The following is a 110,197-nucleotide window of genomic DNA, read 5'->3' on the forward strand; positions in this document are numbered from 1 at the left end:
CTCCGCGGCAATATCGGCAAACCTGGTGCTGGGATCTCGCCGATCCGAGGCCACTCCAATGTCCAGGGCCAGCGCACCGTCGGTATCTCCGAGAAGACCAAACTTGTGCCGCTCGACAAGCTAGCAGAGCTCTACGGGTTCGAGCCGCCGCGATGGGACGGCCTGTCCACCGTCGACTCTTGCGAGGGCATTCTGAAGGGCAGAGTGCGCGGCTTTGTCAGCCTTGGCGGCAATTTCCTGCGTGCCGTGCCCGAGCGATCGTTGATGGAGCCCGCGTGGTCCGACCTGCGCCTGTCGGTGCAGATCGCGACCAAGCTCAACCGCACCCATATTGTGCCCGGCGAGATCACTTATCTCCTGCCGTGTCTCGGCCGGATCGAGATCGACCGGCAGGCAAGTGGTCCGCAGGCCGTGTCGATGGAGGATTCCACCGCCTGTATTCACGGCTCGCGTGGCCAGCGCCGGCCGGTGGCCGAACAGCTCCTGTCGGAGCCGGCTGTCATCGCATCGCTCGCAAAGGCGACATTGAAGGCCAATCCCAAGATCGATTGGGATGCCTGGACCGCCGATTACTCGCGCGTTCGCGATGCCATCGAGCACACGTATCCTGATCAGTTCAAGGACTTCAACACGCGCATGTTCGAGCCTGGCGGCTTTCCGCGGCCGCTGGCGGCTCGCGAGCGGAAGTGGAAGACCCCGAGCGGCAAGGCGAACTTCACCGTTCCGAAGTCGGCCTTCGCGCCGCCGCGCGAAAGCGACGGCATCTATGAGTTGATGACGATGCGCGCCGACGGACAGTTCAACACGACGATCTATACGGAAGACGATCGCTTTCGCGGCATCAAGGGCAGCCGCTATGTCGTGTTCATGAATCCCGCCGACATGGAAAGCGACGGGCTGAAATCCGGAGATACCGTCACGCTGGTGACGGAGGCGGACGACGGGGTCGCGCGCAGCTTGAGCGAGCTCCAGGTCGTCCCCTACGGCATTCCGCGCAGGAGCATTGCGGCTTATTACCCCGAGTGCAACGTGCTCGTTCCGCTCTGGCACTACGCGGAAGGCAGCAAGGTCCCCGCCGCCAAGTCCATCCCGGTACGCCTGTTCAAGGATGTTCCGCCCGAGATCATCGATGCCGGAGAGGCCTCGATTTCGGCGTTGTGAATGGTGGATGAAGCCGCATGTTCAGGGGGCGAGCACGATGAGGGACGGTACGTCGGATGTTGCCGACATCAGCGATGCCGTTCACTTGTGCATCGACATGCAGAACATTTTCGCTCCCGGCGGCCTTTGGGCGACGCCCTGGATGGAGCGCGTCCTGCCGACGATCGTCTCGGTCGTTTCGCGCCGTCCGGCGAGAACGATCTTCACCCGCTTCATCACGCCGCAGGATCCAGAGGATCGCCCGGGGCAGTGGCGGAGCTATTTTCACCGCTGGCACCAAGCGACCCGCAGGCATCTGCCGCCATCCGCTCTCGAGCTCGTGCCGGCCTTGAACCGGTTCGTGCCGCCGGCCGCCGTTATCGATAAGCCGGCCTATTCAGCGTTCAGCAACCCCGGTCTGGCGAGCCTGCTGGTCGAAAAGAACGTCGGTACCGTCGTGATTTCAGGCGCAGAGACGGACGTCTGCGTGCTCTCGACGGTCCTGAGCGCCGTCGATCTCGGCTTCAGGGTCGTCATCGTGGAGGATGCGCTGTGCAGCTCATCCGATGTCGGGCACGATGCGCTCATGACGATGTATCGGACCCGCTTCCACGGCCAGGTCGATCTGGTGACGGCGGAAGAGCTGGCCGAGTTCTGGCGGGAGTAGGTGCGCGAGCTGCAGTCTCCAAGGTGAGTAGTGCGCCTCGGCGCCTCTCGAGGTGCAGGGCTATCGCGTTTGAGAGTGCTTCTGCGGCCATCTTCGAGACGCCCGCTTTATGCGGGCTCCCGACGCGGACTAGCCTCATCCTGAGGAGGCGCGTAAGCGCCGTCTCGAAGGACGAGGCTTGCGCGCAGGCCGCCGCAACGAGTCATGTGCGATAGCCCTGCCTGAGGTCGGTCAAGCGACCGCGACGTCGGCCGTCGCCGACCTCACGTATGGCGGCCGCGCATCGTTCGCGCCGGATCGAATGCTCAGATAGGCCGGGTCGAAGCCGGCGAGCCGGACCAGGCCCGGCCAATCCGTGATCGTCAAGGTCTTGCCCTGCCATTGCAGCAGATTGCAGCGGCGCAGCTCCTGGATGGTGCGGTTGGCATGCACCGCGGAGATGCTACAGGCGGCGGCGAGGTCGGACTGGGTAAAGGGCGAGGACAACCTGAAATCCCTGGCGAGCCCGACGATTTGCAGCCGGACGGTGATCTCGCAGAGCAGATGTGCCACGCGCGTCAATGCGTCCCGGCTGCCGAGATTCACCGTCCAATTGCGCTGGATGGCGTGGTCGGCAAGCAGCATCAGCAGCATCGCATGTGACATCGCCGGTGAACGCGCCGTGACTTCGCGGAAGAAGCGGTGCGGCACAAGCGCGACGATCGCGGGGCCGAGCGCGACCAGATTGCCGTCGATGCGCGGACGATAGAGGGTGTGCAGGTTGGCGATGTCGCCGGGAACGCAGAGCGCGGTGATCTGACCGTCTGCGCTTTCGTGATTCTGCCAGGACAGATAGCCCTGGAGCAGCAGGCAACATTGCCCAGCCTCGTCGCCGTGCCGCAGGACCGTCTGATGCGCGCCGAAATGCGCAATGCTGCTCGGCATGTCCGCAAGCAGATCGAGATCGTCGGGAGGCAATTCGGCGAGGCTCGTCAGGCGATCGGCGAGTTTCGAGAAAGCAAATCCTGCCTGCATGTGATGTCCGATGGCCGACCGCCCCAGTCCCCGACTTTGACTGAGAAGGACGGTAGGAGGCATTAACCTTTGATACGTTTACTCCGGCGCGCCGGGCGATACAGCGAAGCGCCCGGATATCGACGTGCCGTATCGTTCATTGTTCCTATTGATCTGAGTGCCGCGGCGTCTGTCGAGCAGGAACAGGCGCGGTTCGTCTCCGTTACTGGACGGTGGTCAGGTGGAGGAAACTGAAAGCGAATGCGCGGGCGCTTCTGGCTGGTGTCGGCAATCCTCATCGCGTGCGCAGCCGCTGTGGGGGTATGGTTCATCACCGCGCCGGAGCGCTTCGGCTCGGACGGGGTGGGCGCCGTATCCGACTCGGGTGGCGACGTCGAGCATGGCAAGCTCGTCTTTGCGGCCGGCGATTGCGCCTCCTGCCATGCATCGCCGGGCCAGTCCGATCGTTTGCACCTTGGTGGTGGACTTGCTCTGGCGTCCCCTTATGGAACTTTTCGTGCGCCCAACATTTCGATGGACCGGATCGACGGTATCGGAGACTGGACCGCCAACGACCTTGCCAATGCGCTACTGCGCGGCGTGTCTCCGGACGGAAGCCACTATTATCCGGTCTTTCCCTATGCAAGCTTCACGCATATGCGTCCTGATGACGTGCGGGACTTGATGGCCTATTTGCGCACGCTGCCTGCGGTGAAGGGGCGTCCCCCGGACCATGAGCTCAATCCGCTATTCGGCATTCGCCGTTTCGTCGGATTCTGGAAGATGCTGTACTTCAAGCCCGGCCCGATTGCGCCGGATCCGGCGCAGGACGAAAGATGGAATCGTGGCCGCTATCTGAGCGAGGCGCTTGCCCATTGCGCCGAGTGCCACTCCTCCCGCGACATGTTCGGCGGCATCGAGGCAAGCACTCGCTATGCTGGCGGACCGGACCCCGTCGGTACCGGTTTCTATCCCAACATCACGGCCGCGCGCCTCCGCGACTGGTCGGAAGCGCAATTGGCGGCGATGCTGAAGACGGGGATCACGCCGAATCATGGCCGGGTCGGTTCGTCCATGGCCGGAGTCGTGACCAACATGGCGATGCTGCCCGAAAGCGATCGTGAGGCGATTGCCACCTTCGTGAAATCATTGCCGGCACGGCCGACGCCCAATCCCTGAACATCTCATTGCGCATAGAGGTAGGCCGCGACGTCACGCGCTTCGGCCTCACTGATGCCGGTCGCGGGCATTGCCGTGCGGGGCGAGAAGGCTTGTGGTGTCACGATCCACTGGACCAGATTGTCCGGCGTGTTGGTCGCAACACCGGCGATGTAGACGCGCGTCCTGAGATCGGCGAGCGAAGCACCGACTTTGCCGTCGCCGCCGGGAATGCCTGGAATGGTATGGCACCCCACGCAGCCGTAGCGGCGGATCATCGCCGGTGCGCGGGTCGGATCACCCCCCGTCATGGCGCGGGCGATGCTTTCATTTCGCTGACGGTCGCTGCGCGCGAAGCCGACCGCGACCGCCGCGGCGAGGAGAAGGCTCGCCACTCCGATTGCCAGCGCCGCCCAACTAGAGAGCGTGAAGCGCATCGGCTCGCTCCCTACCGGACCGGCAAATCCAGAGCGCGATCAGCGCGAGCGCCGAGCCGGCATAGATCGTTCCCGCCGGCACCCACATGATGATGCCAGCCAGTTGCTGGTCCTCGAGCGGCGTCAAGCCCCAGGCCGCTGCGGCATCGGCTTGCTGCCGGTACAGGAGGTGCGGGGCAAGTGCCATCAGCGCACCGAGAACGCTCGTGTGCAGCATGGTGACGAAGACGTGCCAGGCAGCGCTGCCGATTTGGCTGCGCCGGAACACCGACCACCAGAACAGGATCGCGGTCAGAAAGAAGCTCAGATGCTGCACTCGGTGCAGGAGAATGTTCTCGACCGCGGCATCGAACAGCGCCGGTGCGTGCCAGGTCCAGATCGCGATCCCATGCAACAGCGTGGCGTTGCGGCCAGCGCTCAGCAGGCTCCACAGCCGCGTGATGTAGGGATGCCGCATCGCCCAGCCGATCGCGAGCCGCGTGCGCTGCGGCAGGGACCAAAGCAACGGTCCGACTGGCCTTGCGAGCACTAGCAGCGGTGCCGCCACGGCCATCAGGATTTCGTGCTCGATCATGTGGAACGAGAGGAGGCGTTCTCCGAGCCAATGCAGCGGCGATACCAGCGCGGCAGCCAGCGTCAGCCAGCCGGCGCCGCAGATGATATCCTGCGCGATGCGTTGGCGGCCTTTCCGTGCCAGCACAAGCCTGCCGATGCCGTACATCAGGCCGAAAAGCGTGAGCGGTACGATGATCCAAGGATCGAACGTCCAGCCTGGTGCTGCAGCCTGCAGCGCCGACCCATGCGCGTAGATCGAATGCGGCATCGACCAAGCGATCGCGGCGAAGGCTATTTTTCGCATCCCGTCAACACCATTGCAGCGAGGCCCTGCATCAGCAGGGCGAAAGTGAAGAGGCCCGCGGAGAGTGTACTCACTGTGCTGCCGAAATCGGCATTGCCATGATGTCCGTCGGTTTTGCCGATCACCCGCCGTGGAGACAGCCATGATGAGAGGGCCGATGCCGTCGTGAGCGCCGCACCGATGAACGAGGTGATGGCTGAGGCGTGAGACTGCGAGCGGCAATCGACATAGGGCAGGATCTGCCCGAGCTGCATGTTCGCCGCCCAGACCAGCGGCGCGAACCAGAGTCCCGCCCAGATCGAGAGATGGGTGAGGAGCTTTGACGCGTTCATAGCCGTGCCAACCAATAGATGCAGCCATAAATCGGAAGCCAGGTCGCGACGACAAAGTTCCAATACATGGCGTTGTCCTGGACGTCGCCGAACCTTCTCGGGCTCCGGCCGTGCCGCGTGAATACCAGCGCCGCCAGCACCAGCGTGTCGACGAGATCGGTGATGATGTGGGTGGTGTGGAGGCCGAGCAGGGTCCACACCACTGAGCCGTAGGCGTTGCTGTCCCAGCTCACCTTGAGGGCGGGGAATTCGAAGATGCGCACGATCAGCGGGAGGGTGCCGATCATCGACATCATCACCATTCCGATCCGCACCTTGCGCAGGTCCTGCTGCTCGGCCCAGCGCGAGAGCAGGATGTTGGGGATGAGACTGGTTAGCAGGATCAACGTCACGAGCGTGCCGGGAAGCAGATCGGGCGGCGGCGTGTTGATCGGCCAGGCCGTCGCCAGGCTCATCAGGTAGAGATAGACGGCGATCACGAGCGCGAAGCCGGTGCCTTCGATCAGCATGAAGGCGAGCGTGCCCCACCAGGTGACGCTCGCGGTACCCATTCCGTGCAGCGGCAATTTGCCGAGATCGAGCACGATCTTCTCTCTCATGACTCGTCCTCCGGCGTACCCTTGGGCCAGAACCAGCCGATCAGCGCGACCGCGGCCGGGATGGAGCCCCAGACGACGGCCCAGGGCGAGAAGATCGACCAGATCAACATGATCGTGGTCGCAATCGCGGCCCACAGCGGCCAGATGGAATTCTGCGGCGAGGCTTCGCGCGCCTGCGGTTCGGCGGTTGCCAGCGTGGTCACGATCAGTTCGCGACGATCGGTGCGCAAGCCATCGGCGACGGGGAGGCCGTCGCGGTCGTCCCACACCGGATGCAGGCTGCCGACGACCGGTATCATGGCGAAATTGTAGCTCGGCGGAGGCGATGTCGTCGCCCATTCCAGCGTCGGCGCATCCCAGGGATTGTCCAGCGCAATCTCTCCGAAGCGTGCGCTCCGCATGACATTGATGAAGAACAGCAGGAAACCGGCCGTGAGGATCACTGCACTGACGCTGACGAACAGGTTGAGCCCGTGCCAGGGCAAGTCGGGCTGATAGGTGTAGATGCGGCGCGGCATGCCCTCGAGCCCGAGGATGTGCATGGGAAAGAACGTCGCGTTGAAGCCAACGAAGATCAGCCAGAACGACCACTGGCCGAGCGCTTCGCTCATCATGCGTCCGGTCAGCTTGGGAAACCAGTAGTGGACGGCGCCAAGCAAGGGAAACACGGCGCCGCCAATCAGCACGTAGTGAAAATGCGCGACGACGAAATAGGTGTCGTGCACCTGCGTGTCGAACGGCACGGACGCGACCATCACGCCGGTCAAGCCGCCGATGACGAAGGTGATGATGAAGCCGATGATGAAGAGCAGCGGGCTCTTGAATACCGGCCTGCCGTCCCACAGCGTCGCAAGCCAGCAGAAGATCTGGATGCCGGCGGGGATCGCAATCGCCATGCTGGAGGCTGTGAAGAAGCTGTCGCCGAGCCGCGGCAGCCCCGCCACGAACATATGATGCACCCACAGCCCGAAAGCGAGGATGCCGGTGGCGATCAGCGCCATCACGAGGCCGAGATAGCCGAAGGCCGGGCGCCTCGCGAACGGCTCGATCATGGTCGAAACCATGCCGACGGCGGGCAGAAAGATGATGTAGACCTCGGGGTGGCCGAAGAACCAGAACAGATGCTGCCAGAGCAGCACGTCGCCGCCCTCGGCCGGATTGTAGAAGTGCGTGCCGACGAGGCGGTCGAGGATCAGGCTGGTGCTTGCGAGCACGATTGCCGGCATGGCCATGATGACGAGGAACGACGTCACCAGCATGGCCCAGACGAAGACCGGGATGCGGTCGAGCGTCATGCCCGGCGCACGCTGCTTGAAGATGGTGACGACGAGCTCGACCGCGACCGCGAGCGCGGAGATCTCGGTAAAGGTGATCATCTGCGCCCAGATGTCGGCACGCTTGCCGGTGCCGTATTGCGGGCCCGACAGCGGCACATAGGCAAACCAGCCGACGTCGGGCCCCATGTCGAGCGCGAACGCGATCCAGAGCAGTGCGCCGCCGGCGAGATAGATCCAATAGGAGAAGGCGTTCAGGCGCGGGAAGGCGATGTTGCGGGTACCGACCATCAGCGGCGCCAGATAGACCGCGACCGCTTCCATCACGGGCACGGCAAACAGGAACATCATATTCGCACCGTGCATCGTGAAGATCTGGTTGTAGCGATCGGGTCCGAGCAAGCGCGCCTCGGGCTGCGCGAGCTGAATTCGCATCAATGCAGCGAGCACGCCGCCAAGGGCGAGGAAGACGAAGGCGGTGAAGATGTAACGGCGGCCGATGATCTTGTGGTCGACGGTCGCAAGCGCGCCCCAGAGGCCGGACGGGGTCTTCCACGTTTCCGCCAGCGCGTCGGTCAGCTGCGCGCGCTCGACATCGATGTCGCGCTGCTCTGGGGCCGCGGCGGACGGCTTCATTTCAGGCTCGCCAGATATGCGGACACCGCACGCAGCTCGTCGGGCGTCAGCGGCACCATCGGCATGTTGTTGCCGGGCTTGATGGTCTGGGGATCGGCGATCCAGGCCGCGAGCGAGCCCCGTGTGGTCTCGAACAGGCCGGCGGCGATGGTGCGGCGGTTGCCGACATGGGTGAGATCAGGGCCGGTGGTGCCGACCGCCGCGGTGCCACGAATGGTGTGGCAGGCCGCACAGGGCTTTGCCAGGAAGGTCTGCAGGCCGGCGGCGGTTTGCTCGTCGGCCGGTTGCGCCGCAGTCTGCCGCTGTGTTGCCGTCCATTTGTCGAAATCGTCCTGCGGTTCGGCAATCACCAGCAGCGACATATGGGCGTGCTGCATGCCGCAGAACTCGGCGCATTGACCACGGTAGATGCCGGCGTGCTCGGCGCGGATGGTGAGCTCGTTCGGACGGCCGGGAACGAGATCCTGCTTGCCGGCGAGGCTCGGGACCCAGAACGAATGGATCACGTCGAGACCTTCGAGCTTGAGGCGCACCTTGCGACCGACGGGAATGTGGATCTCGTTGGCGGTCTCGAACCGGCTCGACGGATCGGGGCCGATATATTCGAGACCCCACCACCATTGCAGGCCGCGCACGCGGATCGTCAGATCGTCCTGTCCTGCGACGGTGAGCGCGCGCGTGGCGACGAAGCTCATGACGGTGAAGGTCCCGATGATGAGAACGGTGGCGACGACGGCACCGGTGACGGCAATGGTCATGCGTCGCTCGCGTCCGGGTTCGGGCGACACCGGCCGCGCATCACGGCTTCGCCACAACGCGGCGATCAGCGCGATCAGCACCAGCATCCAGACCAGGGAGCAGACCGCGACGATCAGGATGATGAGGTGCTTCAGGCTGATCGCCGAGGTGCCGTAGACGTCGAGCGCGGATTGCCAGTTGCCGCCGCAGCCGGCCAGCGGCGCGGCGAGCATTGCGCTCGAACAGGCTTTGCGGGCGGCGCGGATCACGGTGTCGGTCCCTGGTCCGGATGGACGGGCGAGGGACCTTCATCGAACAACAGCTTTGCCGGCGCGCGGTTCTCCGCGGGCCGGGTCTGCTTCTCGTCGTTGCGGCTCGGTGCGGCGGTCTTGCCTTGGTAGGAGCCGATCGTCTGCACATAGCCGGCGAGCTGCCAGATCTGATCCGTCGTCATCTTGTTGCCGAACGCGGGCATGCCGTGCGGCCGCCCATCACGGATCGAGGCGAAGATCGAGACCATCTCGGGGCCGTAGTACCACCAGCCGTCGAGGAAGCCGGGGCCGCTGCCGCCCTGGCCGTCGCCATGGCAGCTCCTGCAGCCGAACCACGCATAGAGCCGCTTGCCCTGGCTGAGATTGTAGGCGTTGACCTCATAGGGCTTGCCGAGCACGAAATAGACGTCCGGCGGCGCACCGCTGATGCGGTTCGGCATCAGCGCTACCCTGTCGAGCGCATCGGCGATCGGCGGATCGAGCCGCAACTGCCGCTCTTCCCGCTGGCATCCCGCCAAAGCGGTTGCAAGACCAAGGAGAACAACGCCGGCCATCCGTTGCATCTGATCGCTTGAATTCAGGAACCTACGATCCTCAATCGAGACGCCGAACCAAGGTTCCTCGCGCTCAATTGACGTTGTCGCCGAGCATGTTACGGACGGCGGTGGTGACGGCGGCGAGGCCGCTCGCGCCGTGCATCAGCGCGATCTCGCCCTGCTGCTCGTGGCGAATGGCTTGCGCCATGATGCGCAGGCGCAGATCGCCGCGGCTGTGCCACATCTGATCGGCCATCCTGACCGCACCGCGGTGATGCTTGCCCATCGTCTCGACGAACAATTTGTCGAACTGGTCCGGCGGCGCGGTCTTGACCTGTCGCATCTCGGCCGGCGTCAGGAAGCCCGGCATCGCCGCACGCTCCTCCGTGCTGCAATCGGGCATCTCCGTGTCGAACCAGCTCAGCCACCAATTCTCGAAGATCCGGTTCTCGCCGGTCTGGCTCGCGACCATCAGCATCGCGAGCTTTCGCAGATGCGGATCCTGCGCGCGTTCGGCAGCCGTCCGCGCCAGCTCAATCCCCTGGGCGTGGTGCGTGCTCATATGCCGGATGTAAGCCTGATCTTGATCCCTGTCGCGGCCCATCCATGGCAGCTCGTATCCATGGCCGCCGAACAAAGCGATCGCCCCGAGCACTGCAATCACGGCCAGCGCGCCGGTGGTCCACGCGTTGGTGAACCGCACGTCGCGTCCCGGCGCATGCCCGCGCCTCCAGCGCAGGCGGGCGAACAGGGGATACATCACGGCCGAGGAGCCATGCACCAGCAGCCCGATCCAGTAGGGCTGCTGTAGCGTGAACAGCGGCTGCCAGAACGGAAACAGCGGCACCAGCGCGAACCATTCCACGCTGGATGAGAATACGGCCCAGGGCAGCGCCAGCAGCAGGATCGTGGCCGGCCGCAAGTCGGCAGTCCAGCGCCCGAGCACGCCGAAGAAGACCAACGCCCAGGAAAAATCCGCCCATTGGTGAAAGGCGATCCCGGCCAGGATCGTGCTCCAGGATGGCTCGCTGCTGATCGCCCAATCGCGCGCCGGAATGGCGGCGACCGTCATCCAGTCGACCGCGGCATCGCGGCCGATGCGGGCGGCGAAGAGCTGGCTGACGATGGTGGAGAAAGTGCTGCTGATCAGGCCGAGCTCGGCGGCGGCGATCCAGCGCGAACGTCGCCGCCCGCCGGTGATGCGCCGCGCCCCGCTGGCAAGCGCTGGTCGCGGCTCTGCGTTCACGTCAGCTGCTTGAGCTTCTTCAGCGGATTGAGCTCGCTCGGCTTGTCCTGTTCGTCGCGCCCGCGCTCGGCTTGCGCCTTGCCGTCATCGTGCAGATCCTGGTCGCCGATGATCTCGCCGACGGCCTGCTTGGTCCTGCCGGCGATCCGGTGCTGAAGACCTTTGGTCTTGCCCATGAGCTGCCTCCGATATGTCCTTCCTTAAGGGCTCGCGCCGCTTCCCCGGCGCCCGAAGGGGGCGTGAGCGCCGGGGCTGCGGTTCCGTCCAAATTGCCTCCGGCGACGGGGGGACGCCGGAAGCGTTGATGAGACGCTTCGAGAGGCGGATGGTTCCTTCGGGCCGTCACCGGGGCTCAATCGCGATGATCACGCCTTCGTTGCCCCGGAGCAGGATGGAAGCATCCGGCAAGGGCTCGGGTCGCCGGTCCAGCTGCGTCGACAGCAAGAGGCGGCCGCGGCCTTGCCAGTGGAAATTCCGCGGTTCGGCCGCGATGTTGAGCGCGACCAGAAATTCGTTACGGCCATCCATCCTCTTGTAGGCCAGGACGTCGTTCTGGGAGCGCAGCGGCGCGTAACCGCCCCGCCGCAGCCCGGCATGGTCGCGCCGCAGCGCCATCAGCGTGCGAAACAGCGCCAGGACCGAACGTTCGTCGCGCTGCTGGCCGGCGATGTTGGCCGCGCCCTCGGGCGGCTCCAGCGGCAGCCATGGGCTGCCCGTGGTGAAGCCGCCGCCCGGGCTGTCATCCCATCGCATCGGTGCGCGTTCGGGATCGCGGCACAGCCCGTATCCGGGCACGAGCTTCTCGAAGGGATCGTGGACGCGGTCCGGCGGAATGGGAACGCGCTTGCGGCCGATCTCGTCGCCCATGAAGAAGAAAGGCGTCCCGCGCAGCGTCATCAGCAGCATCGCCATCACGCGCATCTGCGCCTCGCCGATCTTGCTCGCGATCCGCTGCTTGTCGTGGCCGCCGATCACCCAGACCGGCCAGACATGTTCAGGGATCGCATTGAAATAGGCGTCGATCGTCGCTTGCAGCGACAGCGCATCCCACTTGGAATCGAGCAGGGCGAAATTGAGCGGCAAATGCAGGCGCGGCCGGCCGTTGCCGTAGAAGTGGCCGATGCGGTCGGTCTTGCCCTGGACTTCGCCGCAGAGCATTCGTCCCGGATAGGCGTCGATCACCTCGCGGATGAACTCGATGCAATCCATCGTTTCGGGCCGGTCGTCGGTAAACACCGGCGTCTGCCGCTGCGGTGGCGGCTTGCTCTTGGCTTGCGGGTTCGGCGGATTGTCGCGCAGCAGGTGGTCCTTGATCAGCACCGCGCTGGCATCGACGCGAAAGCCGTCCACGCCGCGGTCGAGCCAGAACCGCATGGAAGTGGCGATCGCGGCACGCACCTGCGGATTGCGCCAGTTGAGGTCGGGCTGCTCGACCAGAAAGGAATGATAGTAATATTGCCGCCGTGCCTCGCACCATTCCCACCCGCTGCCGCCGAACCGGCTCAGCCAGTTGTTGGGCGGCCCGCCATTCTCGGCAGGATCGGCCCAGATGTACCAATCCGCCTTGGCGCTGTTGCGCGAGCTCGAGCTTTCGACGAACCATGCATGATCGTTCGCGGTGTGATTGGGAACGAGATCGAGGATGAGCCGGATGCCTGCGGCGTGCAGCGCTTCGAGGAGGCGATCGAACGCGTCGAGGCTGCCGAAGGCGGGCTCGATCGAGCAATAGTCGGAGATGTCGTAGCCGAGATCGCGGAAGGGGCTCTTGTAGATCGGCGTCAGCCACACCGCATCGATCCCGAGCCACTTCAGGTAATCGATGCGCGACATCAGTCCGGCGAGGTCGCCCTTGCCGTCGCCGTTCGAGTCCTGGAAGGAGATCAGCGCGATCTCGTAGATGACGGCGGATTCCCACCACGCGGCTTCGTCACGGGACTCGACGCTCATCACCTTGCATCACCTCGTTATGCCCAGCATGCGATGTGATCTGCCGAGCCGCAGTCCGGACGCTCTCGATGCCCTTGGGGAAACCGCTGCGGTTGGGATAGAGCTTGCGCCGTGCGTTGCGCGGCGGTCGCCGCGGCTTGGTGTCCTGTGCGGCGCGGTAGTCCAGCATGGCGATGCCGCCGACCATCAGCAGCGCCAGCGCGATGTTGCCCTTCTTGGGATTATTCGACGTCAGCCCTGAGAGCAGCGCCGCGGCATCGAGGCCGTCGCCGCCGAAGCGGGCCCACAGGCCGGCGTTCTTGTCGATCGACAGCGACATGATGCCTGCGAGGATTTCGCGCACGCCGAAGGCGCGGACCATCGTCTCACGGCCTTCCATGCCCAACGTTTCCGTGACGCGCCTTGGCGCGAAAAGTTCGACGACGCCAAGCCCGATGCTGAACCAGCCGAGTGCACGCGCGAGCTGGTCCGCGGGCTGTTTCAGGCTCGGGCCGCCTTCGACGATCTTCGGATCACCCTTGGTGCGGACGATGTTGGAGAAATGAAACATAAGCCTGCTCCTTCAGGGCTTCAGCACGACCTTGACGCAGGAATCGCGCTTGTCGCGGAACACCTGGTACATCTCCGGGCCTTGGGCGAGCGGGACGGTGTGGGTGATGACGAAGGACGGGTCGATCTCGCCCTCTTCGATGCGGCGGAGCAGGTCGTCGGTCCAGCGGTTGACGTGGGTCTGGCCGGTGCGCATCGTCAGGCCCTTGTTCATGAAGGCGCCCATCGGCATGTTGTCGGAGAGGCCGCTATAGACGCCCGCGACGGAGATGATGCCGCCGGGCCGGCAGACATAGATCATCTCGCGCAGCACGTGCGGCCGGTCGCTTTCCAGCATCACCATCTGCTTGGCGCGGTCGAGCACGGTGTCTGGCCGGGACGGCATCACGTGAGCTTCCATGCCGGCGCAGTCGATGCACTTTTCCGGTCCCTTGCCGTCGGTGAGCTCGTTCAGACGCTCCACCACGCTCTCGGTCTCGAAGTTGATCGTGGTGGCACCGCCGGCTTCCGCCATGCTGAGCCGCTCGGGCAGGCAGTCGATCGCGATCACCTGGTTGGCGCCGAGCAGGATGGCGCTGCGGATCGCCATCTGCCCGACCGGACCACAGCCCCAGATCGCGACCGTGTCGGTCGGCTCGATGTCGCATTGCACGGCGGCCTGCCAGCCGGTCGGGAAGATGTCGCTGAGGAACAGCAATTGCTCGTCGGGAATGCCTGGGGGCACCTTGATGTGGGTGGCGTCGGCAAAGGGTACGCGGAGATATTCGGCTTGGCCGCCGGGATAGCCACCGGTCAGATGCGTATAGCCAAACAAGCCGGCTGTCGTGTGCCCGAACACCTTATCGGCCAGATGACGCTTGCGGTTGGTGGTTTCGCACACCGAATAATTGCCGCGCTTGCACTGTTCGCATTCGCCGCAAATGATCGTGAAGGGCACGACGATGCGGTCGCCCTTCCTGAGCTTGCCGTCGACGCCCGAGCCGACCTCGACCACTTCGCCCATGGTCTCGTGGCCCATGATGTCGCCGGGCAACATGCCCGGAATGAAATTGTGGAAGAGGTGCAGATCGGAGCCGCAGATGGCGCAGCTCGTGACCTTGATGATGGCGTCGCGTGGATCCTGGATCTCGGGGTCAGTGACGGTGTCGCACCTTATGTCCTCCTTGCCGTGCCAGACCAGCGCCTTCATCGTCCGTCCTCCCGCTTGAATCACTTGGCATCTAAGTCCAGGAAGGAACGATGGTTGCTAATCGCCCCGCGCAAATTCTTCGCACTGCGCAAATAGGAACGCGGGAGCAGGGCGGCGATTGAGCGTCATCACCTCAATTCCCCAAGGGTCCAAATCCGAGGATTTGCCGCATGCCCGCCAATCAACTCGCCGTCGTCACAGGCGCCTCAACCGGTATCGGTCTGGAACTCGCCAGGTGCTGTGCGCAGGCAGGCTTCAACCTCGTCATCGCGGCGGACGAGGCCGCGATCGAGCAGGTGGCCGTCGATCTGCGCCGGCTCGGCGGCAGCGTCGAGCCGGTCGAGGCGGATCTCGCCACCACCGAGGGCGTGGACAAGCTCTGCGCCGCGCTCGGCGACCGGCCGATCGATGCGCTGCTGGCCAATGCCGGCATCGGCCTCGGCAAAGCCTTCCTCGACCAGGACTTTGCCAGGGTGAAGCACCTCATCGACACCAACATCACAGGCACGCTGTATCTGATCCACCGCGTCGGCAATGAGATGCTCCGCCGCAATGCCGGCCGCATCCTGATCACCGGCTCGATCGCCGGCTTCATGCCGGGCAGTTTCCAGGCCGCCTACAATGCGAGTAAGGCGTTCCTGGATTCATTCTCGTTCGCGCTGCGCGAGGAGTTGCGCGACAGCGGTGTCACCGTCACCTGCCTGATGCCAGGTGCGACCGAAACCGAGTTCTTCCGCCGCGCCGACATGATGGATACCAAGGTCGGCACCGAGAAGAAGGACGGCGCCTACGGTGTCGCCAGGGCCGGCTTCGATGCGATGATGCGCGGCGACGCCGACATCGTCACCGGACTGAAGAACAAGATTCAGACCACGGTTGCGAGCGTCACGCCGAACGAGATGCTGGCCAGGCAGCATCGCAAGATGGCGGAGCCGGGCACCGCGAGGTCGTAGAGCGACATCGTCGCAATTTCACGGAGTGGCGCGAACCGTGTTGCGGGCCGACAACAAAGGCGCCCGCCGATTCACATAGCCTAATGCACAGCGGCCCCGAAACCGTCAAATTGTACGGGCTGAAACAAGAGGGGGGCTGCGATGGCGATGGATCGCATCGAACAAGCCTTTGTCGCGACTGCGGTCACGGGTTTTCTCGTGATGATGGTGGCAATTGTCTGGATGATGATCAGCTGAATTGGGGGAGCTTGCCGTCTTGCGCGTCGCGCTACCTTACGCCGCGATTGTCCTGTGCCTGGCGGTGACCGCCTGGCTTGCTGTCGCACATCTGTTCTGATTCGATCGGCTGCGCGGCGCAGATCAGCGGGCCTTCCCCGATTTGCGGTCCCGGCGCGGCGGCTTGCGGCGCTCTTCCTCCAGCTCATCGCGCAGGCGCTGGGCGCTCACGAGATGGTCGGTGCTGCGCAGCAGCGCCATGCCCTCGCGCACCAGCTCACGCGATTGGCTGAGCATCTGCTCATCGAGGGCGGTATCAGGTAGGTAGATCATTGAACGTCACACTCCACTGCGAGAAGTGGGGAAGGATGCGCTGCGTTGCGTGTCATGCCCGCCGATCGCCGATGAGTCCCGCCAGAGTCCGCGCCATGGCTGCGACATCGATCGGCTTTTCCCAGAGCGGCACGTCGTGGAATTCCGGCGCGATGCTGATTCTGTCGTAGCCGGTGGTGAACACGAAGGGCACGCCGCGCGCCCTGAGTTCCCTGGCGACCGGAAAAATCAGCTCCGTCCGAATGTTGACGTCGAGCACGGCGCCGTCGAGTACGCCGGCCCCCTGCAGCATTGCCATCGCGTCCTCAATGTCCCCCACCGGACCTGCAACCTCGGCGCCCAGCTTTCGCAGCGCATGTCCGATGTCGTCTGCGAGAAAATATTCGTCTTCGACCACGAGGATACGGCGCCCAGTCAGGGGCGCGCGCTGACGAGACGATGCGTGAGAACTGGACATGATCCCCTCCAGCAATCCCTCCAGGCGGATAGGAACATAAGACCGGGACCCACTTTGGTGCAAACGATGCAATCGAAGGTGGGTTCCATGGGAAACCGCGACATCATCGTGATCGGGGGCTCGGCCGGGGCGACCGCGCCGCTGAAGCAGATTTTGGGCCGTCTGCCTGCGGATTTGCCGGCTGCCGTCTTCGTCGTGCTGCACATTCCGGCGCAGGGCATCGGCATCCTCTCGACGGTTGCCAGCAGTGCCGGCCCACTTCCGGTCCGGCAGGCCGAGAACGGCATGAAAATCGAGCCTGGTCACGTCTATCTGGGTGCGCCGGACCATCATTTGCTGCTCGCTGGAGATCGCGTTGTCCTCGGCCGAGGGCCGCGCGAGAACATGGTGCGGCCGGCGATCGATGCCCTGTTCCGCTCTGCCGCCCTCTATCACGGCCCGCGCGTGGTCGGCGTGCTCCTCAGCGGCCTGTTGTCCGACGGCGCGGCCGGTCTCAACGCCATCAAGCGCTGCGGCGGGATGGCCGTGGTGCAGGATCCCGCGGACGCAATCTCGGACGAGATGCCGCGGCGCGCAATGGAAGCGACTACAGTCGATCTCTGCGTTTCCGGCGCCACCATGGGCGACGTGCTGTCCGAGCTCGTCAGGGAGCCGGCCGGAGCCGCGCTGCCGGTCCCCCCCGAGATCAGGCTCGAGGTCGAGATCGCGGCTGGGGAGCGTGTAGGCAGCGACAATCTCAGCGCAATTGCGGACCCTGTCGGGCTGACTTGCCCGGCCTGCGGCGGCGTGCTTTCGGAAGTCAAGGAAGCGCGACCGATGCGCTTCCGCTGCCAGGTGGGTCACGGCTTCACCGCCGATGCTCTCGCCAAGGAGCAGGAGGGGCGCGTCGACGAAGCCCTGCGCGTGGCGCTGCGCATCATCGAGGAGCGCGCGGAGCTGGTGCAGCGCATGGCAGCCGACGGCCGGCGCAGCGGCCGGGCTGCCGTCGCCGAGATGTACGAGGCTCGGGCACGCGAATATCGCGAATATGCCAACATGATCCGGCGCGTTGTGCTAAAGTCCCTTGATCCTCCCGTGGGCAAACCGGAGGCCTGAAGGCTCTGCCATGGCCATCTCCCTTGCCGAACGCACCGCGCAACTCAACATCGAGCAGAGCCTCCTGGTGAAGGCCGATAGAGACATCGAGGAGGGCTGGAGGCGCATCCGCGATCAGGAGGATCGGGTGCGCGAGCTGATGGCGGGCGGACACGACACGCGCCAGGCGGAACGACTGGTCAGCCTACTCAGGCAGACCCTGGTGGAATGGGAGCGCCACCGCGTTTTGATCGAGCAGCGGGTCGAGTATCTCCGGCAGGAGGTCGCGGCGGGGTAGTTGGGGAAAGGACGGCAGCTCTCCTGAACTCCGCGCTGAGCTCGAACATGGTATCGAGCTGACGCTCCGTATACCGGCGCCAGCGCTCGTTCTCGGCCAGCAAGCGGCGGGCTTCCGCGGTCGCACGCTCGGCCCGCCTGATCAGGCCGGCGAGCTCCTCGGAGATGGGCATCGCGGGTTCCTTCGCAGTGCTGGCGAGCATGGACCTTTCGGCCGGAGCTGACAACGCTGAACGCTTCGGGACATTTTTGCGTTTGATCTATTGGGATAATATTGATTTCTGTTATTTGCAGGAGCCGGGCGCCTGTTGGTCCCGGCGAGCGAACGAGAGCCATCAGAGCCATGCATGACGTCGGCGACCAGCCGGTCCAAGGAGAGCGCCAGATCAAGACTCCGCTGATCATAGGAGTGGGCGCCTCGCCCGGTGCGCTGGACAGCATCGAGCGCTTCTTTGCCAAGCTGAGCTTAGGCGCCGATCAGGCCATCGTGCTGGCGCTTCAGCACCACGAGAGTTTTGACGAGCAACGGCTGCGCGGAATCGTGCGTGCGTCCAATGGCGGCAAGGTCGCCGATATCGGCGACGGCCACGCGATCGAAGGCGGCATGGTCTATCTGTGCCCGCCGGCGATGATTACCACGATCCAGAACAACCGGTTCGCGATTCGCAAGGCCGAACAGGCGCCCGGCGAGCGGGCCACGATCGACAGCTTCCTGGTCTCGCTGGCCGAGGAACGCTCCGAGCAATCGATCGGCGTCATTCTTGCCGGCACCGGCGGTGACGGCACGCTCGGCACGGCGACGCTCAAAGATCACGGCGGCCTCGCCATCGCCGAAAGGGTAGCGAGCCAGGACGAGGCTGAGCATCTGCGCAACGGCAACACGCCCGCCGCCATCGCCGACTATGTGCTGCCGCCGGAAGATATTCCCGAGCACATCCAGGTCTATGCCCGTCATCTCAGGCGTCTGGAAGAGAAGCAGGGCTTCGATGAGGTGCTCGCAGCGGCCGCGTCGTCGCTGTCGCGCATTGCCGACATCCTGCGCAACAAGACCGGCAATGATTTCCACGGCTACAAGCAGAACACCTTCCTGCGCCGCGTGCAGCGGCGCATGCAAGTGGTCCAGATCGATGACATCGCTGCCTATGTCGATTACTTGCGGAACGACAAGGACGAGGCCCAGCACCTCTTCAATGATCTCTTGATCGGGGTCACCGAATTCTTCCGCGACAAACGCGAATTCGAGGTGCTGGAGACCCAAGTCATCCCGAAGATCTTCGAGGGCAAGGGTGCGGGGCAGCAGGTGCGCGTCTGGGTGCTCGGCTGCGCCACCGGCGAGGAGGCCTATTCGATCGGCATCCTCCTGCGCGAGCATATGGCGCGGATGGAATCCGCGCCGCAGGTGCAGATCTTCGCCACCGACATCGACGGACGGGCGCTGGCGACCGCACGGGTGGGGCGCTACCGTACCAATATCGAGGCAGAGGTGACGAGCGAGCGCCTGGCGCGCTGGTTCGTGCGCGAGGGCGACACCTATTGCGTGGTGAAGGAGCTGCGCGAGATGTGCATCTTCTCGCAGCACAACGTCATCAAGGACGCGCCGTTCTCCAAGCTCGACCTCGTCTCCTGCCGCAATCTGCTGATCTATCTCAATGCCGAGCTGCAGAACCGGGTGATCCCGCTGTTCCACTTCGCGTTGCTGCCGGACCGCTATCTGTTTCTCGGAAATTCCGAGAACGTGACGCGGCACCCGAAGCTGTTCGCGCCGGTCGACCGACGGGCGCGCATCTTCAAGAAGCTGGAAACCGGAACGCGGCTGCCGCCGGAATTTCCGATCACGACGGTGGCGGGCAGGGTGCCGGCCGAAGTGCCGGCGCCGCGCTCGTTCGGTCCCGACGTCGGGCTGGAGCGGCGCGCCCAGCGCATCGCAGAGCGCTATGCGCCGGCCTACGTCATCACCGATGACAATTTCCAGATTTTGCACTTCTCGGGGCGCACCGGCCGCTATATCGAGCCGACGGCGGGTGCCGCCTCGCTCGACCTGCTTCAGCTCGTGCACCGCGATCTGCGCCTCGAACTGCGCACCGCGCTCAGCCGCGCTGTCGAGACCAACGAGCCCGTCCATGCCGAGCAGGTGCAACTCGGGGTGAACGGTCACCGTGTCGTGGTCGACATCACGGTCGAGCCGGTCCAGGACGGCGCGGGCGGTCACCGAAATTTCGTCGTGCTGTTCAAGGACGGCCCGGTCCGAATGATCGAGGCCGATCAGGGCAACCCCAACGCGCTGGTACGCACTGAGCATGTCGAGCGCCTCGAAACCGATCTGCGCGCCACGCGCGAGCGCCTTCAGGCGACCATCGAGGAACTGGAGAGCACCAACGAGGAGCTGAAATCCTCGAACGAGGAATACCAGTCGCTCAACGAGGAGCTTCAGTCGGCTAACGAGGAGCTGGAGACCTCGCGTGAGGAATTGCAGTCGGTCAACGAGGAGCTGACCACCGTCAACGGCGAGCTGGCCCACCGTGTTCAGGAATTGACGCGCGCCACCAGCGACCTCAAGAATTTCCTCGAGAGCACGCAGATCGCGACTGTATTCCTCGACAATGATTTGCGCGTGATGAACTTCACGCCCGCGATCACGCACCTGCTGCATCTCGTCGAAACCGATACGGGCCGGCCGATCAGCCATATCAAGGCGCGCATCCCGATCGAGGAGCTCTATGACGACGTCCGCCGCGTGCTGCGCACGCTGGCGAGCGTCGAGCGCGAGCTGACCGCGCCTGACAGCGGCACCCGTTACATCGTGCGTATCCTGCCTTACCGCAGCATCGACAATTTCATCGCGGGCGTCGTCATCACCTTCATTGACGTCACCGCGATCACTCGCGCCGAGGAGCGCCAGCGCCTGCTGCTGGCCGAGCTCCAGCACCGCGTTCGCAACACGCTCGGTGTGGTGCGGTCGATCGCCCGCCGCTCGGCGGAAACGAGCTCTACCGTGGAGGAATACGCCTCTCATCTCGATGGTCGTCTCAACGCTTTTGCCCGCACCCAGGCGCTGGTGACCCGAGATCCCGAAGGCGGCGTCGATCTCGAATATCTCGTGATCGAGGAGCTGCTTGCCTACGATGCCCGCGAAGGCGAGCAGATGCGGGTCTCCGGGCCGACGGTGCGCTTCCAGCCCAAGGCGGCGGAAACCTTCGCACTCGCGATCCACGAGCTCGCGACCAATGCGCTCAAATACGGCGCCCTGAGCCAGCCGACCGGTCACATTGAAGTGACCTGGCGCGTCGATGAGAGCGTTGAGCCCGCGGAGCTGGTGTTCGAATGGCGGGAGCGCGGCGGGCCGCCCGTGACCCCGAGGCCTCGAAAAGGATTTGGTACCGATCTTCTGGAGCGTACGCTGGCATTCGAGTTCAAGGGCCAAACCAAGATGATATTCAACCCTGCGGGGCTGCAATGCACAATCACCGTCCCGCTGAGCAAGCGCGCCTTCCACACACCCGTGGTGGCGGCCTGATGCCGTTGTCGACGGTCGATCGCAGCGCATTGCAGCCGGTCATTCGCCGGCTGAGCGCGCTGAGGCCGTTGTCGACCGAGGCCCGCGCATCGCTCGAATATGCCATGCTCGAAGGCCTCCAACGTGCCGGAGCGGGCGAGGACCTGATCTCCGAGGGCGACCCTGTCGATAGCGTCCGCGTCGTCCTGTCCGGCTGGCTCTGTCGCTACAAGACGCTCGAGGATGGGCGACGCCAAATCGTCAATTTCATCTTCCCGGGCGAGAGTTGCGATGCGCATGCGTTCCTGCTCCCGGTGATGGATCATTCCATCGCGACGATGACGCCTGTGGTCTACAGCGAGATCAAGCGCGCGCGCTTCGAGAGCCTGATGGCAGGCGACCGTTCGCTCGCGGAGGCGTTCTGGTGCGAGACCCTCGTCAACATCGCCATTCAACGCGAATGGGCGATCAATCTCGGCCGTCGCGTGGCGGTTGAGCGCGTCGCCCATCTGTTCTGCGAAACGTTCGAGCGGCTTCGCGTCGTGGGGATGGTCGACGGCAATTCCTGCGTCATGCCGGTGACGCAAATGGATCTCGCGGATGCCACGGGCTTGTCCGTCGTTCACCTCAATCGGACTCTTCAGGAGCTGCGCGCGTCGGGGCTCATCATCCTGCGCGAGCGGATGCTGACCATCCCAGACCTCGATGCGCTCAAGAACGCGGCGCTATACTCGCCGAGCTATCTGCAGCTCTATCGAGGAGACTGAAGCGACGCGATGAAGCCGGCCTTCGTTATCGGGACCCGCTTCGTCGGTGACATCCCGCCGGAACGTCGCCGGAGCGGCCCCCTTGCGATCATCGCGGTCTGCGGGGCTGTCTGTCCTGCGCACCCTCACCTTGTTCGCTTGGAAAAGGCTCGTGAGTTCGTCGGCCGAGAAACGTATCCGGTCGGGGAAGCGTCAATACCTCCCACGATTCACGGATGGCCTTGCGAACCTGCTCCGCGTGCTTCTCGTCGGACGCCAAAGGATAGTGAGACTGCTTCGCCATCGGGCGCTCCCCGGATGATCATGCAGGCGGGAGCACCCTACGTCTCTCAGCCACCGGCGCCTACGGGCGGGGCGTTAGCCGGTGATGAACTGACCATACACCTGCCGCGGCGTTTCGGCCAAGGAAATCGGGGATCTGCCGGTCAATTCCCGTTCCGGACATCGATCATAGGTTGAGAAACCGTCCGAGAGGGGTTGTGAAGGCTTGATCCAAGTTAATGAGCGAGGCTCTTTGAGCGATTGGCGCAATATGAGTAACCTATGCAAGAGAGTGCCGTTGAACTCTGTTGCATCATGGCTGATGCCTGATTCCCTGTTTGCCCGCGCTAGACGTGCTATCGAGGAGAGCCGCGCCCTTCGGGAGCAGCATAGACAGGCTGCGGGTCACTACGGCGAAACCGTGAACGATTTGCGTTTGGCCATCATGGACAGCGCCATGCTTCGCTCGGAGATCAAGGCGCGCCGGGACAACGAGGAACCATAGCTCCGGTCTTTTCGCAGAAACGGGCAACCGTTCCTCCCCCACAACGTTGACCGTCTGCCAGGCTGCGCGGCTCGGCACCCGCCAGACGTCAGAACGCAACGGCGCGCTCGACCTCGTGCACCAGGGAGAACGCCTGATGACGACGCGACATCGGTTCAAGCATATAGAGACTCTGGAGGCGCGGCTCGCCGCCGAGGCGGAGCGACTGCGCCAACAAGCGAGCACGCTTCCGCCCGGCGCCGCGCGCGACGAGATGTTGCGCAAGGCGCGCCAGGCGGAAACAGGGTCTCAGATGAGCGAGTGGCTGCGGTCGCCGGGCCTGCAGCCGCCCGAATAGATTGTCTGCCATGATGATCCGCCTTCAAGTCGTCTTTGAATATGCGCGTTGACATTTCGGTTCCGGCGCGGTCCGGATCTCGCTCGCGCGAACTCATGCAGCGTTAACTTATTGAAATGCCGGAACCGGCTGTTGCGGCGGAAGCTACAAACGTTGCCGGGCTGGGCCGCCCCAGCCGGTAAGCGAATTGAGTGGCAATAGAATTTGGGCCCCGGCGCCAGATCCCCCGCCGGGGCTGATTTCCTTCCAACCGATTATCCGCGACAGTGCAAATGACCGCCAAACGTAACCGCAGGAAACAGACCCAATCGCTCCAGGAGCGGCTGGCCGCCTTCGCCGAAAACGCCCGCGAGCGCGCCCGCACCCTGCCGCCGGGCAGGGAACGTGAGATGCTGCTGCAACGCGCCAAACAGAACGAAGTCACCTCGAACCTGACAGACTGGTTGAGCGCGCCCGTCTCCCCAAGACGAGGACAAACATGATGGGGAGCATCAAGCATTACCGCGCGTTTCAGATCGATCCTGATGGGCACGTGTTCGGATGCATCAATCTGGTCTGCGACGATGATGAGCAGGCCAAGCGCGAAGCGGCCGCGCTCGTGCTGGTCCATCGCATCGAGCTGTGGCGGCTCGACCGGCGGATCGCGCAATTCGACGTGCCGCAGGAGCCTGCTCGCGGGTAGAGCCCTGGGAACCCCGCGCTGCGCGCCGGGTTGGTCGAATGATATCGACCTCGCCAGGAGCCAGCATGACGGACGCCGACGTTCGCAAGGGGATGCCACCCGTCAAGCTGTCGCGCGAGGAGTTCGAGCGCCGCTACAAGCGTCAGTTCGTCGATCCCGCCTTTGCCCCGCTCGGACGGGAGCTCGATACGATCACCGCTGCGGCCTGGGACGCCTACAGCCATTCGCGCAAGGCGCCGTTGACGCGGAAGGCGGGCCCAGGCTTCTCCGATCCCGACTACGATCTTGCCGTCGACTGGCTCGATGCGCGCGCAAAAATCCTGGAGGCGCAGCGGCGGCACGACGATGCCGACGAGACGCCGCGCATTCTCCTCATCAACGGCTCGACCCGCAGCGAGCACACCTGTCCCGGCGAGATGTCCAAGACCTGGCGGCTGGTCAAGCTGGCCGAGCCCGTCCTCGTCGAGATGGGATTTGCCGTCGACATCCTCGATCTGTCGCGCCTCGCCTCGGAGTTCGGCAAGACCATTCATCCCTGCAAGACCTGTGTCGGCACCGCCATGCCGCTCTGCCACTGGCCGTGCAGCTGCTATCCGAACTATTCACTGGGGCAGACTGGCGACTGGATGAACGAGATCTATCCGCTCTGGGTTGCGGCCCACGGCATCCTGATCGTGGCGCCGGTGAACTGGTATCATGTGCCCACCGGGCTCAAGGCGATGATGGACCGCATGGTCTGCGCCGATGGCGGCAATCCCGATCCGACTGCGACCCACGGCAAGAATGCCGCTGAGGCCAAGGCGCTGGAGCTGAAGGGCTGGTCCTATCCGCGCCATCTCGCCGGCCGTCACTTCGGCGTCGTCGTTCACGGAGATGCGGTCGGCGCCGCGGGCGTGCGCCGGGCGTTGTCGGATTGGTTGACCGACATGCAGCTGATCTCGGCGGGCCGCTACGCCGAGCTCGACGGCTATGTCGGCTATAGGGAGCCATACGCCACCTCGCATCGCGATCTCGATGAGGACAGCGAATTCCAGCACGAGGTGCAGAATGCGGCGCGTGCGCTCGGCAACGCAGTCCGGCTGGCAAGGAGCGGGCGTTTCGGCGATCCCGGTGCCGGTCTTGTGGACCCCAAACCCAAATGACCGGCGCGCCGCCGCTTGAATGCCTGATCGTCGGAGGCGGCCCGGCCGGGCTGATGGCCGCGATCTATCTGGCGCGCTTCCGCCGCCGCGTCTGCGTCGTGGACACTGGCGCGAGCCGGGCGGCGCTGATCCCGCGCAGTCGCAATGTCCCGGGCTTCGTCCACGGCCTGTCCGGCACGGAGCTGATCGAAAGGATGTCGGCCCAGCTGGACGAGCTCGCCGTCACGCGCGTGGACGCCGAGGTCACCGACTTGCAACGACACGATCGTGGTTTTCTGGCGAGCTGGAATGGCGGCGCGCATGCAGCCGCCACCGTCGTCCTCGCCTGCGGGATCGTCGATACCCATCCGCCGTTCGACGAATGGCGCGCCGCCGTCGCGGATGGGCTCTTGCGCTACTGCCCGATCTGCGACGCCTTCGAGGCGACCGGCCGCCGCATCGGCGTCATCGGCCCGCTGGCGCGTGCTGCGGGCAAGGCGCTGTTCCTGCGCGGCTATTCGCGCGACGTGACGCTGCTCGCAACCGAGCCGGATGACGATCGGGCCGCAACGTCACGGCTGGCCGAGGCGGGCGTGGAGGTCGTGCGTGCGCCCGATCTGCGTTTGCAGCGGAGAGGCGATGGCATCGAAGCGGTCTTCGCCGACGGCCGCACGGCGCAATTCGACATGATCTATCCCGCGATGGGCGCTGAGGTGCGCTCCCAGCTCGCGATGGCGCTGGGTGCCGAGCATACCGTTGAGGGTTATCTGAAGGTCGACGACCATCAGCGCACGTCGATCCGCGGGCTCTACGGCATCGGCGACGTCGTCACCGACCTGCACCAGATCTCGGTCTCGTTCGGCCACGCCGCAATTGCCGCCTGCACCATCCACAACAGCGTGCCGGCGCGATTGGCGTGAGAAGCGGAGTATCGGACATTGGCGAACATGGCGGCAGGATCATCCACGAAGACCTCTGTCTATGCGGCGCTGCTCGGCAATGTCCTCGTCGCGGTCACGAAGATCGGCGCCGCCGCATGGACGGGAAGTTCGGCGATGACGAGCGAGGCGGTGCATTCGCTCGTCGATACGACCAACGAGATCCTGCTGCTCTATGGCTACCGGCGCGCGGCCCGTCCACCCGACGAATCCCATCCGCTTGGCTACGGCCGGGAGCTGTATTTCTGGAGCTTCATCGTTGCGCTGCTCATCTTCGCGCTGGGCGCCGGCGTCTCGCTGTTTCAGGGCATTCTGCACGTCGCCGCGCCCGAGCCGATCGAAGATCCCATCGTCAGCTTCGTGGTGCTCGGCCTGTCATTCCTGTTCGAAGGCGGCTCCTGGCTGATTGCCCTGCGGCGCTTCAGGTCGGACGCCGAGCGGTTTGGTTACTATCAGGCTTTCGTCCGCAGCAAGGATCCTCCGGCTTTCATGGTGCTGCTCGAGGACAGCGCGGCGCTGCTCGGTATCGCGATCGCCGCCGCGGCCACTGCAGCTGCCGTATGGCTGGACCAGCCGGTCTGGGACGGGGTTGGTTCGATCCTGATCGGGCTGTTGCTGGCGACCGCGTCCGTCGCGCTCGCGCGCGAAAGCAAGAGCCTTCTGATCGGCGAGCCTGCAGATCCGGAGCTTGCGCGCTCCATCCTAGAGGTGGCAAGGCGCTCGCCCGGCGTGCTCAGGGCCAACGGCCTCCTGACGGTGCAGCTATCGCCGGCCGAGGTCGTGGTGGCCTTGAGCATCGAGTTCGCCGACGACAAGCGCGCCGACGATATCGAGCAGTGCGTCGTTTCGATCGAGACCGAGATCCGCAGGCGCCATCCGAGCGTGGCGGCGCTGTTCATCAAGCCGCAGACCGATGCCCGCTACCGGGCGGCGCGGGCGCGGCGTTTCGGCTAGAGCCGCATCATGTGGTTCCAGGTCGTCACAATCGGGGGGAGGGCAGGAACGATGAAAGCGTCGCCTTGGTTGAGTTGAGCAGGGGCGGCATGGACGCGCAACTTGGGAGAGAACGGATGGCCCGATCCGAAGAGATGACCCGCTGCATCGAACTCTGCATGAGCTGCTACCAGACATGCCTCGGCACGGCGATGAACCACTGCCTCGAGACAGGCGGCAAGCACGTCGAGCCAGAACACTTCCGCCTGATGATGGCCTGCGCGGAGATGTGCCGGACCGCCGCGCATTTCATGCTGATAAACACGCCGCACCACAAGCATACATGCGCTGAGTGCGCCGAAATCTGCGGCGAATGCGCCGAGGATTGCGCGCGGATCGGCGGCATGGACGAATGCGTCGCGATCTGCCGCTCCTGCGCGCAATCGTGCCGCGCAATGGCGGCGTGAGGAGGGGCCCATGCTGGAAGAAAAGCTCAAGGAAGCGATCGTCGGCGAGTTGCAGCGTCAGGCCGCCGACCGGCCGCAATCGCTCATGGTCCAGGGCGCGAACGATGGAAACCGCTCGGAGGAGCTGACCGTCAACGGCAAGATCGACCTTGGCGCGCTGGTCATGGTGATCGCGGGATCGGTCGCGGGCGGGCCCTAAAGCATGATCCGGAAAAGTGCGAAGCGGTTTTCCGGAAAGATCATGCGTAAACAACAAGCTTAAGCGCGATGACGATTCATCCAAATCTCATCGCGCTTTAGCCATACTCCTCGCCGATGCCGTATTCCCGGTAGATCTCCAGCGGGTCGAGCTCGGGAAACAGGCGGCATTTGGCCTGCGCCAGGTGCAGGCTCACCGCCGCCGGCTCCTTGCCGTTCGCGAGCAGCTTGCGGATGTCCTCCATATGGGCGTTCGGCCGGTGCTTCGGCTCGAGCTGCTCCAGCGCGACCAGGGCGGTCGCGAGCGCCTCGGTCAGCACCCAGTCATCGTGGCCCGTGATTCCCTTTTTCGACATCGGCAGACCCCAGATGTGGCGGCAGCTCCCAAGTCTATCGCGACTTCGGCCAAATCGCCATTGAGCCGTTGCGGCCGCCGGCGCCGCCATGGACCGGCGACGTGCTCCGGCTTGCATTATGGCCGCGTGTGGCTAAAAGGCGGCGGGTGCGGGGCGATCGTATCTCTGTCGAAATAAACTTGGCGTAGACGGGCCTGCACGGCATCCAGGCCGGCTGTTCCGGTTTGGCCCCTGATCCCGTACGCGCAACGATCCGATTGCGCTACCCCTCAAGGCTCGAGCGCGCATGGTCTTTCTCAGCTTCGTCTATCGCTTCTTCACCAACTTCGCCTTCATGGCGATGGTCTATTTCAGCCTGAACTTCATGGAGAAATATCAGAACCGGGCGATCATCGCGATCCTGGTGCTGGTCTATGCCGCCATGCGCGCGGCCTCGACGCTGCGCGCATTCTATTTCTTCCAGAAGATCGAGAAGCTGGAGGCCGAGACCAAGCGCCTCCAGGCTCCGATCAATGACGGTTCGGGCGGAACCACGGCGCGCAAGCAGGTCGTCGCCGACGTTGCGCGGCTGCGGCGCGACGGCGAGCTCAAGTCCTATATGGACCTGTTTTTCCTGGCGCTGATCGTGCTGCTCTGCGTCGCCGCCATCATGCGGCAGTGAGGGCTTAAACGCGCTTCTTCAGGCTGGCGACGCGGGTCGGGCGGGGCGTAGCGCGCTTGGAGGCCGCGTCCTTGACCGCAATCCCCTTGGCCGCAATCCCCTTGGCTGCAGTCACCTTGGCTGCAGTCCCCTTGGGTGCAATGTCGATGGGCTGCGCGGCATGATCCGGTGCCGCCGACGCTGTATGCGCCGTACGCCGTCCTTGCAGCTTGGCTGCCTTGCCCTTTGCTGCTTTGCCCTGTGCTGCCTTGCCCCTGGCCGCATGAGGTGGCTCGGCTGCCATCGCCAGCCGGGTTGCGGCACGCCGCGACAAGGTCGTCGACAGCAGCACCTCGACCGAGCCCTCCGGAATTGCGAACAGATCGCGGTCGGGCACGGGCAGGGTGGATGCGATATCCATCTGCCCCTTGGTCCGGCGCGGCAGCAGCGGCTGATGCTCGGTCTGCGCATTGAGATCGGCCAGCGCGGGCGCCGGCAGCATCCGGGTCTGCGTGAATACGAAATTCGGCACGCGCGGCCAGCGTGCGATCGGCGTCGTTTCGGTCGGCGGATGCAGCAGCCATTCCACCGCCGTGGTCGGCGTCGCCGGCCGCTCGGCGGTCGCGGGCACCACATGGACGATGCGATAGCCGCGCGCCTTGAGGTCGCGGATGATCTTCGGCAGCGCCGCCACGGTGCGGGCCTGGATGTCGTGCAGCAGCAAAATGCCCTTGCCCTTGGCCTCCAGCCGCTGGATCGCGAGCTGGTAGACGCGGTCGGACGATACGTGCCGCCAGTCGTCGGCCGGAAAGTCGGCGCTCCACACCTGGATGCCGCGCGAGATCAGAAGGTTCTCGACGCCCTCGGCGCGCATCAGGCCGGGAATGCGGAAGAACGGGGCGAGCTGGGACGGATCGGTCATCGCGGCCGAGGTCCATTCGATGCCGCCGTTGATCTCGGCCTCGGCCTTTTCGATCGGCATCCGGTCGAAGGTCAGCGGATGGTCCATGCTGTGGGTGCCGACGGTGTGGCCCGCCGCGACCAGCTTGCGCACGCCTTCCGGATTGGCCTTGGCCTGGTTGCCGATGATGAAGAAGGTCGCCTTGATGCACTCGTCGGCGAGGATCTTGAGGACCTGGTTGGAATATTTCGGCAATGGACCATCGTCGAAGGTCAGGACGACCTCATGGTCCTTCAGCGGCAGCGTCTCGCGGTACTGCATGGTGCCGATGCGCGGATGCTCGCGCGGATCGACCACGAGGGTGCGGGACGTCCCGAGCGCGTCCGGGTGACCGGGGCAGTCGGCTGCATAAGCTGCCGGCGCGCCCACGGTCAGCAATCCCAGACAGAGGACGATCCACGATCGCGTCCGAACTACAACGCTACTTCCGATCATGAACCCGGTCTGCCCTCATAAGCGATTGCCGCCATTCTAGGTCGGAGCTGCACCGAAACGGTTCAGGCGCACGTCCCCTCCATGTTTGCACGGCGTAGCATGAACAGAGTGTTAATAGGGCCAAAATCACCCCATTTTGCGCCGGCGTGACATTCCGGGATCAGCGCGCATCGGCATTCTTCGGCGGCGCGCCGGCCGCCACGACGTGAACCACGCGAAAGCCGTTCTCTCTCAGATACCGCAGAAAGGCCGGCATGATCGCCGCCGTGCGCGCCTTGGGGTCGTGGAAGAGGATGATACCCTTGCCGCTAGCCGCGAGGCGCTCCGTGACGAGCTTCAACTCCTGTTCCGGCGTCATCTCGTTCCAGTCGCTGGCCCAAAGATCGGCGCCGAACACGACGATGCCGCGCGACTGGAGCAGGTCGAGCTGCGCTTGCGTCCCCTCGAAATAGGGGAAGCGGAAGAACGGCGTCGATGGTGTCGTCGTCGACACCCCGTGCAGCGCCATCTCGTCGGCCGCGATGCCGCGGTCGATCTCGCTCCTGGCCTTGTCGAACGGGATCCGCGCCATGAACGGATGCGAGAAGGTGTGGTGGCCGATGGTGTGGCCTTCGCGCGCGATCCGCTTGACCATCTCGGGGTGTTCGGTGGCGTGCAGACCAATCAGGAAGAAGGTTGCGCGCACGCACTCCTGCGCCAGCGCCGCCAGCACCTTCGATGTCGTCGGCGGGTAGGGGCCGTCGTCGAAGGTCAGCACGACCTCGTGATCGGCCAGCGGCAGCGTCTGCGGAAAGCTCTTCAAGCCGACGCGCGGATAGGTCTTGGCGTCGACGCTGAGGATGCGCGAGGTACCGAGCGCGTCCTTGCGCGGGCACTCGGCGGCATCCGTCGAGACGATGCCGACGACGAGCGCACCCGCCATCATCGAGGTCCACCTCAGTTGGAGCATCTTTGTCATTGCGCTCGGAGTTGCCTTGTGGGTATTGCCTGATCGTCAGCCCAGATCACTCGTTCCACCTGTCAAACGGCGAGGCGCGCCATGGACGAACATATGGACGTTGCCCCTACCGCTTCGGATTCGGTACTCGACCACGTGCCGATGCGCAATGAAGACGGCGAAATTCGTCACGAATTCGTCGAGGAAATTGCCCATGCGATCGAGGCCGGCGACAGTGCGGCGCTGCGCGCCTGCGTCGCGGAGCTGCACGAGGCCGATCTCGGCGATTTGATCGGGGCATTGCAGCCCGACGCCCGCGTCCGCCTCGTCGAACTCACCGGCCGTGATTTCGACTTCTCCGCGCTGAACGAGGTCGACGAGACCGTGCGCGAGGAGATCCTCGAGGAGCTGCCGCCGGAGACGGTCGCCGAGGGTGTCCGCGAGCTCGAATCCGACGATGCGGTCGAACTCCTGGAAACCCTCGACGCCGCGGAGCAGGAGGAAATCCTCGAAAAGCTGCCGCTCAAGGAGCGCGTCGCGCTCGAGCGCAGCCTGCTGTATCCGGAGAACTCCGCCGGCCGCCGCATGCAGACCGAGTTCATCGCGGTGCCCCAGGATTTCACCGTGGGCCAGGCGATCGACTATATGCGCGAGACGCCGGATCTGCCCGACCGCTTTTACGAAATCTACGTCGTCGACAAGGACCAGCACTGGCAGGGCGCCGTGCCGCTCGATGTGCTCTTGCGCACGCGCCGGCCGGTGGCGTTGACCGAACTCACTGACGAGGACCGCCGCCGCGTTTCCGTCCTGGAGGACCAGGAAGAGGTGGCGCGCATGTTCGGCAAGTACAATCTCGTCGCCGCACCCGTGCTCGACACCCAGGACCGCCTCGTCGGCGTCATCACCGTCGACGACGTCGTCGACGTCATCGAGGAGGAGGCGGAAGAGGACCTCAAGGCGCTCGGCGGTGTCACCAGCGACGAAGAGCTGTCGGACACCGTCCTCACGATTGCGCGCGGCCGCTTCAACTGGCTGCTGGTGAACCTCGCCACCGCGTTCCTGGCGTCCTCCGTGCTCGGCCTGTTCGAGGGGCAGCTCGAGAAGATGGTGGCGCTCGCGGTGCTGGCGCCGATCGTGGCGAGCCAGGGCGGCAATGCGGCGACCCAGACCATGACGGTCGCGGTGCGGGCACTGGCGACGCGCGAGCTCGGCTCCTCCAATGCCTGGCGCGTGGTGCTGCGCGAGTCGCTGGTCGGCCTCGTCAACGGGCTCGCCTTCGCCGTGATCACGGGCATTGCCGCGGTGGCCTGGTTCAAGATCCCGGGCCTCGGCATCGTCATCGGGCTCGCCATCATCTGCAACCTCGTCGCCGGCGCGCTCGGCGGCATCCTGATCCCGATGGCGCTGGAGCGCGTGCGGGCGGACCCCGCGGTGGCGTCGGGCACGTTCGTGACCACCGTGACCGATGTGGTCGGCTTCTTCTCCTTCCTCGGCATCGCGACGCTCTGGTTCGGGTTGAAGTAGGGCCGGTTTGGGACCCCAGGCTCTCACCACGTCATTGCGAGCTTCGTCGCAAGGGCTCCTCGCAATGACGGAGGAGGCAGCGGGGGCATCCTCACTCTCGTGTCCTGGCTGCGCAGCGTTTGGGGGCACGAGACAATCTTTAATCCGAACTTAAGCGACCTGCCGCATCATCGCTGCGCTTGGGGGACTGGACATGCGGTTGCGGCTGAAGGCGGACGGACGGGTCGTTGAATTGCGGGACGGACAGGAGTTTCCGGTCCAGCCGTCGGCGGTCGAGCTTGCGGCCAATGCCGCGCCGGCCGACACCTCTTCGCTCGCGGTGCGCGATTTGCGCCGCCGCGCCTGCCTGACCCAGATGGAGTTCGCGGCCAAGCTCGGCGTTCCCGTCGAGACCATCCGCAACTGGGAGCAGGGCAAGCGTGCTCCTCGGGGGCCGGCCCGCGCGCTGCTCGCGGTGATCGCGCATGCGCCCGATACCGTGTTCCAGGCGCTCGCCAAGGCGTGACGTCAAGGCCTGAAGCCTCGCGCGAACCTCCGGTTAGCATTGCCCTGAACATCCGTCCCGATAGCACTGACGTCCGTTGGCAACCATCCCGGACGAGGTCCATAATGTCGACGGGGCTGCCGCAACAGAGGGGATTCCTCATGCTGTTCGTAGAGGCCAATGGTGCAAGGATTCCGGCGATCGGGCTCGGGACCTGGGAGCTTGAAGGGCGCACCTGCGCGCGCGTGGTCGAGCAGGCGCTGCGGCTCGGCTATCGCCACCTCGACACCGCGCAGGCCTACGACAATGAGCGCGAGGTCGGCGATGGCTTGCGCGCCTCCGGCGTGCGTCGCGATGAAGTGTTCCTCACGATGAAGGTCTGGACCAACCATTTCGCGCCCCACGATCTCGAACGCTCGGTCAAGGAGAGCCTCGCACGCCTGCGGCTTCCCTCCGTCGATCTGCTGCTGCTGCACTGGCCCAATCCCCACGTGCCGCTGGCGGAGACGCTTGGAGCGCTGTCGCATGCAAAGACGATGGGCCTGACGCGCCACATCGGTGTCTCCAATTTCACGGTGGCGCTGATCGAGCAGGCGGTGGCGGCCTCGCCGGAGCCGCTCGTCTGCAACCAGGTCGAGTATCATCCTTATCTCGACCAGGCGAAGGTGAGGGCGGCCTGCGACCAGCACGGCCTCGCGCTGGTCGCCTACAGCCCGATCGCCAAGGGCCGCATCAAGACCGACCAGAGGCTTGCCGAGATCGGGCGCATCCACCGCAAGACGCCGGCGCAGGTCTGCCTGCGCTGGCTGGTGCAACAGAATGTCGCTGCGATCCCGCGCACCTCGCGCGTCGAGCGCCTGTCGGAAAACATCGAGATCTTCGATTTCGAGCTGTCGGAGGAGGAGATGAGCCGGATCGCCGCGCTCGCCACCCCGAAGGGACGCCTGACCGACTTTGGCTTCGCGCCGAAATGGGATTGAGAGGGACCCGCGGTATGCTAGGACCGCGACGGCAACCCAAGATCGGTCGATGGAACTGCGGAAGATCATACGGACGGACATTGCGGCCTCGGCGATCGCGCATCTGACGCTGGTGGCGCTGATCGTTTTGATCAGCGAGGTCCATCCGTTTCACGCCGCGCCGTCCGAGACTGTCACGGTCGACATCGTCACGCCGGAGCAGGTGAAGCAGGAGGAAGCCAAGGCCGAGGAGAAGGAAGCGGCGAAGGAGAAGCCGCCCGAGCCGCTTCCCGACCTGAAGCTGCCCAAGCTCGATCTCAACGACAAGGCGGACACAGCGTTGAAGTCTGCGGCCGAGCAGCAGACTGCGGCACCATCGTCGTCACCGCACGCCTCGCCCGAGCCACAGCAGAAGCAGCCGCAACCCGCACAGGCGTCGAAGCAGCACGAGGCCAACGTGCAACCGCAGCCGCAGTCTCAGCCGCAGCAGCACTCTCAGCCGACGCCGCAAACGCCGCCTCAGGCGATGCCGCAGCAGCAGGCTGCGCCGCCGGCCTATCAGGCGCCCCAGCCCGACGTCACAGTCAAATACGGGGTCATGCTGGGCCTGCCGCCCGAGCTGCCGCCCGAGCCGAAGGATGCCCCCAAGGACGATGGCGGCGACGCCAAGGATTCGATCGCGGCCAGGTTGCCGGCCGAAGTCATCGCGGCACTCCGTCGTCATTTGCGAAGTTGCGCAAAGCTGCCCGCCGGGGTCGCGCCGAGCGACAACGTCCGTGTCAAGCTGCGCGCGGTGTTCGCCACCGACGGCACGCTGGCGCGCGAGCCCATCCTGATCGAAGCGCCGCCGTCCGCGAAAGGCGTGGCCATCGTCAAGTCTGCAATGAGCGCGCTCCAGAACTGCCAGCCCTACAAGATGCTGCCGGCCAATTTGTATGGGGAATGGAAGGTGCTGGACCTGCCGTTCAGCCCGAAGGATTTTGGGTCGTAGCGCTCCCGCCATCGTGCCTGTGTCGCCCTCTGTCAATCCCATCACGCAAATTCCGCGGCGGGATTCTGGATTGCTTCGTCGCAAGGGCTCCTCGCAATGACGAGGAGGAGAGAGCGTGGACCACACGCCTCTCGCGTGCCCCGGACGCAGCGCAGCGCTCCTTCAGCGTGCGCTGCAGAGCCGGGGCCCATGTCGCCGCGCCCGTGCCGTGTTGCTCGGGGTCCCGGCTCTGCGCCGCAACGCTTCGCGCGTTGCAGCCTGTCCGGGACACGAGAGATCAATGACTGCGCTTCATCCCCTCATCAAGGTTGACCTCCGGCGCCATCGCGGCCCACGCGCTCGACGCGAACTGCCTGCGCCAGGTCACGACCACCACGGCTGCGGTGGTGACGAACAGCACCCATGGGCTGACGAACCAGCCGAGATAGCCGAGCGCGAAGAAGAAGGCGCGCTGGCCGCGATTGAAATGGCGGCCGGCGGATTCGAACAGGCGCGAGGTGCGGATGACGTGGGCTTCGGCCTCCGGCGTGTCGCGCCGGTTGGCCGGCGGCATGCCGCCGAACAGGATCGCGACATAGTTGAACAGGCGATAGGCCCAGGCGAATTTGAAGAAGGCGTAGACGCAGATCAGCACGAGGCCGACGCATTTGAGCTCCCACAGCGCGGGCGAGGTGCTGAGGTCGATCGGCAGCTTGCTCAGGATCGTGATCGCGTCGTTGGTGGCGTGCAGCAGCGCCAGCGCGCCGCCGAGCGCGAACAGGCTGGTGGAGGCGAAGAAGGCGGTGCCGTTCTGGAGCGAGGCCATGATCTGCATGTCGACCATGCGCGTGTCGCGGTCGAGCAGCCGGCGTACCCAGACCTCGCGATAGCCGTTCATGCGCGCCGACAGGCTGTCGCGGCCATAGGCCGAGTGCTCCAGCGTCAGGGCATAAATCAGCCATTCGATGATGAAGAAGCCGACGGCAGCGATGTCGACCCAATGCCTGCTCATGTCTTTCTCCTCGCAAGGACCGCAACGATTGCCACGCATGACGGGGCGCAGCAACGATTGATTGGCGGCAGGCGATGGCGTTAAAAGCAGCTCGCTCTAGGACGTCTCGGGAAGGACTGGTGACATGGCTGCGCTGAAACTCGCGATCGGCAACAAGAACTACTCGTCATGGTCGATGCGGCCCTGGCTCGCGCTCCGCGCCAACGACATCCCGTTCGTGGAGACGCTGATCCCGCTCTACACCGACAATCCCGCGGACAAGGAGCAGATCCTGTCCTTCAGCCGCGCCGGCAAGGTGCCGGTGCTGGTCGATGGCGACATCACGGTGTGGGATTCGCTTGCCATCATCGAATACATCGCCGAGCGCTACCCGGAAGTGAAGCTGTGGCCGGACGATGTCGCTGCGCGCGCGCATGCCCGTTCGGTGTGCGCCGAGATGCATTCCGGCTTCGCCGCTCTGCGCAACGAGTGCGGCATGAACCTGCATCGGCCGATCCGCCCCGTGACGCTGTCGGCGGACGCCAAGGCGAACATCGCTCGGATCGAGGAGATCTGGCGCGAATGCCGCGCCCGCTATGGCGCGAAGGGGCCGTTCCTGTTCGGCCGCTTCGGCGCGGCGGACGCCATGTATGCGCCGGTCGTGCACCGCTTCCGCACCTATGCGATCGAGGTGGCGCCGGACACCAGGGCCTACATGGAAACGATGATGGCGCTGCCGGCATTCCAGGAATGGACGCGCGACGGGCTGGCTGAAACGCTTGTCATCGCGAAATTCGAGGACGCCTGATCGCAGCTCTGGTGGGTGCGGCCGACCGCGTGTCGGCCGGCGGCTCTCATGATCCGGAAATCGACCAGAGCAACGCCTCACTCGGAGCTGCGACCGGCCTGCCACACGCCCCCTGAACCAGCGACCCCGGCGGTATCATCGGTCCGCTGGTTCCATCTCTATCATTCTGAAAAAACTGCAAAATTTGTGTGCTCGCCATGCTGGCATGGTGCTGGCCAAAACGACCGGCCGCGTGCTATATAGCGGCCCGGGTTTCCGGCCAGCCATCGCAGTGGGACACTGGGCGAGGCAGGCGCTGTTTGAGTAATGGAGAGGGTGTTGAAGCACAAATTCCCCGTGGGAACGCGCGTCCTGTTCACGGCTAGCAATGTTGCGCGTCCGGCCGCCAGCGGCGCCTATGAGGTCATCCGCCTGCTGCCGACCGAAGGCGACGATTGCCAGTACCGGATCAAGAGCTCGACCGAAGCTTTCGAGCGCGTTGCCAAGGAAAGCCAGCTCGCGCTCTCCTGAAGGCTGTGACGCCGTCAGCGCATTGGCGACCCCGGGGAATTGCATTCTGCCGCCGTCAAAAGGCCTGCTTCACCTTCACAAGGTGAGCGGGGGCAGTTGCCGACACGCGGTGCTCGCTTGACCATTCGCTCTTTGCTCGCGTGAGGGGACGTCGCGCATGAACTGGGCATGGGCCAGTTCGCTTGACCAAATCTGGCGTTCGCCGGCCCTCCCGATGTGGATGACGCTGGCGGCTGCCGGATTCTTCGGATTGATCCTCCTGATCACGCTGCTGCGCGCCGACAGATCGGTCGCCAATGGTGCGCTGACCGTCATCACGCTGTTATCGATCGCGATCGCGGGGGCCGCCACCGTGCGCGTCTATGGACCGGAAGCGCAGTCCGCTCCAGCCGAAGCGCGCGCGCAAGGTGCGGTGACCGCGAGCCTGCCGGCGCTGTCCTGTCTCGACGATCTCGCCGGCGATGTCGTCGCCGCTGGTTGCGAGAAGGCGCTGTTCGGTGCGCCTGACGCAGCGGCTGCGGCGGTCTCCTACACTGCCGCCAGGATCGACCGGCTGACCGCGCTCGGCGACGCCGCCGCGGCCGAGAAGAGTCTGACAATCGACATGAAGGTGCTGCGCAAGTCGCTGGAGCGTGATCGCTACGGCCTTGTCGCGCATGTGCTGATGATGCGCGACGGCTGCACGCAGGTCGATTGCGCCGCGTTCCGCTCGCTGGCCGACCAGCGGCAGGTCGCGGCCAACATGGACTCCCATCTCTATGACACGCTGGTCGCGCGCTATGCGCCGACCTGGAACACGCCTGCAGCAGCGACAGCGATGCCGGTCACCGCTGCACTCGCCGGGATGCCGCCATCGGTGCCGACGGGCAAGCCGACCAATGCAGAGTTCCCGAGCGCTTCGTCGACGCCACCGGTGAGCATCATGAATCCGGAACCGTCGCCCGCGGCGACCCGCCAGGCGACGCCGGCCGCAAACGCAGCGGCGGCACCGCGTGCGCCGGCCGCGACCTCGGCACAGGCCGCAGCGCCGGCCGCGAAGAAGCCGCCGGCGCCAAAAGCTGCGCGTGCGCCGGCAGCCGCACCGGTTCCGCTCGCACCGCCGCCGGCATCGGCCGCTGCTCCGGCTGCGGATAATGAATAGATCGGCATTCCCAATGCGTGGCTGCCCGGCTAATGCTTGGGCATGCCACTCCATCTGATCAAGCTCGCCGTCGGCTGCGACTCCGTCAAGGAATTGAAGGAGTGGGTGGCCGAACGGATGCGGACCGCCAAGAAGAAGGGTCTGCCGCAACGTCACATCCACATCACCCGCATGGTGCCGAAGCGCGACGCCGAAATCCTCGCCGGAGGTTCGCTCTATTGGGTGATCAAGGGCGAGATCGCCGCGCGCGAGAAGATCATCGGCATCGAGCCGTTCCGCGACAAGGACGGCATCGGGCGCTGCCGGATCGTGATGCAGCCGAAGGTGATCTCGGTCTCGCCGCGGCCGATGCGCCCGTTCCAGGGCTGGCGCTATCTGACCGATGATTCCGCGCCGGCCGATCTCGGCAAGTCTGCGGCCGGCTCGATTGCGGCGATGCCGGAGCCGATGCGGCGCCAGCTGCGTGACCTCGGGCTGCTCTAAACAGCGATATTGTCGATCAGCCGGGTGGTGCCGAGCCTGGCCGCGACCAGGATCCGCAGGGGGCCGTCCTTGCGCGAGGTGACCGGTGCCAGCGTCTCGGCATGGCGGACCTCGTAATAGTCGAGCGCCAAGCCTGCCGCCTTGATCATCTCGGCGCCGCCTCCCATCGCAGGCGCGATCGAATCGCCGGCACGGATGCGCGCGGCGCTCTCTTTCATGGCGCGGTAGAGGACGGTGGCGGTCTGGCGCTCCTCGGGCGAGAGGTAGACGTTGCGCGAGGACATCGCGAGCCCGTCGCGCTCGCGCACGGTGCGGGAGCCGATCACCTTGACGCCGAGGTCGAGGTCGCGCGCCATCTGCATCACCACCCGCAACTGCTGAAAGTCCTTTTCGCCGAAGATCGCCACATCAGGCCGGCACTGCGTGAACAGCTTGCCGACGACGGTGGCGACACCGCCGAAGAAGTGCGGTCGGAAGCGGTCCTCGAGCCCGGCCAGCGCCGGCCCTTCCGGCACGATGCGGGTGGCAAAGCCCTCCGGATACATGGCTGCGACGCCCGGGTGCCAGACGATATCGACCTCCTCGGCGACGAGCCTGGCGATATCGGCCTTCCAGGTTCGCGGGTAGGCACCAAAATCCTCGGTCGGGGCAAACTGAGTGGGGTTGACGAAGATCGACACCACGACGCGAGTGGCGCGCCGCTTGGCAAGACGAACCAGCGACACATGCCCGTCGTGAAGGGCCCCCATGGTCGGGACCAGCGCGATCGTGGCCTTTCGCTTGCGGAGATTGTCGATGGCGCGTCGCAGGGTGGGGACCGTGCGGGCGATCAATGGGCTTGCTGACATCAGGACTCGACGGATTGGGAAGCGACGAAAGGCGCGGGCGCAGCGCCAGCAGGCTAACCTTAACAAGCGGCGCTCGTGGACGCCATGCATCCGGATGCGGCACAGCATCCCGCGCACGGTGGCGCAGCACGTTTGCGACATTGTGGGCCGGATCGCAGATGAAAGATGGCGCGCGATTCATGATGAAGCAGGGCGCGCTGCGATTTGCATTACCTGTCACGCATTTCACTTGACCGCAGAGGCGACCAACTCGAAGATATTCGTCAGGGTGTTGAGGATCGCTATGCTTGTGCAGGCTAGCCAAGGCCAATCCGGCGCGGCGCATGTGGTCGTGCTCGGCAACGAGAAGGGCGGCTCCGGCAAATCGACCACCGCCTTGCACATTGCTGTTGCGCTCCTGAAGGCCGGCCAGCGGGTCGCCACCATCGACCTCGACTGCCGCCAGCGAAGCTTCACCCGCTATATCGACAACCGCGCCGCCTGGGCCCGTCGCACCAAGCTCGACCTCGAACTGCCGGTGCATCGCTGCATCAAGCTCGGCGAGACCATGCAGATTGCCGAGAACGAGACTTCCGAGTTCCAGCAGTTCATGGAGGCGGTCTCGGCAGTCGAGAGCAGCTTCGACTTCATCGTCATCGATACGCCCGGTACCGACAGCTATCTGATGCGGCTTGCCCATTCGATGGCCGACACCCTGGTGACGCCGATCAACGACAGCTTCCTCGATTTCGATGTGCTCGGCACCGTCGATCCCGCGAGCTACGCGGTGACGGGCGAGAGTCACTATGCCGAGATGGTACGCGACGTCAGGCGCAAGCGCCGCCAGGTCGATGGCGCGACCACCGACTGGATCGTCGTGCGCAACCGCCTCTCCATGCTCGGCTCCCGCAACAAGCAACTCGTCGCCGAGGGGTTGAAGGATTTGTCGCTGCGGCTCGGGTTCCGCTACGTCGATGGCTTCGCCGAGCGTGTCGTGTACCGCGAATTTTTTCCGCGCGGCCTGACCGCCCTCGATGAGATCGATGAGGCCACGCTCGGCATGCGGCCCAATCTCGGCCATCTCACCGCGCGGGAAGAGGTGACGAGCCTGCTCCGCCAGCTCAAGCTGCCGCTCGACGAGCGCGGCCGCCGCCGCGCCGCCAACCGGGCCGAGTGGTTCAGCCAGGTCGACAAGCCGCTTGAGGTCCACGACATCCTCGGCGCCTGACGCCTCGGTATCGCGCCAGTTCCAGCCGTTCCGGGTAATACCTGTCGCGGGAACCCGGCCCGCGTCCGGCGCGTTCTATCCTGCATCTACTGCGAAATCGAACCGAATCGAGACCGGTTGCGTCGAACGGTGACCTGCACCCTGACGTAGCGGTATGAGGATGGGGTGCTCACAAACCGTGTGCGACGCACAATGAAAGGGCTGCGGGCTCACAATATTTAGCCTTCCTGTCACGCTCCTGTGACATATATTAGGGAATAGGCGACCAGGGGCCGAAGAGCCCCGGAAGAACACGATTTTCAACAGGGATTCAGGCCGCAAAGCCTGAGGCTGAGGACGAAAATGAAGCGTGGAATTGCCGTTCTGGTTTCGGTCAGTGCCCTCTGCGGCATCGCCTATTTCACGGCGAGCAAGTGGGCGATCAAGCACGAGACCATCACCTTCTACGATGCCTCGCGCGACAACCGCCCGGTGCCCGTAGACATCGCGGTGCGCCGCGACAAGGAACTGCAGGCCAATGCCGGCATGATCACGCTGCCGGTCGCCGTGATCAACCACGGCAACACCGTCAAGAACACCGAGTACGGCTTCCTCGCCAACATCTTCGCCGCGCGCGGCTACATGGTCGTGAGCCCGCAGCATGATTTGCCGACCGATCCTCCGATGGTGACCAAGCCCGGCGAACTCTACGTCGGCCGGCTGCCGCAGATCCTGCGCGGCGTCGCCAACATCCATCTCGCCATGCAGGAGATGAAGAAGGTTCAGCCCAACGCCGACTATGACAAGGTGACCATGGTCGGCCACTCCATGGGCGGCGACATCACGATGTACTTCGCCAAGCAGTATCCGGACGAAGTCAAGAAGGTCGTCACGCTCGACAATCTGCGCGTGCCCTTCGTCACCGCCGGCAAGTTCAAGATCCTCTCGTTCCGCTCGCAGGATCCACAGTTCAAGACGGACGCAGGCGTGCTCCCGACCGACGAGGAATGCGAGAAGGCGGGCATCCAGGTCGTGAAGACCGAATTCCAGCACAACGACATGCGCGACACCGGTCCGGATGCGGCCAAGAGCTCGATCCAGAGCATGCTCGACAAGTTCCTGAACGCGACGGACAGCGAGGTGGCGCCGGTCGACACGCAATCGGCCCCGCCCAAGGTCCTCGAGCCTGGTCCGGTCGCCCTGATGGCGCCTGCCAAGAGCTGACGTACAAGGGCTGACGTACAAGAGCTGACATCGCCGCTCGACTGTAAGCCTCCGCCGGCGCCCGCCCGCGGAGGCTTTGCGCATTGACCGGGCCGCATGCGCTGACCACATTAGCCGTTCACGCAAGGTGCAAGCGATGTCGGGCGAACCCATCAAACCGCGCGGTCGCGATGCCGTCTCGGCGCAAGCAGACGGCGCGCTACCGCAAGCGGGGACCTCAACCGCGGAAGACATCGCCGCCTTCGTCGCCAAGGCGCGGGCCCTGTCACCGCATGCACCGGGCGCGAAGGGACGGCTGATCTTTGCGCTGGATGCGACGATGAGCCGGCAGCCGACCTGGGACATGGCCTGCGCGCTCCAGGCCGACATGTTTCGCGAGGCCGCGGCGCTCGGCAGTCTCGACATCCGGCTGGTCTATTATCGCGGCTTCAACGAGTGCCGGGCCACGGGTTGGATCTCCGACAGCGCCAAGCTGGCGGCGCTGATGAGCAAGATCGATTGCCGCGGCGGCGACACCCAGATTGGCAAGGTACTGAGCGAGGCCCGGCGCGAGGCGGTCGCATCCGGCGTGCGGGCCGTGGTCTTCGTCGGCGATGCCATGGAGGAAGAAATCGACCAGCTCTGCGCCAAAGCCGGCGAACTCGGCATGCTCAAGGTGCCGGTGTTCGTGTTTCAGGAAGGTCATGACGCCGTCGCCGAGCGGGCCTTCCGCGAGATCGCGCGCCTGACTGGCGGTGCCTGGTGCCGGTTCGATCCCGGTGCGGCGGCGCAGCTGCGCGAGCTGTTGCGGGCAGCTGCGGCCTATGCCGCCGGCGGACGTGAGGCGTTGCTGAAATTGGCTGGAAGCGTGAGCGGCGCGGCGAAGCTGATCAGCCAGCTGAAATAGCGGCCTGGCCGGCGGCAGTGAACGCCATGCTTTTTGACGAGAGGACGACTATATTCCGGCCATGACCCTGCTTGCCGGCGCTGTCGCTGTTATCACGCTTTACCTGCTGCTCCAGATGTTCCGCTCCGCCAATCCGGCGGTGCTGGCGCGCACCATCAAGTTCGGCGGCGGCGTGCTGGCGCTGGCGGTCGCAGCCTTCACGGGCTTGCGCGGCGAGCTGGCGGTTGCGATCCCCCTCGGAATATTTGGCGCCGGGTTGCTCGGCTGGACGCCGTTGGCGAATGCCGGCTTCGGCAATGTCGGAGGGCTGTTCGGCGGCGGCGCGACGCGCCCGTCCGGGCAGGCCTCGCGGGTGCGCTCGCCATTCCTGGACATGCGGCTCGACCACGACTCTGGCCAGCTTTCCGGCCAGATCGTCGCGGGGCCTCACGCCGGGCGCAGTCTCGATGAGTTCGATCTCGCCGGCCTGCTGGCGATGGTCCCGACCTTCGACGCCGAGAGCGTGGCCTTACTTGAAAGCTATCTGGACCGCCGGTTTCCCGCTTGGCGTCAGAACGCGCAGGGCGATGCGGCAGGGCGGCAGCGCCGCACGGCGGCGAGCAGCAAAATGACGGCGGAGGAAGCCTATCAGATCCTTGGCCTGCAGCCGGGCGCGGGGCGCGACGACATCAGCCGGGCCCACAAGGCCCTGATGAAGAAACTCCATCCCGACCAAGGGGGCTCGACGTATCTCGCTGCCCGGGTAAACGAGGCCAAGGATACTCTGCTTCGCACGCATAACGGCTAACTCCGGCACCACGCCACAAACGCCCGTACCGCGTGAGCTCCGTTTGCTCTGTGTCGCCGTCGCCCGCCTGTGTCGGCGTGGTCGATCCCCTCAAGCAAAGTTTTAACCGTAAATCCTTGACGAGAGGTTGTCGTGGAACAGCCTTGTCGTGAAACCGCTTCGGCATCACCGCAGCCCAAAATGAAAATGCCCGCGCAAGGCGCGGGCATTTGGTCTGCAACGGAGGAAGGAGATCAGTTGCGAACGGTGATGCAGGAGATCTCGGCACGCTTCAAGGTGCGGCAGACTGCTTCGGCCTGGTCGCGCTCGAGCCCGGCGAAGCGGGCGCGGTAGAGCTTGCGATTGTCCTTGGCGACAACGGGCTCGGTGAACGGGTCGGCCTTGCTGAGCAAGCCGCGCGCCGAGTTGCGGGCGGCATCGATGCGCTGCTGAGCTTCGTTCTCGCTATCGAGCGCGCCGACCTGGACGATCCAGCCGCTGTGGGTGACGGCTGGCCTGGTGGTGGCGCTCATCTGGATCGGCTGCGACGGCGGCTCGGCGGACGCGAGCTTCGGAGCGGCGGGAGCGGGCGCCGCGGCCGGCAGCACCCCGAGAATGCCGTTGCCGGTGCCGAAGCCGGCCGGCTGCCGAGGCAGTTCGGTGCGGGCAATCTCGGCCTTCGGCGCTTCCGGCTGGCTCACCGCCTCCGGCTTGTTGATGAGGTCTGCCCTGGCGACGATGGCGCCGGAGGTTTCCGCGACGTCCGAACGCGGCGGGATGGTGCTGGTGACCGGCGGCGCGACCTGAGCCGGGGCCGCAGAGGCGACCTTCACGGCGCCGGCCTTGACCTGAACCGTCTTGACCCGAACCGGCTTCATCGGCTCGGACGAGCCGGGGATGATGGAGAGCGGCTGGCTCGAGATCACACCATTGGTGAGCGGCGCAGGTTCGACCTTGGACTCCGTCGGCCGAACTTCGGGTTTGGGCTGAGCGGGCGGCATGGCGGCAGTCGCGGCGGCCAGCGTCGACAGACGCGCGGCAAGGCGTGACGGGGCAGCCTCGGGAGCAGGCGCTACAGCGGCCTGGACCTGCGGCGCGGAGCGGGGAGCATCCGATGCATCGGCGACGTCGGTATTGGCCTCGGCGCCGTTGCGCTCCGTGACTGCGGCGACGGTGTGGACGGTTGCACCCTTCTCGAGATTCTCGGCGAGCAGGTTGCGCATGATGGCGTCGCGCGAACCGCCGCTACGGCCGCCGAGCACAACGCCGATCAGGTGGCGGTTGCCCCGGCGCATCGAGGTAACGAGGTTGAAGCCTGAGGCGCGGGTGTAGCCGGTCTTGATGCCGTCCACGCCCTCGACGCTGCCGAGCAGGTGGTTGTGGTTGCGGATCGACTGTCCCCGCCAATTGAAGGTCGAGGTCGCGAAATAGCGATAGTAGCGCGGGAAGCGCTCCTGGATGGCGCGACCCAGCGTAGCCTGGTCGCGTGCGGTCGTGACCTGCTCGTCGTTGGGAAGGCCATTGGCGTTGCGGTAGACCGTCCGCGACATGCCGAGCGAGCGCGCCTTGCGCGTCATCATCTGGGCGAAGTCGTCCTCGTTACCGGCGATCGCTTCTGCGATCACCACGGCTGCATCGTTGGCTGAACGGGTGACGAGGCCCTTGATCGCGTCCTCAACGCGAATGGTCTGGCCGGCACGCAGATTCAGCTTGGTCGGATCCTGGTCGGCAGCGTGCTGGGACACCGGCATCTCAGTGTCGAGTTTCATCTTGCCGGATTCCAGGCGCTCGAACAGCAGATAGAGCGTCATGATCTTGGTCAGCGAGGCCGGATGGCGAATCCCGTCAGGACTTGTCGCCTGCAGCACCGCGCCGGAATTGCCGTCGATGATGATGGACGCGAATTTCGGGCTGGAGCTCTCGGACACATCGCGCTGGACCCGGTGGTGCGCGTAGTGTCGGCGATGGCGCCGCGCTTCGGCAGCATCGGTGGTGAAGATGACTGCGGTGGTGACCGTAAGAAGCCCGAAAACGCCAACCCGCGCCAAGCGCGAGGAAGACAAGTTTTTACGAAGCATGGAACCCCGTCCCCGTTTCTGACTTGATCACCGGCCCGTGAGGCGAAATTGTGCCCAATAAACCCGGGATCATTACCTGCTCAGGCTGTCCCTCCGCTGGTGTTCGCCGCGGGGGACGTTGGACCCGAGCCGCTGTTCTGGCCAAGGTGATGTTCTCAAACGGCTTTTGGCCGCTTGCGGAAGTGAACACGTCCAGGGAATCAGGGTAGGGGGCCGCGGTTTCCAAAAGCTTAAGGAACCCTTGCGGGAAACCCCGGGAATTTCTGCGATTTGCATCGAATTTTGTGCGATGCACAAGATTGTTGACTTTTTTGTGCGTTGCACTAATTTTGGGCGAAGTCAGGGAGCCGGGGCTTCCCGACGTGAGCCAGGGAAAAGGATTCCGAGATGTTCAAGGTTGAAGACTTTCAGAACTACGGGAAAGAGCAGTTCGAGCAGTGCGTTGCCTCCGCGACCTCGGTGCAGCACGGCCTCCAGGCGATCGCGAGCGCCTATGGCGACTATACGAAGAAGTCGTTCGAAGACACCAAGTCCTTTGTCGAGAAGCTTTCCGGCGTGAAGTCGCTGGACAAGGCCATGGAAGCACAGACCGATTTTGCCCGTTCCGCCTACGAGACCTTCGTTGCGGAATCGCAGAAGATCGCCGGCCTCTACAACGACCTCGCCAAGCAGGCGTTCAAGCCGGTCGAGACGATTGTGTCGAAGTTCACCCCGGCCGCTCACTAAACTCTCCGGGAAATCCTGGAAGCGAAAAGCCCGGCTGAAACAGCCGGGCTTTTTTTGTGAGTGGCTCCACTTCCGCGTCAGCGCGAGACGTGGAGCTTGGAGATGGAGGTTCCGATCTGACTGAAAGCGGATGCGATCTGGCTGGAGCTCGTCAGCATGAAAAACTTGCTTGAGTCGCTCGCGCAGGCCGGCAGGACCGCCGATTGGCCAGCGCCATCCGTATCGATCTGCACGGTGTAGATGGTGACGCCTGAATTCTTGATGTTCGTGCACAAGGTGCTCATGCGGGCATCGACCTGTGTGCTCGTACTAGAGAAGTCACCGTACCAGCGGTTGCCGGTGTTCAGGCCGTCAGTGAACAGCACAATGATGTGCTGGTAGGTGTTGCCGGTGATCGATTCCGCCGGTGCATTGAGGGGAGACTGCTGGAGCAGCGAGAACCAGCCCCACTGCAGGCCGATGGTTTGGTTGGTTGCACCGCGCGCGGTCATCGAGTTGATCGTGTTGTTGACCGCAGTCCAGTTGTAGGTCAGGGGGAGGATCTGGGCTGTCGGGCACGATTGATCCTGATCCGCGTAGAAGGAGGTGGCGAGAGAGGAGGGCGCGGTCGAGGTGACATCGTAGTTGGAGCTCTTGTCGCGGTCGGTCACGCATCCGTTCCACAGTGTCTTGTCGATCGTAGGCGTGTGATTCCAAGTGTAGCCGTGCCCCACGCATTGGGCATAAGTCATCCAGTAGCCGCCGCTGCAATAGGTCTGCCAGGGATACGACGAGTTCGGATAATTCGTGGGGTCCCACTGGTCCCAGCGCAGCCAGCTCGCATTGACGTTGGACGTGCCGACATTGACATCGATCTCGAACGGAATGACGGAAATGTAGACGTCGCCGGGGTTGACGGCGAGATTAGACAATTGGGTCACGAGGCTCTTGGCGGCGTTCTGCAACGAGGCGAGCTTGTTGTAGTTGGCCATCGATCCGGTGTTGTCGAGCACCAGTGCGACGCGGAGCAGGTTGGCTCCCCAAGTGCTGGTCGCGGTCGCGCCGAAACCGAGGTTCGGAAATCCGGCGATCTTCATGAATTCGGTCGGGATGGATCCGGATCCGGTGACCTGGACCGTCGCATTGCTACTGCTGCTGGCGGCGGTGTAGGTCGCGGAGATCGAGAGGGATTGAGCGCTTGTATTGGTGTACAGGCCGGTGAAGTAGCTCTGTGCCTTTGAGCTGATTTGGGATGTCGTGATTGTGCCCGCCGACAGGTCCTTGGAGAGCATCAGAGCAGTGGAGTCCAGCGCCGCCTGCATCGCGGTACGGGCGTTGGCGGCCCGGCTGTAATCGATGGCGGCGCCTATGAAGGTCAACACCGGGACGAGCGCGATGGCGAAGATCACGGCGATATTGCCTTGCTCGGCTCCGGCAAAACGGGCGAGCTGTCGACCAATGCGGATGACGACGGACGAGCGACACATGGCGACCCCGAAATCTGTGACTTTGCCGGATTTTGCGCCACATCGTTGAATCGCCGGTAAATTGCACGCTGCAAAGCCGGAGGGACCACGGACCAAAAGGTCGCGCCCTGCACCGCGGCTGGGTTCCTGGTCAACGCGTTCTAAACAGGCCGGCCGGAAATTTTTGTCAAATCGGTCCGGATTGATTAACCTTGGTGGGGATCGCCCGGACCGGGAATCGGGACCGCCGCGAGCCGCATCGACCAGGTGGCACGCTTGCGGCGAGGCGGGAGGGGGCCCATATTGCTTGCGAGCGATCCGGCTTCGACCGGACCGGTTGGAAGCGGCGATCCAATAGGGCGGCGCGCCTGTGCGAGGCTCCGGGTGCGGAGCGGTGCGGCGGACCGTCTTTCGCTTCCGTGGGGAATTTGAACGCCTGTGCCATGCCGCAACTGACTTCCAGACTCGACCTGTCCGCCGCCGCCCACGCTCTCCGGATGAGCAATGATGACAACCGTGCGGGCGGCCCGTCCGGGCCGAACACGTCGGTCATCACCAAGGTCAAGCCCAAGACCAAGCGGCCGAATCTGTACCGCGTGCTGATCCTGAACGACGACTACACGCCAATGGAATTCGTCGTCCACGTGCTGGAGAAGTTCTTCAACAAGGACGTCGAGGCTGCGACCAAGATCATGCTGCACGTCCACCATCATGGGATCGGGGAGTGCGGCGTGTTCACCTACGAGATTGCCGAGACCAAGGTGACGCAGGTGATGGACTTCGCCCGCAAGCACCAGCATCCGCTGCAATGCGTGATGGAGAAGAAATAGGTCACGGCGCGTTCGAAGTGTAAGTAGCAGTGTGACCGCCGTGTGGCGCGCGCGACGCCGCTTGTAACCGGCAAACTACGGAAATCCACGCCCTCGCCAATCCCGCCCAAATCGGAACGGGTTTTGCATCGAGAATATTCCGGGGTGCGCAGCCGCCGAGTCGCGGAACCGGTCTTTTGCCGCGATCTTGTATAACTATATGTGACGAAGGTTGTTGTTGCCTGACCGGGCGATGGCGATCATGATGGTGGGGGCCATAGAGGACGCGAATGCCGACTTTTTCCCAAAGCCTTGAACAATCCCTGCATCGTGCGCTGGCGATCGCAAACGAGCGTCATCACCAATACGCGACGCTCGAGCATCTTTTGCTCTCCTTGATCGACGACTCCGATGCAGCCGCCGTCATGCGCGCCTGTAGCGTCGATCTCGACAAGCTCCGTACGAGCCTCGTCAACTATCTTGAGACCGAATTCGAGAACCTGGTGACGGATGGCGCCGACGACGCCAAGCCGACCGCCGGCTTCCAACGCGTGATCCAGCGCGCGGTGATCCATGTGCAGTCGTCGGGTCGCGAAGAGGTGACCGGCGCCAACGTGCTGATCGCGATCTTCGCCGAACGCGAGAGCCATGCCGCTTACTTCCTGCAAGAGCAGGACATGACGCGGTATGACGCGGTCAATTACATCAGCCATGGCATCGCCAAGCGGCCCGGCGTCTCCGAGGCGCGTCCTGTGCGCGGCGTCGACGAGGAGACCGAGACCAAGGGCAACGAGGATGCCAAGAAGAAGGGCGAGGCGCTCGAGACCTATTGCGTCAACCTCAACAAGAAGGCGCGCGACGGCAAGATCGACCCGGTGATCGGACGCAACTCCGAGATCAACCGCGCGATCCAGGTGCTGTGCCGCCGGCAGAAGAACAATCCGCTGTTCGTCGGCGAGGCCGGCGTCGGCAAGACCGCGATCGCGGAAGGCCTTGCCAAGCGCATCGTCGACAGCGAGGTGCCGGAAGTGTTGGCGGCCGCGACCGTGTTCTCGCTGGATATGGGCACGCTGCTCGCCGGCACGCGCTATCGCGGCGACTTCGAGGAACGCTTGAAGCAGGTGCTCAAGGAGCTCGAGGCGCATCCCAATGCGATCCTGTTCATCGACGAGATCCACACCGTGATCGGTGCGGGCGCGACGTCGGGCGGGGCGATGGACGCTTCCAACCTGCTCAAGCCGGCGCTTGCCTCGGGCACGATCCGCTGCATGGGCTCGACGACCTATAAGGAATATCGTCAGCACTTCGAGAAGGACCGCGCTCTGGTGCGGCGCTTCCAGAAGATCGACATCAACGAGCCGACGGTCGAGGATGCCATCGCGATCCTCAAGGGCCTCAAGCCGTATTTCGAGGACTACCACCGGCTGAAGTACACCAATGAGGCGATCGAGGCCGCCGTGCAGCTCTCCTCGCGGTACATCCACGACCGCAAGCTGCCCGACAAGGCGATCGACGTGATCGACGAGTCCGGTGCGGCGCAGATGCTGGTTGCCGAGAACAAGCGCAAGAAGACCATCGGCATCAAGGAGATCGAGACCACGATCGCCTCGATGGCGCGGATTCCGCCGAAGAGCGTGTCGAAGGATGATGCCGAGGTGCTCAAGCATCTCGAGCAGACCCTGAAGCGCACCGTGTTCGGCCAGGACAAGGCGATCGAGTCGCTCGCCGCCTCGATCAAGCTGGCACGCGCGGGCCTGCGCGAGCCGGAGAAGCCGATCGGCTGCTACCTGTTCTCCGGACCCACCGGCGTCGGCAAGACCGAGGTTGCCAAGCAACTCGCGGCCGCGCTGGGCGTCGAGCTGCTGCGCTTCGACATGTCCGAATATATGGAGCGGCATACCGTGTCGCGCCTGATCGGCGCGCCTCCCGGCTATGTCGGCTTCGACCAGGGCGGCCTGCTCACCGATGGCGTCGACCAGCATCCGCATTGCGTGGTGCTGCTCGATGAAATCGAGAAGGCGCATCCGGACCTCTACAACGTGCTGCTCCAGATCATGGATCACGGCCGGCTCACCGACCACAACGGCAAGCAGGTCAACTTCCGCAACGTGATCCTGATCATGACCACCAATGCGGGCGCAGCGGATCTCGCCAAGCAGGCGTTCGGGTTCACCCGCTCCAAGCGCGAAGGCGACGACCACGAGGCGATCAACCGGCAGTTCGCGCCGGAATTCCGCAATCGTCTCGATGCCATCGTCTCGTTCGGCCATCTCAGCGTCGAGGTGATTGGCACGGTCGTGGAGAAGTTCGTGCTTCAGCTCGAGGCGCAGCTCGGCGACCGCGACGTCACAATCGAGCTGTCCGAAGAGGCCAAGGCCTGGCTGATCCAGCACGGCTATGACGAGCAGATGGGCGCACGTCCCATGGCCCGCGTGATCCAGGAGCACATCAAGAAGCCGCTGGCCGACGAGGTGCTGTTCGGCAAGCTGAAGGGCGGCGGCCACGTTCGCGTCGTTCTGGTCAAGGACGAGGCCGACGAGAGCAAGGAGAAGATCGGATTCGAGTTCGTTGAGGGTCCGGTTACGCCGAAGCAGGAGAAGCTCCCGGGCGCCCGCAAGCGCCCGCCGGGCAAGTCGAAGCCGGGCGGTCCTGGCGGCTCGAAGGGGCCGACCTCCAAGGGGCCGCTGGTCAAGGTTTGATCGGCGTGTGGTGAAATCGAAAAGGCCGGCTGAAGAGCCGGCCTTTTATTTTGGGTCGCAGTTGGCCCTACGTTCCGGCCTCTGGCGCTGCCGCCGGCGGCCTCGGCTTTCTCGGAGCGGCGGGCCGCGCGCGGGCAGGGGCCGACGGCTGCATCGTCACGATGACCGGATTGGGCTTGTGATCGGTCGCAGCCCCGGTCGCGGCGTCGACGCCCATGCCAACGACGCCGCCCAGCAGAAGATTGCCCGCGAATCCGGCGGCCCCGCTGGTCTGGACGTCCCGGCTGAGCGGCACGACTTGCGGCTCATACCCTTCCTTCTGGAAGGTGATCGAAATGTCGGCGTTTCGCTTGACGACCACGGAGCAGGGCGTCGTGCAGGTGGTCGGAACCTCCATTCCGCTGACCACGGCTTCCACGCCCGAAGGTGTCGATGAGATGCTGATGTTTTCCGTCGTACCGCGCGTAACGGACGCGCAGCCGCCAAGCATGACGCTGAGCGCCACTATTCCAAATGAACGCATGAAATGCCCCTTGTCCCGCGGCGAGTGGAGCGCAACCGGAGCGAGAGGGCAATACGTCAGGCGTCCAAATGGTTAAACCACGCACAGGTTGTGTGGGAGATACCGAGAAGGCGGCCGTGGCGCGCTCATTCCCCTTTCATCCGCTGTCCTTCCTGAACCCGGACATGCTCGGCGCCGCGCGCGCCCGCGGGTGACAAGCGCAGCATGCTGAGCAGCGCGCCGCACAGGGCAAAACCGACGCCGGCGAGCAGCGCGATCCTGGTGCCCTCCTGCGGGTAGCGGCCGAGCAACAGTGCGACCAGCGCCGCGCCGGTGGTTTGGCCGAGCAGGCGGGCGGTGCCGAGCATGCCGCTGGCGCCGCCGGAGCGCTGACGCGGGGCGGCGGCGATCATGGTGCGGTTGTTCGGCGTCTGGAACAGGCCGAAGCCAAAGCCGGCGAGGGCCATGCGCCAGACGACATCGACGGCGCTGGGCTCGGCCGGCAGCATCGCCAGCGAGGCGAGCCCGCCTGCGAACAGCAAAAGGCCAATGCCGCCGAGCAAGCCGGCCGGATAATGCTCGACGAGGCGCCCGGCGAGCGGGGCGGCGAACGTCACCGTGATCGGCCAGGGCGTGATCAGAAGGCCCATATGCACGGCTGAATAGCCGAACCGACTTTGGAGGTAGAACGGGATCGCGACGAAGGCGAGCATCTGGGCGCAGAACGAGGCGACCGAGGTCGCGATCGACAGGGCGAAGATCGGGATGCGCAGGAGATCGATCGGCAGCAGCGGCACAGCCATATGCGTCTCGCGCCAGATCAGGGCAGCGCCCGCGATCGCGGCGACGGCGAATTCGATCATGCAGGTGAGGAGCGGCTCGCCATGGCCGACGCTGTCGACGGCGAAAATGCCGACGCCGAAGGTGACGGCGCTCAGGCCCGCGCTCTGCCAGTCGAATGAATGCGCCGCCAGGCGCGTGTGCGGCAGGCAGCGGGCGCCGAGCGCAACTGCAACTGCACCGATCGGCACGTTGATCGCGAACAGCCAAGGCCAGCTTCCCACTGCCAGGATACCCGAGGCCAAGGTCGGCCCGATCGCGGCCGAGACCGCCACGACGAGCGCGTTGCGCGCGATGCCACGCCCAAGCAGCGCATGCGGATAGGTGAAGCGCACCAGCGCGGTGTTGACGCTCATGATGCCGGCCGCGCCAAAACCCTGTATGACGCGCGCGACGGTCAGCAGCGGCAGCGAGTGCGCGATGGCGCAAAGTGCGGAGGCAACGGTGAACAGCGCAAGTCCCGCCAGATAGACACGCCGATAGCCGACGATCTCGCCGAGCGAGGCCAGCGGCAGCAGCGAGATGGTGATCGCGAGCTGATAGCCGTTGACGATCCAGATCGAGAAGGCAGGGCTGGCATCGAGGTCGGCCGCGATCGTCGGCAGCGCCACATTGGCGATGGCGCCATCGATCACGGACATGGTGATGCCGAGCGCAATGGTGAGGATGGCCCATCGACGCTGCGGCAGCGGCAGGCCATCCGCCTGCTCGATGGTGACTGTCGACATTGTGAGCGGCGTCTGGTTTCGCGAATCGAACTCTGCCAGGTGGCCGAGTATTGCGCCAACAGGGCAGGACCGCGATAGTTCCGGAGCCGCAATTACCAGCGCGCGGTCGCCTTGCCCCAGACATAGAGGGCAATGAGCCCGAGTGTCACCGCCGTCGAGAAGACCAGGATGGTGCGATCGCGGTCGATCCGCGTCAATTCGGTGCGGTTGAGATTAAGCACCATGAACAGGGCCTTCATGGCAAATCGGCGCATCGGCAGCCAAGCGAGGGCCGCAGGGTGCCACGGCCGACGCAAGCGGGCTTGATGCAGCTCAAGTGTCCTACACCGCCGGCGGATTACGGTCGATGAAGGTCGTGCGCTGGTGCCAATAGGGATAGGGCAGCGTCACCTGGCTGGCGGCATCGAGCTTTGCGACCTGGTCCTTGGTCAAGGACCAGCCGACCGCGCCGAGATTTTCGCGCAGCTGGGTTTCGTTGCGCGCGCCGATGATCAGCGTCGAGACTGTGGGGCGCTGGAGTAGCCAGTTGAGCGCGATCTGCGAGACGCTCTTGCCCGTCTCCTTGGCGATCTCGTCGATTGCATCGACGACACGGTAGACGTGCTCGTCCGGCACGGGCGGGCCAAACTCGGCGGTCTTGGGCAGCCGGCTGACCTGCGGCTTCGGCTGACCACGCCGGATCTTGCCGGTGAGGCGTCCCCATCCAAGCGGCGACCAGACCACCGCGCCGAGGCCCTGGTCGAGGCCGAGCGGCATCAGCTCCCATTCGTAGTCGCGTCCGATCAGTGAATAGTAGGTCTGGTTGGCGACGTAGCGCGGGAAGCCGTGCTTGTCGGCAACGCCGAGCGACTTCATCAGGTGCCAGCCCGAGAAATTCGAGACGCCGACATAGCGGATCTTGCCGGCGCGCACGAGCACGTCGAGGGTGGCGAGCACCTCTTCGGGCGGGGTGAAGGCGTCGAAGCCATGGAGCTGGAACAGGTCGATATGGTCGGTGCCGAGCCGGCTCAGCGAACCGTCGATGGCGGCGAGCAGGTGCTGGCGCGACGAGCCGATGTCGTTAGGGCCGTCACCGAAGCGGAACGACGCCTTGGTCGAGATCAGGACCTTGTCGCGGCGACCCTTGATGGCTTCGCCGAGCACCCGCTCGGACTCGCCGAGCGAATAGACATTCGCTGTGTCGAACATCGATACGCCGGCCTCGAGACAGATGTCCAGAAGGCGCCGCGCTTCGGTCGCGTCCGTCGTGCCCCAAGCAGCGAGGCGGCCGACGCCACCGAAGGTGCCGGTGCCGAGACTCAACGCGGGCACCATGAGGCCCGACCGGCCCAAGCGTCGGTATTCCATCGATTGGCTCCTTGGCTGGCCGCTGATTGATCACTGCGGCTCGGTGCCAAAGGATACCGCAAGCAGGCGCCGCGTCCTATCACGTGCGCACATAGCGGCCTTGCCTGAGAGCGGCCTAATCGTGCAGGCGCATGTCGTCGAATGCTGCATTGGCAACGTGCGAGCCGGGTGTCTTCACCAAGGATTGAGCTTCGAGCCTTGTTGCGGGCCCAGGGAAGCACGCTGGTTCGCTGTCACGCGTTTGCCGCGGCAGGAGCGTCAGGCTCCAGCCCACCAGGACCAGCACCGCGAGCCGGAGTGCGATCACACCCAGCAACAGCTCCGATCCGCCTATGGTGTGGTGAGTCCTCATGTGCGCCAGCCTGATCCAGGCCGCCAGGCAAGACAATCTGGAATTGGCGAGCATTGCCTTCGCTCGAAGCGAAGGCTCGTGGTGATAGCTGACTGGAACGAGATCTCAATGCCGCAGCTGCTCGGGGCGTCAGCCAAGCTGCGGCTCTATCACGAGGTGACAGTGGCAGCCGCCGCCGACGAACAATTCTTCGAATATCTGAACTGTCACCCAAAGACGGGGATGCTGGCGGCCGTGAACACCGCCGGCGCCTGATCGACTAGGTTATGCAATGACCGAGCAAGTCCGGATGCGCCGCGCAGATGTGGTGCGCGCCGGCATCCCGCAGCTCGGCCTCGCTGCCATAGCCGTAGAGCACGCCGATGGCGGTCATGCCGTTGGTGCGGGCGCCGACCACGTCATGGCTGCGGTCGCCGATCATGATCGCGTTGTTCGCATCGACCTTCGTCTCGTCCAGCGCATAGCGGAGCAGGTCGCGCTTGTCGACGCGCGTGCCGTCGAGCTCGGAGCCGAACACGCGCTCGAAATACGGTTTCAGTCCGAAATGATCGACGATGCGCGTGGCGTAGACGGCGGGCTTGCTGGTCGCGACGAACATGCGCTGACGTGTCGCTGCGAGCGATGACAATGTGTCCGCAATTCCGCTGTAAGCCTCGTTCTCGAACAGGCCGATATCGCTGAAGCGCTCGCGATAGAGCAGGAGCGCGCGGTCGGCGAGCTCATCGGTTCCGGTGAGTTTTCTCAGGCTCGCAAGCAGCGGAGGGCCGATGCACCAGGTCAGTTCGTCCTCGCTCGGCACCGAAACCCCGAGCCGCTCCAACGCATACTGGATCGAGCGAGTGATCCCGGGCTTAGGGTCGGTCAGCGTTCCGTCGAGATCAAAAAAGATTGTCACCATCAGGCGGGACCTGCGTTGATACTGCCGTATGTTGCTAGTTGGCTGGGGTTCCAAGTCAAGGTCCGATTTATCCGATTGCGACGATGCCATGCGAATAGCTCGGGTTATCGCTGTCTTGTGCCTGGCCCTCGTGCTGTCGCCGGCGCTCGCAGAGGAGACGTCGCCTCCCGACGTACCTGCGAAGGCCGAGGGACCAGCGAAGCCGGTGGAAAAGCCGAATGACGCCCGCGAGAGTGACACGCGGGAGTCGATCTGCTTGATCGTGGAGGCGGCGGCACGCGACAACGACCTGCCGCTGGAGTTCTTCGCCCGCGTGATCTGGCAGGAAAGCCGCTTCCACGCCGATGCGGTCGGGCCCATGACGCGCAGCGGCGAGCACGCGCAGGGGATCGCGCAGTTCATGCCGGGCACCGCGAGCGAGCGCGGACTGCTCGATCCCTTCAATCCGGTGCAGGCGTTGCCGAAATCGGCGGAGTTTCTGAACGAGCTGCGCAACCAGTTCGGCAATCTCGGCCTGGCGGCCGCTGCCTACAATGCGGGGCCGCGCCGGGTGCAGGAATGGCTCGATGGCACCGGCGGAATGCCGGAGCAAACCCGCAACTACGTTTACGCAATCACCGGCACCAGCGTCGATGCCTGGGCCAAGGCGGGCAGCACCGGCAAGGGACCGCCGAGTTCGCCGCCGACGAGCTGCCGTGATCTGATGGCGTTGCTCAAGCGTGCTCCCAACCCGTTCGTCGCCGAGCTCGAGCAGCATGTGGAGCTTGCCGCCGCAAAGGTCTGGGGGGTGCAGCTCGCGGCCGGCTTCGACCGCAACAAGGCGTTGGCGATGTATTCCCGGGCCGTCACGAAACTGAGCGCCGTGATCGGCGAGCGTGATCCGAGCCTGCTGAGCTCGGTGATGCGCAGCCGCGGCACGCGTGCGTTCTACCAGGTGCGCATTGGTGCGGATACCCGGGCCGAGGCGGATGATCTGTGCAACCGCATCCGCAAGGCGGGTGGCGCCTGCTTCGTTCTGAGGAATAGGGGTGTGAGGGGGTAGGCACTCCCGTCATTCCGGCGCGCGACGAAGAGCTTCGGAATCCATCGTGCAGCGATCTCTGTGGCGCAATGGATTCCGGGTTCGCGCCAAGGCGCGCCCCGGAATGACCGCGGTGGGTGTTTCACGCATGCCAGCCCCGCCGCGGACTTCCTTGACGCAGACCGCCGTACTGCCCGTTATGCGGGCACGATTCCTCACCCGGCCAAAACTCCCGTGGCGCTTCCTCCGCTCGATTCCCCTCAATGGCAAAGCCCGTGGCGCGCCTTTGCGTGGGGATTGCGCTCGATCACGCAGACGATCCTCACCGTCGTCCTGTTCGTGACCTATCTTGGCATCGGCGCGCTGGCTCATGACACCCATTTCAGCCTGATCTGGGCGCTCTGCTCGACGCTGTTCGTCTGGGCGGGGCCGGCGCAGATCATCTTGATCACCACGCTCGGCTCGGGCGCCACCATCGTCCAGTCGGCGATCGCGGTGACCGTCAGCGCCATCCGCCTGTTTCCGATGGTGGTCTCGGTGCTGCCGCTGATGCGCACGCCGAAGACGAAACGGCGCGAGCTGATCTTCGCCGCGCACCTCACCGCGGTGACGCTGTGGGTCGAGTGTCATCGCTTCCTGCCGCAGGTGCCGCGCGAGCGGCGGATCGCCTTCGTCCACGGGCTCGGCTGCGGCCTGGTCTCGGTGTGCCTCACCGCCAATACGGTCGGCTATTTCCTCGCCGCCAACCTGACGCAGACGCTTGGTGCGGCGATCCTGCTGCTCACACCGCTTTCGTTCCTGTTCTCGACCGCACGCAACAGCCGCGAGGTTGCTGATGTCGTGGCGCTGACACTCGGGATACTGCTTTATCCGCTGGCGGCGAAGATGAACTCGGGTCTCGACATCCTCGTGAGCGGCACGGTGGCGGGCACGATCGCCTATGGTGTGCATTGGTGGCGGGAGGTGCGCGCGTGAGTCTTGCGCAAGCGATCGGGGACTGGCACGCGCTCGCCGTGCTGTTCGTCGCCGGCGTCGTTCCCAACCAGATCTGGCGCATGCTGGGCCTGTGGTTCGGCGGCGGCATCGACGAGGGCTCCGAGCTATTGGTCTGGGTGAGGGCGGTCGCCACCGCGATCCTGGCCGGCGTCATCGCACAGATCGTGGTCGAGCCGCCCGGGGCGCTTGCGAGCGTACCCGATATCCTGCGCTATGGTGCGGTCGGCGCCGGGCTCGTCGTCTTCCTGCTGACGCGCCGTTCGATCTTTGCGGGTGTGGTCACGGGCGAAGTCTTCATGCTGGCCGGCAAGTGGTGGTTGGGCTAAAACCGCCGGCGAACAGTAGGGATGGACATATGGTTCGCGAACAGGAGCTCCGCGAGGGCGAGGTCGCTATCGAGCTGCCGCCGACGCAAGATGCCGGACTCGTCTTCATCGGCCGTATCCGCACGCCCTGGACATCGCGGCTGGAGACGCCGCGGCAGGGGCGTCAGGACGGCCCGATATGCCGCCTCGAGATCTTCGAGCCGTTCGTGCCGGCCATCAAGGGCGTCGATTTCTACAGCAATCTCGAAGTGCTCTATTGGCTCGACAAGTCGCGCCGGGACATCATCCTGCAGAGCCCGAAGAACAACGAGAAAACGCGCGGCACGTTCTCGCTGCGCTCGCCGGTGCGGCCCAATCCGATCGGCACCTCGATCGTGAAGCTGGTCGGTATCGAGGGCAACGCGATCCTGGTGCGCGGGCTCGACTGTATCGACAATACGCCGCTGATCGATATCAAGCCGGATCGTTGCGAGTTCACGCCGCTGGCTGCGCCGCAGAAGGGCGATTTCGAGACCGAGTGAGGAGCGCTCCGCTCTAATCCCGTCATTGCGAGGAGCTCTTGCGACGAAGCAATCCAGACTGCCTCCGTGGAGGGATTCTGGATTGCTTCACGGGGCCTGTCATCGGGCCGCGCTTGGCGCGGACCCGTTGGCTCGCAATGACGATGGATGCGGCGCCGCCTACCCCGCCTTCAGCGCCGCGGTCAGCTTCGCCGCGTGCTCTCGCAGCACCTTGTCGTCTTCCTTGCGGCTCGCCGGCGGCAGCATGGCGACGCCGTCGTGGCGCGGCATCACGTGCATGTGGAGATGAAACACCACCTGTCCGCCGGCAGGCTCGTTGAACTGCTGCACGGTGATGCCGTCGGCCTCGAACGCCTTCATCGCCGCGGCGGCGATCCTGTGCGCACCGCGGGCGACATGGGCGTAGTCGTCCGGTTTGATGTCGAGGATGTTGCGGGCAGCGACCTTCGGGATCACCAGCGTGTGACCGGGTACGCGCGGCATGATGTCGAGGAAGGCGAAGACGTGCTCGTCCTCGTACACCTTGTAGCAGGGCAGTTCGCCGCGCAGGATCTTTGCGAAGATGTTGTTGGCGTCGTAGGCGGTCATGATGGCTCCTCGGCGGCTCCTCGAGATTTTGCGCTTACTGTCACCAGCAGCGGCGAGGCGTCAAGGCGCCTCGTCGCCGCCTTTGCGGAACGGACCGAGCTCGGCGAGCTCACGCCCGGCCTCCGCGACATAGGCGCGCTCGCGCTTGAGGTAATCATCGATGGCGCGGCGCAGTCCGGGATCGGCGATGAAATGGGCGGAATGGGTGGTGCGCGGCAGGTAGCCGCGCGCGATCTTGTGCTCGCCCTGCGCGCCGGCCTCAACATGCTTCAGGCCGTGTCTGATTGCGAAGTCGATCGCCTGATAATAGCAGACCTCGAAATGCAAGAACGGATGATGCTCGACCGCGCCCCAGTTGCGGCCGAACAGCGTGTCCGAGCCGATGAAGTTGATGGCGCCCGCGATCCAGCGATTGTTGCGGCGGGCCATCACCAGCAGCACATCCTCGCTCATGGTTTCGCCGATCAGCGAGAAGAACTCGCGCGTGAGATAGGGGCGGCCCCATTTACGCGAGCCGGTCTCCATGTAGAATTCGAAGAAGGCGTCCCACGCATCCTCGGTGATGTCTTTTCCCGTGAGCCAGTGGATCGTGATGCCGGCGGCCAGCGCATCGCGCCGCTCGCGCTTGATCGACTTGCGGTGGCGGGAGTTCAGCGTCGCCAGGAAATCGTCGAAGCTCGTAAAACCCTCGTTGTGCCAGTGGAACTGCTGGTCGGTGCGCTGGAGGAAGCCGTGCTCGGCGAGCAGCTTCCATTCGTCCTCGCGCGCGAAGGTAACATGCACGGATGAGGCTTTGCTGACGCCGCACAGCGCCACCAGCCCGCTCGCCAGCGCGTCTGTGATGCGCTCGCGGTCGACACCGTCGCGAACCAGCAGCCGCGGTCCCGTTGCCGGGGTGAAGGGAACTGAGACCTGAAGCTTCGGATAATAGCGTCCGCCGGCGCGCTCATAGGCATCCGCCCAGCCGCGGTCGAAGACGTATTCGCCTTGCGAGTGCGATTTCAAATAGCAGGGCACAACGCCGGCGACGCGGCCGTCGAGCTTGGCCACGAGGTGGCGCGGCCCCCAGCCGGTGCGGATCGTTGCCGAACCCGATTTCTCGGCCGCGGAAAGAAACGCGTGCGAGACGAACGGGTTATAGGCGGGTCTTGAGAGCCCGAGAGAATCGCCTGGAGGAGCGGATGAGGTTCCCGCGCCATGACCGTTGCAAGCCTTCTCGTTAAAGGTCTTGCCGGGGTTGGCGCAGGCGTCCCAATCCTCGGGCGAGATGTCGCCAATGGACGGTACGGCCTCGAGCGTAATTTCGGATGATGCCATTGCGCCCAAGATCGTGCATTGCAGCAGCGACTTCAAGGGGCGGGAACACAGGTCGGGCGGTCGCCACCGCCGTCATTGCGAGCCAACGGGTCCGCGCGAAGCGCCCGATGACAGGCTCCGCGAAGCAAATCCAGACTGTTTCCGCGAAGGGATCCTGGATTGCTTCGTCGCAAGTGCTCCTCACAATGACGAGGAGGGAGGGGCGCCCTATGGCACGAACCCCTCGAAGATCATCTGGTCCGCATAGCGCCCAACCCGGGTCCGCTGCTCTGGCGTGCGCACGGTCCAGCCGAGCAGGGCGCAGCCGAAGACGTTGCGGGCGATCCAGGGGGCGGGGGCCGGGAGGTGGTCGACCTTGAAGGCGACGAAGTGCGGCTGGGTCTGCAAGCCGTGCCGCAGGTAGAGCATGCTGTCGCGCTGCTTCTGCGTGAGCTTGGCCCAGTACTCGTCCTCATAGGTCCGCTGCGCGACGATGCCGCGCGGGCGGTCGGGCAACAGCTCGCGCAGCGCGAGCACCTGGTCGGGATCGAAGGACATGCCGACCGCCGGGCCATCATAGGACGCCAGCACCTCCGCCATTCGCTTCACCAACTTGCGGTCACCGCCAAAGTGGCTCTTCACCTCGATCACCAGCGGCACGCGGCCGGCGACGAGGGCGCAGAGGTCGGACAGCGACATCATTCGCTCGTCCGTGTCCTTGAATTTGAGGGCTTTCAGCTCCGCGGCGGTTTTCGAGATGACCTCGCCGGTGGCCTCCGTGAGGCGGCCGAGCGCATGGTCGTGATGCACCATGGCCTCGCCGTCGGCGGAGAGCTGGATGTCGACCTCGACCGAGAAATTGCCTGTGATCGCAGCCTGCACCGCGCCCGGCATGTTCTCGACGATGCCGCGCGAAATGTCATGCAGGCCGCGATGGGCGACCGGCCGGGCTGTCAGCCAATCGGGAGCGCGCATGCGCGTCAGGCGACCTCGAACACGCCTTCGACCTCGACCGCCGCATCCGCAGGCAGCGAGGCGACCCCGACGGTGGTCCGGGCATGGCGGCCCTTGTCGCCGAAGGCGGCAACCATCAGGTCGGAGGCGCCGTTGAGCACCTTCGGCCCGTCCAGGAAGTCCGGCGCCGAGTTGATGAAGCCGCCGAGGCGCACCACGCGCACGACCTTGTCGAGATCGCCGAGCGCTGCCTTGACCTGGGCCAGCAGGTTGACGGCGCAGCCGCGCGCGGCGGCCGCACCGTCTTCGATGGAGACGCCCGCGCCGAGCTTGCCCTTGGCGATCAGCTTGCCGGCGGGGTCGAAGCAGACCTGGCCGGAGACGAACAGCAAGTTGCCGGTGCGCACGAACGGGACGTAGTTGGCGACGGGGGTGGGAGCCTCATGTAGCCTGATGCCCTGTTCCGCCAGTTTCTGCTCGACCGTGCCCACCATGTCCGACCTCGTTGTCCAAAAATCATTGCCCCCGGCGCGTCCGTTAGAACGCCGGGCGCGACCTGTTTCGCCCATCGTGCCGCCACATGCAAGCAACCCAACCAGACCGGGGCTGCGTTTTGTTGAGGCGGAGCAGCAGGTTCAGCGCGAGTGCCGCAACTTTACGTGAAATGGCCTCAGTTGCGACGCAATGGAACGGTCATTAAAATGTCGAATCTGCGCTTTCCTCAGGGAACAGACATGGTGCACCTTTTCCGGACTTCGCTCGGTGTGATGGCGCTCGCCGCGGCCAGTGTCGGCCTTGGTGGCGGGGCTCTGGCCGCCAACGGTCCGTTTCTCGCGCACCAGGCGCTCTATGACCTCAGCCTCGTCAAATCGCGCTCCAATTCGGTCAACAGCGCACGCGGCCGGATTCTTTACAACTTCACGGGCAGCGCCTGCGAGGGCTACACCTCCGAGTTCCGTCAGGTCTCCGAGCTCGACAGCGGCGAGGGCAAGGTCACGCTCAGCGACCTCCGCTCCAATTCCTGGGAGGACGCCGCGGGAAAGAGCTACCGCTTCAAGATCGAAACGCGCATGAACGAGGCGGATGCCGGCCGCGTCGACGGCTCGGCCGAGCGCGACGGCGACCATATCAATGTGAAGCTGAAGCTGCCGGCACCGAAGACCTTCACCCTCGACGGCAAGATCGTATTCCCGACCGAGCAGATCCAGCGCATCATCGCCGCAGCCAAGGAGGGCAAGTCGCTGCTCGAGCTCTCCGTCTATGACGGCTCCGACGACGGCCAGAAGGTCTACAACACGCTGACCGTGATCGGCCAGCCGATCCCCGCCGACCGCGCCACGCCGTCCGATCCGTCGATCTCGGACGAGCATATGAAGTCGCTGAAGCGTTGGCCTGTCACCGTCAGCTATTTCGACCGCGACGCCCAGCAGAAGGAGGGCGAGCAGACCCCGGTCTACGCGATGTCGTTCGAGCTCTACGAGAACGGCGTCTCGCGCCAGCTCGTGCTCGATTACAACGATTTCGTCATCTCCGGCGCGATGGGCAAGTTCGACGTGAAGGACAGCAAGCCCTGTAATTGAGGGGCAGTCTCTCTTCCGTCAATCCAACGGGTCCGCGCGAAGCGCGGCCCGATGACAGGCTCCGCGAAGCAATCCAGAGTCCGTCCGCGGGAAGATTTTGGGGTGCTTCCTCGCTTCGCTCCTCGCAATGACGGGGCTGGCTCTCCGCTTACTCCCCAGCTACGCTCGACAACCACGGAACTCAGGGAGGCAACCCGATGCCCAAGCTCGACCATCTCCGCCCCAGCGGACTGCATCACAATCCCGCTTATTCCCACGTCGTCACTGCCACGGGTGCGCGCACGATCTACATCTCCGGCCAGGTGTCTGTGGACGAGGAGGGGCGGATCGTCGGCGAGGGCGATATCGCGGCGCAGACGACGCAGGTGATGCAGAATCTCGGCCTCGCGTTGAAGGCGGCCGGCGCGAGCTATGCGAATATCGTCAAGATCACGACTTTCGTGGTGAACTACAAGCCGGAGTTGCGTCCAGTCATCGGCAAGGCTCGCTCCGCCTTCTTCGAAGGCATGGAGCCGCCGGCATCGACGCTCGTTGGCGTCTCCGCGCTCGCTGCACCGGAGTGGCTGATCGAGATCGAGGCGGTGGCCGTCGCGGATTGACTCCGTAGCCCGGATTGCGCTGCCAGCGTAATCCGGGCTACGAATGCTTCGCTTCTGACATCTCTCGTAGCAGCACCATCGCTTTATCGGCCAGGTCGGCAGGCACGAAGAGAGATCGTGATGAAAGGCCGACACGGCGTTCACGCTGATGCCGGCTTCGGCCAGACGCGTCGTGATTGCAGCCAGGAAGCCCACCGCATCGAGCGCGGAGTGAACTGACAAGGTGATCAGGCGCGATGGAAATTCATGGCGTAGTCCGGCGCGTTCGGCCTCCTCGTGCAGGATCACCAGCGTTGTTCCTTCGCGCTCCCGGAACGTCAGCATCGGGTGAATGGTGGCTGGAATGCTCGCACCCGGTGCAAGCGTGCAAAACACGAAGATGCCGTCCAGGATCTCCGGCTTCATGCTAGTCAGCAGTGCGTCGAGATCGCGTTCGCCTGTCACGGTGCCAGTCCCGAGATCGTTTGAGCGCCTGCGAAGCTATCTGCGCCAGGGGCTGTAGAAGTCACAAGCAACATACCTTTGTATATCTCCTCTAATCCTTCTCATGCGCTGACCTTACGCTGGTACAATTGAGCGACGGCGGCAGATTCTTACAATTCGAGTCCGCTCGGGTCACTGCGAAGAGGCTCAAATGAACGTCGTCATTCGGAAGCTCAACGGCTTGTGGCACCTCATCGTCGGGTCTTGTCAGATCCGAACGCCGTTCCTGGAAACCCAGGATCGACAGTTGGTCGTTCAGTATGCCCGGCGCGCCTATCCGGGTGCACGGATCTTCGAACGCGACTGACTAAAGCAGACTAGATCACTCCTGCGCCTTCTCCGGCCCTTCATACGCAATGCCGCGGATCACCGCGGTGCTGCCGAACTTCTTGCGCAGGCTGTCGACCGCACGTTCGGCGTGAGCGGCGCGGCGGTCGAGCATGTCGGTGTCGTCGCTCGTTGATCCCTCGCGCAGCGCGCTGACGCCGGCGCCCATCAGGCGGAAGGCGGTGCCGTCGATCTCTTTCGCCAGCATCTCGCGGCAGATCGAGAAGATCTTTGCGGCAAGCTGCGTCGGCGCTGCGATCGACTGCGAGCGGGTGCGCTGGCGAAAATCGGCGGTCTTCAGCTTCAGCGTGACGGTCGAGCCGGCAAGCTCGCTGTTCTTGAGCCGCGACGACGTTTTCTCGCACAGCCGCCACAAGATCTTCTCCAGCGTTGCGAAATCGCGGATGTCGGTCTCGAAGGTGGTCTCGCTGGAAATGGTCTTGGCGCCGCGATCAGGCTCGACGCGACGGTCGTCGATGCCGCGCGCGAGCCGCCACAGCCTGCGGCCGTCGCTCGGAAACTGCCGCATCATCTCGATCTCGTCGGCCTTCTGCAGGTCGGCGATGACGCGGAAGCTGCGCTGCACGAGGCGTTCCTGCGTGGCGGGGCCGACGCCGAAGATGAAGCCGACCGGCTTTTCCGCCAGCATCGAACGCGCTTCCTCCCGATCGAGCGCGGCAAAGCCACGGGGCTTGTCGAGATCGGAGGCGATCTTGGCCAGGAACTTGTTGCAGGACAGGCCGACCGAGACGGTGATGCCGATGTCGCGCTCGACGTCGCCGGCAAAGCGAGCCAGCACCTTTGCCGGGATCATGCCGTGCACCCGTTCAGTGCCGGAGAGATCGAGGAAGGCCTCATCGATCGAGAGCGGCTCGACCAGAGGCGTCAGCGCCTGCATGGCCTGCCGCACCGCGCGGCCGACCCGGACATATTTCGCCATATCCGGGCGGATCACGGTCGCATGCGGGCAGGCCTCCAACGCCCTGAACATCGGCATGGCCGAGCGCACGCCATAGGTGCGCGCGATGTAGCAGGCGGCCGATACCACGCCGCGTTTCCCCCCGCCGATGATGACGGGCTTGTCGGCGATTTCAGGGTTGTCGCGCTTCTCGACCGCTGCGTAGAAGGCGTCGCAGTCGATATGGGCGATGCTCAGGCCTGCCAGTGCGCGGTGGCGGACGAGGCGAGGGGATCCGCAGGCGGAACAGCGTCGCACCCCCATATCCAGGTCGGCCAGACAATCCCGGCAGAAGCAGCGGGGCCCGGCCGCCTCTGGGTCGCTCACGGCACGTCGCGCTCCCAGGAGGGGTCGCCGAGCGCGTCGCCGAGGACCTGCCGCGCTGCGGCGACGTTGGTCGGATGCAGTTCCGCGGAGCTGGCAAAGGCCTTCACCGTGGCATCGTCGCGCAGCACGAAATCGAGCACGCTGAGCAGGAAGTTCGGGTCCGCGGCGGCATTGCGGAGGGTCTCCGGACCGACCCCCGTCTCGGCCAGGAACAGGCCCAGCCGCTCGGGCTCGCCGGCGATGAAGGACAGGGCCTGAATCGCAACGATTTCAGCGACTTCGCGGGGGTTGTGAACAGGCTTTTTCACGGGGACGGTTTGCCTTTCCGTTAACTTTCGGTCTCTAATTTGGAATCATCATGCCCGAGTCTCGTCCTCAAGTCTTCCGGCCCCAGACAAGCAACTGGAAACCACACTGCAGAAAGTCGGCCCTCGGGTTTAACGAAACTCAAGCGAATCTGAGGCTAGTTTGAATCCAGTTTTCGAAACGCCGGGAAGCGGCGTCTGAGGCGTCACATGTACCGGTCCTTCGGACCAATCAGGAGGGCGGGATGGCTAAGACCGTCCTGATCGTGGAAGACAACGAGCTCAACATGAAGCTCTTCCGCGACCTGTTGGAGGCGCACGGCTACCAGACCACAGGCACCAGCAACGGCTACGAGGCGCTCGACCTCGTTCGCAAGATGCGGCCCGACCTCGTGCTGATGGATATCCAATTGCCGCAGGTCTCCGGGCTCGAGGTGACGCGCTGGATCAAGGACGATCCGGAGCTGCGTACCATTCCCGTCGTCGCGGTCACGGCCTTCGCGATGAAGGGCGACGAAGAGCGCATCCGCGAGGGCGGCTGCGAAGCTTATTTATCCAAACCGATCTCGGTCGGGAAATTCATTGAGACGGTCCGGCGTTTCATCGGATAGGAAGTGAGTTCACAGTGTCCGCGCGTATCCTGGTCGTCGACGACGTCCCCGCCAACGTCAAGCTGTTAGAGGCCCGCCTCTCCGCCGAATATTTCGACGTGATGACCGCCTCGAACGGCACCGAGGCGCTGGCGATCTGCCACCGCGCCGAATGCGACATCATCCTGCTCGACGTGATGATGCCGGACATGGACGGTTTCGAAGTTTGCCGCCGCCTCAAGACCGATCCGGCCACGCATCACATCCCGGTCGTGATGGTTACCGCGCTCGACAGTCCCGCCGACCGCAATCGCGGGCTGGAAGCGGGCGCCGACGATTTCCTCACCAAGCCCGTCTCTGATGTCGTGCTGATCGCGCGCGTGCGCTCGCTGACGCGGCTGAAGATGATGACGGATGAGCTGCGCATGCGCGCCATCACGTCGCTCGAGATCGGCATGCAGGCGCCCGAGCGCAGCGCCGTCGCCGATACCGGCAAGGGCGGCCGCATCCTCCTGGTCGACGACCGCGAGTCCTCGTACGAGCGGCTGGCGACGATCCTCGCCGCCGAGCACACCATCGACGTCGAGCCGAATCCGACTGAGGCGCTGTTCCACGCCGCAGAGGGCAATTACGATCTCCTGATCGTCTCGCTCGACCTCAACAATTTCGATGGCCTCAGGCTCTGCAGCCAGGCGCGCTCGCTGGAGCGCACGCGCCACGTGCCGATCCTGGCGATCGCCGACCCCGAGAACTCGACGCGGCTGCTCCGGGGCCTGGAGATCGGCGTCAACGACTATTTGCTGCGCCCCATCGACAAGACCGAGCTCCTGGCGCGCGCCCGCACCCAGATCCGCCGCCGCCGTTACACCGACCATCTGCGCGACAACGTGCAGAACTCGATCGAGATGGCGATCACCGATGCGCTCACCGGCCTGCACAATCGCCGCTACATGGAGAGCCATCTGGCAACGCTCGCCGAGCAGGCCGCGACCCGCGGCAAGCCGCTGGCGCTGATGATCCTGGACATCGACTACTTCAAGTCGATCAACGACAATTACGGCCACGATGCCGGCGACGACGTGCTGCGCGAGTTCGCGGTGCGCGTGCGCAAGTCGATCCGCGGCATTGATCTGGCCTGCCGCTACGGCGGCGAGGAGTTCGTCATCGTGATGCCCGAGACCGATCTCCACGTCGCCGGCATGGTCGCCGAGCGCCTGCGCCGCTCGATCGCGGGCGAGCCGTTCGCGATCCACAAAGGGGCCAAGCGCATCGAGGTCACGATCTCGATCGGCCTGACCACGCTGGAGCAGAAGGGCGAGGCGGTCGCCGACGTCCTCAAGCGCGCCGACACCGCGCTCTACCGCGCCAAGCACGACGGCCGCAATCGCGTGGTGTCGCACGCGGCGTGAGCGGCCGCCCGCAAAGTTTGCGAAAACAACCCCATGCACAGTAGCCGGCGCGAGCCGGATCAATGGGTTACGCAGGTGGCGCGATGGCTTGCGTCGGCGGCAGCGTCATTTGACCCGTCGGGCAAAACAGGAGCATATTGGTAGGGTCGCGGCGGTGCCACAAACGCCGCTGTCATTCCCCGCGAAAGGCGGGGAATCCAGTACGCCGCGGCGTCTCGGTTCCAGCCTCGCTGTCTCGGAATACTGGATCACCCGCCTTCGCGGGTGATGACACCGAATAGGGCGGTGGCAGTGATCATTGTGGCGCGCGCTTGCGCCCCTTCACCTGCTTCACCGCATCGCCGCCCACATCCACCCCCGCATTCCGCAACAGCACCTTCGCAGCTTCCTTCGCGGCCCTTGCCATCGCGGGGTCATCACGCACGAGGTCCTGCGCGATGGAGCCGTCGACCAGCAGCACGAGCTGCGTCGCGAGCGCCTCAGCGTCGCGAACGCCGAGCTCGGTCAACCGCTCGCGAAACCAGAGGCGGCGGCTTTCCTTGAAGGCGATGGCGATCTTCTTCACGGCGCGGTCGGCGGGGCCGAGCTCGGCGACCGCGTTGACGAACGGGCAGCCGCGAAAATCCTTGGCCGCAAAGCGCCGCTCCAGCGAATCGAAGGTGGCGAGGATCTGCTCGGCTGGCGGCTTGTCGGAAGGGCGTGCGCTTACGAAGCGGCGCTCGAGGTACGCCGCGATCAGGGCGTCCTTGGACGGGAAATGGTTGTAGAGCGTGCGCTTGGAGATGCCGATCTCGGCCGCGATGGTGTCGACGCCGATCGCGCGAATGCCTTTCAGATAGAACAGCTTGTCGGCGGTCTCGAGGATCCGCTCTTTCATCGTCTGTGGTTTGGGCGGGGGAGCCATGCGGTGGCGCTTGTCCTGTTCGCTTGACAGCATCCGGCGTTCATAGCCTAAGTAAACAGGTCTGTGTAACCAAAATCAACGGCAAAAGCAGACGTCGGCACGCGTGCCGCGCCCAAAAGGGAGAAGAAGAATGCCCCTGTTGCAGGTCCTGCGTCCGACATTGCCGATCCTGATCGGCGCCTCGATCATGCTGACGCTGAGCATGGGGCTGCGGCAGTCGCTCGGCATCTTCATGCAGCCGCTGACGCATGACATTCACATTTCGATCTCGGATTTCACGCTGGCGCTGGCCGTGCAAAACCTTGCCTGGGGCTTCCTCCAGCCGCTCGCCGGCGCGATGACGGTGCGCTACGGCTTCCGTCCGATCATGATCGTGGGCGCGCTGATGTACATCGTGGGCCTCGCGCTGATGGCGACCGCGCACGGCATGATCAGCATCATGATCGGCGCCGGCGTGCTGATCGGGACGTCGCTGGCCTGCACCGCAGCGGCGATCGCGATGTCGGTCGCGGCGCGCGCGGTCCCCGAGACGGTGCGCTCCACGGTGCTCGGCATCGTCTCCGGCGCGGGCTCGCTCGGCGCGCTGCTGTCGGCGCCGATCGGGCAGATGCTCAACGAGGGCTTTGGCTGGCGCATCGGGCTGGCCGGTTTCGTCATCATGTCGGTGCTGATGATCCCCGCCGCATGGTACGCCGGGCGCGTCGACCAGATCCCGCTGCCCAAGCCGGCGGCCGACGAGATCGACGATGCCACGGCCGCGACGGCTGCGAAAACCGCGTTCGGCAACGTGTCCTTCGTCGTGATGACCTGCGCCTATCTCGTCTGCGGCATGCAACTCGTCTTCCTGACCACGCATCTGCCGTCCTATCTTGCGATCTGCGGCCTCGATCCGATGCTGAGCGCGCAGACGCTCGGCATGATCGGCGGCTTCAACGTGCTCGGCTCGCTGTTCTTCGGCTGGGCGGGCCAGCGCTGGAACAAGCTGGCGCTGCTTGGCGGCATCTACATCCTGCGCTCGCTGGCGCTCGCCGGGTATTTCATGCTGCCGGCGACGCCGTTCTCGACGCTGCTGTTCGGCGCCATCATGGGCTTCTTGTGGATGGGCGTCGGCCCGCTGGTCGCCGGCGCGGTCGCCGAGATGTTCGGCTTGCGCTGGCAGGCGATGATCCAGGGCCTCGCCTTCATGAGCCACCAGATCGGCAGCTTCCTCGGTGCCTATGGAGGCGGGCTGCTCTACGACGCGCTCGGCTCCTACACCATGGCCTGGCGAATCGGCGTGGCGCTCGGCCTTGCCGGCGGCATCGTGCAGGTGGCGTTCGCGCTGGTCAGGCGGTCGCAGCCGCCGGTATTGCGGACGGCGTAAGGCGAGCGTGCGCTTGCTATCGTCAGCTTGCGAGGTTCGAGCGGACGCCGCGTTGGTTGGTTCGTGATGGGCCGCTTGCGGGAGAGGTGAACGAGCCGCGGCAATCGATTCAACCTGAAGTCATTCCGCCCTAGCCGGATAGGGCAAGACACGATGAGATTGGATCAATCGCCATCGCGCTTCAGGTTGTTGTATGCGCAGACGCGGCGCCATCGTGTTTGCTCCCCGTTCCGACACGTGCGGCTTGGCCACCTGTTTCGGCGCATCGACATTTGTGGTTGCGCAATCGAAGATTGAGGCGACCACTGCCCAATCGATTGGCCATGGCGGTCAGGAGAAAGTGGAGCACGTCAATTCGTTCTCGTGCCCCGGACGCAGCGCAGCGCTCGAAGCGGAGCGGCTGGGCCTGATATCAAACCGCCGCCCTTCGAGGGCCGCTGAAACCTCAGGGGCCGCCAAAAGAAAACGGGGCCCGCAAGGGCCCCGCAAAACTTCAACGCTTCGCCGATCTTACTTGATCTTGGCTTCGCGGAATTCGACGTGCTTGCGCGCGACCGGATCGTACTTCTTCTTGACCAGCTTGTCGGTCATGGTGCGCGAATTCTTCTTGGCGACGTAATAGAAGCCGGTGTCGGCCGAGGACACGAGCTTGACCTTGATGGTGACCGCTTTGGCCATGTTCTGAACCTCAGAGAATTGGGGAATCTCAAGCCGGCCAATCGGCCCGCGTTGGCCGGCAACCTAGCCAGAAACCGCCTGATGTCAAGGTTTTACGCCCGGAAAACCGCTCAAATCGGCCCGATCAGGCCTCGAAGAAGCGGTTTTTCGGCCGCGGCAGGCCCAGATTCTCCCTCAAAGTGGCCCCTTCATACTCTTTGCGGAAAATCCCGCGCCGCTGCAGCTCCGGGACGACCTTGTCGACGAAATCGTCGAGGCCGGCGGGGAGGAACGGGAACATGATGTTGAAGCCGTCGGAACCGCGCCCGACCAGCCATTCCTCCATCTGGTCGGCGATCGTTTTGGCGGTGCCGACGAAGGACAGCCCGCCATAGCCGCCGACGCGCTGGGCGAGCTGACGCACGGTGAGCTTCTCACGGGCGGCGAGATCGATCATGCGTTGGCGGCCGCTCTTGCTGGCATTGGTCTCGGGGATCTCGGGGAGGGGGCCGTCAGGATCGAAGCCGGAGGCATCGGTGCCGAGGATGACGGAGAGCGAGGCGATGGCGCTGTCGTAATGCACGCGGCTGTCGAGGAGCGCGCGCTTTTCCTTGGCTTCATCGACGCTGTCGCCGACCACGACGAAGGCTCCGGGCAGGATCTTGAGGTGCTCCGGATCGCGGCCGACCTTTTCCATACGGCCCTTGATGTCGGCATACAGCTTCTGTCCGTCGGCGAGGCTGCCGCCGCCGGTGAACACGGCTTCAGCCGTTTCGGCGGCGAGCTGCTTGCCGTCTTCGGAGGCACCAGCCTGCACGATCACCGGCCAGCCCTGCACGGGGCGGGCGATGTTGAGGGGACCGCGCACTTTGAAGTATCTGCCCTTGTGATCGAGCACGTGCATCTTCGCGGGATCGAAGAACAGGCCGCTCTCGACGTCGCGCACGAAGGCATCGTCGGCGAAGGAATCCCAGAGGCCAGTGACGACGTCGTAGAACTCGCGGGCGCGCTTGTAGCGCTCGGCGTGCTCCATGTGGTCGTCGAGGCCGAAATTCAGCGCCGCGTCCGGGTTCGAGGTGGTGACGATGTTCCAGCCTGCGCGGCCGCCGCTGAGATGGTCGAGCGAGGCGAAGCGGCGCGCGACGTGATAAGGCTCGTCGAAGGTGGTCGAGCCCGTCGCGATCAGGCCGATGCGGTCGGTGACCGCCGAGAGCGCCGACAGCAGCGTGAACGGCTCGAACGAGGTCACGGTGTGGCTGCGCTTGAGCGCGTTGATCGGCATGTTCAGCACGGCGAGGTGATCGGCCATGAAGAAGGCGTCGAACTTGCCGGCCTCGAGCTTTTGGATCAGCTGCTTGATGTGGCCGAAGTTGAAATTGGCGTCGGGCCAGGCCCCGGGATAGCGCCAGGCGCCGGTGTGGATAGAGATCGGGCGCATGAACGCGCCAAGCTTGAGTTGCCGTTGTGCCATCGCCCCGTATCCGTTCTGGGTGTCGTTCGCAAAGACATAGGCACGCCTGGGAACTGCGCCATTGGGGGAGGCGGGAAGAATTTTTTGTTTTTCGATCAACTCTCAGCACGTTCGCGTCATTCCGGGGCGCCGCGTCGCGGCGAGCTACGACGCGCAATTGCGCATCTGAGAATCCATCAAGCCGTAGACCCTGAGAGAAACTACTGCCCCTGGGCCCTTTGATCGAAGGCGCTCAGCACGGCGAGCGTCATCGCGGTGACACCGGTCTGGATGGTCGGTTTCGGCACCGGGGCAAATTGCGGCGAGTGGTTGCCGGGAAGTGGCGGAGCGCTGCCGTTACGCGCGGCGGCGACGCGGTCGGGCTCATAAACGCCGATGTTGAAGAACATCGAAGGCACGCCGGCGTTGACATATTCCGAATAGTCTTCGCTGGTCGTGTTCGCAGGGCTGACGTTGAACTTGTCGCCGAAGGCCGCTTTCAGCACCCGCTCGGCCTGGCCGACGACAGCAGCATCGTTCACCACCGCCTTGGTACCCTCGTCGAGATGGATTTCGGGCGCCGGCGCATCCGCCATCGCCGCCACCGCCTTCGCCGTCCGCTCGATCCCGGCTAGCATCCTCGCGCGCACCTGCGGCTTGAAGCTGCGGATCGTGCCGATCACCCTGGCCTCGTCGGGAATGATGTTGCCGGCGGTGCCGGCATGGATCGCGCCGATGGTAACAAGGCCGAATTCGGTCGGGTCCTTCTCGCGGCTGATCACGCTCTGCACGTCGACGACGAAGCGGGATGCCATCATCACGGGATCGATGGTCGCCTGCGGTATCGCGCCATGGCCACCGCGGCCGACAAATTTGATAAAGAGCCCGTCGACATTCGACGATCCGACCCCGACCCTGTAGGTCACGGAGCCGTAGGCTCCACTGCCGTCGTGCAGGGCAAATCCCGCATCGGGCTTCGGAAAGCGGGTGAACAGGCCATCGGCGATCATCGCTCTTGCGCCCGCGACCTCTTCCTCGGCGGGCTGCGCAATGAACATCAGCGTACCGTGCCACTGGTCCTTGATGCCGACCAGGGTTTTCGCCGTGCCGACCCAGCTCGCCATGTGGATGTCATGGCCGCAGCTATGGGCGACGAACGTCTCGCGGCCCTGCCAGATCTGCTTGTCACGGCTGGCATAGGGCAGGCCGGTCTTCTCCTCCATCGGCAGCGCATCGAGCTCGGTACGAACCATGATGGTGGGACCGTCGCCGTTCCTGTAGAGGGCAACAAGGCCGGTCTTGCCGACGTGCTCGGTGACCTCAAAACCAATCGCACGCATCTCGGCGGCCAGTTTCGCCGCGGTCTTCTCCTCCTGGAAAGCAATCTCGGGATGGGCGTGGATGTCCTTGTAGAGCGCGTCGAGCTTCGGATACTGGCTCTCGAAGGAAGTCTCGATGGTTTGCTTCAATTTGGCGACGTCGAGCTCCGCATGGGCAGGCGGCGAGAGCAGGCCGCACAACGCCACGGAAGCGAGCAGAGGCCTTACGAACCGCGTCATCCGATCCTCCAGTCGTTCAAGCGCCCTTCACCTAGCACATCTCGTCGTATCTTGCCGCAATGGAAAATGGAAGAACGGTACCGGCGCATCGCGGCGGAGCGGGGCCGGTCGCAAGGCGTCGGACGCGCCTCATCGCACCAATCCGCCCTTCGCCCCAACCAAGCCAAAACCTGTGAGGAGCCCCGACATTGCAGGCACAATGACAGTGGATGGCGGCATGATTCGCATCGACCGGCCCATGCCCTGGGTCGCCAGATCGTAATCACCAGACAATTCGGCCTGTTGAATATCCGCTCATCGCGCGATCTCGCCGACTATCACTTCATCAGCATCACCGACGACTATGATACGGATCTGACCACCGACGACGTCAATCTCTGCGGCAACAAGGGCACCGAGCCGATCACGCTTCAGACCTTCACCAGCGAGGAGGCGGACAAGCTCGCAAACGAGCTCGGCCGCATCCTTAAGCTGCCGGCGCGCGACTATGTCGGCTCCGAGCCGGATGAGAGCTGATCAAGGCCTGGTTGCGACCCGCTCCGGAAATTGTCATCCTCGTGGCCGAACAGCGCGATGGAAGGCCATGACCTCTGTGAATAATCCCATTCCCGCGCTTCTGCCGCGCGGCAAGGGCCACCAGTTTCTCTTGTACGGCGACTCCTGTTCGGGCGTGCCCGGTGCCTTGCACGAAAGGACCTTCGCTTCGGTCAATGCAGTCGTGCAGCGCCTGAAGCCGCAGCCTGATTTCATTCTCTTTCCGGGCGATGAGATCATCGGACTCACGCCGGACCCGGACGCTCTGCGTGCGCAGTGGCGTTACTGGCTGGATACGGAAATGGCGTGGCTCGACCGTGCGGCTATTCCGATCTGGCACACCACCGGCAACCACACGACCTACGACGCGATGAGCGAGGCGGTGTTTCGCGCAGTGCTGGACCTGCCGGACAATGGGCCGCCCGACCAAGCCGGACTCTCTTACTACGTACGGCGCGGCGACCTTCTGATGGTGTTCGTCAACACGCTCTGGAGCGGCCTTGGAGGTGAGGGCCATGTCGAGCTGGCCTGGCTGGAAGCGACGCTCAGAGACCACGGTGATGCCCGACATAAGCTCGTCCTGGGCCATCATCCGGTGTTTTCCATCAACGGCTTTACCGGGACGTATCAGCGCGAGATCGGCCACGAATACGGCCGCCCGTTTTGGGACATTCTAGTGAAGGAGAATGTGCTGGCTTATCTGTGCAGCCACATCCTGGCGTTCGATGTCCAGGCGCATCGTGGTGTCCTGCAGATTTGCACGGCGGGCGCAGGGACGGCGCACAGGATGCCCGAGGGCGTCGAGTATCTGCATTGCGTTCAGGCCGCGCTCGACGAGGAAGGCCTGCGCTATCAGGTGCTCGATATCGATGGCGTCGTCAGGGAGAGGCTGCAATGGCCGCTGCCCGATCCCGCCGGGTGGAGAGAGTTGCGGCTCGGAGATGTCGAAGCACCGTTCAAAGGACAAGTGAAGAGCGGACGCCGGATCGAGCTGAGGCTTGCGGGGCAAAGCGCTGCAGCCGACGTCGCAACGGCTCAGACGATTTTCACGGCTTTCGAACCTGGTTCGATCGCCCCGTTCTGGCTGGGGCTTCGGGGACCGCGGCAAACCCTGACGGCCATCGTGGGTGGTCAGCCAGGGCGAAGCCCGACCTATTGGTTCGGACCTGATCTTCCGCCGGGCGAGGGTTTCGATATCTACGCCACGATCTACCCTGATATGGGCCCCGGCGGTCTCTTGTACCGCCGGCACGACTGCACGCGCTGGTCGTCCTTCACCTCCGCGACGGCGCGGGGGCTGGAACAGCTGTCGTGGCCCCGGCATTGGGCAATCGGCCACGGACAGGGCGGCCGCGAAGACCGTCCCTTCAGAGGTGCGGCGTTGAGTGTGCTCATCACGCCAGAGGGGTGCTGATGACGGCGCGCCGAAGTGCGGCGACATCCGTCATGTCAGCTCAAAATATCCTTCTGCATCTTGCCGCCGTAGAAATGGAAGAACGGCACCGGTGCGTCGTGGCGGAGCGGACCGGTGGCAAGGCGGGTGTGGAGCTCGTTGAGCACGTTGCGCGTCATCGGGTGCAGATCGGCGAGCGGCTTCGAGCCGAGCTCGACCCAGACCAATTCGACCAGCTCGGCATCGGCATGGATCACGCCTTCGACGCGATGGGTGATCGCGGAAGCATCGGCGGTGAAGAAGCGCGTGTCGAAGCGCTTGACGCGGCCGGGCGGAGTGATCGCGCGCGCGATCAGGAACAGGCCGGAGGGATCAGGCAACAGGCCCGCATCCGCGAACGGCTTCCAGGGACCCTCGAGCTTTGCCAACTTTCCTTCCGCCTTGCGGCCGAGGCAAAGACCGGTCTCCTCGCAAGCTTCGCGGATCGCGGCAATCGCCAGCGACTTCGCGCGCGAGGCCGGTGTCTTCGGGCTGCCCTTGGCGAGATTGGCCTCCAACTCCGCGGTGATGGGCGCCGCACACGGCACGCGATGATCGGCCTTGTCGACTCGGCCGCCGGGAAAGACGAATTTTCCCGGCATGAACACCACCTTGTCATGGCGCTTGCCGACCAGCACTTTCGGCACGGCGCCGCTGCGATCGACCAGGATCAGCGTCGCCGCATCCCTCGGGCGGAAATAGGGATGGTGGTCGGCTTCCTTCTCCTCGTGAACCCTGGCCTTCTCCGCAATTTGCGCAATATCCGTCATGTCCTCACCCGAACTGTTCTTGCTTATTTTGCTTACACTGGCGGAATACCATCCGGAGGGTTCTCGTCAAACCCGTGCATGCGCAGAGCCCATTGCAAGCCGACCACAGCTCCCTTGACGGGCTGCAACAGCGCGAGCGAGGCGACGAAGGTGAAGGGTAGATAGGCAGCGAAGCTGAGCCAGACCGGCGTCGAATAATTGGTCTCGATCCAGAGGATGGCCGGCACCACGATGTGACCGACGATGACGATGACGAGATAGGCGGGCAGATCGTCGGCGCGATGCGGCGTGAAATCGAGACCGCATTTGGCGCAATCGTCGGCAGTCTTCAGGAAGGCGCGGAACAACTTGCCCTCGCCGCAGCGCGGACAGCGGCCGCGAAAGCCGCGCTTCATGGCCGCCCACACGTCGCGCTTCTCGACGAGACCGCTCTCGCGCGTCCAGATTTTTGGGGCCGTGCTCGTGGTCACCATGCCTTGCCCTTCTTGCCTCTTCCCTTGTTCTTTCCTTTGGCGTTCCTCTCCTTGCCGGACTTCTGCTTCTCCGGCTTGCGTTTTTGCTCTGGGCTGCGTCCGGGACGAGCCTTTGATGATTTGCGCTGCGGACGGAACGGCCGGCGCTCGCGTGGGCCGCCCTCGCTCTGTGACGACAGCAGCTCGAAGCGCAACGCGCCGGCGATTGGGGCTGCTTCGACCAAGCGGACGTCGACTACATCACCGAGCTGGTACATGGTGCCGCTGCGCGTGCCGACCAGCGCGTGACGGCTCTCGTCATAGTTGAAATATTCCGTGCCGAGGGATCGGATCGGGATCAATCCGTCGGCGCCGGTCTCGCTGAGCTTCACGAACAGGCCGGCGCGGGTGACGCCGGAGACGCGGCCCTGGAAACTGGCGCCGATGCGGTCGGCGAGGTGATGGGCGATCAGGCGATCCACGGTCTCGCGCTCCGCCTTCATCGCCCGCCGCTCGGTCAGCGAAATATGCGCGGCGACTTCGCCGAGACTTTCCGGCGTCTCGCTGTCGGGCAGGGCGCCTTCGCCGAGGCCGAGCGCGCGGACCAGGGCGCGGTGCACGACGAGATCGGCATAGCGGCGGATCGGCGAGGTGAAATGCGCATAGCGGCGCAGGTTCAGGCCGAAATGACCGTAGTTCTCCGCGGAATATTCCGCCTGCGCCTGGGCCCGCAGCACCACCTCGCTGACCAGCGGGTAATAGTCGTGGCCTTCGAGCTGGGCCAGCACGCGGTTGAACATCGTCGGACGCAGCGCGCCCGATTTGGCGAAGGGGACGTCCAGCGTATCCAGGAACTCCGCGAGCGCGTGGACCTTCTCCAAGGTCGGCTCGTCATGCACGCGGTAGATCAGCGGCAGCGATTTCTTCTCCAGCATCTCGGCCGCGGCGACATTGGCGAGGATCATGAACTCCTCGATCAGCTTGTGCGCATCGAGCCTTTCGGGGATGACGACGCGGTCGACCGTGCCGTCGCTCTTCAGGAGAATCTTGCGCTCGGGCAGGTCGAGATTGAGCGGATCGCGCTCGTCGCGGGCGCGCTTGACGCAAGCATAGGCGGCGTAGAGCGGCTTCAGGATCGGATCGAGCAGCGGGCCGGTGGTGTCATCGGGCCGACCCTCGATCGCAGCCTGCGCCTGCGCGTAGTGCAGCTTCGCCGCCGAACGCATCAGGATGCGGTGGAAGCTGTGCGAGCGTTTCCGCCCGTCCGGGCCGATCACCATCCGCACCGCGAGCGCGCCGCGCGGCTCGCCCGGCACCAGCGAGCAGAGATTGTTGGAGATGCGCTCGGGCAACATCGGCACGACGCGGTCGGGAAAGTAGACCGAGTTGCCGCGGTCGAGCGCGTCCCGGTCGAGCGCGGTGCCCGGGCGGACGTAGAAGCTGACATCGGCAATGGCGACGTTGACGATGAAGCCGCCCTTGTTGTTGGGATCGTCATCGGCCTGCGCATGCACCGCGTCGTCGTGATCCTTCGCATCCGGCGGATCGATGGTCACGAGCGGGACGTCGCGCCAGTCCTCGCGTCCCTTCAGATTGGCGGGCTCCGCGGCTTCCGCATCGCGCATCGCGGCGGAGGAGAATTGCAGCGGGATGTCGTGGGCGTAGATCGCGATCAGGCTGATCGCCTTCTCGGATTTGACCGAGCCGAGCTTCTCTTTCACGCGACCTGAGGCGAGGCCAAAGCCGCGCGAGCGGACGATGTCGACGCTGACGAGGTCGCCGTCCTGCGCGCCCTGGGTGTCGGTCTTCGCGATGTTCAGCTCGCGGTCGGCGAACTTTTTGTCGACGGGGACGAGCCGCCCGCCGCCTTCGGGAAGGCTGCGGAACACGCCGAGGATGCGGCTCTTGGCCTTGTCGATGACCTTGATGATGCGGCCGCGATAGGCGGGGCCTTCTGTCTCGTCGGTGCGCTCGACGCGTAGCAGTGCGCGGTCGCCGACGCCGGCGGCGGTGCCTGGCTTGGGCCGGCGCGGCATTTCGATGAGGATCTTTGGCGGCTCGCCGCTCTCGACCTCGTCCCATTCGGCGGGGGAGGCGATCAGCTCGCCGTCGCTGTCACGGCCGGTGATGTCGGCGAGCAGGATGGGCGGCAGCGCGTCCGGCTCCGAGACCTTGTGGCGCTTCTTCTTGATGATGCCGTCGTCGGCGAGCTCGCGCAGCATGCGCCTGAGCTCGGCGCGATCGGCGTTCTTCAGGCCGAACTCGCGCGCAATTTCGCGAGTGCCGACCTTTCCTGGATTTGCCTTGATGAAGGCGACGATGGCGTTCCGATCGGGAAAGCCATGGTCATTCTTGCGTTTCACTTAACCTCTAATTCTTGCCGGCACTCTTCTTGGCCGGAGCCTTGCTGGCGGTTGCCTTGGTCGGCGACGTCTTTGCCGTCGACGACACGGCGGCGCGCGCCTTGCTGGTGGATTCGGTTTTCGATTTGGCCGCGGCTTTCTTCGCGGCCGGTTTCTTCGGCTTTGGCGCGGCGTCCTCGCTGTTCGCAGCCTTCTCCGCAGCTTTCTCCGCAGCTTTCTTGGCCTTGGCAGGCTTGGCTGCCTTCGTTGCCTTGGTCTTGCCGCCGCCCTTGGCCGCGCGCTCGTCGATCAGCGCGATCGCCTGCGGCAGCGTGATCGCGTCCTTCTCGATCTCGCTCGGGATCGTCGCGTTGACGCCACCGGCGGTGACGTAGGGTCCATAGCGCCCGCTCTTCACGGTTATGGTGCCGAGCGAGGGATGATCACCGAGCGCCTTGCCGGGATCGGCGCCGAAGCGGCGGCTCGGGCCCTTGGCGGCTTTTTCCGCGATCAGCGTCACCGCGCGGTTGAGGCCGATGTCGAAGACCTCGTCGCCGGCTTCGAGACTCGCATAGGTCTTGTCGTGCTTCACGAACGGCCCGAAGCGGCCGAGCCCGGCGGTGATCGGCAGACCCGTCTCCGGATGCTTGCCGATCTCGCGCGGCAGCGACAACAGCTTCAGCGCGAGCTCGAGGTCGACATCGCTGGGCGAGGTGCCCTTCGGAATGCCTGCGCGCTTCGGCTTTTCGCCTTCCTCGTAATCCTTCTGCTCGCCGAGCTGGATGTAGGGGCCGAACCGGCCCGCCTTGAGCCAGACATCCCGACCGGTGTCGGGGTCCTGGCCCAGCGAGCGGTCGGCGGCAGCCTCGCCATCGGCGGCGAGCTGGCGGGTGTAGCGGCATTCCGGATAGTTCGAGCAGCCGACGAAGGCACCGAACTTGCCGGCCTTGAGGTTCAGCCGGCCGGTGCCGCAGTTCGGGCACTGCCTGACATCGCCGCCATCGGCGCGGGGCGGATAGATGTGCGGCCCCAGCATCTCGTCGAGAACGTCGAGCACCTGCGCGACGCGCAGATCCTTGATGTCGTCGACGGCGCCGATGAAGTCGCGCCAGAAATCCTTCAGCACCTGCTGCCAGGAGATCTCGTTGTTGGAGATACGGTCGAGCTGTTCTTCGAGCGCGGCGGTGAAGTCGTATTCGACGTAGCGGCTGAAGAAGCTCTCCAGGAACGCGATCACGACGCGGCCCTTGTCCTCGCCATGCAGGCGCTTCTTCTCCAGCTTCACGTAGCCGCGGTCCTTCAGGACCTGGAGGATCGAGGCATAGGTCGAGGGCCGGCCGATGCCGAGCTCTTCCATGCGCTTGACCAGGGAAGCCTCGGAGAAGCGCGGCGGCGGCTCGGTGAAGTGCTGGGTGACGGAGAGGCTCTGCCGTTTCACGGCCTCGCCCTGGCTCATCGCGGGCAGGCGGCGTGCATCCTCGTCCTCCTCGTCGTCGCGGCCTTCCTGGTAGAGCGCGAGGAAGCCGTCGAACTTCACGACCTGGCCGGTGGCGCGCAGCTCCAGCGTCCGGCCGCCGGCCTTCGCCGTGATGTCCACCGTGGTGCGCTCGAGCTCGGCCGATTCCATCTGGCTCGCGATGGTGCGCTTCCAGATCAGCTCATAAAGCTTCGCCTGATCGGCATCGAGCTTGCGGCTCATGCTGTCGGGGCGGCGCGAGAGATCGGTCGGGCGGATCGCCTCGTGCGCTTCCTGGGCGTTCTTGGCCTTGGCCTGGTACTGGCGCGGCGCATCCGGCACATAGGCGTTGCCGTAATCCTCGCCGATCACCTTGCGGGCCTGGGTGATCGCCTCGGGCGCGATCTGCACGCCGTCGGTACGCATATAAGTAATGAGTCCGGTGGTCTCGCCGCCGATGTCGATGCCCTCATAGAGGCGCTGGGCGATGCGCATGGTGTGCGCCGGCGCAAAACCGTATTTGCGGCTGGCCTCCTGCTGCAGCGTCGAGGTGGTGAAGGGCGCCTGCGGATTGCGCCGGGCGGGTTTTGCATCGACCGCCGTGACGGCGTAGGTCGCCAGCTCAAGCGCCTTCTTGAAATCCTCGGCTTCCGCGCCGGTGCCGATGTCGAGGCGCTGGATCTTCTTGCCGTCGGCGCCGACGAGGCGGGCCTCGAAGGCTTCGCCGCGCGGCGTGAGCAGGGTCGCGATCAGCGACCAATATTCCCGCGGCACGAACTTCTCGATCTCGAGCTCGCGGTCGCAGACGAGGCGTAGCGCCACCGACTGCACGCGCCCGGCCGAGCGGGCGCCGGGCAGCTTGCGCCACAGCACCGGGGAGAGGGTGAAGCCGACCAGATAGTCGAGGGCGCGGCGCGCCATATAGGCGTCGACCAGCGCGCCGTCGATCTGGCGCGGATGCTTCATCGCGTCCGAGACCGCCTGCTTGGTGATGGCGTTGAACACCACCCGCTCGATCTTCTGATCCTTCAGCGCGCGCTTTTCCTTCATCACCTCCAGCACGTGCCAGGAGATGGCCTCGCCCTCGCGATCAGGGTCGGTGGCGAGAATCAGGCGGTCAGCACCCTTCAGCGACTTGGCGATCTCGTTGAGCCGGCCGGCCGCCTTGGGGTCGACCTCCCAGATCATCTTGAAATTGGCGTCGGGGTCGACGGAACCGTTCTTCGCCGGGAGATCGCGGACATGGCCGAACGAGGCCAGAACCTCATAGGACGAGCCCAAATATTTGTTGATCGTCTTGGCTTTCGCCGGCGACTCCACAATGACGATATTCATTTAGTTCCAGTGTCTTACGGGAAAATCTGGGGCCGAAAACGAAAGGACTCGGGTCGGCCGTTTCGACCCGAACATGGGTGGTGAGCCGGCCCCTGTCAAATCGGGGGCTGTTGAAACCCGCTGGAGTGGGCAAAATTTCATATCGAGAAAGTTGCAAAATACCACCTTGGAGTTGCGGTGCATGTCGACGTAATGTTTCCGCGGGGCATGGATTCGGGTGGGGTCTGGTGACTAGGCCAGGAAAGAAACGGGCGCGCACCGGATCAGGCGCGCGGGTGGGCTCGCGTCACGAGGAACCGGGAGAGGGCGGGGCAGATGAGGCGGTCGCCTTCATCGCCGAGCAGGTGGCTGTCTTGCGCAAGCTCGCCGAGCGCCACAAGCTCGATGTGCTGCATCATCTCCTGGGGATGACGCAACTCGAGGCCGATGAGCATCTGCGGCTGCGGACCAAGCGCAAGCTGTCGTGAGCAGTCCGGCCAATATCGCCCTGTCATCCTTGTGCGCGAGTGGCGCGATGCCAGGCATCGCGCCGGAAGCCTCGAAGAATGAACGGCCGAGGTGCCAGCCGGGCCGTCACCCTTCGAGGCTCGCCGAAGGGGCGAGCGCCTCAGTGTGACGGTGACCGATAAGAGTACGCTGAAGCAATCCAGACGGTCTCGGCGGAAAGACTGGATTGCTTCGCTGCGCTCGCAATGACGGTGTCGTGGCAGCGCACCGTCATCCCACTGACCGCCGGCGCAGTGCCGGCCGCGGTTTCACCATCGTGTCCGCCGGGCTGAGCAGGCGGCCGTCCTCGGCGCGCATTTCGAGCTTCTTCACCGGGCGGCCCTTCTCGCGATCGACCAGGATCGTCGCGATCTCTTCGGGGTGGTCGTCGAACTCCTCGCTCCATTGCCGGAGCGCGACCAGGATCGGGAAGGTGCCGCGTCCCTTCGGCGTCAGCACATACTCTTGATATGCGCTGCCGTCGGAGGCGGGGGCGGTTGCCAGGATGCCGTGATCGACCAGCGCGCGCAGCCGGGCCGACAAAATGTTCTTGGCCATGCCGAGCTTGCTCTGGAATTCGCCGAAGCGGCGCAGGCCGAACAGCGCTTCGCGGATGATCAAGAGCGACCACCAGTCGCCGAGCGCGTCCAGCGAGCGCGCGATCGGGCAGGCATCGCTCTCGAAGCTCGTTCGTTTCACCATCGTCCTCTGTCCTGTCGCGTTCGCACGGCGCCAGCGCCGATCACGCGCTTGTGTGGTTGCATCATAGAACCGAATGGCCTAGATGGCAACTTAGTTTCATCATGCAACTACTGGAGGCGAGCGTGAGACTGAAGGACAAGACGGCCCTGATCACCGGCGGCAATAGCGGCATCGGGCTGGCGACGGCAAAACTGTTCGTGGCGGAGGGCGCCAAGGTGGTGATCACCGGGCGCAACAAGGAGACGCTGGCGGCGGCCGCAAAGGAGCTCGGGCCGAACGCGCTCGCGCTGCCGGCCGACGCCACGGACATCGGGGCGACGGAAGCCGCGATCAAGCAGGGTGCGGAAAAGTTCGGCAAGTTCGACATCGTGTTCGCCAATGCCGGCATCGCCGGCGGCACGCCGCTCGGTTCGGCCACGCTCGAGGTCTTCGAGAAGGTGATCAGCACCAATCTGACCGGCGTGTTCTTCACCGTGCAGTCCGCGTTGCCTTACATCAACGACAGTGCCTCGATCATCCTCAACGGCTCCGTGATCTCCGTGCTCGGCATTCCCGGTTACTCCGCTTACGGCGCAGCGAAGGCGGGCGTGCGGGCGATGGCGAGGATCATGGCCTCGGAGCTGTCGCCGCGCGGCATCCGCGTCAATGTCGTGGCGCCCGGCGCGATCCGCACGCCGATCTGGGGGCCCGCGACCGCGACGCCCGAAGCCGAGAAAGCGTTCGAGACGCGGATTGCGCTATCGACGCCGCTGGGCCGCATCGGTGAAACGGACCATGTTGCGAAGACGGTGCTGTTCCTCGCCTCCGATGATTCCGCGCACGTGCAGGGGCAGGAAATCTTCGTCGACGGCGGCGCAGTGGCGTCCCCGAGCGGCGCGCCGATCTACCGCGGCTGAACAAGTCGAGTGCAAATTGAATCGGCCGGCACGACCAGGTTGGTTGCGCCGGCCGGTTCCCGCATCTTGGAAGACGTATTTCCTGAACCTTTGCGTGAGGCGTTGAACCTTCATCCAGACCGCGAAGACACTTTTACGGGCAAGGGGGCAGAAGACTCATTTTTAAGGGAGTCGGTTATGGCGAAGGCAGCCCGCATTTTTTCATCGATTTCATCACCGCGCGTTTTCACCGAAAGATCCGCCATTCCGGCCAAGCGTTCCGACACGGCCGAGTTCGTCGCCATCGCGTTGTTCTCCGGGATCGGCCTGCTCGTTTCCCTCCTTGCCGTGATCCTGGGCATGCAGGGCGTCTGGTTTTAGCGTCTCAGATCGTGCAGCCGTCAGCCGCCGCGCAATCCGGCGGCGGCTGATTTCAGCACGGCGTCAGGCCGCGTGCAGGCTGGTGGCTGCCTGAAGCGCGCCGGCGAGCGCCTTCTCGCGATGATCCGGTCCGACCTGGATGCCGTCGGCGATGATGAACTCGGCATTGTGGATGCCCATGAAGCCGAATACGCCTCGCAGATAGCTTTCGAGGTGCTCCAGGGCTGCAGCGGGCGAGCCCGCGCCATAATAGCCGCCGCGCGAGATCGCGACGATCACGCGCTTGCCACCGGCAAGGCCCTCCGGCCCGGCCGCGCCGTATTTAAAAGTCTTCCCCGCAACCAGAATGCGGTCGATCCAGGCCTTGAGCTGGCTCGGAATCGTGAAGTTGTACATCGGCGCACCGATGACGACGATTTCGGCGGCCAGGAACTCTTCCAGCGCCGCCGCGCTTGCGGCAAGGTCCGGTCCGAGTTCCGCCGGCGCCGGGGCGCCCTGCGCGGCCGCGAGATGCGAGCCGGAGAGATGGGCAAGCGGCGTCTGGGTCAGGTCGCGATAGACGACGTCAAGCGAGGGCGTCGCCTGCCGGAACCGGTCGACGATGGCGGCGGAAACCTGCCGGCTGACGGAGTGGGGGCCGAGTACGCTGGAGTCGATATGGAGCAGTTTCATTTGGGGTCACCCTGGTATAGGTTTGTAACCAGCGCTACATGAGTGACTGTTGAAATCCCCGCAAGAACGCACTTTTTTGAGCCATGAGCACATTATTGAAACCTGAGAACACCGATTTGCCTGCCTCGCCGAGGCTGGTTCCAGGTCCGGATCAAAGGCCGGATCAAAGGCCAGACCCCAACCATGCAGACTGTCGCGGGGTCGCTTCCGTGCTGTCCCGCGTTGGCGACAAATGGAGCGTGTTCGTCATCATGATGCTGAGCGACGGGCCAAAGCGCTTCAATGAGCTCAAGCGCATGATCAACGGCATCTCGCAGCGCATGCTGACCCTGACGCTGCGTGGCCTCGAGCGCGACGGCCTCGTCACGCGCACGATCTTCCCGACCATACCCCCGCGCGTGGATTATGAGCTGACCGATCTCGGCCACGGCCTCCAGCAGCCGGTGAAGGCGCTCGGAGAATGGGCGATCGCGCATCAGGAGCAGATCGCGGCAGCACGAGCGCGCTTCGACGAGCGCAACGACGGGTGAAGCGGAGAATCAAGGGGGTAAGCACTCTGCTCAAGCGCTCTGCTCATGCTGCGAGGTCGATTTTTCCCTCCCTCCAGGGGAGGTAAGGTACGAGCCCTCCATGATCGGCTGCACCGCATTGATGATGTCGGCGGCTTCCGTGACGAGCGTTGCGCCCTGCTTGATCAGGTCGTTGGTGCCGGCGGCGCGCGGATCGAGCGGCGAGCCCGGCACCGCGAACACCTCGCGGCCCTGTTCGGCCGCCATGCGCGCGGTGATCAGCGAGCCCGAGCGGTGGGCCGCTTCCACCACGACGACGCCGAGCGAAGCGCCCGAGATCAGGCGGTTACGGCGGGGGAAGTCGCGGGCGCGCGGCTCGTGGCCGAGCGGCATTTCGGAGATCGCGGCGCCCGCGTGATCCAGGATCGCGGCGAGCAGGTCGCCGTGCTCGGGCGGGTAGATGCAGTCATGGCCGCCGGCGAGCACTGCGATCGTACCGCTCTCGATGCTGGTTCGGTGCGCAGCCTGGTCGACGCCGCGCGCCAGCCCCGAGATGACGACAAAGCCGGCTTCGCCGAGCGCACGCGCGAGCTGGCCGGCGAATTTCAAGCCGGCACCAGACGCATTGCGCGAGCCGACGATCGCGATCATCGGCCTCATCAAGCTTTTTGTGTCGCCGCGCACGGCAAGCAGCGGCGGCGCATCATCGAGTGTTGCGAGCCGCGCCGGATAGCCGTCCTCGCCGGGCGCAAGCCAGGCGATGCCGAATTTGCGGCTGGCGGCGAGCTCGGCCTTCGCGTCGTCCGCGCTGCAGATGCGCCCCGATCGCTGCGCACCGCCACGGCGTGCCAGATCGGGCAAACGCTCCAGAGCGGCGCGCGGGCTGCCGAAATGATCGACCAGCGAGCGGAAGGTGCGCGGCCCGACGTTGTCGGAGCGGATCAGCCGCAGGCGATCGATCCGCTCAGCCTCGGTCAGCTCCACGCTTCTGTTGATGGCGTCCACGGTGTCTCCTTGCAGGGACAGCATGAAACAACCTGAGGGCGTTGCGCAACAGGGACGTGCGCTTGCGCGGCTTGGTCGCGATGCTAAAAGCGGTGGCAATAAGAAGGGTTTTGCCATGATCTCACTTGCCGACCTCCAGCGCCGCATCGAAGCGGGGGAGCTTTCGCCCGAGGCCGCCATCGCGCAATCGCATGCCGCGATCGAGGCAAAGGAGAAGGACGTCCAGGCCTTCGTCCGTCATGACAAGTCGGCGAGCGCGCAAAGCACCGGGCCGCTGCGCGGCATCGCGGTCGGCATCAAGGACATCATCGACACCGCTGATATGCCGACCGAGATGGGCTCGGAGATCTATCGCGGCTGGCGGCCGCGCGCTGACGCACCTGTCGTGATGATGCTGAAGCGGGCAGGGGCCACCATCATCGGCAAGACCACCACGACCGCGTTCGCCTCGCGCGATCCGACCCCGACGCGCAATCCGCACAATCTGGCTCATTCGCCAGGCGGCTCGTCCTCGGGCTCGGCGGCGGCCGTCGGCGCCGGCATGATCCCGCTGGCGCTGGGCACCCAGACCGGCGGCTCGGTGATCCGGCCCGCCGCCTATTGCGGGACGGCCGCGATCAAGCCGTCGTTCCGGATGCTGCCGACGGTCGGCGTGAAGTGCTATTCATGGGCGCTCGATACGGTCGGCCTGTTCGGCGCCCGGGCAGAGGATCTTGCGCGCGGGCTCTTGGCGATGACCGCGCGCCGCGAATTCTCGGGCATCACTCCGGCGAAGTCGCCGCGCATCGGCGTGGTCAGGCAGGAGTTTGCGGGCGCCGTCGAGGCGGCGGCCGAGGAGGGGCTGCAAGCTGCGATCAAGGCGGCGATGCGCGCCGGTGCCAGCGTGCAGACCATCGATCTGCCCGAGGCCATCAAGGAGGCCTGGCGCATCCACCCGATCATCCAGGACTTTGAGGCGCATCGCGCACTCGCCTGGGAGTTTTCAGAGCGTCACGACGAGATCGCGCCGATGCTGCGCGCCAGTCTCGATGCGACCGTCGGGCTGACGCCGAAGGAATATGACGAGGCGCGCCGCATCAGCCGTCGCGGCCGCCGCGAACTCGGCGAATTGTTCGAGGGCGTCGACGTGCTCCTGACCTATTCGGCGCCGGGCACCGCGCCGGCCAAGGAGCTCGCCAGCACCGGCGACCCCCGCTACAACCGGCTCTGGACGCTGATGGGCAATCCTTGCGTCAACGTACCGGTGCTGAAGGCCGGGGGCCTGCCGATCGGCGTGCAGGTGATCGCGCGCTTCGGCAATGATCCGCTCGCACTCGCGGTGGCCTGGTTCCTGGAGGAGGCGCTGGCGAAATCAGGCTAGCGCCGGACGAGTCGCGGCGGGTGAGGGTTATGGTCTCACTGAATGCTGCGGCCCCTCACCCGGAGGTGAACCAAGACCGCAGGCAGTCTCACACTTGGTCATACTCTAGACCAGTGCGGGCTCCACTGGAGCGATGCGCTGATCGGATGCAGGTGATGTTGCATTGCCAGCGGTACCTTGCCCGAGCCAGCGCTCGGCGGCCTCGCGGCCGCTCCGGTGCAAGAGGCGAATGAAGCCGCGGCCGAGATCGGTCGAAGAGCGCTGCGCCAGGCCGTCGACGGAATCTTCAGCCGCGATCCTGGAGAGCCGCAGCGACGGCGCGGCATGGGTCTTTGCCCATTCGATCGCTGCGATCTCGGCATTGAGCGCGGCGTTGGCTGCGATCTGGTCGAGCCGGCGGTCGATTGCGGCAAGCGTGATCGGCACGTAGCTGTCGCGCGTCGGCGTGACCTGCACCAGCAGGACATCGGACGTCGTGGTCTCCTGCGCCAGCCGCAGCAGCGGCGGGTTGCCGCCGAAGCCGCCGTCCCAATAAGCCTCGCCATCGACCTCGATGGCGCAGTGAACCAGGGGCGGGCAGGTCGAGGCCAGCGCGACGTCGGCGGTGATGGCGTCGTTGCGGAAGATCTGCTGCTGGCCGTCGCGGATCCGCGTCGCCGCAATCATGAGTCTTGGGCACCTCGGGTCGCGCAGTGCGGCAAAATCGATGTCGCGCGACAGCGCCTGCCGTAGCGGATCGAGGTCGAACGGATCGAACTGTCCGGAGCGCAGCGTCGGGCCGAATGCGACCGAGCTTCCCGCGGGGGAAAAGCCGCCGATCAGCATCAGCGAGCGGAACGAGGCCTCGTGCATCAGCCGGACCCAGAACCGGTTCAGCCGCGACCGCGCGCCTTCGCGGCCGCCTTCGGCCAAGCCGCACGCGAGCAGCAGTGCATTGATGGCGCCGGCGCTGGCGCCGCTGATGGTGTCGATCGCGATGTCTGGTTCTTCCAGCAGCCGCTCCAGCACGCCCCAGGTGAAGGCGGCAAAGGTGCCGCCGCCCTGCAGCGCCAGCGAAAGTTTTCGCGGCGGCCATTGGTCTGAACGCGCCTGTGCAGGCGCGGCCGGTACAGCCTTGGTGACCACGATATCGGGCGGAGCGGCGGCTCGCGCGACGGGCTCAGGCTGCGGCGTTGGCGGTGAAACAGCGGCAGCCGCTTGCGGCGGCGCATCGGACCAGATGTTGGTCGCCGAAAGCAGCCGGCTTGCCGCGGTGCCGGTCACACCTGACGAACCAACCCCATCCTGCACGCCGACAATCTTCTCGCTCATTCTGAGCAACCGCGTAACGCCTTTTTCTGGGTCAGGATGACAGGCGTGAAACCCGTTCGCTACAGCCTGACGTGAGTCGCAGCCAAGTTGCGAACAGAATTTGGCATATAGTGCGGAAGGGGTGCGGCGGTATCCGTACTTTTTCCGGCCCTCAAGCCTTCTCGCCGATCCGGCTTTCCCTGCCGGCCTGCAAGCGCTTGATGTTCTCGCGATGCGCGTAGAACAAGAGCAGCGTCAGCACTGCTGCCAGTGCCGACAATGCGAGGTGACCGAACCACCACAGGAACATCGGCGTGATGAACGCCGCCACCAGCGCCGAGAGTGAAGAGTAGCGGGTGGTGAAGGCGGTCGCCAGCCAGAGCAGGCAGAACACGACGGCGCCGGGCCAGAACAGGCCGAGCAGGATGCCGATATAGACCGCCACGCCCTTGCCCCCTCTGAATTTCAACCAGACCGGGAAGAGATGGCCGAGGAACGCGCCGAGCCCGGCCACCATCGCAGCATTTGGCCCGGCGATGTAGCCACAGATCACCACGGCCACGGTGCCCTTGAGCGCGTCGAACAGCAGGGTGCCCGCGGCAAGGCTCTTGCGTCCCGTGCGCAGCACATTGGTCGCGCCGATGCTGCCGGAGCCGATCGAGCGAATATCCTGCGTGCCGGCGAGCCTGGTCAGAATCAGGCCGAATGGAATCGAGCCGAGGAGATAGCCGGTGACGAAGGCGACCGGCAAAAATGCTTCAAGCGCCATGGCTGGATCTCCGTGTCGAACGATCTCGCACGTCAGACATGCTCATAGACCGTGCGGCCGCCGACAATGGTGCGCACCACGCGGCCTGTAAAGCGGGCCTCGTCGAACGGGGTGTTCTTGCAGGGCGATTTGAGGTCGGCGGGATCGACCACCCAGGGCGTATCGGGATCGATTACGATGACGTCCGCCGGGCTGCCCGCGCGCAGGGTTCCGCCTGGCAGCCCGAGCAACTCGGCCGGCCGGGTCGACATCGCACGGATCAGCGTCTTCAGTTCCATCTCGCCATTATGCACCAGCCGCAAGCCGGCCGGCAGCATGGTCTCGAGGCCGACGGCGCCGGGTGCGGCTTCCGCGAACGGCAGGCGCTTGACCTCGACGTCCTGCGGATTGTGGTCCGACATGATGACGTCGAGCAGGCCGGAGGCGAGCGCCGCCACCACCGCACGGCGGTCGGCCTCGGTGCGCAGCGGCGGCGACAGCTTCAGGAACGAACGGTAAGGACCGATGTCGTTCTCGTTCAGCGCCAGATGGTTGATCGAGACCGAGGCGCTGACCGCGAGTCCGGCGTCGCGAGCGCGCTGGAGGATATCGAGAGAGTCGATGCAGGTCAGCGAAGCCGCGTGGTAGCGGCCGCCGGTGAGGGCGACGAGGCGCAGGTCGCGCTCCAGCATCACGGCTTCGGCGGCATTCGGGATGCCCATCAGGCCGAGCCGGGTCGCGAACTCGCCCTCGTTCATCACGCCTTCGCCGACCAGGTTGGGATCCTCGGTGTGATGCACGATCAGTGCGTCGAAGTCGCGGGCATAGGTCAGCGCGCGGCGCATCACCTGGGCGTTGGTGACGCTCTTGTCGCCGTCGCTGAAGGCGACAGCGCCGGCCGCCTTCAGGAGGCCGAACTCGGTCATCTCCTCGCCCTGCATGCCCTTGGTGAGCGCGGCCATCGGCTGAATGTTGACGATCGCGGTGTCGCGGGCGCGGCGCATCACGAAATCGACGGTCGCCGAATTGTCGATGACGGGCAAGGTGGCGGGCTGGCAGATGATGGTGGTGATGCCGCCGGTCGCCGCGGCCTGGCTCGCCGAGGCAAAGGTCTCGCGGTGGCTGAGGCCGGGTTCGCCGACGAAAGCGCGCATGTCGATCAGGCCCGGCGCCACGATCTTGCCGGAGCAATTGATGATGTCGGTGCCCTCGGGGACACCGGCCGCGCCGATGCCGCGGCGGGTCTCGCGGATGGTGCCGTCGGCAATGAGAACGTCACCAATGCCGTCGAACTCCCTGGAGGGATCGACGACGCGGGCGTTGGCGAGCAGGATGGGGCGGCGGTCGGTCAACATCGGCATCACGCGTTCGGCAGGTTGCGGGCGAGCGCTTCCAGCACGGCCATGCGCACCGCGACGCCCATCTCCACCTGTTCGCGGATCAGGGACTGGGCGCCGTCGGCCACGATCGAGTCGATCTCCACGCCGCGGTTCATGGGACCTGGATGCATCACGAGCGCGTCCGGCTTGGCGTAGGCGAGCTTCTTCTGGTCGAGCCCGAAATAATGGAAATATTCCGACGAGGAAGGCACGAAGGAGCCGTTCATGCGCTCGCGCTGCAGCCGCAGCATCATGACGATGTCGGCGCCTTCGAGACCTTCGCGCATGTCGCGCGCGACCTCGACGCCCATCCGCTCGATGCCCGTTGGCAGCAGCGTGGACGGGCCGACGACGCGGACGCGGGCGCCCATGGTGTTGAGCAGGATGATGTTGGAGCGGGCGACGCGCGAATGCAGCACATCGCCGCAGATCGCGACCACCAGGCCCTCGATCCGGCCCTTGTTGCGGCGGATGGTGAGGGCATCGAGCAGCGCCTGGGTCGGATGCTCATGCGCGCCGTCGCCGGCATTGATCACGGAACCGTCGACCTTGCGCGCCAGCAGTTCCACCGCGCCGGAGGCGTGATGGCGGACCACCAGGATGTCGGGGTGCATCGCGTTCAGCGTCACGGCGGTGTCGATCAGGGTCTCGCCCTTGCGGATCGAGGACGAGGACACCGACATGTTCATGACGTCGGCGCCCAGCCGCTTGCCGGCGAGCTCGAACGAGGATTGGGTCCGGGTGGAGGCCTCGAAGAAAAGGTTCACCTGCGTCCGTCCCCGCAGGACGGTGCGCTTCTTGTCAACCTGGCGGTTGAGCTCGACATATTCTTCGGACAGGTCGAGGAGGCCGCTGATGTCGGCCGCGGAAAGGCCCTCGATGCCCAGCAAATGCCGGTGGCCGAGGACGAAGGTCGATTTCGATGTCATTAAAAGCAGAGCTATAGGCGGGGATGGCGGGGGGAGCAAGGGGCAAACGGCGGGAGGCGAGTTATCCCCTGATCTGTCGGTTTGGTCGCTGTGGCCTGGCCTGCCGCCACCTTCTCCGTCATGCCCGGGCTTGTCCCGGGCATCCACGATCTTCTATCGCATTTGACGCAATAGAACGTGGATGGCCGGGACAAGCCCGGGCATGACGATCGTGGGGCATTTCGTGAAAAGAATTCTGACGGCGTTCCTGGCCGCGGTGCCAATCAGCACGGCCCACGCCCAATCGCTCCCCGGCGGCTTCGTTTACCTGCGCGACATCGATCCCGGCATCATCCAGGACATCCGATACGCCACGGCGAACAATTTCGTGGGCCGTCCGCTCGCTGGTTACAATGCCGGTGAATGCGTGGTGAAACGGGAGGTGGGGCTGCGGCTGAAGGCGGTGCAAGCGGAGCTAGCCGCACAGAATCTGTCGCTGAAGATGTTCGACTGCTACCGGCCGGCGCGCGCCTCGCTCGACATGGTGAAGTGGTCGCAGAACGGTCACGAGACGGCGGCTGAGCGGCGCTACAACCCCGGGATTCCGAAGACCGAGCTGTTCCGCCTCGGCTATATTGCGAGCCGCTCGCAGCATTCCACGGGTGCAGCGCTCGATCTCACTCTGGTCGATCTCAAGGCCGACAATTCCGCAAAATATGATCCGTCAAAGACCTACGCCGATTGCACGGCGCCGGCCGAGATACGCGCGCCGGAGGGCAGCGTCGACATGGGCACAGGCTACGACTGTACCGATGCGAAGGGGCACACTGCGGCACCGTCGATCAATCCGGAGCAGCGCGCCTGGCGCAAGCGGCTGGTCGCGGCGATGGCGAGGCAAGGCTTTGTGAACTATTCGAAGGAGTGGTGGCATTTTTCCCTGCCGGGGGCGGGCGGGCCGGCCTATGATTTCCCGATCCAGCCGCGTACGAGGTAGAGTTCGATTGAAACGGAAGCCGCCGCGGGCAGGGTTACCTCTCCCAAGGGGCCCCAAGGGGAGAGGTCGGCGCGAAGCGCCGGGTGAGGGGATCAGGTCCCTCGATAGAGCGTAGCCCCTCGCCCGCGCCTCCGGCGCGACCTCTCCCGTTGCGAGAGGTGGCACTGCCCGAGCCGAGATAGATTCGATGGAAGCACAATGACCCAGCCCACATTTGCGACGCACGAGGTCCTCAACCAGTCACCGCCGTTCGAGGACGTCGACCTGTTCGCCACGGATCGGCCGCTGGTCGAGGCGGTCAAGGCCAATGGCGGCGCGGCGGCGGAGCGCGAGCTGTCAGCGTTCGGCAAGCACTGGGGCTCGGCCGCGATGGCCGATCGCGGGCGCCTCGCCAACGAGAACACGCCGAAGCTGCGCGCCTTTGATTCGAAGGGCCATCGCCGCGACCAGGTCGAGTTTCACCCCTCGTATCACGAGCTGATGGCGCACAGCGCGCATGCCGGCGTGCACAATTCCACCTGGACCGCAGATGGCAAGCCGGCGGGCGATGGCGCCGAGGTCATTCGTGCCGCAAAGTTCTACATGGCAGCCCAGGTCGAGACCGGCCACCTCTGCCCAATCACGATGACGCGCGCCTCCGTCGGTGCCCTGGCGATGCAACCCGATCTGCTCGCGCGCGTGATGCCGGTTTTGTCGACGAAGAGCTACGATCCCAGCTTCGCGCCCTGGTGGGAAAAGCGCGGCATGACGCTCGGCATGGGCATGACCGAGAAGCAGGGCGGCACCGACGTGCGCGCCAACATGACACGCGCCGTGCGCGACGGGGACGGCTATCGCATCACCGGCCATAAATGGTTCATGTCGGCACCGATGTGCGATGCGTTCCTGGTGCTGGCGCAGGCGGAGGGGGGGCTGACCTGCTTCTTCATGCCACGCTTCGCGCCGGATGGCTCGGTCAATGCCATCCAGTTCCAGAGGCTGAAGGACAAGCTCGGCAACCGTTCCAATGCCTCGTCCGAAGTCGAGTTCGTCGGCGCCTATGCGCAAGCGGTCGGTGAGGAGGGCAAGGGCATCCGCACCATCATCCAGATGGTGCAGCTGACGCGGCAGGATTGCGCGATCGCCTCCGTCGGCCTGATGCGCTCGGGGCTGGCGCATGCGCTGCATCACGCCCGTCACCGCAGCGTGTTCCAGAAGCATCTGGCCGATCAGCCGCTGATGCAGGCCGTGCTGTCGGACATGGCGCTGCATGTCGAGGCGAGTACAGCGCTCGTGATGCGGCTCTGCCGCGCCTTCGACCGAACGCCGCACGATGCGGCGGAAGCCGCCTATATGCGGCTCCTCACGCCCGCGATCAAATACTGGACCTGCAAGAGCGCGCCGCCATTTCTCTACGAGGCGATGGAGTGCCTCGGCGGCAACGGCTATGTCGAGGACGGCATTCTGGCGCGCCACTATCGCGAGTCCCCTGTCAATGCGATCTGGGAAGGTTCGGGCAACGTGATGTGCCTCGACGTGCTCCGCGCGCTCTCGCGCGAGCCGGAGGCGGCGATGACCGTGCTGCAATCGCTTGCGGCCGACACGAAGAGCCTGCCGGGGGCCGGGGAGGCGGTCGCGTTCATCGGCAGGATTTTTTGGCGCGCCGACGGCGAGCGCGTCGCGCGGCTTGCCGTCGAGACGTTGGCGTTGCTCGCTGCGGCCGCAGCGCTCAACGGCGTGTCACCGCACAATGCCGAACTGTTCGCGGCGACGCGTCTCGCGGCCAATCACGCCAGCATGTACGGTGCGGTCGAACTCGACAGCGCCGACGAGCGCGCGCTGCTGGAGCGGGCGCTGCCGTGAGCGGCCGCGGTCTCTCCACAGCGTCATGGCCGGGCCTGACCCAGCCATCCACGTCTTGCTGCGTGGCAAGAAGAACGTGGATGCCCGGGACAAGCCCGGGCATGACGATCGCTCGTTAGTTTGCGCGTTCCAACGAAAGCCTCCTGATGGACACCCTCAATCCCGACCATCCGCCTCTCGTCATGACGCGAGCAGAGCACGCGCCACCTGTCTGGAAGTTCTGGGGTACGGCGCTGTGGGGCCTCTTCATCTTCGTCGCGATGTTCGTCGGCCAGATCGGCGCCGTCGTTCTGCTGGCGGCGCAGCGTGGCCTCCCCATGGACCTCGCCTCGCTCCAGCTCGTCGGCCATGAGCCCCAGACGCTCGCGCTCTCGGTCATCATGGGCCTGCCGGCAACGCTTCTTGCGGTCTGGCTCGCGATCCGCATCAAGAAGGCCTCCTTTGTCGACTATCTCGCGCTGCATTGGACGTCCTGGAAGCAGCTGCTGCTCGGCGCCGTCGGCCTCATCCTGATCGTGCTGGTCTGGGAGACGATGTCGCGCGCACTCGGCCGCGAGGCGACACCGGGCTTCATGACCGATCTGTTGAAATCGGGACGCGACAAGGGCGCTGCGCTGTTGCTTCTGTTCGCCTTCAGCGTGGCCGCGCCGATGTCGGAAGAGATTCTGGCGCGAGGCTTTCTCTATCGCGGCTGGTCCGCGAGCTTCCTGCGCGTGCCCGGCGCGATCCTCTTGTCGTCGCTGGTCTGGACAATCGTGCACCTGCAATACGACATCTACTTCCTCGCCGAGGTCTTCACCATCGGCCTGTGGTTCGGCTACATGCGCTATCGCGCCGGCTCGCTGTGGCTCACCATCGTGCTCCATGCGCTGAACAATCTGACCGCGGTGGTGCTGACGATGTGGGTGGGGGGCTGAGCGCTCGCCTGCCGCTTCCCCAACTGCGGCGGCTCCGAAAGACCCGCGGTGTCTCAGCGGGTCAGATTGGTGTTGCCGTCCGCTGCCTTGCAAGTTCCCGGCTCTATCGGGCATCCCAAGGTAGAAGAGGCTTGTCACGCATCCCCTTGTCGGCTTGAATGCGGAAATTAGCTAGGGGGCGCCGTCGCACGCGACACACGGCCCCCGCCCAACTTTTTATTTTGATTTTCGAGCTTTGTCCCACGCGCTACGATTGGAGGGGCCATGTCCGATTTAACGATTTTCATCAGCCACAAGATGCCGAAGGATAGTGAGGCGGCTCGCCGTATCGGAAATTTGATTGCCTCGTACTCTGGCAACAAAATCAAGATCGTCCTTGCGGAGGATTTTCAGAAGGGAAGAGAACTCAGTCCGGAGATCACAGCAGCGATCCAGAGTGCGGATCTCTTTCTGCTGCTCTACACTGGCGAGGATCAGGATTGGGGATACTGTCTGCTCGAGGCTGGCCAATTCCAAACGGCTCTGAGCAAAGACGAAAAAAGATCCATTGTCGTGTTTCACGATCCGAGCGTTAGCAAGCCAAGAGCGCTGAGCCAGTACATATCGGTGCCGATATCGTCGGATCAGGTTTACGATTTCCTGGAGCAATTATACGTCGAAAGAGATATTTACCCAGGTATTGATACGGCGTTCTTGCGCAAGACTGCCACCGACATCTGCAGATGGTTCGACTATACGCACGTCACCGCGATCAATTTTGATCTCGTGCCAAACTTCTCAATCGAATTGAGCCGCACGGAACAGAATGAAGACTGCCTGGAGCTGGAGAATCTGCCAGCGGATGCGCTATTCATGGGAACCCAGGGTTGGGAGGCGCTGTTCGGGAAGGATGTGTCAACGGGCGCTTGGAACTGGAAGGATTTGTCCTCCGATTGGGTCGATCGCGACATCTACGAGCCTGAACTCGCGCGGATGCTGAGGAGCGCCTGCAAGAAGAAGGCGCCCTTGGGATGTTTCATTCGTCCCACCGGTTCTGACGACCTGTTCCGGCTCACACTTCGGCGCTACGAGGAGATCGACGGCGCGAGTCGATTGAAGTTCTACTTCACTGCAGCGCCGATCGACATTCCGATCTTCGGAATCCATGACACCACAAACAAGGAGGAACTTGCGGTCTACAACATGATCAACATCACTTGGTACGCACGACGAAAGCTGATTGATCAATTGTATGACGAACTGTTGGGATACGTGAATTCGTCGCAAGTTGAAGCCGTAAAAGTCCGTAGCGTTGTCTTGAAAATACGGGACGAACTGCGAAGTCTAGAAATACAGAGCAATATACGCGGGCTTTCGAAGCCGATGGATGCTCGCGGCGTGGCGCCTCTGACCAAGACCATGAAGGATGAGGTCAGCTGGAACGACCTGCTGAAGAACATACTCGAATGCTCCAGGAAGGAGCCGGTCGACATCAAGACGATCGCGCAATCCCTGTATGAGATCGCGAAAATGAACCGCGATTACTATCAGTTGAGCGCACAAAAATATGCCGATATCGCTCAGAATCTCCAGTTGCCCCCGGCACCTCCGTAAGACAGAAACGGCGGCATCCGCGCGGGCGGAGCCGCTCGGTCGGAACGAGTACGATCGGTCGGCGTTCGGTCGTTCGCCTCAAGCCACCAGCGCGATCGCCATCGGCATCGTGATCGCCGCCAGCATCGTCTGTAGCGTGATGATCTGCGCCAGCAGCGGCGCGTCGCCGCCCATCTGGCGTGCGAGGACATAGGCGCTCGACGAGGTCGGCACCGCCGAGCAGATCGCAACGATCGCCAGGCTCTCGCCCGACAGGCCGAACCAGACGGCAAGCGCGAGGGCGAGTGCGGGCATCAGTACCAGCTTGAAGGCGACGCCGATCGCAGCGGCGGCGCTCGGACGCAGCAGGCCTTCGAGATGCAGCCCCGCGCCGGTGACGAGCAGGCCGATCGCGAGCGAGGAACGGCTGAGCGCGTCGGCAACCTCATGCCAGAGCTTTGGCAGCGGCAAGCGGGTGACATTGATGAAGAGGCCGATCGCGCAGGCCCAGATCAGGGGATTGCGCACCAAGGTCATGACGATGGCGCGGCCGGATTGCTTCTCGGGCGATGCGTAATGGGCGAGCACCGCGACGCTGAACACGTTGACCAGCGGAATGATCGCGACCATCGCCACCGAAGCGAGCGCCAGCCCGACGTCGCCGAACATGTTGGCGGCCACCGACAGCCCGACGAAGGTCTGCCAGCGCGTCGCGCCCTGGAAGATCGAGGTGAAGGCGGGGCCGTCGATATCGAGCCGCGAAAGGGCAGGGCGCAGCGCGAGGCACAGCAGCGACATCCCGAGCGCCGACAGCAGCAGCGCGCCGCCGACGCCGGCGACCGGCACCTTGGAGAGATCCGCCTTCACCAGCGTCTGGATCAGCAGCATCGGGAACAGCACGAAATAAGTCAGCCGCTCCAGCCCGTGCCACTGCGTGTCGAGCCGCATCAGGCTGCGCTTCAGCACGATGCCGAGCACGATGAGGATGAAGACCGGCAGCAGCGCCGCGACGACGACGGCCATGGATCAATCGATCCCCGGGCTGGCGCGAAGATTGGCGAGGCGGTCGAGCGCGCCTTGCAGGATGAAGATCGCGGCATGCTCGTCGATCACCTCGGCGCGCTTCGCACGGCTGACGTCCATGCCGATCAGCTCGCGCTCGACCGCCGCGGTCGAGAGGCGCTCGTCCCAGAGACCGATGGGAAGCGCGGTCAGGCCGGCAAGGTTGCGCGCGAAGGCGCGGGTGGATTGCGCGCGCGGGCCCTCGCTGCCGTCCATGTTGATGGGCAGGCCGAGCACGAATCCGGCCGCCTTGCGCTCGGCCGCGATCGCGAGCAGGCGGGCGGCATCCTGCTTGAACGCCTTGCGGGAGATGGTCTCGACGCCGGTCGCAAGCCGACGATCGGGGTCGGACACGGCAACACCGATGGTCTTGGTGCCGAGATCGAGCCCGACCAGCGCGCCGCGCGCGGGCCAATGGGTTGCAGCTTCGACGAGAGGCAGGATAAGAGCCGGCATGGCGTTAGCGCATATCACGCGTCACGCTGCGGAGTGAACCCGGAACATGGATGCGCTGACATTATTCGGCCTGTTCGCCGTCACGGCAATGCTGGTCACTTATGCCCTGGAGGATCGCAGCCACTGGTTCGTGCTGCTGTTCGCCGCATCCTGCGCGCTCGGCTCGGCTTACGGTTTCCTCCAGGGCGCCTGGCCGTTCGGCCTGGTCGAGGCGATCTGGTCCATCGTGGCGCTGCGACGATGGCAGCTGAAGGCGATCGGAAGAAGCGCATGAGAACGGTGGCGGACAAATGCAGCGATCATTTGTGGCAAATGTCACACGGACGGCGCCGCAGACCATGGCATGATGTCGCGTCCTCAGCAGCGCACGTTGATTGACGCTCTGGTTGTTGTGGAATAAATATATGGGCCTAAAGTAGTAGGGGCGGTGCCCCGATTTTCAGAACGATCGGCAGCGACCTGCGGTCCGAACCGCGCTGCAACCTTGGCGCAGATTTTCAGGCGCCGACCATGTCCAATATTCGCCCAGTATTTTGAGAGGTCATGATGCTCATCAAGCCAAGCCTGATCGCGGGCTCAGAAAGGCGATTCAAGCAAGCCGAGTTCTCACCCGATGCCCTGAACCGTAAATTGGGCGACGGGCCGATCGAGATGACCGTCGAAAAGATACGCCAGCGCCAGCGCCAGCTCCTGGCCGAGACGCAGGACGTGCAGGCGGCCGAGATCGGCCTGGAGCGAATTCTCCAGGGCAATGATCTCGACAGCATCAATTACCTGGCCAAGGGAACGGCCGCCTCGCGCCCGGTCTGCCGCATTCAACTCAGGGATCTCAAGTCGAACCTGCTCGGCTATGGCTCGGGCTTTCTGATCGGACCCGGCCTGCTGCTGACGAACCATCATGTCTTCGGTACGCCGGCCGAGGCGGCCAATTCGATTGCCGATTTCAACTATGAATTGGATGTTTCGGGACAGGAGCGTGTGCCGGTGCGGTTCGGATTCGAGCCGGGCAAATTCTTCTACACCAACGACAGGCTGGATTTCTCGGTCGTTGCGGTGGCGCCGACCTCGCTGTCAGGCAACGAGGGGCTCGAGGATTGGGGATGGCTGCCGCTGAGCGGCGCGCCCGGCAAGGCAGACCCCGGCGAGTACCTCACCATCATCCAGCATCCCAGCGGTCAGATGAAGCAGGTCTGCGTCCGCGAGAACAAGCTGCTCAAATATGTCGGCGACTTCCTCTGGTACAACACCGATACGACGGCCGGATCATCGGGATCGCCGGCGTTCAACCGCTTCTGGCAGGTGGTCGCGCTGCACCACAGTGGCGTTCCTCGGAAGGATGCGCAGGGCCGCACCCTGACCAAGGACGGCAAGGTGTGGAAGCCGACGATGGACGAATCCTCGATCGACTGGATCGCCAATGAAGGCATCCGGATCAGCGCGATCGTCGCCGATCTCAAAGTTGCGATTGGTTCTCATCCCTTGATCAGGCCGGTGCTCGATGAGGAGGAGCCGCCGATCCGGGACGAGGTCGCGAAAGTCCGGCCGCCGGCCCCCGCGCCTGCTTTCGGTGCCAATGCCTGGGTCGAGCAATCCCTCGACGGGACCTCGCTCGTGGTTCCGATCCGCGTGCCGTTGCCGATGTTCAGGACGGAAATTCCGATGCCTCCGCCGGCGCCCGTGCAGGGCCCGCCGGGAGGCAACGGCGGAGCACCGAACGGCGGCATGCACAATGGCGGCAAGCCGTTGATCGCCCCACCGGCGGGCTTGTTGCCCAACATCAGCGCGAAGAACGGCTTGCCGATGGAGGCCGTGCATATCGATCAGAGCACGCTGAAATCGCGTCCCGGATACAAGGCGAATTTCCTGGGCACCGGCAAGTTCTCGGTGCCGTTGCCGAAGATTCCGTCCGCTCTCAAGTCCCGGATCGCGATGCTGAAGGGAAGCTCCAAGCAGTCCGAGCTGAAATATTTCAACTACAGCGTCGTCATGAACAAAGAGCGCAGGCTCGCCTTCTTCAGTTGCGTCAATATCGATGGCGGCAAGCAGCAGGACGTCGGCAAGCGGGAAGGTGATTCCTGGTTGCGCGATCCGCGCATCGACGACGACGTCCAGATCGGCGATGAGTTCTACCGCAAGCAGGCCACCTTCGAGGCGGACCGCAGCAAGAATCCGTTCGACCGCGGTCATCTCGTACGCCGTCTGGATGCAACCTGGGGCGACACCGTCGCCGCAGCCAAGCAGCATGGCGACGATTCCTTCCATTTCACCAACTGCTCGCCGCAGTTCTTCTCGTTCAATCAGGGCAAGCAGCTCTGGGCAGGACTGGAGGACTACACGCGTGATGTCCTGCTCGAAGGCGAGGAGAAGGGCATCGTCATGAACGGCCCGGTGTTCGACGGACCGGATGCCGACGGATCCGATCTGCCCGATCCGGCCGGCCGGCCGCACAAGGATCCGAGCTTTGGCGGGGTTCAAATCCCGAAATATTTCTGGAAGATCCTGATCCGGCGCAACGAGGATGGCGACGCGCTCAAAGCGGCGGCGTTCCTGATGAGCCAGCGAAAGCAGGTTATGGAGATAGACCGCATCCAGGAGGCGGATCTGCTCGAGCGGATGTCCGAAGCAGACGTCAGCGTGTTCCAGGTCTCGATCGCGGATCTGACGAAATTGACCAAGCTCGACTTCGGCAATCTCGCCGACGCGGACTCGCACGAGGCAACCTCGGTCGGCCCGCGGCGGATCGAATCCTATGAGGACATTCGGATCTAGAGCCTAGGTTCGAGCGGCGGGACCGGCGCAGCATTCGGGTGAGGGAGCGGTGTACTCTCTCGAGACACTGCAAGACCCTCACCCGGGGCTGTTGCGACGGAGCCGTGTGGGATGTCAGCGGATCGCGATCGGGTTGATCATCGCCTGCACGCCGCCGGTCCAGCGCGGCTGTCCCAGCACGAACAGGAATTCGTAGCCCTTGTCTCGGGCGAGCGCGGCGGTGTCCATGTTTTCGAGGATGTAGGTGCCGTTCATCGCGAGCAGGATCTGGTGCACCTCGAACACGTTCTTGGATTCGAACGGCAGCACCTCGAGCGCCCAGGTGTCGGCACCGATCGCGACGACGCCCTTGCTGGTGAGGTACTTCGCGCCCTCGACGCCGAGACCGGGCTCGCCGGCCGAGTAGCGCTTGTCGTCCTTGCCGATCAGGCTAAGCCAGCCGGTGTGGAAGATGACGACGTCGCCCTGGCGGATCTCGACGTTCTGCTGTTTGGCGGCTTCCTCGATCTCCTTGATGTTGAAGGCGGTACCTTCCTTCACCACGTCGGTCTTGAAATAGGCCGCCATGTCGAGCAGCACGCCGCGCGTGACCATCGGCGGCACCTTTTCGATGCCGAGCTTCTTCAGCCCGGTCGGATCGGCGAAATCGGCGAGCTTGTTGCCGTTGTAGTAGACGTGCTCGACGCCGAGATGGCCGAGGCCGTCTAGCTGGCTGCCGATGCCGACCCAGGTGTCGAGGATATCGTCATTGTAGGTGGCCTTGTTGGGACCGAGGCCCGGGCTGCCGGCCTGTCCCGGCTGGACCACGGTGATCTTGAAGCTGCGCGGAGGATAGGCCGGCGTTTGCGGTGTGACGGGAATGCCGAGGGCATAGGTCTTGCCGGTCTTCACCAGCGATGCCGCCTTCACCACGAGCTCGGGCGTCATGTAATTGGCGGCGCCGATCTCGTCGTTCGGCCCCCATTTCGATTTGGTCCAGTCCTGAGCGCTTGCAGTTCCTGACATCGCCGACAACGCGGCGACACAGCACAACACGAGTGTATTGCGCATCGATAGTCCTCCCGATGTTTTGGCTTCGTTACGGTTTCGCGCTGGCCAGTCTCTCATCCTAACGTAGAATACTCACGCGCTTCAAAACTTTTCGAGCGCTGTGATGCGACGGCTGAACGCAGCATCGGCTGCGCGCACTGTGAGTACGACAAATTTGTGACGGCGAATTTCGTGTCGTGGAACGTCTGCGCTCGCGTCAGGCCGCGATGACGTCGTCGTCTTTCTTCAGGCAGGCGGCGAAGCCTTGAAGCGCGCTATATTGATGTCCGGCGCTGCGCTGGATGAAGAGCGTCTCCGCGCGTGCGTACGAAGGGCTCAGCGTGTGGATCGACACGCTGCCGTGCATCGCACTGCGCTCGACAACCGCGCGCGGCAGCAGCGTCACACCCATGTCCGCGGCGACGCAGCCGATCATGCCGTCGAGCGTGCCGAGCTCGAAGCGTGCGGCCGACGGCCAGCCGAACTCGACGAACACCTGTTCGAGCCGTTGGCGGTAGGTACAGCCGGTGCGGAATACCAGTGCGGTCGGGCCGGACTCCGGCGTGCCGGCGCGCAGCTCGGCGAGCGAAGCCCAGCGCCGCGCGCTGACCAGCACCAGCTCCTCGCGGAAGGCGCTCGTCGCGGTGAGGTCGTCATGCGTGATGGGCCCCGCGACGAAGGCGCCGTCGAGCGTGCCGTCGAGCACGCCAGTGACGAGGTCGGCGGTCGGCGCGGTGCGCAAGGAAAGTCGCACCGCGGGAAAGCGGCGGTGGAAATCGGCCAGCAGCGGCGGCAGCCGCACCGCTGCCGTTGTCTCCATCGAGCCGATGGCGAGCGGTCCCTTTGGCTCGCCGTCGTCACGCGCGGCGAGCAAGGCTTCGCGCGACAGCGCCGCCATCTTTTGCGCGTAGGGGAGGAGGCGCTTGCCGGCGCCTGTCAGCGTCATGCCGCGGCTGTGGCGCTCGAACAGCGGCGTGCCGATCTCCGCCTCCAGCGCCTTCACGCGCTGGGTCACGTTCGATTGCACGGTGTTGAGCTCTTCGGCGGCGCGGGTGATGCCGCCGGTGCGGGCGACGGCGGCGAAGGTCTTGATGTCGCTGAGTTCCATGGCGTCGTTCCGCTTTGGAGATGGCAGCATTCGCAACAATTCATTTTTCGCGAATGCTAGCTGCGCCTAGTCTCGCTGTCCAGAGTGGGAGGATTCATGCCAATCACAACGCCGCTCACGGAGCTGCTTCGGATCAAGCATCCGATCCTGTCGGCGCCCATGGACACGATCGCCGGCACCCGGCTGACCCGCGCCGTCAGCGAGGCGGGTGGATTCGGCATCCTGGGTGGCGGTTACGGCGACCGGGCCCGGCTTCAGGCTGAGGCTGCCGAGCTGAAGGGTTTTGCGCCGTTCGGGATCGGCTTCATCACCTGGAGCCTCGCCAAACAGCCCGAGCTGCTCGACATCGCGCTCGACGCTCGCCCGCAAGCGATCATGCTCTCGTTCGGCGATCCCGCGCCGTTCGCGTTGCGCATCAAGGCGAGCGGCGTGCGGCTGATCTGCCAGGTGCAGAGCGAGGACATGGCGAAGCAAGCGCTCGATGCCGGCGCCGAGATCCTGATCGCGCAAGGGACGGAGGCGGGTGGCCACGGCGCCTCGCGCACCACGGTCGATATCGTGCCTGCCATCGTCGATCTCGCGGCCAGGCGCGTGCCGGTTGTCGCGGCCGGTGGGATCGCCGATGGCCGGGGCCTCGCAGCAATGATGATGCTGGGGGCATCCGGCGTGCTGATTGGTACGCGCTTCTATGCGAGCGTGGAGGCGAATGGCGCCGAGAAGGCGAAGCAGCGCATTCGCGATGCCGACGGCAATGAGACGGTGCGCGGCGTCATCGCCGACTGGTCGCGGGAGCTGTTCTGGCCGGCGCCGTTCACCGCGCGAACGTTGGTCAATGATCACATCAAACGCTGGACGGGTCGCGAGGTCGAGCTCATGCAACGCGCCAGTGAGGTCGCCGTTGAATATGCTGCGGCGAAGGCCGCGGGCAATTTCGAGGTTGCAGCCGTGTTTGCCGGCGAAGCCGTTGGCCTGATCCATGATATTCCGCCCGCAGCCGAGATCGTCGAGCGGATCGCGGTCGAGGCCGAGCAGCTGCTCGAAGGAAAACGAAATTCGGTGACCGATGCCTTCTCTTCCTCCCTTGTGGGAGAAGGTGGCGCGCAGCGCCGGATGAGGGGCTTTGTCCGCGGAGAATAAATTCAAATCCGAAGAGGTCTGCGTCCGCGGAGACACACCCTTCACCCGTCTCGCCGCTGCGCGGCGATCCACCCTCTCAAGGGGAGATGGGAAAGCGAATACGAGGCAAGAACCATGTGGCCTGACCGTCGACTGATCGACCTCTTCAAGACCGAATTCCCGATCGTGCTGGCGCCGATGGCTGGCGTGATGGATGCGGAGCTGGTGGTTGCGGCTGCGCAAGGCGGGGCGCTGGGGTCGCTGCCCTGCGCAATGATCTCGGCAGAGAAGGCGCGCGAGCAGGTCGGTCTCATCCGCCAGCGCGTGAAGGCACCGGTCAACATGAACTTCTTCTGCCATACACCGGTCGAGCTCACGGCGGAGGCCGAAGCGCGCTGGAAGCAACGGTTGGCGGGCTATTACACCGAGCATGGTCTCGATCCCTCGGCACCGATCAATGCTGCAAACCGCGCGCCTTTCGATGCGGCGTTCTGTGAAGTGGTCGAGGAGCTGAAGCCGGAGGTCGTCAGCTTCCATTTCGGCCTGCCGGAGCAAGCGCTGCTGAGGCGCGTCAAGGCGGCCGGCTGTCTCGTCATCTCGTCCGCCACGACCGTGAAGGAAGCGGTCTGGCTCGAGCAGCACGGCGTCGACGCCGTGATCGCGCAAGGCGCCGAGGCGGGGGGGCATCGCGGCATGTTCCTGACCGACAACATCGCCGAGCAGCCCGGCACCTTCGCGCTGGTGCCGCAGGTCGTCGATGCCGTGAAGGTGCCGGTGATCGCCTGCGGTGGCATTGCCGATGGACGCGGCATTGCCGCAGCCTTTGCGCTCGGTGCCTCCGGCGTGCAGATCGGCAGCGCTTACCTGCGCTGTCCGGAATCCAAGGTCAGCGCGGGCGGCCGCAAGGCGCTCGCTGAAGCGCGGGACGATTCCACCGTCATCACCAATGTCATGACGGGCCGTCCGGCGCGCGGCGTGCAGAACCGCCTGATGCGTGAGGCCGGCCCGGTCTCGCCGGATGCGCCGCCTTTTCCCCATGCCGCGACCGCGCTGGGGCCGCTGAAGGCCGCTGCCGAAAAGCAGGGCAGGGTGGATTTCACCAATCTCTGGGCGGGACAGGCGATTGCGCTGGGCCGCGAGGTGCCCGCCGCCGAATTGACCCGGGATCTCGCCAAATCGGCGCTCGGGCGCATGAAGGCCCTCGCCGGATAGGGGGAAGCGCCGGTTGCGGCGCAAAAGCGGCCTCTGCTATACGGCACATAGGTTTTGCCGTGAGAGGCCTTATATAATGTCCGTTGACGCCGCTACCGTCCGCCGCATCGCGCATCTGGCGCGCATTGCGGTGTCCGAGGAGGAGGTTCCGCATCTGCAGGGCGAGCTCAACGCCATGCTCGCCTTTGTCGAGCAGCTCTCGGAAGTCAATGTCGAGGGCGTGGAGCCGATGACTTCGGTCACCCCGATGCAGATGAAGAAGCGGCAGGACGTGGTCAATGACGGCGAGATCGCCGACGATATCGTTGCCAACGCGCCCGCGACCGAAGGTCACTTCTTCCTGGTGCCCAAGGTCGTAGAGTAACTCTTAGGACGTGGTCCGATGTGCCTGCTTTGCGACGATGAAAAGGCCTATCAGGCCTACATGAATTACCTCGACAACATGGAGCGGCAGGGCAAGGCTGCCGATCCCAATGTCGCCGTCAATGCCGTGCTCGACGAGATCGAGGCTGCCGCGAAAGCCGCTGCCAAAAAAGACGACCCGGCCAACGACAAGACCCTGTCTCCGTTCTTCTGCAGCCCGATCAATAAATGACCGATTTGACATCGCTGACGCTCGCCGAGGCCCGCAAGGGCCTCGCCGACAAGACTTTCACGTCGCTCGAGCTGACCGACGCGCATCTTTCCGCGATCGAAGCCGCGCGCGTGCTCAACGCCTTCGTGATGGAGACGCCCGACCAGGCCCGCGCGATGGCACGGGAGGCCGATGGCAAGATCGCCAAGGGTGACGCCGGCCCGCTCGCCGGCATCCCGCTCGGCATCAAGGATCTGTTCGCGACCAAGGGCGTGCGCACCACGGCGTGCTCGAAAATCCTCGGCAATTTCGTGCCGACGTATGAGTCGACCGTCACCTCGCAGCTCTGGCGCGATGGTGCCGTGATGCTCGGCAAGCTCAACAATGACGAGTTCGCGATGGGCTCGTCGAACGAGACCTCCTGCTTCGGGCCCGTCGGCAATCCCTGGCGGCGCGACGGCAGCAACGCCACGCTGGTGCCCGGCGGCTCGTCCGGCGGCTCGGCCTCGGCCGTGGCGGCACTGCTCTGCATGGGCGCGACTGCGACCGATACCGGCGGCTCGATCCGCCAGCCGGCGGCGTTCACCGCGACGGTCGGCATCAAGCCGACCTATGGCCGCTGCTCGCGCTGGGGCATCGTCGCCTTTGCTTCCTCGCTCGACCAGGCCGGTCCGATCGCGCGCAGCGTGCGCGATGCCGCGATGCTGCTGCGTTCGATGGCCGGCCACGATCCGAAGGACACGACCTCGGTCGACATTCCCGTGCCGGACTACGAGGCGGCGATCGGCAAGTCCGTGAAGGGCATGAAGATCGGTATTCCCCGGGAGTACCGTCTCGACGGCATGCCGGCGGAGATCGAGAAGCTTTGGCAATCGGGTGCGGACTGGCTGAGGAGCGCCGGCGCCGAGCTCGTCGAGGTGTCGCTGCCGCACACGAAATATGCGCTGCCGGCCTATTATATCGTGGCGCCGGCGGAGGCCTCCTCCAACCTCGCGCGCTATGACGGCGTGCGCTACGGCCTGCGCGAGCAGGGCAGAAACATCATCGAGCTCTACGAGAACACCCGTGCCGAGGGTTTTGGCGCGGAGGTGAAGCGCCGTGTCATGATCGGCACCTATGTGCTCTCGGCCGGCTATTACGATGCCTATTATCTGCGCGCGCAAAAAGTGCGCACGCTGATCAAGAAGGATTTTGAGGACTGCTTCGCGAGGGGCGTCGATGCGATCCTCACCCCGGCGACGCCGTCGGCGGCTTTCGGCATCGGCGAGAAGGGCGGCGCCGATCCGGTCGAGATGTACCTCAACGACATCTTCACGGTGACCGTGAACATGGCGGGCCTGCCCGGCATCGCCGTGCCCGCCGGCAAGGACGCGCAGGGCCTGCCGCTCGGCCTGCAACTGATCGGTCGGCCGTTCGACGAGGAGACGCTGTTCTCGCTCGGCGAGGTGATCGAGCAGGCCGCCGGCCGCTTCGTGCCCGAGAGGTGGTGGTGAATGTCGCGGCCTTCATCGCGAGCCTCGACGGCGCGGTGCCCGCGCCTAGCCTGAACGCGCCGCTTAGAGGTCTCTGGTGGGCCGCCAAGGGCGACTGGGACCGCGCCCACAAGATCGTTCAGGATGAAAGCAGCCGTGAGGCCGCCTGGGTGCACGCCTATCTGCACCGCGTCGAAGGCGATCTCGGCAATGCCGGCTACTGGTACCGCCAGGCCGGCCAGCCCGTAGCGAAGGATTCATTGAAAGCGGAGTGGGAGCGGATCGCTGCCACGCTGCTCGGGAGCAAGACATGAGCACGGCCACGCACAAGCTTCTCAAAGGCGCCACCGGCGATTGGGAGATGGTCATCGGCATGGAGATCCATGCCCAGGTGACGTCGAACGCAAAATTGTTCTCGGGCGCGTCCACCGCATTCGGCGGCGAGCCGAACAGCCACGTATCGCTGGTCGACGCCGCGATGCCGGGGATGCTGCCTGTCATCAACGAGGAATGCGTCAGGCAGGCTGTCCGGACCGGTCTCGGCCTCAACGCCAAGATCAATCTGCGCTCGGTGTTCGACCGCAAGAACTATTTCTATCCGGACTCGCCGCAGGGCTACCAGATCAGCCAGTACAAATCGCCGGTCGTCGGCGAGGGCGAGGTGCTGGTCGAGCTCGACGGCGGCCGCAGCGTCACGATCGGCATCGAGCGGCTGCATCTGGAGCAGGACGCCGGCAAGTTGCTGCACGATCGGTCACCGACCATGTCCAATGTCGACCTCAACCGCTGCGGCGTCGCGCTGATGGAGATCGTCTCCAAGCCCGACATCCGGGATGCCGAGCAGGCCAAGGCCTATGTGACCAAGCTGCGCTCGATCCTGCGCTATCTCGGCACCTGCGACGGCGACATGGAGAAGGGATCCTTGCGCGCAGACGTCAACGTGTCGGTGCGCAAGCCGGGCGGGCCGCTCGGCACCCGCTGCGAGATCAAGAACATGAACTCGATCAACTTCATCGGCCAGGCGATCGAGTACGAGGCGCGACGCCAGATCGAGATCATCGAGGATGGTGGCGAGATCGAGCAGGAGA

115 protein-coding genes and 3 pseudogenes (2 of these 118 running past the window's edge) are annotated in these 110,197 nt (G+C 64.7%); 64 read left to right on the forward strand and 54 right to left on the reverse strand.

Annotated features, from left to right (window positions below; all coding sequences use genetic code 11):
* Both EAV90_RS09220 and EAV90_RS09225 read left to right on the forward strand, forming a co-directional pair.
* Window positions 1–1,161: the final stretch of an FdhF/YdeP family oxidoreductase gene (locus EAV90_RS09220; RefSeq protein ID WP_129143230.1), read on the forward strand. 1,161 nt of this gene lie to the left of the window's left edge; the window shows 1,161 of its 2,322 coding nt (coding positions 1,162–2,322); its start codon lies beyond the left edge, outside the window; the stop codon is at window positions 1,159–1,161.
* Between the two features lie 37 nt (window positions 1,162–1,198).
* Window positions 1,199–1,807 carry a cysteine hydrolase family protein gene (locus EAV90_RS09225; protein ID WP_122406618.1) on the forward strand — a complete coding sequence of 203 codons (609 nt, stop codon included), beginning with the start codon at window positions 1,199–1,201 and terminating at the stop codon, window positions 1,805–1,807.
* Between the two features lie 231 nt (window positions 1,808–2,038).
* Here the strand turns inward: EAV90_RS09225 and EAV90_RS09230 are convergent, their stop codons facing one another.
* Entirely contained in the window at window positions 2,039–2,821 is a 783-nt protein-coding gene (locus EAV90_RS09230) for a Crp/Fnr family transcriptional regulator (protein WP_122402799.1), read from the reverse strand.
* Between the two features lie 240 nt (window positions 2,822–3,061).
* Between EAV90_RS09230 and EAV90_RS09235 the strand changes: the two genes are divergently transcribed.
* The gene (locus EAV90_RS09235) at window positions 3,062–3,979 is read left to right on the forward strand and encodes a c-type cytochrome (RefSeq protein WP_122402800.1); all 918 of its coding nucleotides are present in this window, start codon (window positions 3,062–3,064) and stop codon (window positions 3,977–3,979) included.
* A gap of 5 nt (window positions 3,980–3,984) precedes the next feature.
* Here the strand turns inward: EAV90_RS09235 and EAV90_RS09240 are convergent, their stop codons facing one another.
* The 12 genes from EAV90_RS09240 to EAV90_RS09295 form a co-directional block, all read right to left on the reverse strand.
* Entirely contained in the window at window positions 3,985–4,395 is a 411-nt protein-coding gene (locus tag EAV90_RS09240; protein ID WP_122402801.1) for a c-type cytochrome, read from the reverse strand.
* Window positions 4,376–5,254, reverse strand: a complete 879-nt coding sequence (locus tag EAV90_RS09245; RefSeq protein WP_122402802.1) for a cytochrome c oxidase assembly protein — start codon at window positions 5,252–5,254, stop codon at window positions 4,376–4,378. Before EAV90_RS09245 ends, EAV90_RS09240 begins: the two co-directional genes overlap by 20 nt.
* Window positions 5,242–5,586, reverse strand: coding sequence for a hypothetical protein (locus tag EAV90_RS09250; RefSeq protein ID WP_122402803.1), 345 nt, complete (start codon window positions 5,584–5,586; stop codon window positions 5,242–5,244). The genes EAV90_RS09245 and EAV90_RS09250 overlap by 13 nt, the downstream gene beginning before the upstream one ends.
* Entirely contained in the window at window positions 5,583–6,185 is a 603-nt protein-coding gene (locus tag EAV90_RS09255; protein WP_122402804.1) for a cytochrome c oxidase subunit 3, read from the reverse strand. Before EAV90_RS09255 ends, EAV90_RS09250 begins: the two co-directional genes overlap by 4 nt.
* Window positions 6,182–8,095 carry a cytochrome c oxidase subunit I gene (gene ctaD / locus EAV90_RS09260; RefSeq protein ID WP_129143231.1) on the reverse strand — a complete coding sequence of 638 codons (1,914 nt, stop codon included), beginning with the start codon at window positions 8,093–8,095 and terminating at the stop codon, window positions 6,182–6,184. Before ctaD ends, EAV90_RS09255 begins: the two co-directional genes overlap by 4 nt.
* Window positions 8,092–9,066, reverse strand: a complete 975-nt coding sequence (gene coxB / locus EAV90_RS09265; protein ID WP_122402806.1) for a cytochrome c oxidase subunit II — start codon at window positions 9,064–9,066, stop codon at window positions 8,092–8,094. Before coxB ends, ctaD begins: the two co-directional genes overlap by 4 nt.
* Window positions 9,067–9,098: 32 nt before the next feature.
* Window positions 9,099–9,659, reverse strand: a complete 561-nt coding sequence (locus tag EAV90_RS09270; RefSeq protein ID WP_122402807.1) for a c-type cytochrome — start codon at window positions 9,657–9,659, stop codon at window positions 9,099–9,101.
* A gap of 73 nt (window positions 9,660–9,732) precedes the next feature.
* Entirely contained in the window at window positions 9,733–10,887 is a 1,155-nt protein-coding gene (locus EAV90_RS09275) for a DUF305 domain-containing protein (RefSeq protein ID WP_122402808.1), read from the reverse strand.
* Entirely contained in the window at window positions 10,884–11,063 is a 180-nt protein-coding gene (locus tag EAV90_RS09280; RefSeq protein ID WP_122402809.1) for a CsbD family protein, read from the reverse strand. The genes EAV90_RS09275 and EAV90_RS09280 overlap by 4 nt, the downstream gene beginning before the upstream one ends.
* A gap of 166 nt (window positions 11,064–11,229) precedes the next feature.
* Window positions 11,230–12,834 carry an alpha-amylase family glycosyl hydrolase gene (locus tag EAV90_RS09285; RefSeq protein WP_122402810.1) on the reverse strand — a complete coding sequence of 535 codons (1,605 nt, stop codon included), beginning with the start codon at window positions 12,832–12,834 and terminating at the stop codon, window positions 11,230–11,232.
* Entirely contained in the window at window positions 12,815–13,384 is a 570-nt protein-coding gene (locus tag EAV90_RS09290) for a hypothetical protein (protein WP_129143232.1), read from the reverse strand. The genes EAV90_RS09285 and EAV90_RS09290 overlap by 20 nt, the downstream gene beginning before the upstream one ends.
* A gap of 12 nt (window positions 13,385–13,396) precedes the next feature.
* Complete coding sequence (locus EAV90_RS09295; RefSeq protein WP_122402812.1) at window positions 13,397–14,572, reverse strand: zinc-dependent alcohol dehydrogenase; 1,176 nt, start codon at window positions 14,570–14,572, stop codon at window positions 13,397–13,399.
* A 170-nt stretch (window positions 14,573–14,742) separates the two neighbouring features.
* Between EAV90_RS09295 and EAV90_RS09300 the strand changes: the two genes are divergently transcribed.
* Complete coding sequence (locus EAV90_RS09300; RefSeq protein ID WP_122402813.1) at window positions 14,743–15,525, forward strand: SDR family NAD(P)-dependent oxidoreductase; 783 nt, start codon at window positions 14,743–14,745, stop codon at window positions 15,523–15,525.
* A gap of 360 nt (window positions 15,526–15,885) precedes the next feature.
* On the opposite strand, the gene EAV90_RS09305 is transcribed toward EAV90_RS09300, so the two are convergent.
* Entirely contained in the window at window positions 15,886–16,074 is a 189-nt protein-coding gene (locus tag EAV90_RS09305; protein WP_122402814.1) for a hypothetical protein, read from the reverse strand.
* A gap of 52 nt (window positions 16,075–16,126) precedes the next feature.
* Window positions 16,127–16,531, reverse strand: coding sequence for a response regulator (locus tag EAV90_RS09310; RefSeq protein ID WP_122402815.1), 405 nt, complete (start codon window positions 16,529–16,531; stop codon window positions 16,127–16,129).
* Between the two features lie 87 nt (window positions 16,532–16,618).
* On the opposite strand from EAV90_RS09310, the gene EAV90_RS09315 reads away from it, so the two are divergent.
* From EAV90_RS09315 to EAV90_RS09380, 13 genes are all read left to right on the forward strand, one after another.
* Window positions 16,619–17,626, forward strand: coding sequence for a chemotaxis protein CheB (locus EAV90_RS09315; RefSeq protein ID WP_122402816.1), 1,008 nt, complete (start codon window positions 16,619–16,621; stop codon window positions 17,624–17,626).
* Between the two features lie 10 nt (window positions 17,627–17,636).
* Window positions 17,637–17,903, forward strand: a complete 267-nt coding sequence (locus EAV90_RS09320) for a hypothetical protein (RefSeq protein ID WP_122402817.1) — start codon at window positions 17,637–17,639, stop codon at window positions 17,901–17,903.
* A gap of 342 nt (window positions 17,904–18,245) precedes the next feature.
* Entirely contained in the window at window positions 18,246–21,416 is a 3,171-nt protein-coding gene (locus EAV90_RS09325; RefSeq protein ID WP_129143233.1) for a CheR family methyltransferase, read from the forward strand.
* Window positions 21,416–22,162, forward strand: coding sequence for a Crp/Fnr family transcriptional regulator (locus tag EAV90_RS09330; RefSeq protein WP_122402819.1), 747 nt, complete (start codon window positions 21,416–21,418; stop codon window positions 22,160–22,162). The genes EAV90_RS09325 and EAV90_RS09330 overlap by 1 nt, the downstream gene beginning before the upstream one ends.
* 559 nt (window positions 22,163–22,721) lie before the next feature.
* Window positions 22,722–22,928 carry a hypothetical protein gene (locus EAV90_RS09340; RefSeq protein WP_244607976.1) on the forward strand — a complete coding sequence of 69 codons (207 nt, stop codon included), beginning with the start codon at window positions 22,722–22,724 and terminating at the stop codon, window positions 22,926–22,928.
* Window positions 22,929–23,064: 136 nt separating this feature from the next.
* Window positions 23,065–23,265 carry a hypothetical protein gene (locus tag EAV90_RS09345; protein ID WP_122406619.1) on the forward strand — a complete coding sequence of 67 codons (201 nt, stop codon included), beginning with the start codon at window positions 23,065–23,067 and terminating at the stop codon, window positions 23,263–23,265.
* A gap of 272 nt (window positions 23,266–23,537) precedes the next feature.
* The gene (locus EAV90_RS09350; RefSeq protein WP_122402822.1) at window positions 23,538–23,747 is read left to right on the forward strand and encodes a hypothetical protein; all 210 of its coding nucleotides are present in this window, start codon (window positions 23,538–23,540) and stop codon (window positions 23,745–23,747) included.
* Window positions 23,744–23,947 carry a hypothetical protein gene (locus tag EAV90_RS09355; RefSeq protein WP_244607977.1) on the forward strand — a complete coding sequence of 68 codons (204 nt, stop codon included), beginning with the start codon at window positions 23,744–23,746 and terminating at the stop codon, window positions 23,945–23,947. Before EAV90_RS09350 ends, EAV90_RS09355 begins: the two co-directional genes overlap by 4 nt.
* Window positions 23,948–24,012: 65 nt before the next feature.
* The gene (locus EAV90_RS09360; protein ID WP_122402824.1) at window positions 24,013–25,089 is read left to right on the forward strand and encodes a flavodoxin family protein; all 1,077 of its coding nucleotides are present in this window, start codon (window positions 24,013–24,015) and stop codon (window positions 25,087–25,089) included.
* Window positions 25,086–25,988 (forward strand): NAD(P)/FAD-dependent oxidoreductase, encoded by a 903-nt coding sequence (locus tag EAV90_RS09365; protein WP_122402825.1) that lies wholly within the window; start codon window positions 25,086–25,088, stop codon window positions 25,986–25,988. The genes EAV90_RS09360 and EAV90_RS09365 overlap by 4 nt, the downstream gene beginning before the upstream one ends.
* A gap of 27 nt (window positions 25,989–26,015) precedes the next feature.
* A complete protein-coding gene (locus EAV90_RS09370; RefSeq protein ID WP_122402826.1) occupies window positions 26,016–26,960 on the forward strand; it encodes a cation diffusion facilitator family transporter in 945 nt (314 codons plus the stop codon).
* A gap of 116 nt (window positions 26,961–27,076) precedes the next feature.
* A complete protein-coding gene (locus EAV90_RS09375) occupies window positions 27,077–27,406 on the forward strand; it encodes a four-helix bundle copper-binding protein (protein ID WP_122402827.1) in 330 nt (109 codons plus the stop codon).
* A 10-nt stretch (window positions 27,407–27,416) separates the two neighbouring features.
* The gene (locus EAV90_RS09380) at window positions 27,417–27,605 is read left to right on the forward strand and encodes a hypothetical protein (protein ID WP_129143234.1); all 189 of its coding nucleotides are present in this window, start codon (window positions 27,417–27,419) and stop codon (window positions 27,603–27,605) included.
* A 97-nt stretch (window positions 27,606–27,702) separates the two neighbouring features.
* On the opposite strand, the gene EAV90_RS39355 is transcribed toward EAV90_RS09380, so the two are convergent.
* Complete coding sequence (locus EAV90_RS39355) at window positions 27,703–27,960, reverse strand: hypothetical protein (protein WP_174221578.1); 258 nt, start codon at window positions 27,958–27,960, stop codon at window positions 27,703–27,705.
* Window positions 27,961–28,246: 286 nt separating this feature from the next.
* Here EAV90_RS39355 and EAV90_RS09390 point away from each other — a divergent pair, with 286 nt between their 5' ends.
* Window positions 28,247–28,621: a hypothetical protein gene (locus EAV90_RS09390; protein WP_122402829.1), complete on the forward strand. Its 375-nt coding sequence runs from the start codon at window positions 28,247–28,249 to the stop codon at window positions 28,619–28,621.
* Between the two features lie 4 nt (window positions 28,622–28,625).
* Here the strand turns inward: EAV90_RS09390 and EAV90_RS09395 are convergent, their stop codons facing one another.
* Together EAV90_RS09395 and EAV90_RS09400 are read right to left on the reverse strand one after the other, a co-directional pair.
* Window positions 28,626–29,996: a polysaccharide deacetylase family protein gene (locus EAV90_RS09395; RefSeq protein ID WP_122402830.1), complete on the reverse strand. Its 1,371-nt coding sequence runs from the start codon at window positions 29,994–29,996 to the stop codon at window positions 28,626–28,628.
* A 160-nt stretch (window positions 29,997–30,156) separates the two neighbouring features.
* Window positions 30,157–30,954 carry a polysaccharide deacetylase family protein gene (locus EAV90_RS09400; RefSeq protein WP_122402831.1) on the reverse strand — a complete coding sequence of 266 codons (798 nt, stop codon included), beginning with the start codon at window positions 30,952–30,954 and terminating at the stop codon, window positions 30,157–30,159.
* An 81-nt stretch (window positions 30,955–31,035) separates the two neighbouring features.
* On the opposite strand from EAV90_RS09400, the gene mgtE reads away from it, so the two are divergent.
* The 4 genes from mgtE to EAV90_RS09420 all read left to right on the forward strand — a co-directional run bounded on the left by mgtE (window position 31,036) and on the right by EAV90_RS09420 (window position 34,891).
* Entirely contained in the window at window positions 31,036–32,457 is a 1,422-nt protein-coding gene (mgtE, locus tag EAV90_RS09405) for a magnesium transporter (protein WP_122402832.1), read from the forward strand.
* A gap of 187 nt (window positions 32,458–32,644) precedes the next feature.
* On the forward strand, window positions 32,645–32,962 hold the full coding sequence (locus tag EAV90_RS09410; RefSeq protein WP_122402833.1) for a helix-turn-helix domain-containing protein: 318 nt from the start codon (window positions 32,645–32,647) through the stop codon (window positions 32,960–32,962).
* Between the two features lie 140 nt (window positions 32,963–33,102).
* Window positions 33,103–33,921 carry an aldo/keto reductase gene (locus tag EAV90_RS09415; protein WP_122402834.1) on the forward strand — a complete coding sequence of 273 codons (819 nt, stop codon included), beginning with the start codon at window positions 33,103–33,105 and terminating at the stop codon, window positions 33,919–33,921.
* Between the two features lie 49 nt (window positions 33,922–33,970).
* Window positions 33,971–34,891, forward strand: coding sequence for a hypothetical protein (locus tag EAV90_RS09420; protein WP_129143235.1), 921 nt, complete (start codon window positions 33,971–33,973; stop codon window positions 34,889–34,891).
* Window positions 34,892–35,168: 277 nt separating this feature from the next.
* On the opposite strand, the gene EAV90_RS09425 is transcribed toward EAV90_RS09420, so the two are convergent.
* The gene (locus EAV90_RS09425; protein WP_122402836.1) at window positions 35,169–35,882 is read right to left on the reverse strand and encodes a DUF599 domain-containing protein; all 714 of its coding nucleotides are present in this window, start codon (window positions 35,880–35,882) and stop codon (window positions 35,169–35,171) included.
* 124 nt (window positions 35,883–36,006) lie between these two features.
* Between EAV90_RS09425 and EAV90_RS09430 the strand changes: the two genes are divergently transcribed.
* The 4 genes from EAV90_RS09430 (at window position 36,007) to EAV90_RS09445 (ending at window position 38,803) form a co-directional block, all read left to right on the forward strand.
* Window positions 36,007–36,669 (forward strand): glutathione S-transferase family protein, encoded by a 663-nt coding sequence (locus EAV90_RS09430; protein ID WP_122402837.1) that lies wholly within the window; start codon window positions 36,007–36,009, stop codon window positions 36,667–36,669.
* A 306-nt stretch (window positions 36,670–36,975) separates the two neighbouring features.
* Entirely contained in the window at window positions 36,976–37,179 is a 204-nt protein-coding gene (locus EAV90_RS09435) for a hypothetical protein (protein WP_085969273.1), read from the forward strand.
* A gap of 157 nt (window positions 37,180–37,336) precedes the next feature.
* Complete coding sequence (locus EAV90_RS09440; protein WP_122402838.1) at window positions 37,337–38,320, forward strand: hypothetical protein; 984 nt, start codon at window positions 37,337–37,339, stop codon at window positions 38,318–38,320.
* 42 nt (window positions 38,321–38,362) lie between these two features.
* Window positions 38,363–38,803, forward strand: coding sequence for a DUF1489 family protein (locus EAV90_RS09445; RefSeq protein WP_122402839.1), 441 nt, complete (start codon window positions 38,363–38,365; stop codon window positions 38,801–38,803).
* Here EAV90_RS09445 and panC read toward each other — a convergent pair.
* Window positions 38,800–39,651 carry a pantoate--beta-alanine ligase gene (panC, locus tag EAV90_RS09450; RefSeq protein ID WP_122402840.1) on the reverse strand — a complete coding sequence of 284 codons (852 nt, stop codon included), beginning with the start codon at window positions 39,649–39,651 and terminating at the stop codon, window positions 38,800–38,802. The genes EAV90_RS09445 and panC overlap by 4 nt on opposite strands.
* Before the next feature lie 283 nt (window positions 39,652–39,934).
* Here panC and EAV90_RS09455 point away from each other — a divergent pair, with 283 nt between their 5' ends.
* From EAV90_RS09455 to EAV90_RS09470, 4 genes are all read left to right on the forward strand, one after another.
* On the forward strand, window positions 39,935–40,858 hold the full coding sequence (locus EAV90_RS09455) for a division plane positioning ATPase MipZ (protein ID WP_122406620.1): 924 nt from the start codon (window positions 39,935–39,937) through the stop codon (window positions 40,856–40,858).
* 342 nt (window positions 40,859–41,200) lie between these two features.
* Complete coding sequence (locus EAV90_RS09460; RefSeq protein ID WP_122402841.1) at window positions 41,201–42,061, forward strand: alpha/beta fold hydrolase; 861 nt, start codon at window positions 41,201–41,203, stop codon at window positions 42,059–42,061.
* 136 nt (window positions 42,062–42,197) lie between these two features.
* Window positions 42,198–42,947 (forward strand): vWA domain-containing protein, encoded by a 750-nt coding sequence (locus tag EAV90_RS09465; RefSeq protein WP_122402842.1) that lies wholly within the window; start codon window positions 42,198–42,200, stop codon window positions 42,945–42,947.
* Window positions 42,948–43,008: 61 nt separating this feature from the next.
* Window positions 43,009–43,734 carry a DnaJ domain-containing protein gene (locus tag EAV90_RS09470; protein ID WP_122402843.1) on the forward strand — a complete coding sequence of 242 codons (726 nt, stop codon included), beginning with the start codon at window positions 43,009–43,011 and terminating at the stop codon, window positions 43,732–43,734.
* A gap of 233 nt (window positions 43,735–43,967) precedes the next feature.
* Here the strand turns inward: EAV90_RS09470 and EAV90_RS09475 are convergent, their stop codons facing one another.
* Window positions 43,968–45,791, reverse strand: coding sequence for a D-alanyl-D-alanine carboxypeptidase (locus tag EAV90_RS09475; protein WP_129143236.1), 1,824 nt, complete (start codon window positions 45,789–45,791; stop codon window positions 43,968–43,970).
* 387 nt (window positions 45,792–46,178) lie between these two features.
* Between EAV90_RS09475 and EAV90_RS09480 the strand changes: the two genes are divergently transcribed.
* The gene (locus tag EAV90_RS09480) at window positions 46,179–46,517 is read left to right on the forward strand and encodes a phasin family protein (RefSeq protein WP_122402845.1); all 339 of its coding nucleotides are present in this window, start codon (window positions 46,179–46,181) and stop codon (window positions 46,515–46,517) included.
* A 77-nt stretch (window positions 46,518–46,594) separates the two neighbouring features.
* On the opposite strand, the gene EAV90_RS09485 is transcribed toward EAV90_RS09480, so the two are convergent.
* The gene (locus EAV90_RS09485) at window positions 46,595–47,983 is read right to left on the reverse strand and encodes a TadE/TadG family type IV pilus assembly protein (protein ID WP_122402846.1); all 1,389 of its coding nucleotides are present in this window, start codon (window positions 47,981–47,983) and stop codon (window positions 46,595–46,597) included.
* A 476-nt stretch (window positions 47,984–48,459) separates the two neighbouring features.
* Here EAV90_RS09485 and clpS point away from each other — a divergent pair, with 476 nt between their 5' ends.
* Window positions 48,460–48,792, forward strand: coding sequence for an ATP-dependent Clp protease adapter ClpS (gene clpS, locus EAV90_RS09490; RefSeq protein WP_162500239.1), 333 nt, complete (start codon window positions 48,460–48,462; stop codon window positions 48,790–48,792).
* 269 nt (window positions 48,793–49,061) lie between these two features.
* Window positions 49,062–51,470 (forward strand): ATP-dependent Clp protease ATP-binding subunit ClpA, encoded by a 2,409-nt coding sequence (gene clpA / locus EAV90_RS09495; RefSeq protein ID WP_122402848.1) that lies wholly within the window; start codon window positions 49,062–49,064, stop codon window positions 51,468–51,470.
* Window positions 51,471–51,537: 67 nt separating this feature from the next.
* On the opposite strand, the gene EAV90_RS09500 is transcribed toward clpA, so the two are convergent.
* The 5 genes from EAV90_RS09500 to EAV90_RS09515 form a co-directional block, all read right to left on the reverse strand.
* Complete coding sequence (locus EAV90_RS09500; protein ID WP_162500240.1) at window positions 51,538–51,993, reverse strand: PEGA domain-containing protein; 456 nt, start codon at window positions 51,991–51,993, stop codon at window positions 51,538–51,540.
* Window positions 51,994–52,118: 125 nt separating this feature from the next.
* Window positions 52,119–53,540: an MFS transporter gene (locus EAV90_RS09505; protein WP_122402850.1), complete on the reverse strand. Its 1,422-nt coding sequence runs from the start codon at window positions 53,538–53,540 to the stop codon at window positions 52,119–52,121.
* Between the two features lie 92 nt (window positions 53,541–53,632).
* Window positions 53,633–53,779 (reverse strand): hypothetical protein, encoded by a 147-nt coding sequence (locus tag EAV90_RS39360; protein WP_162500034.1) that lies wholly within the window; start codon window positions 53,777–53,779, stop codon window positions 53,633–53,635.
* Window positions 53,780–53,861: 82 nt separating this feature from the next.
* Window positions 53,862–54,887, reverse strand: a complete 1,026-nt coding sequence (locus EAV90_RS09510) for an aldo/keto reductase (RefSeq protein ID WP_122402851.1) — start codon at window positions 54,885–54,887, stop codon at window positions 53,862–53,864.
* A 115-nt stretch (window positions 54,888–55,002) separates the two neighbouring features.
* A complete protein-coding gene (locus EAV90_RS09515) occupies window positions 55,003–55,293 on the reverse strand; it encodes a hypothetical protein (RefSeq protein ID WP_244607979.1) in 291 nt (96 codons plus the stop codon).
* 66 nt (window positions 55,294–55,359) lie between these two features.
* Here EAV90_RS09515 and EAV90_RS09520 point away from each other — a divergent pair.
* A pseudogene (locus EAV90_RS09520) lies at window positions 55,360–55,494 on the forward strand (phenylacetaldoxime dehydratase family protein); the annotation flags it as partial.
* Between the two features lie 4 nt (window positions 55,495–55,498).
* On the opposite strand, the gene EAV90_RS09525 reads toward EAV90_RS09520, so the two are convergent.
* Window positions 55,499–56,137, reverse strand: a complete 639-nt coding sequence (locus EAV90_RS09525; RefSeq protein WP_122402852.1) for an HAD family hydrolase — start codon at window positions 56,135–56,137, stop codon at window positions 55,499–55,501.
* A gap of 88 nt (window positions 56,138–56,225) precedes the next feature.
* Between EAV90_RS09525 and EAV90_RS09530 the strand changes: the two genes are divergently transcribed.
* The 4 genes from EAV90_RS09530 (at window position 56,226) to tsaA (ending at window position 59,001) form a co-directional block, all read left to right on the forward strand.
* Window positions 56,226–57,179, forward strand: coding sequence for a transglycosylase SLT domain-containing protein (locus EAV90_RS09530; RefSeq protein ID WP_122402853.1), 954 nt, complete (start codon window positions 56,226–56,228; stop codon window positions 57,177–57,179).
* A gap of 213 nt (window positions 57,180–57,392) precedes the next feature.
* Window positions 57,393–58,133, forward strand: a complete 741-nt coding sequence (locus tag EAV90_RS09535) for an AzlC family ABC transporter permease (RefSeq protein WP_122402854.1) — start codon at window positions 57,393–57,395, stop codon at window positions 58,131–58,133.
* Complete coding sequence (locus tag EAV90_RS09540) at window positions 58,130–58,480, forward strand: AzlD domain-containing protein (RefSeq protein WP_122406622.1); 351 nt, start codon at window positions 58,130–58,132, stop codon at window positions 58,478–58,480. Before EAV90_RS09535 ends, EAV90_RS09540 begins: the two co-directional genes overlap by 4 nt.
* Window positions 58,481–58,509: 29 nt before the next feature.
* Window positions 58,510–59,001, forward strand: coding sequence for a tRNA (N6-threonylcarbamoyladenosine(37)-N6)-methyltransferase TrmO (tsaA, locus tag EAV90_RS09545; protein ID WP_129143237.1), 492 nt, complete (start codon window positions 58,510–58,512; stop codon window positions 58,999–59,001).
* A 159-nt stretch (window positions 59,002–59,160) separates the two neighbouring features.
* Here tsaA and EAV90_RS09550 read toward each other — a convergent pair whose 3' ends face one another.
* The 4 genes from EAV90_RS09550 to EAV90_RS09565 all read right to left on the reverse strand — a co-directional run bounded on the left by EAV90_RS09550 (window position 59,161) and on the right by EAV90_RS09565 (window position 62,333).
* Window positions 59,161–59,589 (reverse strand): HIT family protein, encoded by a 429-nt coding sequence (locus tag EAV90_RS09550; RefSeq protein ID WP_122402856.1) that lies wholly within the window; start codon window positions 59,587–59,589, stop codon window positions 59,161–59,163.
* A 60-nt stretch (window positions 59,590–59,649) separates the two neighbouring features.
* Window positions 59,650–60,906 carry a GNAT family N-acetyltransferase gene (locus EAV90_RS09555; RefSeq protein ID WP_122402857.1) on the reverse strand — a complete coding sequence of 419 codons (1,257 nt, stop codon included), beginning with the start codon at window positions 60,904–60,906 and terminating at the stop codon, window positions 59,650–59,652.
* Between the two features lie 207 nt (window positions 60,907–61,113).
* Window positions 61,114–61,860: a glycerophosphodiester phosphodiesterase gene (locus tag EAV90_RS09560; protein ID WP_122402858.1), complete on the reverse strand. Its 747-nt coding sequence runs from the start codon at window positions 61,858–61,860 to the stop codon at window positions 61,114–61,116.
* Between the two features lie 5 nt (window positions 61,861–61,865).
* A complete protein-coding gene (locus EAV90_RS09565) occupies window positions 61,866–62,333 on the reverse strand; it encodes a RidA family protein (RefSeq protein WP_122402859.1) in 468 nt (155 codons plus the stop codon).
* Window positions 62,334–62,573: 240 nt separating this feature from the next.
* Here EAV90_RS09565 and EAV90_RS09570 point away from each other — a divergent pair, with 240 nt between their 5' ends.
* Entirely contained in the window at window positions 62,574–63,419 is an 846-nt protein-coding gene (locus tag EAV90_RS09570; RefSeq protein WP_160118821.1) for a cell envelope integrity EipB family protein, read from the forward strand.
* Window positions 63,420–63,616: 197 nt separating this feature from the next.
* Window positions 63,617–64,018 (forward strand): RidA family protein, encoded by a 402-nt coding sequence (locus EAV90_RS09575; protein ID WP_122402861.1) that lies wholly within the window; start codon window positions 63,617–63,619, stop codon window positions 64,016–64,018.
* A 37-nt stretch (window positions 64,019–64,055) separates the two neighbouring features.
* Here the strand turns inward: EAV90_RS09575 and EAV90_RS09580 are convergent.
* A pseudogene (locus EAV90_RS09580) lies at window positions 64,056–64,462 on the reverse strand (ACT domain-containing protein).
* Between the two features lie 190 nt (window positions 64,463–64,652).
* Between EAV90_RS09580 and EAV90_RS39365 the strand changes: the two are divergent.
* A complete protein-coding gene (locus EAV90_RS39365) occupies window positions 64,653–64,808 on the forward strand; it encodes a hypothetical protein (RefSeq protein ID WP_008548553.1) in 156 nt (51 codons plus the stop codon).
* A gap of 15 nt (window positions 64,809–64,823) precedes the next feature.
* Here EAV90_RS39365 and EAV90_RS09590 read toward each other — a convergent pair whose 3' ends face one another.
* Together EAV90_RS09590 and EAV90_RS09595 are read right to left on the reverse strand one after the other, a co-directional pair.
* Entirely contained in the window at window positions 64,824–66,113 is a 1,290-nt protein-coding gene (locus tag EAV90_RS09590; RefSeq protein WP_122402862.1) for a DNA polymerase IV, read from the reverse strand.
* A complete protein-coding gene (locus EAV90_RS09595) occupies window positions 66,110–66,421 on the reverse strand; it encodes a DUF3572 domain-containing protein (protein WP_122402863.1) in 312 nt (103 codons plus the stop codon). Before EAV90_RS09595 ends, EAV90_RS09590 begins: the two co-directional genes overlap by 4 nt.
* Before the next feature lie 242 nt (window positions 66,422–66,663).
* Here EAV90_RS09595 and EAV90_RS09600 point away from each other — a divergent pair, with 242 nt between their 5' ends.
* Together EAV90_RS09600 and EAV90_RS09605 are read left to right on the forward strand one after the other, a co-directional pair.
* Window positions 66,664–67,029, forward strand: coding sequence for a response regulator (locus EAV90_RS09600; protein WP_027573612.1), 366 nt, complete (start codon window positions 66,664–66,666; stop codon window positions 67,027–67,029).
* 14 nt (window positions 67,030–67,043) lie between these two features.
* Window positions 67,044–68,417, forward strand: coding sequence for a PleD family two-component system response regulator (locus tag EAV90_RS09605; RefSeq protein ID WP_122402864.1), 1,374 nt, complete (start codon window positions 67,044–67,046; stop codon window positions 68,415–68,417).
* Between the two features lie 295 nt (window positions 68,418–68,712).
* On the opposite strand, the gene EAV90_RS09610 is transcribed toward EAV90_RS09605, so the two are convergent.
* Window positions 68,713–69,321, reverse strand: coding sequence for a TetR/AcrR family transcriptional regulator (locus EAV90_RS09610; protein WP_162500585.1), 609 nt, complete (start codon window positions 69,319–69,321; stop codon window positions 68,713–68,715).
* Between the two features lie 130 nt (window positions 69,322–69,451).
* Here EAV90_RS09610 and EAV90_RS09615 point away from each other — a divergent pair, with 130 nt between their 5' ends.
* Window positions 69,452–70,684 (forward strand): MFS transporter, encoded by a 1,233-nt coding sequence (locus EAV90_RS09615; protein ID WP_122402866.1) that lies wholly within the window; start codon window positions 69,452–69,454, stop codon window positions 70,682–70,684.
* 510 nt (window positions 70,685–71,194) lie between these two features.
* On the opposite strand, the gene rpmG is transcribed toward EAV90_RS09615, so the two are convergent.
* The 3 genes from rpmG to EAV90_RS09630 form a co-directional block, all read right to left on the reverse strand.
* Window positions 71,195–71,362, reverse strand: a complete 168-nt coding sequence (gene rpmG, locus EAV90_RS09620) for a 50S ribosomal protein L33 (protein WP_007603295.1) — start codon at window positions 71,360–71,362, stop codon at window positions 71,195–71,197.
* A gap of 124 nt (window positions 71,363–71,486) precedes the next feature.
* On the reverse strand, window positions 71,487–72,812 hold the full coding sequence (locus tag EAV90_RS09625; protein ID WP_122402867.1) for an LLM class flavin-dependent oxidoreductase: 1,326 nt from the start codon (window positions 72,810–72,812) through the stop codon (window positions 71,487–71,489).
* A 200-nt stretch (window positions 72,813–73,012) separates the two neighbouring features.
* Window positions 73,013–74,350, reverse strand: coding sequence for an amidohydrolase (locus EAV90_RS09630; RefSeq protein ID WP_122402868.1), 1,338 nt, complete (start codon window positions 74,348–74,350; stop codon window positions 73,013–73,015).
* A 282-nt stretch (window positions 74,351–74,632) separates the two neighbouring features.
* Between EAV90_RS09630 and EAV90_RS09635 the strand changes: the two genes are divergently transcribed.
* Window positions 74,633–74,866, forward strand: coding sequence for a hypothetical protein (locus EAV90_RS09635; protein WP_244607980.1), 234 nt, complete (start codon window positions 74,633–74,635; stop codon window positions 74,864–74,866).
* A 67-nt stretch (window positions 74,867–74,933) separates the two neighbouring features.
* Complete coding sequence (locus EAV90_RS09640; RefSeq protein WP_122402869.1) at window positions 74,934–76,298, forward strand: metallophosphoesterase family protein; 1,365 nt, start codon at window positions 74,934–74,936, stop codon at window positions 76,296–76,298.
* Window positions 76,299–76,333: 35 nt separating this feature from the next.
* Here the strand turns inward: EAV90_RS09640 and EAV90_RS09645 are convergent, their stop codons facing one another.
* From EAV90_RS09645 to topA, 4 genes are read right to left on the reverse strand one after another with little or no spacing between them, the layout of a single operon-like run.
* Entirely contained in the window at window positions 76,334–77,086 is a 753-nt protein-coding gene (locus EAV90_RS09645) for an NUDIX hydrolase (protein WP_122402870.1), read from the reverse strand.
* Window positions 77,087–77,118: 32 nt separating this feature from the next.
* Complete coding sequence (locus EAV90_RS09650) at window positions 77,119–77,559, reverse strand: DUF983 domain-containing protein (protein ID WP_122402871.1); 441 nt, start codon at window positions 77,557–77,559, stop codon at window positions 77,119–77,121.
* Window positions 77,553–79,901 (reverse strand): ribonuclease R, encoded by a 2,349-nt coding sequence (gene rnr, locus EAV90_RS09655; protein ID WP_122402872.1) that lies wholly within the window; start codon window positions 79,899–79,901, stop codon window positions 77,553–77,555. The genes EAV90_RS09650 and rnr overlap by 7 nt, the downstream gene beginning before the upstream one ends.
* Window positions 79,902–79,908: 7 nt before the next feature.
* On the reverse strand, window positions 79,909–82,671 hold the full coding sequence (topA, locus tag EAV90_RS09660; protein ID WP_122402873.1) for a type I DNA topoisomerase: 2,763 nt from the start codon (window positions 82,669–82,671) through the stop codon (window positions 79,909–79,911).
* Between the two features lie 227 nt (window positions 82,672–82,898).
* Between topA and EAV90_RS09665 the strand changes: the two genes are divergently transcribed.
* Window positions 82,899–83,138 carry a hypothetical protein gene (locus EAV90_RS09665; protein WP_122402874.1) on the forward strand — a complete coding sequence of 80 codons (240 nt, stop codon included), beginning with the start codon at window positions 82,899–82,901 and terminating at the stop codon, window positions 83,136–83,138.
* A 250-nt stretch (window positions 83,139–83,388) separates the two neighbouring features.
* Here EAV90_RS09665 and EAV90_RS09670 read toward each other — a convergent pair whose 3' ends face one another.
* On the reverse strand, window positions 83,389–83,859 hold the full coding sequence (locus EAV90_RS09670; protein ID WP_122402875.1) for a winged helix-turn-helix transcriptional regulator: 471 nt from the start codon (window positions 83,857–83,859) through the stop codon (window positions 83,389–83,391).
* Window positions 83,860–83,981: 122 nt separating this feature from the next.
* Between EAV90_RS09670 and EAV90_RS09675 the strand changes: the two genes are divergently transcribed.
* Window positions 83,982–84,755 carry an SDR family oxidoreductase gene (locus tag EAV90_RS09675; protein ID WP_164936848.1) on the forward strand — a complete coding sequence of 258 codons (774 nt, stop codon included), beginning with the start codon at window positions 83,982–83,984 and terminating at the stop codon, window positions 84,753–84,755.
* Window positions 84,756–84,932: 177 nt separating this feature from the next.
* On the forward strand, window positions 84,933–85,115 hold the full coding sequence (locus tag EAV90_RS09680; protein WP_122402877.1) for a hypothetical protein: 183 nt from the start codon (window positions 84,933–84,935) through the stop codon (window positions 85,113–85,115).
* A gap of 63 nt (window positions 85,116–85,178) precedes the next feature.
* Here EAV90_RS09680 and EAV90_RS09685 read toward each other — a convergent pair whose 3' ends face one another.
* A complete protein-coding gene (locus EAV90_RS09685) occupies window positions 85,179–85,787 on the reverse strand; it encodes an FMN-dependent NADH-azoreductase (RefSeq protein WP_122402878.1) in 609 nt (202 codons plus the stop codon).
* A gap of 83 nt (window positions 85,788–85,870) precedes the next feature.
* On the opposite strand from EAV90_RS09685, the gene EAV90_RS09690 reads away from it, so the two are divergent.
* A complete protein-coding gene (locus EAV90_RS09690) occupies window positions 85,871–86,317 on the forward strand; it encodes a winged helix-turn-helix transcriptional regulator (protein ID WP_122402879.1) in 447 nt (148 codons plus the stop codon).
* A gap of 96 nt (window positions 86,318–86,413) precedes the next feature.
* On the opposite strand, the pseudogene dprA reads toward EAV90_RS09690, so the two are convergent.
* Window positions 86,414–87,325, reverse strand: a pseudogene (gene dprA / locus EAV90_RS09695) (DNA-processing protein DprA); the annotation flags it as partial.
* A gap of 91 nt (window positions 87,326–87,416) precedes the next feature.
* Between dprA and EAV90_RS09700 the strand changes: the two are divergent.
* Complete coding sequence (locus EAV90_RS09700) at window positions 87,417–88,661, forward strand: amidase (RefSeq protein WP_122402880.1); 1,245 nt, start codon at window positions 87,417–87,419, stop codon at window positions 88,659–88,661.
* A gap of 105 nt (window positions 88,662–88,766) precedes the next feature.
* On the opposite strand, the gene EAV90_RS09705 is transcribed toward EAV90_RS09700, so the two are convergent.
* From EAV90_RS09705 to EAV90_RS09720, 4 genes are all read right to left on the reverse strand, one after another.
* Window positions 88,767–89,972: a patatin-like phospholipase family protein gene (locus EAV90_RS09705; RefSeq protein WP_122402881.1), complete on the reverse strand. Its 1,206-nt coding sequence runs from the start codon at window positions 89,970–89,972 to the stop codon at window positions 88,767–88,769.
* Window positions 89,973–90,123: 151 nt separating this feature from the next.
* Window positions 90,124–90,720, reverse strand: coding sequence for a glycerol-3-phosphate 1-O-acyltransferase PlsY (gene plsY / locus EAV90_RS09710; protein WP_122402882.1), 597 nt, complete (start codon window positions 90,718–90,720; stop codon window positions 90,124–90,126).
* 32 nt (window positions 90,721–90,752) lie between these two features.
* On the reverse strand, window positions 90,753–92,054 hold the full coding sequence (locus EAV90_RS09715) for a dihydroorotase (RefSeq protein WP_122406623.1): 1,302 nt from the start codon (window positions 92,052–92,054) through the stop codon (window positions 90,753–90,755).
* 5 nt (window positions 92,055–92,059) lie between these two features.
* Window positions 92,060–93,007: an aspartate carbamoyltransferase catalytic subunit gene (locus EAV90_RS09720; RefSeq protein ID WP_122402883.1), complete on the reverse strand. Its 948-nt coding sequence runs from the start codon at window positions 93,005–93,007 to the stop codon at window positions 92,060–92,062.
* A 202-nt stretch (window positions 93,008–93,209) separates the two neighbouring features.
* Here EAV90_RS09720 and EAV90_RS09725 point away from each other — a divergent pair, with 202 nt between their 5' ends.
* The 4 genes from EAV90_RS09725 to EAV90_RS09740 all read left to right on the forward strand — a co-directional run bounded on the left by EAV90_RS09725 (window position 93,210) and on the right by EAV90_RS09740 (window position 98,332).
* Window positions 93,210–93,980 carry a M15 family metallopeptidase gene (locus EAV90_RS09725; RefSeq protein WP_245163386.1) on the forward strand — a complete coding sequence of 257 codons (771 nt, stop codon included), beginning with the start codon at window positions 93,210–93,212 and terminating at the stop codon, window positions 93,978–93,980.
* Window positions 93,981–94,178: 198 nt separating this feature from the next.
* Window positions 94,179–95,822, forward strand: a complete 1,644-nt coding sequence (locus EAV90_RS09730) for an acyl-CoA dehydrogenase family protein (RefSeq protein ID WP_122402884.1) — start codon at window positions 94,179–94,181, stop codon at window positions 95,820–95,822.
* A gap of 146 nt (window positions 95,823–95,968) precedes the next feature.
* A complete protein-coding gene (locus EAV90_RS09735; protein ID WP_122402885.1) occupies window positions 95,969–96,739 on the forward strand; it encodes a CPBP family intramembrane glutamic endopeptidase in 771 nt (256 codons plus the stop codon).
* 264 nt (window positions 96,740–97,003) lie between these two features.
* A complete protein-coding gene (locus EAV90_RS09740) occupies window positions 97,004–98,332 on the forward strand; it encodes a TIR domain-containing protein (RefSeq protein WP_122402886.1) in 1,329 nt (442 codons plus the stop codon).
* Between the two features lie 78 nt (window positions 98,333–98,410).
* On the opposite strand, the gene EAV90_RS09745 is transcribed toward EAV90_RS09740, so the two are convergent.
* Together EAV90_RS09745 and ruvX are read right to left on the reverse strand one after the other, a co-directional pair.
* Window positions 98,411–99,334: an AEC family transporter gene (locus EAV90_RS09745; protein ID WP_122402887.1), complete on the reverse strand. Its 924-nt coding sequence runs from the start codon at window positions 99,332–99,334 to the stop codon at window positions 98,411–98,413.
* A gap of 3 nt (window positions 99,335–99,337) precedes the next feature.
* Entirely contained in the window at window positions 99,338–99,829 is a 492-nt protein-coding gene (gene ruvX / locus EAV90_RS09750; protein WP_162500242.1) for a Holliday junction resolvase RuvX, read from the reverse strand.
* A gap of 46 nt (window positions 99,830–99,875) precedes the next feature.
* Here ruvX and EAV90_RS09755 point away from each other — a divergent pair, with 46 nt between their 5' ends.
* The gene (locus EAV90_RS09755; protein WP_122402889.1) at window positions 99,876–100,103 is read left to right on the forward strand and encodes a hypothetical protein; all 228 of its coding nucleotides are present in this window, start codon (window positions 99,876–99,878) and stop codon (window positions 100,101–100,103) included.
* 269 nt (window positions 100,104–100,372) lie between these two features.
* Window positions 100,373–102,598, forward strand: a complete 2,226-nt coding sequence (locus tag EAV90_RS09760; protein ID WP_122402890.1) for a DNA/RNA non-specific endonuclease — start codon at window positions 100,373–100,375, stop codon at window positions 102,596–102,598.
* Window positions 102,599–102,712: 114 nt separating this feature from the next.
* Here EAV90_RS09760 and EAV90_RS09765 read toward each other — a convergent pair whose 3' ends face one another.
* Entirely contained in the window at window positions 102,713–103,648 is a 936-nt protein-coding gene (locus EAV90_RS09765; protein ID WP_129143240.1) for a cyclase family protein, read from the reverse strand.
* Between the two features lie 196 nt (window positions 103,649–103,844).
* A complete protein-coding gene (locus tag EAV90_RS09770) occupies window positions 103,845–104,735 on the reverse strand; it encodes a LysR family transcriptional regulator (protein WP_122402891.1) in 891 nt (296 codons plus the stop codon).
* A gap of 96 nt (window positions 104,736–104,831) precedes the next feature.
* On the opposite strand from EAV90_RS09770, the gene EAV90_RS09775 reads away from it, so the two are divergent.
* The 7 genes from EAV90_RS09775 to gatB all read left to right on the forward strand — a co-directional run.
* Complete coding sequence (locus tag EAV90_RS09775; protein WP_122402892.1) at window positions 104,832–105,872, forward strand: NAD(P)H-dependent flavin oxidoreductase; 1,041 nt, start codon at window positions 104,832–104,834, stop codon at window positions 105,870–105,872.
* Between the two features lie 114 nt (window positions 105,873–105,986).
* Window positions 105,987–107,063, forward strand: a complete 1,077-nt coding sequence (locus tag EAV90_RS09780) for an NAD(P)H-dependent flavin oxidoreductase (RefSeq protein ID WP_122402893.1) — start codon at window positions 105,987–105,989, stop codon at window positions 107,061–107,063.
* Window positions 107,064–107,139: 76 nt separating this feature from the next.
* Window positions 107,140–107,427 carry an Asp-tRNA(Asn)/Glu-tRNA(Gln) amidotransferase subunit GatC gene (gene gatC, locus EAV90_RS09785; RefSeq protein WP_122402894.1) on the forward strand — a complete coding sequence of 96 codons (288 nt, stop codon included), beginning with the start codon at window positions 107,140–107,142 and terminating at the stop codon, window positions 107,425–107,427.
* 18 nt (window positions 107,428–107,445) lie between these two features.
* Window positions 107,446–107,658, forward strand: coding sequence for a hypothetical protein (locus EAV90_RS09790; protein WP_122402895.1), 213 nt, complete (start codon window positions 107,446–107,448; stop codon window positions 107,656–107,658).
* Window positions 107,655–109,130 (forward strand): Asp-tRNA(Asn)/Glu-tRNA(Gln) amidotransferase subunit GatA, encoded by a 1,476-nt coding sequence (gene gatA, locus EAV90_RS09795; protein WP_122402896.1) that lies wholly within the window; start codon window positions 107,655–107,657, stop codon window positions 109,128–109,130. Before EAV90_RS09790 ends, gatA begins: the two co-directional genes overlap by 4 nt.
* Window positions 109,121–109,423 (forward strand): hypothetical protein, encoded by a 303-nt coding sequence (locus EAV90_RS09800; RefSeq protein ID WP_122402897.1) that lies wholly within the window; start codon window positions 109,121–109,123, stop codon window positions 109,421–109,423. Before gatA ends, EAV90_RS09800 begins: the two co-directional genes overlap by 10 nt.
* Window positions 109,420–110,197, forward strand: the 5' portion of a protein-coding gene (gene gatB, locus EAV90_RS09805; protein ID WP_122402898.1) for an Asp-tRNA(Asn)/Glu-tRNA(Gln) amidotransferase subunit GatB. The gene runs 701 nt beyond the window's last position; 778 of the gene's 1,479 nt are visible here — the first part of the coding sequence; its start codon is at window positions 109,420–109,422; its stop codon lies beyond the right edge, outside the window. Before EAV90_RS09800 ends, gatB begins: the two co-directional genes overlap by 4 nt.

This window comes from Bradyrhizobium vignae (assembly GCF_004114425.1).
GTDB lineage: Bacteria > Pseudomonadota > Alphaproteobacteria > Rhizobiales > Xanthobacteraceae > Bradyrhizobium > Bradyrhizobium vignae.

Bases quoted from the DNA above. Each gene is read 5' to 3' on its own strand.
- EAV90_RS09225 (WP_122406618.1), top strand. From the start codon at position 1,199: ATGAGGGACGGTACGTCGGATGTTGCCGACATCAGCGATGCCGTTCAC.
- EAV90_RS09230 (WP_122402799.1), bottom strand. From the start codon at position 2,821: ATGCAGGCAGGATTTGCTTTCTCGAAACTCGCCGATCGCCTGACGAGC.
- EAV90_RS09235 (WP_122402800.1), top strand. From the start codon at position 3,062: ATGCGCGGGCGCTTCTGGCTGGTGTCGGCAATCCTCATCGCGTGCGCA.
- EAV90_RS09240 (WP_122402801.1), bottom strand. From the start codon at position 4,395: ATGCGCTTCACGCTCTCTAGTTGGGCGGCGCTGGCAATCGGAGTGGCG.
- EAV90_RS09245 (WP_122402802.1), bottom strand. From the start codon at position 5,254: ATGCGAAAAATAGCCTTCGCCGCGATCGCTTGGTCGATGCCGCATTCG.
- EAV90_RS09250 (WP_122402803.1), bottom strand. From the start codon at position 5,586: ATGAACGCGTCAAAGCTCCTCACCCATCTCTCGATCTGGGCGGGACTC.
- EAV90_RS09255 (WP_122402804.1), bottom strand. From the start codon at position 6,185: ATGAGAGAGAAGATCGTGCTCGATCTCGGCAAATTGCCGCTGCACGGA.
- ctaD (WP_129143231.1), bottom strand. From the start codon at position 8,095: ATGAAGCCGTCCGCCGCGGCCCCAGAGCAGCGCGACATCGATGTCGAG.
- coxB (WP_122402806.1), bottom strand. From the start codon at position 9,066: ATGCTCGCCGCGCCGCTGGCCGGCTGCGGCGGCAACTGGCAATCCGCG.
- EAV90_RS09270 (WP_122402807.1), bottom strand. From the start codon at position 9,659: ATGGCCGGCGTTGTTCTCCTTGGTCTTGCAACCGCTTTGGCGGGATGC.
- EAV90_RS09280 (WP_122402809.1), bottom strand. From the start codon at position 11,063: ATGGGCAAGACCAAAGGTCTTCAGCACCGGATCGCCGGCAGGACCAAG.
- EAV90_RS09285 (WP_122402810.1), bottom strand. From the start codon at position 12,834: ATGAGCGTCGAGTCCCGTGACGAAGCCGCGTGGTGGGAATCCGCCGTC.
- EAV90_RS09290 (WP_129143232.1), bottom strand. From the start codon at position 13,384: ATGTTTCATTTCTCCAACATCGTCCGCACCAAGGGTGATCCGAAGATC.
- EAV90_RS09295 (WP_122402812.1), bottom strand. From the start codon at position 14,572: ATGAAGGCGCTGGTCTGGCACGGCAAGGAGGACATAAGGTGCGACACC.
- EAV90_RS09300 (WP_122402813.1), top strand. From the start codon at position 14,743: ATGCCCGCCAATCAACTCGCCGTCGTCACAGGCGCCTCAACCGGTATC.
- EAV90_RS09305 (WP_122402814.1), bottom strand. From the start codon at position 16,074: ATGATCTACCTACCTGATACCGCCCTCGATGAGCAGATGCTCAGCCAA.
- EAV90_RS09310 (WP_122402815.1), bottom strand. From the start codon at position 16,531: ATGTCCAGTTCTCACGCATCGTCTCGTCAGCGCGCGCCCCTGACTGGG.
- EAV90_RS09315 (WP_122402816.1), top strand. From the start codon at position 16,619: ATGGGAAACCGCGACATCATCGTGATCGGGGGCTCGGCCGGGGCGACC.
- EAV90_RS09320 (WP_122402817.1), top strand. From the start codon at position 17,637: ATGGCCATCTCCCTTGCCGAACGCACCGCGCAACTCAACATCGAGCAG.
- EAV90_RS09325 (WP_129143233.1), top strand. From the start codon at position 18,246: ATGCATGACGTCGGCGACCAGCCGGTCCAAGGAGAGCGCCAGATCAAG.
- EAV90_RS09330 (WP_122402819.1), top strand. From the start codon at position 21,416: ATGCCGTTGTCGACGGTCGATCGCAGCGCATTGCAGCCGGTCATTCGC.
- EAV90_RS09345 (WP_122406619.1), top strand. From the start codon at position 23,065: ATGACGACGCGACATCGGTTCAAGCATATAGAGACTCTGGAGGCGCGG.
- EAV90_RS09350 (WP_122402822.1), top strand. From the start codon at position 23,538: ATGACCGCCAAACGTAACCGCAGGAAACAGACCCAATCGCTCCAGGAG.
- EAV90_RS09355 (WP_244607977.1), top strand. From the start codon at position 23,744: ATGATGGGGAGCATCAAGCATTACCGCGCGTTTCAGATCGATCCTGAT.
- EAV90_RS09360 (WP_122402824.1), top strand. From the start codon at position 24,013: ATGACGGACGCCGACGTTCGCAAGGGGATGCCACCCGTCAAGCTGTCG.
- EAV90_RS09365 (WP_122402825.1), top strand. From the start codon at position 25,086: ATGACCGGCGCGCCGCCGCTTGAATGCCTGATCGTCGGAGGCGGCCCG.
- EAV90_RS09370 (WP_122402826.1), top strand. From the start codon at position 26,016: ATGGCGGCAGGATCATCCACGAAGACCTCTGTCTATGCGGCGCTGCTC.
- EAV90_RS09375 (WP_122402827.1), top strand. From the start codon at position 27,077: ATGGCCCGATCCGAAGAGATGACCCGCTGCATCGAACTCTGCATGAGC.
- EAV90_RS09380 (WP_129143234.1), top strand. From the start codon at position 27,417: ATGCTGGAAGAAAAGCTCAAGGAAGCGATCGTCGGCGAGTTGCAGCGT.
- EAV90_RS39355 (WP_174221578.1), bottom strand. From the start codon at position 27,960: ATGTCGAAAAAGGGAATCACGGGCCACGATGACTGGGTGCTGACCGAG.
- EAV90_RS09390 (WP_122402829.1), top strand. From the start codon at position 28,247: ATGGTCTTTCTCAGCTTCGTCTATCGCTTCTTCACCAACTTCGCCTTC.
- EAV90_RS09395 (WP_122402830.1), bottom strand. From the start codon at position 29,996: ATGATCGGAAGTAGCGTTGTAGTTCGGACGCGATCGTGGATCGTCCTC.
- EAV90_RS09400 (WP_122402831.1), bottom strand. From the start codon at position 30,954: ATGACAAAGATGCTCCAACTGAGGTGGACCTCGATGATGGCGGGTGCG.
- mgtE (WP_122402832.1), top strand. From the start codon at position 31,036: ATGGACGAACATATGGACGTTGCCCCTACCGCTTCGGATTCGGTACTC.
- EAV90_RS09415 (WP_122402834.1), top strand. From the start codon at position 33,103: ATGCTGTTCGTAGAGGCCAATGGTGCAAGGATTCCGGCGATCGGGCTC.
- EAV90_RS09420 (WP_129143235.1), top strand. From the start codon at position 33,971: ATGGAACTGCGGAAGATCATACGGACGGACATTGCGGCCTCGGCGATC.
- EAV90_RS09425 (WP_122402836.1), bottom strand. From the start codon at position 35,882: ATGAGCAGGCATTGGGTCGACATCGCTGCCGTCGGCTTCTTCATCATC.
- EAV90_RS09430 (WP_122402837.1), top strand. From the start codon at position 36,007: ATGGCTGCGCTGAAACTCGCGATCGGCAACAAGAACTACTCGTCATGG.
- EAV90_RS09435 (WP_085969273.1), top strand. From the start codon at position 36,976: ATGGAGAGGGTGTTGAAGCACAAATTCCCCGTGGGAACGCGCGTCCTG.
- EAV90_RS09440 (WP_122402838.1), top strand. From the start codon at position 37,337: ATGAACTGGGCATGGGCCAGTTCGCTTGACCAAATCTGGCGTTCGCCG.
- EAV90_RS09445 (WP_122402839.1), top strand. From the start codon at position 38,363: ATGCCACTCCATCTGATCAAGCTCGCCGTCGGCTGCGACTCCGTCAAG.
- panC (WP_122402840.1), bottom strand. From the start codon at position 39,651: ATGTCAGCAAGCCCATTGATCGCCCGCACGGTCCCCACCCTGCGACGC.
- EAV90_RS09455 (WP_122406620.1), top strand. From the start codon at position 39,935: ATGCTTGTGCAGGCTAGCCAAGGCCAATCCGGCGCGGCGCATGTGGTC.
- EAV90_RS09460 (WP_122402841.1), top strand. From the start codon at position 41,201: ATGAAGCGTGGAATTGCCGTTCTGGTTTCGGTCAGTGCCCTCTGCGGC.
- EAV90_RS09465 (WP_122402842.1), top strand. From the start codon at position 42,198: ATGTCGGGCGAACCCATCAAACCGCGCGGTCGCGATGCCGTCTCGGCG.
- EAV90_RS09470 (WP_122402843.1), top strand. From the start codon at position 43,009: ATGACCCTGCTTGCCGGCGCTGTCGCTGTTATCACGCTTTACCTGCTG.
- EAV90_RS09475 (WP_129143236.1), bottom strand. From the start codon at position 45,791: ATGCTTCGTAAAAACTTGTCTTCCTCGCGCTTGGCGCGGGTTGGCGTT.
- EAV90_RS09480 (WP_122402845.1), top strand. From the start codon at position 46,179: ATGTTCAAGGTTGAAGACTTTCAGAACTACGGGAAAGAGCAGTTCGAG.
- EAV90_RS09485 (WP_122402846.1), bottom strand. From the start codon at position 47,983: ATGTGTCGCTCGTCCGTCGTCATCCGCATTGGTCGACAGCTCGCCCGT.
- clpS (WP_162500239.1), top strand. From the start codon at position 48,460: ATGAGCAATGATGACAACCGTGCGGGCGGCCCGTCCGGGCCGAACACG.
- clpA (WP_122402848.1), top strand. From the start codon at position 49,062: ATGCCGACTTTTTCCCAAAGCCTTGAACAATCCCTGCATCGTGCGCTG.
- EAV90_RS09500 (WP_162500240.1), bottom strand. From the start codon at position 51,993: ATGCGTTCATTTGGAATAGTGGCGCTCAGCGTCATGCTTGGCGGCTGC.
- EAV90_RS09505 (WP_122402850.1), bottom strand. From the start codon at position 53,540: ATGTCGACAGTCACCATCGAGCAGGCGGATGGCCTGCCGCTGCCGCAG.
- EAV90_RS39360 (WP_162500034.1), bottom strand. From the start codon at position 53,779: ATGAAGGCCCTGTTCATGGTGCTTAATCTCAACCGCACCGAATTGACG.
- EAV90_RS09510 (WP_122402851.1), bottom strand. From the start codon at position 54,887: ATGGAATACCGACGCTTGGGCCGGTCGGGCCTCATGGTGCCCGCGTTG.
- EAV90_RS09515 (WP_244607979.1), bottom strand. From the start codon at position 55,293: ATGCTCGCCAATTCCAGATTGTCTTGCCTGGCGGCCTGGATCAGGCTG.
- EAV90_RS09525 (WP_122402852.1), bottom strand. From the start codon at position 56,137: ATGGTGACAATCTTTTTTGATCTCGACGGAACGCTGACCGACCCTAAG.
- EAV90_RS09530 (WP_122402853.1), top strand. From the start codon at position 56,226: ATGCGAATAGCTCGGGTTATCGCTGTCTTGTGCCTGGCCCTCGTGCTG.
- tsaA (WP_129143237.1), top strand. From the start codon at position 58,510: ATGGTTCGCGAACAGGAGCTCCGCGAGGGCGAGGTCGCTATCGAGCTG.
- EAV90_RS09550 (WP_122402856.1), bottom strand. From the start codon at position 59,589: ATGACCGCCTACGACGCCAACAACATCTTCGCAAAGATCCTGCGCGGC.
- EAV90_RS09555 (WP_122402857.1), bottom strand. From the start codon at position 60,906: ATGGCATCATCCGAAATTACGCTCGAGGCCGTACCGTCCATTGGCGAC.
- EAV90_RS09560 (WP_122402858.1), bottom strand. From the start codon at position 61,860: ATGCGCGCTCCCGATTGGCTGACAGCCCGGCCGGTCGCCCATCGCGGC.
- EAV90_RS09565 (WP_122402859.1), bottom strand. From the start codon at position 62,333: ATGGTGGGCACGGTCGAGCAGAAACTGGCGGAACAGGGCATCAGGCTA.
- EAV90_RS09570 (WP_160118821.1), top strand. From the start codon at position 62,574: ATGGTGCACCTTTTCCGGACTTCGCTCGGTGTGATGGCGCTCGCCGCG.
- EAV90_RS09575 (WP_122402861.1), top strand. From the start codon at position 63,617: ATGCCCAAGCTCGACCATCTCCGCCCCAGCGGACTGCATCACAATCCC.
- EAV90_RS39365 (WP_008548553.1), top strand. From the start codon at position 64,653: ATGAACGTCGTCATTCGGAAGCTCAACGGCTTGTGGCACCTCATCGTC.
- EAV90_RS09600 (WP_027573612.1), top strand. From the start codon at position 66,664: ATGGCTAAGACCGTCCTGATCGTGGAAGACAACGAGCTCAACATGAAG.
- EAV90_RS09610 (WP_162500585.1), bottom strand. From the start codon at position 69,321: ATGGCTCCCCCGCCCAAACCACAGACGATGAAAGAGCGGATCCTCGAG.
- EAV90_RS09615 (WP_122402866.1), top strand. From the start codon at position 69,452: ATGCCCCTGTTGCAGGTCCTGCGTCCGACATTGCCGATCCTGATCGGC.
- rpmG (WP_007603295.1), bottom strand. From the start codon at position 71,362: ATGGCCAAAGCGGTCACCATCAAGGTCAAGCTCGTGTCCTCGGCCGAC.
- EAV90_RS09625 (WP_122402867.1), bottom strand. From the start codon at position 72,812: ATGGCACAACGGCAACTCAAGCTTGGCGCGTTCATGCGCCCGATCTCT.
- EAV90_RS09630 (WP_122402868.1), bottom strand. From the start codon at position 74,350: ATGACGCGGTTCGTAAGGCCTCTGCTCGCTTCCGTGGCGTTGTGCGGC.
- EAV90_RS09640 (WP_122402869.1), top strand. From the start codon at position 74,934: ATGACCTCTGTGAATAATCCCATTCCCGCGCTTCTGCCGCGCGGCAAG.
- EAV90_RS09645 (WP_122402870.1), bottom strand. From the start codon at position 77,086: ATGACGGATATTGCGCAAATTGCGGAGAAGGCCAGGGTTCACGAGGAG.
- EAV90_RS09650 (WP_122402871.1), bottom strand. From the start codon at position 77,559: ATGGTGACCACGAGCACGGCCCCAAAAATCTGGACGCGCGAGAGCGGT.
- topA (WP_122402873.1), bottom strand. From the start codon at position 82,671: ATGAATATCGTCATTGTGGAGTCGCCGGCGAAAGCCAAGACGATCAAC.
- EAV90_RS09670 (WP_122402875.1), bottom strand. From the start codon at position 83,859: ATGGTGAAACGAACGAGCTTCGAGAGCGATGCCTGCCCGATCGCGCGC.
- EAV90_RS09680 (WP_122402877.1), top strand. From the start codon at position 84,933: ATGGCGAAGGCAGCCCGCATTTTTTCATCGATTTCATCACCGCGCGTT.
- EAV90_RS09685 (WP_122402878.1), bottom strand. From the start codon at position 85,787: ATGAAACTGCTCCATATCGACTCCAGCGTACTCGGCCCCCACTCCGTC.
- EAV90_RS09690 (WP_122402879.1), top strand. From the start codon at position 85,871: ATGAGCACATTATTGAAACCTGAGAACACCGATTTGCCTGCCTCGCCG.
- EAV90_RS09700 (WP_122402880.1), top strand. From the start codon at position 87,417: ATGATCTCACTTGCCGACCTCCAGCGCCGCATCGAAGCGGGGGAGCTT.
- EAV90_RS09705 (WP_122402881.1), bottom strand. From the start codon at position 89,972: ATGAGCGAGAAGATTGTCGGCGTGCAGGATGGGGTTGGTTCGTCAGGT.
- plsY (WP_122402882.1), bottom strand. From the start codon at position 90,720: ATGGCGCTTGAAGCATTTTTGCCGGTCGCCTTCGTCACCGGCTATCTC.
- EAV90_RS09715 (WP_122406623.1), bottom strand. From the start codon at position 92,054: ATGTTGACCGACCGCCGCCCCATCCTGCTCGCCAACGCCCGCGTCGTC.
- EAV90_RS09720 (WP_122402883.1), bottom strand. From the start codon at position 93,007: ATGACATCGAAATCGACCTTCGTCCTCGGCCACCGGCATTTGCTGGGC.
- EAV90_RS09725 (WP_245163386.1), top strand. From the start codon at position 93,210: ATGACGATCGTGGGGCATTTCGTGAAAAGAATTCTGACGGCGTTCCTG.
- EAV90_RS09730 (WP_122402884.1), top strand. From the start codon at position 94,179: ATGACCCAGCCCACATTTGCGACGCACGAGGTCCTCAACCAGTCACCG.
- EAV90_RS09735 (WP_122402885.1), top strand. From the start codon at position 95,969: ATGGACACCCTCAATCCCGACCATCCGCCTCTCGTCATGACGCGAGCA.
- EAV90_RS09740 (WP_122402886.1), top strand. From the start codon at position 97,004: ATGTCCGATTTAACGATTTTCATCAGCCACAAGATGCCGAAGGATAGT.
- EAV90_RS09745 (WP_122402887.1), bottom strand. From the start codon at position 99,334: ATGGCCGTCGTCGTCGCGGCGCTGCTGCCGGTCTTCATCCTCATCGTG.
- ruvX (WP_162500242.1), bottom strand. From the start codon at position 99,829: ATGCCGGCTCTTATCCTGCCTCTCGTCGAAGCTGCAACCCATTGGCCC.
- EAV90_RS09755 (WP_122402889.1), top strand. From the start codon at position 99,876: ATGGATGCGCTGACATTATTCGGCCTGTTCGCCGTCACGGCAATGCTG.
- EAV90_RS09760 (WP_122402890.1), top strand. From the start codon at position 100,373: ATGATGCTCATCAAGCCAAGCCTGATCGCGGGCTCAGAAAGGCGATTC.
- EAV90_RS09765 (WP_129143240.1), bottom strand. From the start codon at position 103,648: ATGCGCAATACACTCGTGTTGTGCTGTGTCGCCGCGTTGTCGGCGATG.
- EAV90_RS09770 (WP_122402891.1), bottom strand. From the start codon at position 104,735: ATGGAACTCAGCGACATCAAGACCTTCGCCGCCGTCGCCCGCACCGGC.
- EAV90_RS09775 (WP_122402892.1), top strand. From the start codon at position 104,832: ATGCCAATCACAACGCCGCTCACGGAGCTGCTTCGGATCAAGCATCCG.
- EAV90_RS09780 (WP_122402893.1), top strand. From the start codon at position 105,987: ATGTGGCCTGACCGTCGACTGATCGACCTCTTCAAGACCGAATTCCCG.
- gatC (WP_122402894.1), top strand. From the start codon at position 107,140: ATGTCCGTTGACGCCGCTACCGTCCGCCGCATCGCGCATCTGGCGCGC.
- EAV90_RS09790 (WP_122402895.1), top strand. From the start codon at position 107,446: ATGTGCCTGCTTTGCGACGATGAAAAGGCCTATCAGGCCTACATGAAT.
- gatA (WP_122402896.1), top strand. From the start codon at position 107,655: ATGACCGATTTGACATCGCTGACGCTCGCCGAGGCCCGCAAGGGCCTC.